Raw genomic sequence first — 115,343 nt, 5'->3', positions numbered from 1 at the left:
TATCTATCGCCTCTTTTCGTTTTTTTATTTTTCTTATTATACCTTGGGTTGCTTCCTCTTTAATAGTAACACTTTTTAATAAGAATCCAACTGTTTGGCCTAATGCTTCTTTAGCTTTATTTTTAGATAAGAAAGAACATCCATTACTATGAGCTGCCTCATTAATAATGGATGCTTTTGATTATTGTTCTTTAAAATAATCCAACATATCTTCTTTTATAACAGAAATCATCGGCAGTTTTTGGATGGGAACTAATTCAATGCCTAATTCATTCAACACACTTTCCAAATAACTAGCAATTTGAAAATAGTGATTGGCATCGACGACGATTTTTGGCGGTTTGCCATTCTCTGATAATATCAATTGAATCAAAAGCCGTTGGACTCCTTCAATATCTTCCGGCTTGATAAGTTCGCTGCAAATCACTTGACTGCTTTCGCTGTCGACAACGATTAAAACACTTGGAAAATAAGGCCGCTCATTGGTATCTGGGTGTATTGCCGCACCTACAAAATCGATATCCAGCTCCCAGACAGAAGGGACAAATTTTTGTGTATCAACACGCTTCATTTCAAAATTCGTTACTAAAATAGAGGATTCTTCTTTAGCTAGGTTCAGTCCTTCAGTGATCACCTCGGGCAAGACCAGCAAGCCATCTTCATAGCTTCCATCTTTTTTATACGTTCGAAGAAAAATTTCTACAGCGCTTCTTTCTTCTGCACAAACGACAAGCTTCTTACGAAAATCAAGAGCTGTCGGCAATAGTTTTTCCATTAAGTCGATCATTAAAGGCGTATCTTCTTCTCTCATAGGATAAGGACAGTAACCAGGGCAATAATCGATGAAGACCGGCCATGCCATTTTCCCTCTGAATGTAACGTTGCTTGATTTGATTCGTTGATAATCCGTTTTGCTTAAATTGGTGCGATCATCGTATTCAAGCGAAAGGCATTTTTTTGTTTGAAGGATTTCCATTAAAGAGCGAAATTCTCTGAATTGAGAACGTTTCACCGTTTCAAAAAAGTAAGATAACTCTTCTAAATTTCGATAAAATAAAAAACCGTAATTTTGATCGATTTTGCCCAGCACGGAAACAAATACTGGCTCACTTCGATTGGCCAATTGAATGGCAATTAAATCTTTATCCCAATAATCTTCCCAAAAATTGGCTTCATATAACTGTTTAGCTAATGAAAACAAACGCTCTTCTTGCTGCTCCATTCGTTCCCAACTTTCTTCAACGTTTTAGTTTATTCCTTTTGATGTTTGTTCCAGTTACTTTCACGTTTTCCCTTATCTCACTTTATAGTGCTAGTATACCAAAATAAACCTATCAGAATAGGTTTATTTTTCTTTTTCGATTCACCTTATTTTTATCGCTTTGATATAAATAATTTATGAACTTTTCCGCTCTTTTTTCTGGACATTTAACACCATCCCAATACAAATCGATAAGACGATCATGCTGGAGCCGCCATAACTCATAAACGGCAAGGTCACACCACTGATGGGAAGCCACCCTACTACTCCTCCAATATTGATAGCACTTTGTATCAGCAACAAGCTCGCAACTCCAATACAAATAAGCGAACTAAACGTATCTGTACTTTTAATTCCAACGTAATAAATCCTAGTGATCAAAAAGAACAATAGACTTAAAATAAAGACAACTCCTAGCAGCCCTAATTCTTCGCCAATCACAGATAGTATAAAATCAGTATGCGGTTCTGGTAAATAGCCTGTTTTTTGCACGCTCTTTCCTAATCCCACACCCGTTAAACCCCCACGGGATAAAGCGTAGTAAGAATTTATCAATTGCAGACCTGCTCCTTCTGCTAGTTCAAAAGGCGACCAAAAAGCGGCAAATCGTTCCAATCGGTAATCAGACATTCCGGGCACTTTATCTCCAAATAAATATATTGCACGGGTATATACAGCGATCAATGCAATAAATGCACCGCTGCTCATGATTCCTATACGAAAAGGCATACCGCTTGAAAACACTTGAATGGTGATGACCAAACCAATGATCGCAATACTGCCAGCATCGGGTTGTAATAATATCAGCAAAGAAGCCAGAAATAAAACCACAAAAGGCGGCCATATCCCTTGTATCCAGTTTTTTTCTATGAAATATTGTTTTCGGGAAAGTATGTAGGCTGTATACCATAATAAAATCAATTTCGTTAATTCAACAGGTTGGATATTAAAGGATCCTACTCTTATCCAGCGACTAGCTCCATTTACTTTTTCAGAAAAAAGTACGGTCACTAAAAGAAAAAACATCAATCCGAGTAAAAAGGCTAGCAGTTTCTTATTTTTCAAAAAGCTGATTTTTAAATTAAACGTTACGATCAAGCCAATCAAACCGATAAAGATATACACCAACTGGTTTCTAAAGTAAGCAGCATTCCATCCTGTATAAACAAGCGAAATATCGCTGCTGGAACTATAAACCATCAAAGCTCCTATAAAAAGCAATAAAAAATAAGGAACAACAATATAATAATCCAATCTTTTTATTTTTTATTCACCTGCTTTCTTAAACCATACAGAATAGCACTTTATCCCATATTCTCTATGACTGTATCATAGTTGTTCTTAAAATGTAAAACACAAAATAACGCTTTCAGTTTTTTGGTTTTTTATTCCATTAAAACAGCCAAAAATTTTTATCAGTTGCTTGATTACTTATATTTGTCGTTAACTATGAAAACGTTTATACTAAAAGTGTAGCAGCTTTTTGAAATAAATTATAGGAGGGTTTTATTAATGAAGAAAATTATTAACGATCCCGCAGATATTTTAGATGAAATGCTCGAGGGGCTCGCGTTTGCTTATGAAGATTTAGTTGAACGTCTGCCTGAAACGACGGTTATACACCGTAAAGTAGATCACAACGATAAGGTTGCATTGGTCAGCGGTGGAGGCAGCGGCCATGAACCTGCCCATGCAGGTTTTGTTGGAAAAGGAATGCTTTCTGCTGCCGTTTGTGGCGAGGTTTTCACTTCTCCTACACCCGATCAAATTTTTGAAGCCATCAAAGCCAGCGATGAAGGCCATGGCGTCTTTTTGATTATTAAAAACTATTCTGGAGACGTTATGAACTTTGATATGGCAAAAGATCTAGCTGAAATGGAAGATATTCCTGTTGAATTTGTCATCGTTGACGATGATGTCGCTGTAGAAGACAGCACATATACTGCTGGAAAACGAGGAATAGCTGGTACCGTATTGGTTCATAAAATTTTAGGCGGCGCTGCTGAGCAAGGATTGACGTTGGCTGAAGTCAAAGAACTGGCCGATAAACTGATTCCAAACATCAAATCGATCGGTGTGGCTTTAAAAGCTGCCACTGTTCCAGAAGTAGGCAAACCAGGGTTTGAATTAGCTGATGACGAAATTGAGTTTGGGGTAGGCATCCATGGCGAACCTGGTTACCGAAGAGAAAAAATAAAACCTTCAAAAGAATTAGCAAAAGAATTGATTGAGCGTCTGAAAGAAGAATTTCAATGGAAAAATGGCGATCAGTATGCCGTTTTGGTAAACGGTATGGGCGGCACACCTTTAATGGAACAATTTGTTTTTATGAACGATGTAAGGAACTTATTGGCTGAAGAAGGATTACACATTGATTTTAGAAAAGTCGGAGATTATATGACTTCAATCGATATGCAAGGATTGTCGCTGACTTTAGTTAAACTTGAAGACTCACGTTGGTTAGACTATTTAAACGCTCCAGTAACAACGATTAGTTGGTAGAGAAAGGATGGAAAAATAAATGGTAAATCTTGAAAATATGAAAAAATGGATGACTCTTTTTACTGAACAACTGCTCGAAAACAAAGCTTATTTAAGCGAATTGGACACTGCGATCGGAGATGGCGACCATGGCAATAATTTAGCTCGTGGAGCAACTGCTTTGAAAGAAGCTCTCACAGTCAAAGAACCGGACAACGTAACCGATCTCTTGAAGTTGACCGGTATGACCCTTGTCAGCAAAGTTGGCGGAGCTTCGGGTCCTTTATACGGTTCAGCATTCATCAGCATGGCTAAAGCGAGTCAAGAGAGTGAGGATCTGGCTGTGTTATTAGAAGCTGGATTGGAAGGCGTTCAAAAACGCGGCAAAGCTATGGCAGGCGAAAAAACGATGGTGGATGAATGGATTCCTGTGATTGAAGCAGTCAAAAATAAAAATCTAACCACTGAACTGATTGAAAAAAGTGTAGAAAAAACCATCGACATGAAAGCGACAAAAGGACGGGCATCTTATTTAGGAGATCGTTCTATTGGTCACATCGATCCAGGCGCTATGTCCAGCAGTTACCTTTTCAAAACCATGATGGAAGCAGGTGTCTATGATGAGTAAAGAGTATGGTGTTTTATTGGTCTCACACGTTGAAGGTTTGGCAGATGGCGTAGCCACTTTAGTGAATGAAGTTGCTAAAGAAGTTTCGATCAAAAGTGCCGGTGGAACTTCTGAAGGCGAAGTGGGAACCAGCTTTGAAAAAATTGAAGCTGCTTTACAGTCATTCGAAGAAGAAACCATTTTAGCTTTTTATGATCTCGGCAGTGCTAAAATGAATTTAGAATTAGCGATTGAAACATCTGACAAAACAGTCACGCTTTATGATGCGGCTTTTGTTGAAGGAGCGTATACGGCTTCTGCATTGTTACAAGCAGAAGCGCCTCTTGACGCTATCGAAGAGCAATTGAAAGCCTTAGTTGTAAAATAAGAAAAAACCAAGAGAATCATTGACCACAAAACAGCGCCTCTCCTTAACAATCAAGGAGAGGCGCTGTTTTGTGGTCTTTAATAAAAGCTTATAGCTGTGTGATCGGAATTAAAAGATATAAGAGCGCTGCGATAACTCCGCCAATAATTGGGCCGACTACAGGAACCCATGAATAGCCCCAATCTGAATCGCCTTTATTTTTGATTGGCAACAGTTGGTGAGCAATTCTCGGTCCTAAGTCCCGTGCTGGGTTAATGGCATAACCCGTTGATCCGCCTAGTGATAAACCAATGGAAACAATCAATAAACCAACAACGATTGGATTCAATCCATCGGTAAAGTCGCCACGAGTAAAAACAAGTAATGAGAATACCAATACAGCGGTTCCCAGTACTTCACTGAAAACATTCCAAACGGTGTTCCGAATAGCAGGAGCTGTAGAAAAAACTCCTAGAATTGTAGCAGGATCTTTTGTTTCTTCCCAATGAGGGTAGTAATTCAACCAAACTAAAGCAGCTCCAACGATCCCTCCTGCGATTTGGGCGACGCTATATGGAAGAACTAGTGACCAGCTAAATTCGCCTGCAACAGCCATTGCAATTGATACAGCCGGGTTTAGATGTGCCAGACTCAAGAAACTAGAGGCATAAACCCCTAATGTAACAGCAGCTCCCCATCCTAGTGCAATAGTTACCCAACCTGCTCCTTCACTTTTAGACTTTCGCAAAGAGTTGGCAGCTACAACGCCATCTCCCATCAACACCAAAACTAATGTCCCAATAAACTCACCGAGCATCTGTAACCAAACTGATGTATCCATATTGTTCTAACCCCTTTTCTTATTTTTGCTGAAAACGGCATAGTAGTCCTCCCTCTTTTTAAGCTGCTCCTTAAAAGTTATGAGGTTTGATTTATTTTTTTTCTAATGGTTTATGTTTAAACACTCTTGTTGCTGCCACGGCTTCTTGCCAGCCTTCATAAAGATTTTCACGAAGATCTTCTTCCATTTCAGGTTCAAAGATTCCGCCGCTTTCCCAATAGTTTTTAATTTCTTCTTGGTTTTTCCAAAATCCTGTTGCTAGTCCTGACAAGTAGGCTGCCCCTAAAGCTGTTGTTTCATTAACTTTTGAACGCTCGATAGTTGTGCCTAAAATGTCAGATTAGAATTGAAGCAAGAAGTCATTTTTAGCGGCTCCGCCATCCACGCGCATCGTATTGGTTTGGATGCCTGAATCTTTATTCATTGTTTCGATGACATCTCTTGTTTGGTAAGCTAACGATTCTACGGTCGCTCTAATGAAATGCTCTTTTGTCGTCCCGCGTGTGATCCCGAAAAAGGCACCACGAGCGTCTTGATCCCAATAAGGAGCTCCTAAACCAACAAAAGCCGGCACCATATAAACGTTTTCAGAAGAATCTACGCGCGTTGCATAATCTTCTGATTGCGGCGATTCTCTAAACAACCGCATGCCGTCGCGCAGCCATTGAATAGCTGAACTAGCTACAAAGATACTGCCTTCTAAAGCATACGTGATCTCGCCATTGATTCCATAACCAATCGTTGTCAATAAACCATTTTTTGATTTGATGGGTTCTTTACCAGTGTTCATGATGATAAAGGCACCTGTCCCATAAGTGTTCTTAACCATTCCTTTTTCAAAACAAGTTTGGCCAAATAAAGCAGCTTGCTGGTCTCCTGCGATCCCAGCGATAGGAACTTCAGCGCCATAAAAATGATAGGCCACAGTATGCCCATAAACTTCCGAAGAAGATTTAACTTCATGCAGCATTTCTTTTGGAATGTCTAGTAATTCTAAAATGTCATTATCCCACTCCAAATCATAAATATTGAATAACATCGTCCGACTGGCATTGGTATAGTCCGTTACATGTGCTGCGCCGCCCGTAAGTTTCCAAATCAACCAAGTATCGATCGTTCCAATAACAATTCGCCATCTTTTGCTCGCTCTCTTGAGCCTTCAACACGATCTAAAATCCATTTCACTTTTGTTACAGAAAAATAAGAATCAATAATCAGACCGGTTTTGTCTTGGACCATTTCTTTGTGTCCGTCAGCAATCAATTGATCGGCAATTCCAGATGTTTGTTTAGATTGCCAAACGACTGCATGATAAATCGGCTGCCCGGCTTTTTTATCCCAGATAACGGTCGTTTCACGTTGGTTAGTGATTCCTAAACTGTCTATTTCTTGTGGTTTTAACCCAGATTCAATCAGTACGCCAGCAATAACTGAAAGTGTTGAGATCCAAATATCGTTAGCATCGTGTTCTACCCGGCCAGGTTGAGGGAAATGTTGCGGAAGTTCTTTTTGAAATGTCCAAAGCGGTTGTCCCTTTTTATCAAAAATGATGGCCCGTGTACTCGTCGTTCCTTGATCAATTGACATAATATATTTTTTTCCATTCCTATACCTCCTGACTTTTAATAGCGCTTACATTTTTCACGCATCTTTACTTTAGGGGTAATTTCACAGAATGTAAAGCGATAAGCTCAGCCCGCACCACACTTTCTGATTCTTTATAACACGGGTTTTTCACATACGATGGTTTGAATTTCCGACTACTTTTCAATAAAAAAAATCGGTTTTGTTGCACTGACTAAAAAATCTCCTTTTCTTAATGAATGATTCATTAAGAAAAGAAGATTTTTTTAAGGTTTAGTTATCCGCTGAGATCCAAGCCCATTTGTAACTGTCTGGACCAAAAACCCGTTTGTACATATCTTGCACATAAGGCTGCAGCAGATAAGATTCAGCAGATTGGTATAAAGGCGCCAAGGCCGCATCTTCGCCAAGTGCGACTTTTTCAATCTCAACGAGCGTGTTCCAACGCGCTTCATCGTTATCGTAAGTTGCTTTAGATTTTTCTACCAATGCGTCAACTTCAGGATTAGAATAATTCATTCGGTTGATGTCGGTATGGAATCGTTCAACATAATTGATGGGATCCGCAAAATCCGCAACCCATGAATTAACAGCCATATCGTAACTTCCTTTACGGACCGTATCCAGTTTCATCGAGAACGGCATGCTTCTTAACTTAACTGTCATCCCTGGCAAGTTCGTCTGCAATTCATTTTGCAGATATTCGGCTAACCGTTTTGAGCTTTCTGTATCAGAAGTGATCAATTCTAATTCGATCCCGTCAACTCCTAATTCAGACAAGCCTTTTTTCCAAGCTGTTTCTGCTTTTTCAAGATCGTAAGGCAACAGATTGCCAGCATCTTCACGGTAATCAGCATCTGTTTTAGGATTGGCTGCTAGACCAGCAGGTACAAAACCATCGATGGATTCTGAACCATCTTGCAGCACGCTGTCCACATAGGCTTCTTTATCAATTGCTGAAGCAATGGCCATACGAATATTGGGATTGTTTAATTCCGTCGTTTCCCCACTGTTAACGTTATTCATTTCAATGTAAAACGAAACAGCTTGCAAGGTCGAAACAATAGCAGGATCGTCTTTGTATTGTTCGACAAAAGAACCGCTCAATACAGCAATGTCTACATCGCCATTTTCATACAAATTTAATTCCGTTGAAACTTCTTTGATGACACTTACGGTGATTTTATCGAGTAAAACTGCTTCTTTATCCCAGTAATCGGGATTCTTTTCATAAGACCATTCTACACTGCTCGCTTGTACCCAATCCGTCAAAACAAATGGACCATTGTAAACCAAATTTTCGCTGCTCATGCCATAATCCGAACCTTGTGATTCAGCATACGCTCTATTTTGAGGGAAAAAGAAAGGCAATGTCAGCAATTGATCAAAATAAGAAGTAGGTTGAGCTAAGGTGATTTTTAATTCTTTCTCACTAACGGCTTCAATACCTAATTCGGCTGGTTCCATTTCGCTGTTGATGATTTCCGTCGCGTTTTGAATCAACCCATCGTACATATAAGCGTAACCACTAGCGGTCTCAGGATTTACTATTTTTTGCCAAGCATAAACAAAATCATCCGCTGTCACAGCCTCATTGTTTGACCAGACAGCGTCTTCGCGAATGTTAAAAGTATATGTTTTGCCATCTTCACTAATGGACGGTTTACTATCTGCTACTCCTAAAATAGGTTTGCCATCTGGGCCCAATTCATACAGTCCTTCAAAAATATTGTTCATGACAGTAAAACTTGTCAAATCTGTCGCAATAGCCGTATCAAGTGAAGGTATTTCTGAAGCTGCAGTTAAATGCAGTTCTTGTTTTTCAGCAAGATTTTTCTTGTCACTGGTTGACGATGAAGCTGAATCATTCACAACAGCCTCTTTCGTATTCCCGCATGCACTTAAAACTAGTCCAACTCCTATTACACCAATAAGTCCTTTTAACCTTTTCTTCATCTTAATTCACCCTTTCCTTATCCTGTTTGCTGATTTTTAGTTCATTCAAAAGTGACGTCTGACGGTACACAATTCTTTTGCATAATTCGTTCCAGAAATAGTCGTAATGATTACTTTTGATCCAGGTGTTTGCGAATGGATCATTTGATCGTCGCCGATGTAAATTCCTACGTGGTGAACGGCGCCTTTTCCCTCCTCGTAAGCAAAAAATAACAAGTCGCCTAGCTGTGCAGTTGAATAGTGCACTTCCGTACCCTCCAAAGCTTGTTCGTGTGCATCGCGGCTCAGTTCTCTACCGAAAACACGATACAAGCTATAAACAAAACCAGAACAATCAAACCCCGCAGCACTCGTTCCTGCCCAGACATAACGTAGGTGCAAAAATTCTTTTGCCAAAGAAATGATTTGTTCAGCGCTATCCTGACTAGATTGGCCGAGGAATTGAACGGCTTCTTTAGCAATCCAGCCTGGACCATCAGGAGTGAGAACATAAATGTTTTTTTCGTCTGCCTCAGTGACTGAAAAAACCGTTCCTACTGAGATTTCTTGCTTTTCATATGCCATATCAAAAAAATTCAGCTGAGCTGTTGATTTTTTAATGGCGGCTTTATCTAGTTCCGCTGACCAGTCTTCAGGAATAGGACTTAGATCTTTTGTGAACACCCATCCTGGATAACCAGCCTGATCTTTGGAACTTTTTTGATCGGGCACCACGATTTTAGTGTAGGCTCCACTCGTTTCTTTTGTATCGACTATTTCACCATAAAGCAATTCTGAATCTACTAGCCGATCTGTATATAAAGATAGGACTTCTTCATCTGTTAGTTGATAGAATTTGGCTTTTCGTTCTTGATGCATCAGCTTTTCTTTTACGGCATGCGGTTTATGATCGGACCACAAAAAAGCCGAACTCTTATTTATCATTTTTTTCACTTTTATCCGCCTTTCCTTGTTTCCTTTTTCTCACGTCACGTTGAATGAATAGACTTTGACTGAGCGTCAGCCGCTTTTAAGGCTTCAAAAGCAAGCTTGCCAATTTCTTGCATCCATTCGTATGCTTTCGCTTCTTCTTGCCCTTCTTTCGTCAAAGCTGCGATAAACAACTCTTGATCATGGTAACGAAACAATGCAACATCATGGCGAATGCCATTGTCTTCACCGGTTTTATTCAGCATTTCTAAAACAGGAATTTCTCGTTCATCTAAAGCGCCTGGTAAACCGGTACGAAATTGCTGCTTCACTAAAGGCTTTTCGATTCTATCCTTCCATAGTGGGGCTGCCTGGCCCAAGGCGATGATGTCTTGCAAGACTTGAACTGCGCCTCTTGCTGATACTTCGTTGATTAAACCAGAAGCATAATCCATCAAGTACCGTCTGAGTTTAATTTCATCTCCCCATTCTTTGGTTTTTATCCAACTTTGAAGCGTTTTCAAATCAGCGTAACGAATTAATTGATTCGTGGCTTCATTGTCTGAAACAGCGATCATCAACTGCAATAATTCTTCTACTGTCCAACTCTCTTTCGTCGTCAGTAAATGAAGGACCCCCGAACCGGTTACGCGCCCTTCAGCTGGCAGCGTTAGCGTTTCAGACAAATCCAGTTTTCCTTCAATCGCTTTTTCGTAATAGTATAAATAAATCGGTAGTTTTATGATGCTCGCTGCCCAAATCAATTCTGCTTCCTGATCTGCTGCTAACACCTGCTTTCCATCCGTTATGTATAACGCAGAATGCATATAGGGTGCAAATGTTTCTTTCAAATTTTTTGTTTCTTTCATCCAATCCATGTCTGCTCTCCTTTGCTTAAACCTTTTTTAGTTCATCACCGCCGTTCATAAAATCTCCACATTAAACTAACAGCGTTTTATTACTTTTATCTAATTATAATGAATATTTTTTCATTTCACAACTCAAATAAAACGTTTCCATCTAAGACGTTGTCTAATCGGGTGTATTGAATGCCTCTAATCGCATTGTATATGAAGTATAATTAAGATACTGTTGCCAGGAAGCATCACCAAGTATATTGCAAGAAAGGTTCAGGAAACGGAAAATAAGAACAGTTATACAAGTAATTTGAATCTATTAAAGTAGGAGAGTTGAATAATTTTATGGAAGATAAAAAAGAACTAAGCTCTGCAAAACTGATGTGGAAAATGACGCGTCCACATACCCTAACAGCGACTTTTTCTCCAGTCATTTTAGGAACCGTAATAGCCATGTCCGAATCAAAAATCAATGGGCTTTTATTTATTGCTATGATGGCTGCCTGTTTAGCGCTACAAATCGCAACAAACTTATTTAACGAATACTATGATTTTAAACGAGGGCTGGATACCGCTGACTCTACTGGAATTGGCGGTGACATCGTACGGCATAGTTTACAACCGAAAAACGCATTAACAACAGCATTTTTATTGTACGTTCTAGCTGCTTTTATTGGTGTATACATTTGTATGAACAGCAGTTGGTGGTTGGCAGCAATTGGTTTACTGGGGATGGCCATCGGTTATTTATATACTGGCGGGCCATTCCCAATTGCGTATACTCCTTTTGGAGAATTATTCTCTGGATTATCAATGGGAATAGGTTTCGTATTGATTGCTTTTTTTATTCAGACACAGACCATCACTCTTCAAAGCCTCTTGATTTCTATTCCAATCGGGATTCTAGTTGGTGCCATCAACCTGTCCAATAACATCCGCGATATCGAAGAAGATAGTAAAGGTGGACGGAAAACATTAGCGATTCTTCTTGGAGATCAGAAAGGAATCATTGTGTTATCTATTGCATTCGCTGTTTCATATGTATGGATCGTATTTCTAGTTGCGTCGGGATATATCAGTCCTTGGGCATTTATTGTTTTCTTAACGGTGAAAAAACCGTTCGAAGCCATTCAAGGATTTCTTAGAGGGTATACTGAACCGCAATATATGCGCATAGCAATGAAATCAACTGCTCTGACCACTACCTTCTTTGGGTTCTTGTTAACTGCTGGGTTACTCATTAGTTATTTATTTTAAAGGACATAGCATTTCTGAACGGCTTTGTCAGATAAAATCAGTTCCTATTTCCTTGATGCTGCTGTTTTGTCTATTTTCTAAGAAAATATCAAGGTGCCGGCAACTACACCTTTCTATCTTATCTGCATTTGGCTATAATGAAATCTGTATTGCTGCTAAGTTGAATAAACTGAAAATTTTAAAGAAAAGGAATGAAATAATGTTAATTGCTATAAAAAAAGAAGAATGGTTGGGAAATGTCAAAAATGATCTCCTAGCCGGAATGGTTACTTCTATTGCTTTAATACCCGAAGTTATTGGTTTTGCCATTATTGCTGGGGTTAACCCTATGACTGCTTTATTTGCATCTGTTACAACGGCACTGGTGACTTCTTTCACTGGCGGGCGCCCAGCGATGGTTTCTGCTGCTGCTGGCTCTATGGCTCTGGTAATGGTGAGTCTGATCAAGAATCATGGGATACAGTATATGATTGCAGCCACTATTTTAACTGGGATCATTCAATTGATTCTAGGTTACTTAGGCATTCAAAAATTGATGCGCTTTGTTCCAAAACCCGTTATGCTCGGTTTTGTTAACTCGTTAGCTTTGCTGATTTTTACTGCTCAAATCCAACAATTGGTTGGCGGAAATCAATGGACTTACCTAATGGCCGGAGTCACTATTGCTTTAATGTATTTAATTCCCAAAATCACAAAAGCAATCCCTCCTGCACTGATTGTCATTGTTTTGATGACCGTGTGCTCAATCGTATTTCCTATGGGCATTCAAACAGTAGGGGATATGGGCGATATGAATGGCCTTTTGCCACGCCTATCGTTTCCCAACATTCCGTTAAATTTTGAAACTTTAAGAATTATTTTCCCGACAGCATTAGCTCTTTCGATCGTTGGTCTAGTAGAATCTTTATTGACCGCTCCATTGATCAACGAGATGACCGATACAACAAGCGATAACCAGCGCGAAGTCAAAGCACAAGGATTAGCGAATATCGTGACTGGTTTCTTAGGCGGTCCTGCTGGTTGTGCCATGATTGGACAAGCTGTTATCAACGTTAAATCAGGTGGACGAAAACGTTTGTCGACTTTTGCGGCCGGCTCTTTTCTTTTGTTTTTAATCGTCGTTTTAAAAGGACTGATGATTCAAATCCCTACAGCAGCCTTAATTGGAATTATGATCACTGTCGCTATTGCCACATTTGATTGGAAAAGTTTCCAGTATCTCAAAACGATGCACATCACCGAAGGAGCTATTATGCTGATTACTGTAGGAATCGTTGTCTACACACATAATCTAGCCATCGGAATTATCGCAGGAGTTGTCTTAAGTGCTATAGTCTTTATGACGAAAATCTCTTTAGTCTATGTTGTAAAAGAAAATAATCGTTTTAAGATTCATGGGCAATTATTTTTTGCTTCTACTCATGACTTTACACAAGCTTTCGCAGAACCTATTCAAGAAGATTTGATTATTTTGGACTTTACGCATTCGCATATCTGGGATGATTCCAGTGTAGAAGCGATCATCAAAGTAATCCAAAAACTTAAAGCACAAAATAAACAGGTTGAAATAGAAGGCTTGAATGCTCAAAGCCAAGAATTAGTCGAAAAATTAAAAGGATACTTTTTAGACTAATTCCATGATTGACACAAAATCCCCTACAAAAACAGTTGTTTTTGTAGGGGATTTTTGAATTGGCGATAAACCAATAAAATTAAATTTCTTGGTTTTCGATCATCTCAATAAATTTCGTGGCAGCTGAAGATAAAGGGACGCTTTTTAACGAACAGGCTCCTATGTTTCTCTGAGGTATTTCTTCAACCAAAGGAACTTCGTAGACTAATCCTTTGGTTAAATATTCTTGCGAAAATTCTTTTGTCACACAAGCGATCCCTAAATTTATTTTAGCGAATTCCAATAATAAATCATGTGAACCTAATTCAAATTCCGGTGAGATTTTTATCCCTTTGGTCAATAAATAATCTTCGACATACTTTCTAGAGATTGATTTCGGCTCAAGTAAGATAGACGGGAATGCTGCTACTTCAGTAAGAGTTAACGGTTTTGTTAAGCGGCTTTTGTATTTCTCTCCGCAAACAAAAATATCTTGGATTTCCAGGCAAGGTCGTAATTCTAATGCAGGGTCATTTAACGGAAAATTACAAATAATGATATCGACTTCGCCTGATTTTAATAGTGCGCTAAGTTCTAATGTTGTGCCATTAAAAATCTTAAATTTTATCTGAGGGTAGCTATTATGAAACGCCTCTAAATAAGGCAGCAGAAAATATCTTGAAATCGTATCGCCTACTCCTATTCTCAGTTCTCCGGCCATTAAATTTTTGGATTCCACCATTTTCTCTTCTCCGATACGAAGCAAATTCAACGCTGAGTTAGCATATTCAAATAAAAGCAGCCCGTCATGAGTCAAAGTGACTCCTTTAGGTGTACGATTAAAGAGGCGTATCTCTAGTTCTTTTTCTAACTGCCTGATGGCTTGGCTTACCGCCGGCTGTGTCATGTACATATCTTTTGCTGCTTGAGAAAAGCTCTCGCTTTTGCCGACCGTACAAAATACTTTATATAAATCTAATTTGCTTACCACATAATCACTCCTTATACCTACCATTCAATAGATTAATTTTACTTATACCACTAAAATGGGGTATATTACAAGTAGATAGAATCATTGTTTAAATAAACTTTAAGAGTTATAAGGAGCGGTTTATATTGGAACGTGTAGTTGGAACAGTTACTAGAGGGCTTCGTTGTCCTATTGTTAATGAAGGAGATCGGATTGAAGAGATCGTAATGGAAAGCGTATTGGCTGCTTCAGAATCTGAAGGCTTTCAAATTCTTGATAAAGATATTGTAGCGATCACAGAATCGATCGTTGCCCGGGCTCAAGGAAATTATGCAACCACAGATCAAATTGCTCAAGATATCCAAACAAAATTTGGCCAAGAGACGATCGGCGTCATCTTTCCTATCTTAAGCCGTAACCGTTTTGGAAACTGTTTGCGCGGTATTGCTAAAGGAGCTAAAAAAATAGTTTTGATGCTTAGCTATCCAGCAGACGAAGTTGGGAATCATTTAGTTGATCTTGATATGCTTGATGAAAAAGGCGTCAATCCTTGGACTGACGTTTTAACAGAAGAAGAATTCCGCAATCATTTCGGATATAAAAAACATGCATTTACAGGTATTGATTATATTGAATTCTATAAATCATTAATAGAAGAAGCCGGAGCCGAATGCGAAATAATCTTCTCTAATAACCCAAGAACGATTCTTGACTATACAAAAAATGTTTTGACTTGTGATATCCACACAAGAAACAGAACTAAAAAAATATTAAAAGCAAATGGCGGAGAAAAAATCTACAGCCTTGATAATGTCTTAGCTGAATCAATCGATGGCAGTGGATATAATGAAGAATTTGGCCTTTTAGGTTCAAATACAGCAACGGAAGACAGCATAAAACTGTTTCCGCGCAATTGCCAACCTGTCGTAGATCAAATCCAACATATGCTTAAAGAAAAAACTGGTAAAAATGTAGAAGTCATGGTTTATGGAGATGGAGCATTCAAAGATCCAGTCGGAATGATTTGGGAACTGGCTGATCCAGTTGTATCTCCCGCATACACATCAGGACTTGAAGGAACTCCTAGCGAAGTAAAATTAAAATACCTTGCTGACAACAATTTTGCTGATTTAAGAGGCGAAGAATTGAAACAAGCCATTTCTAGCTTCATTGACAATAAAGATGTCGATCTTGTTGGTTCTAATGAAACGCTAGGAACAACCCCACGTCAATTAACGGATTTAATTGGATCATTAGCTGATTTAACTTCAGGCAGCGGAGATAAAGGCACTCCTATTGTCTTTATCCAAGGCTATTTTGACAACTATACAAACTAAAAACAGCTTTCTTTAACGAAAGGCAGTCAATTGAGAAATCACTCAATTGACTGCCTTTTTTAGTCTATAGTTCTATTTAATTGGAAAACGCAACACTGTTTTCAATTTATCTGGCGCCACTTTTCGAGCATCGGAAAGATAGATTTCCTTGTGAACGTGTCCAATACGTTCCAGACCCTGTTCGTCACAATAGTCTGACATTCGTTGGAAACTTCGAGGTTCATCATCGTAACTTCCTACATGCAGAATTTGTAAGTTGCGACCTTCCTCGAGGGATCGTAAGAAGACACGGTCACGCATTTCTTTCGGCACTTTCTTCGCAACGGTTTCTTCGACTTTTTCTACTAACATTTCGGTTATAAATTCTGGTTGTCGAATCATAATACAATAAAGAAGCTGATCTTTGTCAAGAGGGGCGCCCTTAACAACCGGTACTTTGGAATCCCAAAAAGCTTCTAAAGGAAAAACAGTGTAATCATAATAACCAGCTGTTTCAATCCCTTTTCGTGGGGACATTTTTAAAGCATAAGAATAAGCGTAAAGCGCCTCAATGGTTTGAGAAAAACCACTGCCGTTAGGGTTTCCTTCCCCTTCAATCATCAAATACTGTATTTTAGGAAGTGTCACGATCGTCGGTTGTTCTTTGGGCAAGTAAATATTCTTGTCCTTTTTCCGCCATTCGTATTTCATGGAAAAAACCTCCTTTTTATCAAACTACTCTGTGTTCTCTGCTTTAAAACCACGAAAAAAAGCTGTCTAAAATTTCTTAGACAGCTTTTTTCGCATGTCTTTTTTGTACAGTGTTGGTATTACATTTCAGCTAACACGTTTTCAAGTTTTCCAACTAATGCTATCTGACCAGATTCAGCTCCTTCTAAGGCGCCTGGTCTTTCACTAATTCCGGTCTGATCAAGGTGCAAGTGAGTCGTTTCAACACCTGTTGCTGTCAGTGACCATGTAACCGTATGTACTTCAGAACCTGTGCCCCATGTATAAGATAATGTATTCGGAGCGTCCACCACAAGGACTTTGCCTGTTACAATTCCATCCCACCATTCATTTGGTTCCGCTTGAAATTGAAAGGTATGCCCTACACTTGGTTTAAAATCATTTTTCCATATCCATTTTTCTAACATAGTTGAATCGGTTAGTGCGCTCCAGACAGTATCGATTGAACTTTTCAACTGAAAATCTAATGAAAATTCTGCCATTATTTTCCCCTCCAATAATCTTTTTTACATTTTACTATTTATTCCAAAACTTCTCCTAATAAACAATATGCATTCAAGTGTTTTTTCTGTCTCTAGTATCTCATATTATTTAATTACTGTCTTTGATGGTGACCACACTTTAGCTGATTTAACTTCTGAGAATAACCGTGCAGATTTAAAAAAGGAGTTCAAAGACTCCTATCTCATATATAAAGTCTACATGATGTTCTTATGTCCCTTAACAACAGAGATTTAACATACTTAAGGTACTTAAATGGGGTTTGCGTACCTTATCGATAGCGTTTTAACATCCTTACGGTACTCAAAAAAGATAAAAGAAATTTTAAAACAAACGAACAATAAAAACCTCTAAAACACCTTTATAACAGGCATTTTAGAGGTTTTCACTGTCATATATGAGACTTTATTAGATGGTTGCCTTTGTTGCTGACTACACTATGCTATTTTAACTTCTGGAAGCAAAGATAATAGCGACCCTATCGTCTTATTCTTCAGCTGCTTCGTACAAAATAACATTTTCAATGTAATTGACAAACCGTCTTAAACCTTTCGATTGTTCATTGTTGATTTCTCCTGATTTGTACATGCGGCTTATTTCAAAGCGTTCTGTACCCATCACTTTAATGCATAAGCCTTCTCTTAGTTCTTCTCTTTTCTCATTGTATTGAGCTCGAGTATTTACCAGTCGATTCAGCATGCGTTTATAATCCAATACAACAATATGAATCATATCCGTTTCAGGGTGTTCTTTTGCATAGCGCTCTAACTTTTCATGAGCCGCTTCAAAAGCTTTTAACTGAACATCTCTTCCCAATTGCAACTGTGCTTTGTTCGTTTCATCATTTAGAGGATAATGTCCTTTATATCGTAACCAGCCTCTGAAGGCTTTTCCCAGAATATACTTTGCGTCTGTACGAACATTGTTAGATAGCACTTCTTCTCGGTGATCAAGTGAATTTTCAACTACTTCAAACGTTTCTTGGTCAATTTGGCCTTTTTCTCTGATGTTTTGAATGTATTTTCGTTCTTCTTTTAGGCCCATTAATCTGATTTCAGTAATTTTACGTTGATATTCTTTCGTTTCGGCTACATTTTTTTCAGTCTCGATTTTCCCAAGTAACCTTCTATACTCCGCTATCAATTCATAAGCTACTAGCTCATTTTCTTCATCTACTTCTTGTCTGATCTGTTTGATTGCTTCTACAATAATTTTACGTTTCGCTTCAGTCAAATCGCTTTTAGGAACAAATTCTCCTGCAGTACTCAAAAGCGGTAAGAATATTGTTGCCACAACTAATGTAAACAGGATCACGCCTGCTGCTAAAAACAACATCAATGAACGCTCGGGAAACAGGGCGCCGCTCTGTACAACATAAGGAATTGAAAGAACACCGGCCATTATGACCGTCCCGCGAACACCTGTTAAGCTGATCAATAAACAGGTTCTAAAATCTAATTTCTCACTACCTTTTATCTTCCCAAAGTAATATTGATAATGGAAGAAAATATAGGTCCAAACAAAACGAATAACTAAAATAGCTAAACCAATGGCTACTACGTATTCAATCGCTAAACCATTTCCGATCCTAGGATTGGAAACTGTTTCGATTACGGAAGAAGGGATATTTAATCCTAATAATAAGAAGACGATCCCATTTAGAACAAATAAAATCATCGACCAGATGTTTTCTGTTAGAAGCCGTTCCTCGGCCGCCAGAATTTCTGTTCGCTCTTCGACGATCGAATGTACTATCCCCGCTACCACTACTGCGATAACACCCGAGGCATGCAGACCTTCTTCTGTAATGATGTAAATAATAAACGGAGTCAGGATTTGCAATAACGAATGGAAAGAAGCATCACTGATCCCTTTTTTCCGCAGACTATGTTTGATCCATGTAATTATTAAACCAATCACCAGTCCAAAAAAAGCTCCTGCTATAAAGATATATGAAAAGTCGAAGATCGCTTCTTTTAATGAAAAATAACCGGTTATAACCGCAGCAATCGCGTAATTAAAGGCTACTAAGCCTGAAGCATCATTGATCAGCGATTCTCCTCTAACCAACGTCAGTACTTTTTCCGGCAAGTGGATTCGTTTTGTGATGCCGTTTACCGCTACTGGATCGGTCGGCGACAAAATAGCGGCCAAAGCAAAAGCAGCTGCAAGCGGAATACTGGGGATGATCCAATGAATAAATATTCTGCCGCCAATCGTCGTCAATAAGACCAATACTATGGCATTACCGAAAATAGGCGCGCGCATCTTCCATAATTCTTCACGAGGAAAATGCCTTCCATCATTATATAAAAGCGGTGCAACAAATAATAATAGAAACCATTCCGTCTCTAATTCAAACGAAATATCCTTAAATGAACTAGCAATAAGGATTCCTAAAGCTATTTGAATCAATGCTGTCGGTATAAAAGGGATATAGTGACTAATAACATTTGAAATCAACAAACAAACTAACAGTAATAAAACTGTCATTAATAAACTCTTATTTTCCCTCCCAAATTCTCAATTTGGTTTCGTACTTTAGCATTGGCTGCCAAGCTTTCAACCTTTAACTCATGAATAGATTTTCCAGAAACACTTTACATATTTGCTACATTTTCCAAATGAAATCAAACGGATTAAAAATAAGGTAAGACCTAGACAGATGACGGAATACTCTTTAATAGCTGTTACATTATTTTTGAAACGTTTGAAGACAACCGTTGATCTCCGTTCATTATCCTCTTTTACTGAGAAAAACAATCAGTATGGCTGGTTTAAAGAACAATGATAAAATAATTTTACTGGAAAAAGGCCAAATCACCTAACACTTTTTAATAGGTTTTTCTGATTTTAATAAATGTTCGCTTTTCTTTGTAACTGATTTCATACAAGTATGGTGTGGCCTTTTAATATATGCTATAGTAAATAAAAAGTATAGAACGCACGGACTGTATAGAAATACTTGCAGGAGCTTGTGCATTAGGAGAAGTTTTATGAAAAAAATTGTTTTTTCAACTGAAAGTGGAGCAGATCTTCCAATAGATTTGATCCAGCAACACGCTATTCAAGTTGTCCCTATGCACGTCGTTATGGATGGAAAAGACTATCTGGATGATGGATCGACACCTGTAACAGACATTTACGATTTTTATGAACGGACAAAAACGATTCCCACGACAACTTCTACAAATCCCAATGAATACCATGAATTCTTTACAAAGATAAAAAAAGCATACCCAGACTGCATTATTGTTCATATTGGCTACACATCAAAAGCTTCTTCATCCTTCCAAAATGCACGTATCGTATCCGAAGACTTTGAAGATCTTTACCTTATTGATGCTTTAAATGTTTCTGGCGGGTTAACGGCTATTGTGATGTATGCAGTAGATTTGTTAGAAAAACAACCTAATATAGAACTTGATCAATTGCTGACTCACATTAGAGCAAGTGTCTTTAAAGCGCGTCTAGCGTTTGTACCAGGCAGCTTAGAGTTTCTAAGAGCTGGCGGGCGAGTATCAAATATGGCTTACCTTGGAGCCTCTTTATTAAAATTAAAACCACTTATTGAGTTGATTGACGGTAAACTGATGTCCACAAAAAAATACCGGGGAAAAATGAGCCGTGTGGCAGAAGAATTGCTGCACGACTACTTGAACCGTTACGACATCGATAAAGAACAACTTTACTTCCTTTACTCGCTTGGACTTGAAAAAAGCATTCAGCATCGTATGAGTGAGCTCGCAGCTGAGAAAGGTTTTAAAAATATCAAATGGATCCAGACTGGATCGGTGATCTCTACTCATGGCGGTCCAGGGGCTTTCGGAGTTGCTGGTTTAGAAAAATAATAGGGCTCTTTATCAAATCGTGTTGGTGTCTCTTAGATTGAAATTTCCTTCGGAACTTACGTGTTTGCTTGTAGAAATCCATGGGACCGCCCTGGAGGGCCCTTTGGGTCTCCAGGGATTCAAGCAGCCACTATTCTTCCAAAAATTTCAAGATTGTAGCATATAGTCATTTCATTTACCAACACCCAAAATGATAGAACTTTTTTAATGGGCTCCAGATATTTTTCAAACGTTTGAAGAACAGTTCTCGCTTTTCTTGGTAAAGCATATTTTTTTGATTCTTCTAAATATCTTTTGAATCGTTTGAAACCACGGTGTTCCAGTGCCCACTTCAATTGATTGAAAAGCGCATAGACACGTTCAAGTCTGGAATCAAGTTGCACAAGGTAATCCGCCATCATTTTTTCAGTAACAGCCCCTTCATATAACCGGTGGGTAAAATAACGGGAAAAATCTAAATCGTCTTCATTTTTAAGCACCAACTTCCATTGTTTTTTTAGTTTTCGATAATCCCTTGGCCTCGTGTAACGCAGTTCATTCATAACCTTGATTCGTTCGCTGTTCAAAGCCCGATTCATATGTTGAACGATGTGGAATCGGTCAATGATGATTTTAGCGTAGGGGAAACAATCTCTCACAAGCTGTGTATAGGGTGAATACATATCCATCGTGACCGTTTTGACTTTGTTTCTTGCTTCTACTGGATACCGCATAAAATAATCCAGCAGGTAAGGCAGTTGTCTATTCTCGACAACATCCGTCAACCGGTGGGTTGACGCATTAATAAACAGGAAGCTCATCGCTCCGGATACATCCTTGACCGACTTGAATTCATCGATGGAAAGATGTTGGGGCAGTTCCTGATTGTTTGGTTCAAGCGTCTCCCCCACTTGGCGCATTACCCGAATCACAGTAGGAGGAGAAACGGACAGGTGCTGGGCGATAAGTGTCATGGATTGTGTCTCTTTCAATTCCATGGCAATAGTTGTCTTGATCGAATTAGAGATGAAGCAATGGCGATCGACCAGGGAGGTTTCCGCTATGAAAGTCGAATCACAGTGCTTACAAAGAAATCGCTGCTTTTTCAATCGGAGCAGTACAGGCTGGAAATTGACATGAGTCAGTGTGAGTGTAGAACACTTTGTGCCGTGTTTGATGAGATCCTGGTGAGAGTTGTTTTTGACACCACACACTTTACAGCAGGTAGGCCGATAGGTCAATTTCCCATGCACTACCAGACATTCTTGATCCTTTTTCTTTTCCTTCATAACAGGAACTTCAGATAAATAAATATTTGGGTCTTTAATATTGAGCAGTTTTTTTATAGAATGAGTGTAGGCCATGTGAATTCTCCTATTCTTTTGTGTGGTAACTTAATTATAGGAGTTCACTGGTCTTTTTTCATTTAAAAATAAAAAATAGTGCCAGTGAACCGATTGGTTCACCAACACTAAATATTATAGAGCCTTTTTTGCATGTTCTATTTAAATATAATACAAATTTTCTGATGGATAGACTGGATCGCAAGTGATATCTAGTCCTAATTTTCGAAGTGTTTGTTCATCATCTTTGTTTAACATAACCGTTGAGTGAGCTTGCACGTCTTGCAGTTCAGACAACTTATTATAGGCCAATTGGGCAGCAGGGTTAGTCACTGCACTAATGGCAAGGGCAATAAGGACTTCACTTGCATTCAAAGCCGCTATTTTACTGTGAAGATCATTTACTTTAAGATTTTGAATTGTTTCTAAAATATTAGGAGACAATAAATGGATTTCATCTGAAATATGAGCTAAAACCTTAATGGAATTTAAAATGGCTGCAGAACAAGAATCCATTAAAGCCGTGGTTCTTCCTGTAACGATTTGGCCATCTGGTAATTCGAATGCAAGAACTGCTGGCATATCGCGTGTTTCTGAGCGTTCTCTCAACTGTTCAGCATACTTACGAGCTGGTGCCACAGGAACTCTATCTTCTTTCTTCAGTTCAACTTCTTGCATAATCATTTTCATATGATTAAGGGTTTCCTCGTCAATTAGTCCTTTTTTAAAATCACACTCTGTTGAAAAACATCTGCGAATAATTTCTTGTTTAGAGGCTTCTTTTACAACTTCATCATCAATAATACCAAATCCAACACGATTAACTCCCATATCTGTCGGAGATTGGTAGACCGATTCTCTTCCGGTAATTTTTTCAATGATCCTTTTAATAACTGGGAAGGTTTCAAGATCACGATTGTAATTGACCGCTACTTGATTGTATTTTTCAAAGTGAAAACTATCAATCGCATTTACATCATTTAAATCTACAGTTGCTGCTTCATAAGCAATATTAAGCGGGTGTTTTAATGGAATATTCCAAACTGGGAAGGTTTCAAATTTTGAATACCCAGCTGTTTTCCCTTGATGGCTTTCGTGATAAAGCTGAGTTAAGCACGTTGCCAATTTTCCGCTCGCAGGACCTGGCGCCGTAACCACAACAATTGGTTTAGTTGTTGGAATGTACTCATTTTTCCCAAAGCCCTCTTCACTTACAATGTTCTCGATATCTGATGGATACCCTTCAATTGCCGCATGAGTAAAGACTTTGATATCTCTTCTTTCTAATTTATTAATGAAGAGTTTCGTAGAGGGCTGTCCGTTATACCGAGTGATGACCACACTATTGATCGCTAAGCCATACCCTCTTAATTCGTCAATTAATCTAAAGACATCCATATCATACGTGATTCCGTAATCACCGCGAATTTTATTCCGCTCTATGTCTCCCGCATAAACACAAATAATGATTTCAGCTTGATCTTTTAATTTTTGCAATAACTTTATTTTTGCATCTTCATCAAATCCGGGCAATACCCGTTTAGCATGTTTATCGCCAATAAGTTTTCCGCCAAATTCAAGGTACAATTTATCGTAATCATTTACTCGTTCTAGGATATATTTTGACTGTTCTTCAATATATTTTTGTAAATCAAATCCTACTTTTTTCATGTGCTTTTCCTCCTATATGATTGTTGAGTTTTAGCAGCATACGTCCGAAACAAAAAAAAGTTAGACTATTTTTGTCGTCCTAACGGTTTTATTTCTAACTACTATTAAAAATGCATACGTTTGTCTATAATTTAAATTTTGCCTAAATCTACTGCACTATTTTTACATCCTTTTCAATTATAGGGGTTTATTTTTTATAATCAATGTATTTTGTCTATGAAATTGTGTAGAATCAATTAAAATGTTTTTTTATCGTACTAATAAAATACTGGACTAAACTTCAGCAACTAAGAGCGAAAGTTCAGTCCAGTATTCTACTGCATAAAACGGTATTAAAGAATCGTTATTCACGCCATGCGATAGCTAACCCTTTTAAAAAGTTTCTAGCGTATCGATCGCCGCATTCTTTGTAATTCCGGTGTCCTTCTTTTCTAAGCACCGCACTCAATTCGCTTTTTGATAAATGAACGCCAGCATTGCCTAATACGCCCAACATGTCTTCACTAGTAAGCGAAAGAGCTATTTTAATTTTCTTAAGCAACACGTTGTTCACATTACGATCGTTTATCATCATTAGAACTGGTTTTTCCGTTTCTTTAGCTTCTGAATCTCGTCTGCCTCTTTTGAATACGATCAAACCATTTAAAAAGGATTCTAGCGTTTGGTTAGAACAGTCTTTTACATAATCATTTTTTTGGAATTCCTCTTCTTTTACTTTATCAGAACTTTCGTTTATTGATTTAGTCAGCATTTTCTTTACGTCTTCTTTTGTTAATTCCAAACCACCTAGTTTAAAAATTTCTACCATATCTGTATCTTTAATATCTAAAGCATATCTCAATCTCACTAATCGGTCATTATTGTTCATCTTATTAACCCTCCAAAAGCTTTCCAATAGTTATCTAGTATCAGTATAAAGCTTTATTCCTATTATTGCATCCTTTGCCAACAGATAACCATCATTTAATGATCCGTCTAGAAGAGTTAAATTATTTCTCTTGTTTAATTAATAATCGGTTGTTGTAATTCGAGATATTTACTGCTAGAATAAATCAAAGCAAAGTCCTTTTAAATTAATCCAGAGAGATTAAAAAGGGTAACAAGTCAATATTTGATACCTTAGGTCCTTTTGCGAATATACCATTCAAAGGGGCATTTTTTGTGCCCAAAAATAGGAGGAATCATAGATGTCAACGAAGAAAATCATACAAGTCGATGAGAAGGTACCAGGAAAATTGCTTGTCCCTCTCAGTTTACAACACACATTCGCTATGTTCGGAGCTTCCGTTTTAGTTCCCATTATTTTTGGTATCGATCCCAGCATTGTTTTACTGATGAACGGGATTTCCACTCTGTTATTCATTTTGATCACAAAAGGAAAAGCTCCAGCTTATCTAGGTTCAAGTTTTGCGTTTATCGGACCGACGAGTATTATCATTGCTAATCAAGGCTTTCAATATGCCCAAGGCGCTTTTGTAGTGCTGGGTATTATCGGGTGCCTGTTGGCTCTTTTCGTTCGTCGTGTAGGTACCAAATGGATCGATGTCGTACTTCCGCCAGCAGCAATGGGAGCAGTCGTGGCTTTGATTGGATTGGAGCTAGCAGGCAACACCGTTCAAGGCGGCTCAATTGGCGCAAACTTGATGACGGATACTGCTGCATCTCAAGACTTTATCGTTTTTTTCATTACGTTGGGAGTCGCTATCCTAGGCTCGGTCCTATTCAAAGGATTTTTATCCACGATTCCGATTTTGATTTCTATCGTAGTCGGTTACCTATCAGCGATCGCTTTCGGGATGGTCGATTTTACACCTGTATTAGAAACTTCTCTTTTCACCATGCCGCATTTTCAATGGGCAAAATTTGATTTGAACGCTATTTTGACCATGCTGCCTGTTCTGCTAGTACTGACTTCTGAACATATCGGCCATCAAGTAGTTACATCAAATGTAATTGGACGTGACTTGATGAAAGAGCCTGGTCTGCATCGCTCATTATTCGCTGATTATTTTGCCTCTGCCTTGTCAGGTTTGATTGGCGGAGTGCCGACCACCACCTATGGCGAAAACATTGGTGTGATGGCTATTACCCGTGTTTATAGTGTTCGTGTGATTGCCGGAGCGGCTATTTTTTCAATCTGTATGGCTTTTGTAGGACCTTTAGCCGCGTTGATCTCTACCATCCCCGGCAACGTTATTGGAGGAGTGACCTTCTTACTTTATGGAATGATCGGGACAAGCGGACTGCGTTTATTGGTCGAATCCAAAGTCGACTACAGCAAATCAAAGAACTTGATTTTGACTTCTATCGTTTTTGTTGCTGGGTTAAGCGGATTAACCGTCAACTTTGCTGGTATCGAATTAAAAGGTATGATTCTGGCAAGTGTGGTCGGAATTATTTTAAGTGTCGCCTTCTATTTATTCGATAAAGCTGGCTGGATGAACGAATCAGCTGAAGAATAAAAACTAACTTTCAATAAAAAGCAAAAAACAGACAGAAAACTTCTTCATTAAAGAAGCTTTCTGTCTGTTTTTGCTTTAGTCCTTCTGCTTAAAAGTCTCTAGCTTCTCATTCAATTTTTGATAAACGACTCGCATCTCAGGCTCTGTGCAAGCTTTAACAGCTTCCGTTAAACTCATCCATTCAACTGCGCTATTTTCATCCGGTTTGATGGTTGTGTCCTCGTTTTCATCGGCTTCAATCAAATAAGTTACATTTAAATGCAGATGTGTCGCAATCGGTTCGCCTTTTTTTAAGTGAGCCGGGACACCTAATATTTCAAGAGAATAAACGTCCCTCGATACTGGAGCAATAGCTGTTACCCCTGTTTCTTCTGCTGTTTCCTTTAGAGCCACTTGCAGCAGATCTGCATCACCGTCTGCATGCCCGCCGACCCATGACCAAGACTGATAGATATTATGATAAGCCATCAATACCTTCGTTCGTGCACGGTTAACGACCCAAGCCGATGCCGTAAAGTGCGCAAATTCATTTTCCCGTGTCAGCAGGTTATCGAATGTATCCATATAACGCAGCATGACTTCTTGCTCTTTAGCTTCTTGAATAGTATAAGGTATGTAATGGCTGATTTGTTCTTTTAAATTCATGTCTACTTCTCCTTCAACAAGTTCTTTACAGAAATTTGAACTATGCACTTAATCGTTTATCTTAATTTACTAAAGTTAGATAAATTCTTTCCATTTAGTTGTTATTCTACCAAAACCTGTCCATAAATTCACCTTACCATCGAACACATAATTTCTGCTCTATTCTTAATGAACAAAAAGGGCTATCTGAAAAGACATAGCCCTTTTTTAAAATCTGAATTTCCGTCATTTTTCTTCCCTTAACCACTTAAAGAAATTGATGGTCATTAAGATCACAACGAATAAAAACGGAAATGAACCAAGCACCGCAATAGCTTGCAGAGATTCCAGCCCTCCTGCATAAAGCAAGATCGCAGCTATACTCGACATGATAATTCCCCATAAGAGCTTGACACGTGCATGCGGAGTCAGATTACCATTTGTACTAAACATGGCCAATACGTAAGTAGCAGAATCGGCTGAAGTAATAAAGAAAGTCGAAATCAGTAAAATAGCCAGTCCAGTGATTACTTTCCCAATACTTCCATAACTTTCCAGCATTGCAAACAGTCCTGTCTCTGTTCCTTTTTCCGTAATAACTTGAATAAGATTGTTATCATTGAACAATTCTTGCCAAATTCCAGTCCCGCCAAACACAGAAAACCAAAGAAAGGTAAAGACTGTTGGAACAATAAGCACTCCTCCGACAAATTCCCGAATCGTTCTGCCTTTTGAAATTCGAGCAATAAAAGAAGAGACGTAAGGTGCCCATGAAATCCACCACGACCAGTAAAAGATGGTCCATTTGTCGATCCATTGTCTATTTTCGGAACTAAACGCTGCTAAACGAAAGCTCATTTCCGGTAGTTTTTGGAAATAATTCCCAACACTTTGCACGAATAAATCTAGCAGATACGCCGTCGGACCAATAAGAAGAACTGCAAGCATCAAAAGAACAGCCAACACAATATTCAGATTGCTTAAAATTTTTACCCCTTTATCTAATCCAGTTGTAGCACTGATAAGATAAAGAACTGTTACAGTTATGATAACGACCAACTGAATAGCAAATGTATTCGGTATCCAGCTGATTGAAAAACTAAGGCCCCCTGCGATTTGCTGAGCCCCTAAACCTAAAGAAGTTGCTACTCCGAATACCGTGGCAATAATAGCGATCGTATCTACGATTGTACCGATAGTTCCTCTATACCTCTTTGCAAACAACGGTGTGACACTCTCACTAATAATAGCAGGCTTGTCTTTTCGGAAAGTCGTATAAGCAATGATAAGCCCAATTAGAGCGTATAAAGCCCAGGGTTGCAAGCCCCAATGAAAAAAAGTATAGGTCATGGATTCTCTAGCATTTGCTAACCTATCAGAAGATGGAATGGCTGGATCATGCAAATGCATGACGGGTTCGGCTACTCCCCAGAAAACCAATCCAATCCCCATCCCTGCACTAAACAACATGGCTACCCAAGAAAAATAACTAAATTCCGGTTTGTCATCCTGACGGCCCAGTTTGATGTTGCCATATTTAGAAAACAGCAAGTATATCACCGCTATCAGAACCGCTGCCATTAACAGCACATAAAGCCATCCAAAACCTTTCGAAATCCAATTTTGCAAAGTCTCTGCAACACGGCTCATAGAGTACTTTCCCAGCAAACTGCCAGGTATGGCACCCCAAATCGTAAAAAGCACACAAATAACGACGGATGATAGATAGGCTGTATAACTTTTTTTCCCACGTTTCATGTTCTCGTCTCCTTTCGTATAGTTTCTTCTTATTATACGGAGAGAAAGGCATTAGACCAAGTTAATTGTCTTTGGATTCTATCTAATCGACTTCCTTCTTCATTTATCATAAAATTGTAGCGAGGCAATACTATCATCATGCATTTTAAAAATTCTTTAAATGGAGGGTTTCAAATGAAAAATACGATAAATATTGGACTATACGTTGAAAATGTAGAAGAAAATGCTTCTTTTTGGAAACAGTACCTTAAAGCTAAAGAAATTGAGCGAATAGAACTGGGTAATTTCGTTGCTATTACGCTTGAAGTGTCGCCTTACTGTCACTTTCAATTATTAGATATCGACTTTATCAGAGAACAATCCCCTGAAGTTGCAGATAACAAACCGTCTATTTTGATTCATACTCCTATTTTCGCAGAAATCCATGATCAGCTGGAAAAAGATCATTATTACACCGGCGAATATGTCTACCAAGGCGATTTTAGAACGTTCAACTTCAAAGACAATGCTGGCGATTATTATGCTGTACGAGAAATGAATTAAACAGCATCCTTTCAAAAGAATAAGAATACCGCTTATGTTAACCAAAACATAAACGGTATTTTTTCTGTTCTTATCAAAAATCGTATCCTTAATCAGCAGAAGATTCCATATCTTCTTGCTGCTTGGGGTAAATTAATTTTGAGCCTTCTCTTACGGCTTTTGCCCCGTACATTCCGATTTCATGCAGAATCGTTTTTTTCTCTGTCATGATATGATGAACCGACAGCCCTTTTAAAACTAACGTATTTGAAATAACCAATCGGTGACACCTCCATGGCACGCTTTCAGAACACATGTAGCATAAGCGTTCTTTATCTTCAATTGCCATCAATCCGCTTATCCCTTTTTCATACTCTTCAGTTAAACTATAGGCAGCATAATTTCGAAAAGAAGGATTGCGCCAGCCGTTGATCAATGATTCATCTATTTCCCGGTTCTTCTTTCTTCTGCCGCCTAATTCCGGCATATGAAGATAGCGAATACCCTGTTCCGGTATCCACTTTTCCATATTTTCTTTATTAAATTGAGGCATATGTTTGCTGCCTGGATACGAACGAACATCAACCAGTGTCTCTATCTTGTAAGCCTTGAGCCAATCAGTAAACTCCTCACTGCTATGTGTTGAATGCCCAATGGTATAAATATCCACTTTTATCTCCCCTTTCTTATCAGTTTCGAAATGCTTTACAGTCTGCTTTCTATTTTTACTTTTATTTTAATTTGTGTCAATATAAGAGACTGGCACATCTTATTCATGCCATCGAATAATCAAAAAAAAATAGAAGTGTGTGTGTGTTTCATTTAAATTCAACCCTTAAGGAGGTTTTAAAATGAAAAAGAATGATAGATCATTATATGCAGCGCTAACTGGAATAAGTGTCTTTCTTGTACAGCTTATTATGGAACTATTTGTAAAAGATCTTATTTCTAATTCTTTTGTTTACGTTATAATCGATTCAATAGTACTTTTTGCAGTCATATATGGAGTTCATATTGTCCTAAAAAACAAAGACGGTAAAAAAAATAAATCCTGAACCGGGATTTAATAAAGTAGTTTCTAACATTTTTGGTGTTGGTAAGCTAAATAAATGTATGCCTGTTCTATACCTTTGAAATTTTCGGAGGAATAGTGGCTGCTTGTAGCCATGAAGAGGATTCAATGCGAATTACGAAGCGTTTACGCTTCGTTTGAGGCTTGAAAACCTGGAGAGCCAAGAGGGCGGTCCCATGGCTTTCTACAAGCAAACACGTAAATTCAGGAGGAAATTTCACTCCCTAAAAGTATCAAACATTCTAGCCATTTAAATCTGGCTTTTCTGCAAAAGCATTTAATCCATTGTACCTATCTGTATGAACGATATCGCTTGCTAAATAGTCATAAATGCTTTTCTCAATTGGTATTCCTTCTTTAAGAAATCCTTTTTCACGCAATTGACCTCTCTCGCCTGGCACGTATACTTGATCGAACCCTTTTGCTGGACGGATTTGGTGCAACTCATCAATCGTTTCTTCAATATCATCTTTAAAACTATCTAAGTTGGTAAAACGCTTAGGATCAATCAAAATATAGAGTTGCCCTAAGTTTCTTCCTTCTGTCATATTTGCGTACATGGAAGAAACGTGCTTGCCAAATGGTAAACCTAGCAGCATTCCTGAAAGGATATCCACCATCATCATCAACCCGTATCCTTTAGGGCCAGCTATCGGCAACAAGCCCGCCACGTCGTGAGGGTTTGTGGTCGGCACACCTTCATCATTTACTGCCCAAGTGTCGGGAATATCTTTATTTTTTGAGCGGGCATCCAATACCTTACCCCATGCTTGAACGGTTGTAGCCATGTCAAATAAAATCGGCTCGCCTGTTTTTCTAGGTACTCCATAAGCAATTGGATTCGTGCCATAGTAAGTTTCGGCTCCTCCAAAAGGAACAACCATAGGATCTGACTGGCACATTGCAATACAAATCAAGTCATTTTCTGCTGCTTTCTTTACATAATAAGAAAGAACCCCGCTGTGGCTCATTTTTGAGACACCTACAATGGCCACACCGCTTTCTTTCGCAAAAGGTATTGCTTCATCTATCGCTAAGTTGCAAATGTACTGGCCTATTCCATTATCTCCATGAAAAATGGCTGAACTTGGACCAGTCTTTTCAAATTTAACTTGAGGATCTAAAGTGACTCCTCCTTTAGCTATTCTTTCTGCATAGTATTCAACACGCACAGCTCCATGAGAGTGAATCCCTCTAGAATCTGCGTAGACTAAGTGGTTAGCAACTTCTTCAGCCTGATCCGAATGCAAACCGGCTTTTTCTAGTTTTTTCTGGATTAAATCGTGTAATTTATCTGGCATTACTTTCACTACGTCTGTCAATATACTCACCTATTTCTTATTATTTTAAGTTACTGTCTATACTTGCACCAGAGGTACGTTTAGTTCTGTTGAAAAACTTATTTAGCTGTCTCTTCCGAAAAAAGAAGTAGACTATCTTTCTCTACCACACCAGTGTAAGCGCATACTGTTTTTATTGCATTAGATTAAACTAACAAATCTATTTATAAAATTGTGCAAATTAGATAACCACGTTTGTATGCTACGTTTTTTGAATGGCATCAATCCATAAGAATTGCCCAACTTCATTCGTTTATCAAAACCGTAAAAGTCAATTAGTGGAACGATTTGCAAAGATGTGAGAATATACGTTTAATGAAAACATACTAGAATAAAGGGGCTTAAAAGTTATGAAAGATATATATAACCTCAGTGTCTACTCTCCAGCCAGCGGGCGGATAATAAAACTGTCAGACGTGGACGACCCAGTATTTTCAAAAAAAATGATGGGAGACGGCTTTGCAATAGAGCCAATGGATGAAAAAATCGTTAGCCCAGCAGCTGGAAAGATTGCTTTTATCGCTCCAACTAAACATGCTATCGGTATTGAAACAAACGAAGGTTTAGCTATTGTCTTGCATCTGGGAATTGATACAGTAGATCTTAACGGTACTCCTTTTGAGCTTTTTGTTAAAGAAGGCGATTCAGTTGCTGAGAACTCAAAGATTTGCTCCATGGATCTTAAAGCAATTGAATCGGCAGGAAAAAAGACGACCGTTATAACAGCCATTACAAATTTCTCGGAAAAAATAAAAGAAATGACGGTTGAATATGGCAATACATCTGCTGGTAATTTGGCTGCTTCTATTGAGCTTCTACCTGGTAACAAAAAAAGCAAACAACACCAAACAGAAAATTACCAAAGTTTAGCTGAAAACATTATTCGTTATGTCGGCGGCGAAGAAAATATCGATAGTTTGATTCACTGCATCACACGTCTTCGTTTTTACTTAAAAGATGAATCAAAAACGAATGGCGATGCAATGCAAGATTTAAAAGGTGTCCTCGGAGTAGCAACAGCCGGCGGCCAGTATCAAGTTATTATCGGCCCGGCTGTTAACGATGTCTACGAGGCCGTTATGTCGCAACTGTCTTTTTCTGAAAACAAACAAGATGCTGCCAGTCCTATTCCTGACAACTCAGAAGATAAAACCGTCTTAGAAAAAATAAAAAATGGTTCTAATCAATTATTAGGGACCATTACTGGTTCAATGACTCCAATCATCAGCATTCTTGCTGCTTCAGGTGTTATGAAAGGGTTATTGGCTTTATTAACAGGATTAAATGTTGTCTCTGAAGCGGGTAATTTTTATTTGCTGGTAAGCGCAATGGCTGATGCAGTCTTTTACTTCTTGCCTATTTTGATCGGCTTCAACGCTGCAATCAGATTAGGCGGCAATGCCATTTTAACAGCGGTCGTTGGCGGTGCCATTGCCTATCCTACCCTCCTCGAAGCTGCTGACAAGGGGCTGAATGTTTTATCGATTGGACCCGTTGATTTTCCATTTGTTTCTTATTCCTATTCTATTTTTCCAATGATATTAGCTGCCTGGTTGGTAAAGAAAATAGAAGCTTGGCTAAAAACATGGGTTCCTGCTTTTCTGCAAGCAATTATTAATCCAATCATTGTTATTGGATTAGTCACTTCAATCACATTTTTGATCACTGGACCGGTCATTACCTGGTTATCTTTTGCTTTGGCAAGCGGCCTTGAAACCTTTCTAAACTGGAACGCGCCTATTTTTGGAGCCATTATTGATGGTTTTTATCAAATACTCGTTATCTTTGGATTGCACTGGGGCATTATGCCGATATATATTAATGACTTTGCAACTTTAGGTTATAGCCACCTCTCAGCCATGGTAAGTGTTACAATCGTCGGCCAAGGCGGCGCAGCATTGGCTGTCGCTATGAAGACTAAAAAAGCAGAGCTGAAAGAAATAGGATACGCAGCAGCCATTTCCGCATTCTGTGGAATTACTGAACCAGCTATTTATGGTATAACACTGCGTTACCGACGTCCTTTCATCTGTGCCAGTATAGGCAGCGCGGTTGGCGGTTTTCTGGTCGGTTTATTAGATGTTAATATGTGGAGCATTATCGGGTCGATCATTGGTCTGCCATCCTATATCGATCCTAAATTAGGGATTACCTCTAACTTTTGGTTTGCAGTTCTTGCAACGGCGATTACATTGATTGTTTCCTTTACACTCACTTATTTCTGGGGGTACAACGATTCCATGCAAATGAGAGAAAAACGTGAAAAACCAAAAAATCCAGCAAAAATGCAGCAATTTTAGTTTTTTAGTGAAAAGAAACCAGATCACTTCCTAATGGATGCCAATTATTAACTAGTAAACGCATTAATGTATTTCTTTCCTACATTAAAAATAAATATTAGTGGACAGCACTCCAAAAAATCAGAATAGTTCTGTTTTCTTGGGGTGCTGTCCATATGAAAAGGTAACGTTATGTTTAGCTTAATCATTGTTATGCGGAATGAAACCAAGTGGTGTCGGTCCCGCAATTCCTAACATAATGAAATCTTCATCAGAATTATTCGCCATACCATGCTTTTCACCTGCACGGGCAACTATAACGTCCCCTGCTTTGATTTGAACTATTTCGCCGCATTCAGGATAATAATCGGCCGTTCCTTCAATGACGATCCAAATATCGTCAGCCTGCTCATGTGAGTGGGTCGGCAATGTCTGGCCTGGATACATGCACCATACAGCTCCTACGCTATTAGGTGTTTCATAGAAAATATGTTTTGTCGCTTCTTCTCTAAATTCTTGAATATCGGGCTAATGGAAAATACGGTTTTTTAAATCCTCTCTTGCTAATTTTGTTAAGTTCATTGTATTTCCTCCTCATTTTCTATCTTTGATTTTATTGTGCATGTGTTGCTCATTAATTCACATGTTAATATTGATAAATTCATGATTGTTAGTTGTGTAACACAAAACCGTACTATTTAGACTGTTTTCTAAATAGCACAAGTTTTTATGTTGATCAATCAGCTTTACAAATGTACGCTGATGGTTGAAACAAATCACGATTTTGGACGAAAGCCTGGGTACGATTATCGCTCAATAACGTTTTGAGGCTCGCCTTCTAAGAACGAAAGTGTGTTATCGAACGCAATGCCAGCCCGCAGTTCCATTGCTTCATTAGTAAGGAAACCTACATGTGGTGTTAAGATCGTATTTTTTGCGTGTAATAATTTATAGTCCCCAGGAATAGGAGGCTCCATATCAAACACATCAATACCGGCTCCAGCAATCTGTCCGTCATTTAATGCATCCGCCAAGGCATCATTATCAACAATTGGCCCCCGCGCGCAGTTGATTAAAATAGCTGACTCTTTCATTAAGGCTAATTTTTCTTTAGAAATCATTCCTTTTGTGCTAGGAACTAATGGGACATGTAAGGATACAATATCAGATTTTCTCAATAATTCATCTAATTTCATATATTCAATATCTAACCCTTCAGCTTCAGGACTTGGAGAATGATCCATAGCAACTAACTTTGCTCCAAATGCTTTAAATAAACGAGCAGTCATGGAACCAATTTTCCCCGTACCAATAATTCCAACCGTTTTCCCTTTTATTTCGCTACCTTGGAACGCTCCTGAGAACTGTTCAGCACGGATGTCTTGATTGCCTTGTGCGATTTGGCGATATAAATCTAAAACTAAACCAATCGTTAGTTCTGCAACAGCCTGGTTTGCATATCCAGCTGCGTTACAGACCAAAATGTCTTGGTTTTTAGCATCAGCGATGCCAACATGGTCTACACCAGTAAAGGCGACATTGATTAATTTTAATTTTTCATTTTGATCAATCACTTCTGTAGGATAGGGGTTATTAGCAATCATAATAACATCTGCGTCTTCGCTTCGTTTCGCTAACTCTGTCGGATCAGTTGTTTTTTCATTGTAGTAAACAAATTCATGCCCGATCTCTTTGATAGGCTCCGCCAATTTTTCAATAAGCGAATCTGGAACATTTAATGGTTCTAATAACTTAACTAACATTTAATCCATTCCTTTCACTATAGGTTAATGACTTACTAAACGGTTTTTCCGAACAACTAGTGAATGAAATCACAAATAGTTTTTCTTTATTTATACATTAACACTAATGCTTAGGATTGTTATTGTCAACTCATTCACATTAAAAAGGAGCAAGAAAAAATTCTTTTTCCTCTTTTAAATGTAGGATCCATCTCTCAAAATAGCGCCAGAAACCTCTAGTTCCGGGTATATTCTTTGAGTTGTTTGCTGATACAGTTAAATCTATCCGTCACTATTCTAAAGTAATCAATCTTCTCTACATAAAAGCAATAGCGGAATAAAAGAAGTAACAAAGCAATTCTGACTAGTGAATCTCCTTAAAGCTTAAAGTTTGACAGGGTTTCTTTTGCTATGCTAGATTTAAAATAAACAAATTCCAATAAAAAGGGAGCGATTTCATGGGCAGAGGTGGTGGAAGCCGAGGTGGCGGTTCATCCGGTGGAAGCCGAGGCGGAGGCGGTTCGTTCGGTGGAAACAGAGGCGGTGCCGGCCGCAGCAGCGGTGGCAGTGGTAGAGGCGGCGGTTCATTTGGTGGCGGTGGTTCATCCGGTCGCGGATCTTATGGCGGCAACCGTGGTTCAGGTGGGCCAGTTTTTAGACCAGGACCTATTTTTATGCCAGGCAGATCAAGAAGCTATCGAAGAAGGCCAAGTTATTATGGCGGCGGAGGCGGAAATTCAGGATGCGGATGCGGAACCATTCTAGCTATCTTGTTCATCCTGTTTGTTTTATTTTCTCTATTTGGCAGTTTTATGTTCAGTAGTTCTGGTAGTCCAAGCAGTTCGAATGATATCTCGAAGTCAACGATAGAACGTGAGCCGTTAGATAAAGGTGCCGTAAATGAAACGGCCTACTTTACCGACGAAGCCGGTTGGATCAGCAACCAAACCGAGCTGACTAAGGGCTTGAAGTACTTCTATGATAAAACAGGAGTACAGCCTCACGTTTACATAACAGATAACATCAACGGCTCAGCCAGTCTAACGAATGAAGAAATGTCCAACTTTTCCAGAGAACTATATGATCAGCTATTTACAGACGAGGCGCATCTCCTGCTTGTGTTCTATGAGCCTGTCCCCGATCAGTATATGGATTATTATGTGACCGGCACTCAGGCGAAAAGTGTGATTGATACAGAAGCTGGCGATATCTTATTAGATTATATCGATCGTTACTATTACGAAGATTTATCAGATGAAGCGTTTTTTAGCAAATCTTTTCACGATGCAGCTGACCGTATTATGGAAGTGACACGTTCACCATGGATCACCGTCTTTATCGTTATTGGCAGCGTTGTGCTGATTGGTCTACTGTTCTTATGGTGGCAACGTTCTAAAAAGCAAAAGAATCTTGAAGCCAAACAAACAGAAGATATCCTCAACACACCATTGGAAAAATACGGCAGCACCGAAGCTGAAGAACTGGCAAAAAAATATAAAGACGATAACGAAAAAAAATAAAATTATCCTTGAAGGAGGAACAAAAACATGGCTATTTTAGACCGTTTTACCGACATCATCAGTGCAAACATCAATTCACTCATTGACCGAATGGAAGATCCTGAAAAAATGATCGATCAATACTTACGCAACATGACAGAAGACTTGGCAGAAGTTAAACGCAATACAGCTGGTGTCATCGCTGAAGAAACCCGTACGAAACGCGCTGTTGATCAAAATGAAGCTGAAGTTATGAAATACAATGACTACGCCAAAAAAGCTTTAACAGCCGGAAATGAAGACGATGCACGTATTTTCCTGAAGAAAAAACAAGAACTGGAAGATGTCGGAACCGGCTTAGCGCAATCTTACGCTGCTGCACATGAAAATGCTGCAAAAATGCGTCAAATGCATGATAAACTAGCTTCTGATATCGAAACTTTAAAAGGCCGCCGTGCTATGATCAAAGGCAAGATGTCTGTAGCGAAAACTCAAGAAAAGCTGAATAATGTCAGCGAATCTATCGGCAAAACACAAGGTGCAATGGGTTCATTCTCGCGTATGGAAGACAAAGCTGACCGCATGCTAGATGAAGCCAATGCCATGTCAGAATTAAATCAAGAACCGGTTGACGAAGCAAAATCACTGGAAGAAAAATATTCCAGCGAAGGCTCAGCCGCTGTTGAAGATGAGCTGAACCGCCTGAAGTCAGATATGGGCTTATAATAACGACTTTTTTCTATTAAAATAAGCAAAGAGGTTGGGACAAAAGTCCCAACCTCTTTTGCATATCCGAATATTTATTCTAGAACGTGTTCCAAAAAGCAGACCCGACGTCCACTTCACGAATAATGCTCGATGGTCTGTGACCATACTGCGCTTATTCGTTCCAGTGATTCGGGTCTAAACGCTTTTTGTCTCACTCCCTTTTTTGGGCTACATTTCATTGATAAAATCAGCAATCAGCTTATTGACATGTTTTGGTTCTTCGTGATGCACCCAGTGAGTAGCTTCCCCTAGCAATACTCCCCGGCCTTCATCACAAAACTCAAGGCTTTTACTGGCCAATTCATGCCCCAAAAATTGATCTTTGGCTCCCCATATCACTAAGGTGGGCACCGTGACTCGAGATGGAATAGTTGGGCCGGAAAGGCTGCGCACATTAGCGCGGTACCAATTGATCATCGAACGCATGGCTCCCGGACGAGACCAGGCAGCACGGTACTTTTGCAAATCATTCTCACTGAATGTGCCTTCCTTGCTGCTATTCCTCAATGCCTTTACCGCAACTTTCCAATCGGACAGTTCAAATAATCTCTCCGGTATCCCTCTAAGTTGAAAGAAAAGGATATACGAACTTCTCAGAATTTGTACTGGGTGTTGTAAGATTTGTCTGCTCATAGCTGCTCCGTGTGGGGCGTTGAGGATGACTAATTTGTGGAGTAAATCAGGATGCTCTCTCGCCACTCTCCACGCCACGATTCCTCCCCAATCATGACCCACAAGAAACACTTTTTCTTTTCCAGAAGCTTTGATCAAGCCCGCAATATCCTCGACTAGATGATCCATTCGGTAGTCGCTTACTTTTTCAGGTTTGTCGCTGAGATTATACCCTCTTTGGTCAGGTGCCCATACTCGGAACCCTTTATTTGCTAAATTAGAAATCTGGTCGCGCCACCCATACCAGTATTCGGGAAACCCATGCAGCAAAATAATCAACTGTCCTTCTTCAGGGCCTTGTTGAACAACATGCAGTTTAATTCCATTCGTTTTTACGTACTTATGCTCTTCTGTTATTTCCATCTATTTTAAACCCTCCTAGTCTACCGGAAAAATCTACTGATTCTCTGTTTGCTTATGGTATGGTTCTCCTTAGATGAACACTTCCATGCTAAGTTAATTTTAACATCTTACATATTTGCGTTTGAAACCTAGCCTTCCTTTATTCATTTCTTTTTGAATACTTTCGTAAGCGTTTAGGTAATTGCTTTTTTCTTTTCTCGCTTGACTTCTACTGTACCTACTTCCGTTGCGATCTGTTTATCGGCAACTTCTTGTGCAATATTAGACTCAGATAATGTTAGGGCTACCACCTCTAGCTAACACTGCTGCCTGTTTTTCAGCACCCATCCTGAGATTGACACCTGTTACCCGCTGCAGCATAAAAGGAAAAATTGTGAACCGCTTGGTCTTTCAACATTTCTTTTCTACAATCCCTTTATAAAACCCTATTCTATAAAAAATCCTTTAGAAATCATCACGTGCTTTACGCAACTCTACAAAATCTTCCAACCTCTCTGCCTGAAGAAACAGATTGATTTTTTTCTCTCGGCCGATGGTTGATGGTAAAGTTGGCTCTTCTTTTGCACGCAGATCATTGGCTTGGTCTAATGCTTCAGAAACTGATTTGTTAGACGGCTGCATAGAATGGGCAAAACGCAGATTCGTTTGCGTGTACTCATGAGCTGCATAGACTTGTGTCTCATCGTCTAAGCGTTTCAATTTCTGCAAGGCATCATATTGGGCTTGGTAATCTCCTGTGAACACCCGACCACAGCCTGCTGAGAACAAGGCATCCCCACAAAATAGGGCTTCCTCTCCCATCAAGAAACTGATATGTCCGTGGGTATGCCCACCTGTTTTGATGACTTGAAAAGTCTGGCCCAATAACCTGAAACTTTCTCCTTCTTGAACAATACGATCAGCTAAGGGCTCCGTTTCTTTTGGTCCATAAATAGGAGTATCCGGATATTTCGCTAACATTTCTTTCACTCCGCCGATATGATCCTCGTGATTATGAGTCAAAAGAATGGCAGTTAAATGCAGCTGTTGTTCTTCCAGGTAATCCATCACACCTTCAGCTTCTCCTGGATCGACTACCACTGCTTCTGTTCCTTCTTCAATAACCCAAATATAATTGTCAGAAAAAGCCTTGATTGGGTGAATGTTCATTCCTATTCCTCCTTATTTGTAATTTTTACTATAACTAACTCATTTTGAAATAAATCGATGATTTTTTCAAATATTCAGTCAAGATGACTATGGATTGATTGGTTCTGGCAGGAGTAAAAACAAGCTTTTCTTGTTCACACAACTCCTCATCTATAATTTGCTTTAATCGTTTAAAATTGAAATTTTGGTAGTTAATTATTCTTTAGGTCCTTTTTCTGATATTATATTCCTATGAGGATGAAATGGAGGAATATGAATTATGTTGAAATTTGAACAAAATATACGTGGAAATGTAGCCCTAGGTATAAATCCACTTGGATGCAAACAGGAAGTATTGAATCAAATCGACTATGTGAAAAATAAAGGGACTTATCAAGGCCCAAAAAAGGTACTAATCATTGGTGCATCATCAAGCTACGGTTTAGCCACTCGAATCAACTTGGCTTTCGGTGCGGGAGCAGATACGATCGGCGTTTCTTTTGAAAAAGGACCAAAGAACGAAAGAAACTTAGGGACAGCTGGCTGGTACAACAATATTGCTTTCCGAGAAGCTGCTGAAAAAGACGGTCTGATTGCTAAAAACTTTGTTCAAGATGCCTTCAGTCATGAGAGCAAGCAAGAAGTCATAGATTATATAAAGAGCGAATTTGGGGGCAAAGTAGACTTAGTCGTTTACAGTCTGGCAAGCGGCAGAAGAACAGATCCTGATACTGGGGAGACATATAGTTCTTCTATTAAAGCTATTGGAGAGCCGGTAGTGGGACCGAATATCAATATGCAAAAGCAAGAGTTCTACACGGAAACCTTAGATCCCGCAACTGATCAGGAAATCCATGATACAGTCAAAGTAATGGGTGGAGAAGACTGGCAACTATGGATGGAAGCACTAAAAGAAGCAGACGTATTGGCGGATGAAGTTCTAACAACTAATTATTCTTATCTAGGAACTGAACTGAATCACGATTACTATGGCGGCGGTACCCTTGGCCGTGCTAAAGCAGATTGTGATGAAAAAGCAGATAATATCAACGAATTACTTACGGACATCAACGGCAAAGCCTTGATCGTGGTTGCTACTGCAGTTACCACTAAAGCAAGTTCAGTTATTCCTTTCTTCCCAGTTTATTGTATCGGTCTTTACAAAGTAATGGCAGAAAAAGGAACTCATGAAACAACCATTATGCATCAAGACCGAATTTATCGAGAAATGATTTATGGCGACAAGCCCGAGTATGATGAAGTTGGCCGATTGAGACCTGATAGTTGGGAACTTGACAGCGACACTCAAGCCAAAACGAAGGAACTCATTCTAAAGTTAAATGAAGAAAACTTTAATTCCGAATTAACTGCTTATGACATCTTTTACAAAGAGTTCTCAAATTTAAGTGGCTTCATGGTTGATAACTATGTTGACCAAGAGGTTACTCTTGAAGAATTAAAAGCATTAAAATATTAATCTTTTTGGCGCCGCATCAAACTATGCCAGTAAGGATTAGGAAGGTTATGGCTCTATAGTCATAGCCTTTTTTCTGTGTATTAATAATGTTAAACGATTTTCTTATCTCATTTCAAAATAGAAAACCTCATTTATTTATAATACGGCTCTCCGTAGTATATCTAAATGAGGTTTTAGTTCTATCTATGAGGAGAAAAACCTCAATGTATTATTTTCTTGAATTACTCCCCAAGCGGTTGAGACTCTGCTGCAAGACCTCTTTGAACGCCTGGTCGTTCTGCAATGCGGTGAGACCATTCTAAGAGATGAGGGTATTCATCCAGATTTAAAAATTCATATGATCCTTCATATAGTTTTCCTGAAGCTAAACGACCGTACCAAGACCAGATGGCAATATCTGCAATGGTATAAATATCGCCAGCTATATAAGGACGCTGTGCTAAAGTTTTATCGAGTAAATCCAATTGTCGTTTCGTTTCCATCGTGAAGCGATCAATCGGATATTTCATAGGCTCTGGAGCATAAGCGAAAAAGTGGCCAAATCCTCCACCAACATAAGGACCTGCTCCTGTTTGCCAGAATAACCAATTAAGGGTTTCAGTCCGACCATGAATATCAGTTGGAATCAGTTGGTCAAATTTCTCGGCCAAGTAAAGAAGAATGGAACCTGATTCAAATATTTCCACACGAGGACTTTGACTTTGGTCAATAAGGGCTGGAATTTTAGAGTTAGGATTAATCTCGACGAAATCCGAACCAAATTGGTCGCCTTCCCCGATATTAATAGTGTACAAGTCATAGTCTACGTCTTCTATACCTAATTCTTTTAGCTCTTCGAACATAATCGTGACTTTAATGCCATTCGGTGTTCCTAGTGAATAGAGTTGGAACGGAGCGTCACCGACTGGTAATTTTTGTTCGAAACGACTGCCAGCTGTTGGACGATTGCCGCCTTTGTTTGAATTCTCTTCTTCCCACTGCCATACTTTTGGTAATTCATATGCTGTCATCATACCACTCCTCATAATGTTTATAGTACCTCCATCATACTACTCCTGTACCAATATGCCCAAGTTTTAGCTTATTTATTTATTATACAGGTCTCTCAACTCCTTTAAGCTGTGCTTTTTGCCTATTGATCTATTAGAAAGCAATATAGAAGATAACATGGGCGTGCCTATATGACCTATTCATGCTAGAATAAAAATAAGAAACTATTGGAGGATGATATTATTATGAAGCAAGAACTCGTTGAGATTTGCCTGCGTGTCAGAAATATTGAGGCTACTTTAGACTTTTATACGAATCTATTCGATTTTGAAGTTGCCAGCCGCAGAGAATTCCCTGAAAATAAGTTTGATTTAGTTTACCTGAATTCTCCCGGTTCGTCTGTTCAAATTGAACTCACTTACAATTACGATGCCGAGCCATATAATGTAGGAAATGGCTTCAGTCATTTAGGTGTGACTGTCAGTGACTTAGAAAAAATGCATGAAGTTTGTAAGGCTTCTGCTTATGAAACAGGTGAGTTAAGAGGACTTTCAGGCGGCACACCCACATATTTCTTTGTGACAGACCCTGATGGCTATCGAATTGAAGTAAAGCGTGCAAAATAATTTTTTCTACTATTTTAAATGTAAGCATGTTGGTTGTTGCCAATATGCTTACATTTTTTAATTCCCTCTTATTATTTCTCAAAATTATTTGTACGTTCATTACTTTCTAAAAACCTCATTTACTTATGGTACGGTTCTCCGTAGTGTATCTAAATGAGGTTTTGCTACTACTCTCGTATTTTCATTTTGTTGATGACATCTAAAATTCGTTTTATACAATATACTAATATGTTTCGTTTTAATAATAACTCCTCTTCTAATTTTTCTCGGTTAGTCATGTTATCTATATTAGGTTTGAAATGAACTTAATTAAGGAAGTTGAGTATTCTATAGATCACACAGAAATCATGATTCTATGTGCACCACTTTATCACTTCTTTTTTATCACATCTTTTAGTATTTTGAAGTCATCCTTTTGAATTTGGTTAAACGTGCTCCCAATTTTATCTTTGAGTATATTCATAAATTCACTTGTCGATGTAATAATGGATACCAATTTTCTTTTATCGAGTGTATATTCAGTAATATACTCATAAGGAAGATCAGCACTCTTAAGTTTTTCATCCATTTTTCTATTTTTCTCGTTCCAGTAAATAATATAATCTAAACGCTTATCAGCATCATAAATTCCAGCTTCCATATCATAAATATTATTTCCCTTGTAGTACTGTGCATCTTCTTTATCTACTACTATGAACAGTAACTTCTCACTAAAATTAGAATCTTTCATTGACTCAGTAATCTCGTACATACAGTTCAAAGACATCAAATATTTCCTCGTTACGATTGAGATAATGAAATCATGTTGTTTAATTGTTTTCATAAACCTATCTAAATCATCCCTATAATTATTTACATTAATATCTCTACTCACACTAATATCATTTTGTTTGTCTAAACTTTTTTCTACTAACTCTGCAAGATCTTTGTCTGCATGAGAATAAGAAAGAAATACTTTACTTACTTTCATTTCTACTACCGCTCCATTCTCATTAACTAAGTAAGGAATTCCACGAAATTTAACTAATTCTTTCGATTTTTCAACCGAGATATAAGGAATTAATTCTCCACGATAATCAACCTTATCAACTATACAGTTGATGTTTATATCTAATAGTTTTTTTGCTTCTTCTAATCTGATGGGGAATTTAGATTTTTTTATATGTAAATTAATGCCATCATCATATATTCCTAAAATTATATCTCCCCCATTACTATTTGAAAAAGCAGAAATATATTTAGCTGCTTTTTCGGGTGATAAGACTGGATGTATATATACTTTATCTCTTCTATCTTTTTCTTTTATGGCCTGTATAATTTCATCTTTTTTTCTCAAATTTATTACACCTCAGTAACTATATACTATAATTTTTTTAAAGGAATTCTTGTTATCCCAGTTGTCTTAAGAAGTTCTCCCAAAGTAATCTCTTTGCAGCCATCGTCTTCTCCATTATCCGTCCACAACTCATAATTTCCACTATCCAGTACTTCTAATTCTTCTTCCCCATAAAAAATAATCTGATTATTATCTGTAGGTCTTATAACGATTATTAGCTCTTTTTCTTCTTTCATAGCCAGAAATATTGTTTCTGAATAACTACTATCTTTCCATTCTTGTAATGTGTTTGGAACAAAATATTTTTTAGATTTTTTCAAATTCTTATATACATTTTCTACGCTTCTTTGTAATAAACTCTCGACATATTCTCTCATTTCCGGTGTAGAAGTGACAACATGTTTTAATAAAGCACGTATATCTTCCGTCTCCAAATCAGAATTTTCTAAAATATCTTTTATTTTTTGATGGTTACTTAAATACTCGTCTAAATCAATTCCATTACGCTCAACTTTCTCTGCAATTGCCATTCTTCGCAAGGTTTCTTTTGTAGAAGAAACTAGCATCCTTTTAGGATACACTTTAGGAAAATATTTTTCAGATAAAGTTTTTTCTTGTAAGAAAAAGTCGTTCAACTTATTAAATATGAATTGTACTTCTTTTGTTCGTTCTAAATTATCAGAAGTCTCATCTACTAGGATTTTGCTCACTTTGTTATCAATTAATTTAGCGGCTTGCTCAGTGTTTTGTCGTTCTGAAGCATCTTCTGAAAAATGAGCGTCAAAGGATTCGATACATTGATTTAATAATTTCTTTTCCCATGAAGGCTTTAATTCAAATAATATTTTTTTTATATCCTCTCTAATATCATCATCGTAATAGACATTCTTAAAGTGATTGAAACACTTGTGTTGTGTTGGTACAAATACATATTTAATTACTTCTTCAATACCTTCATCATCAATCCATAACGAATAGAATCTATCCAGCCATTCACACGCTTCTCTTTCATTAACAAAAGTATTATTAAAATCTATAATAGTCTTATCCTCAAATAATTTATTTACGCTTTTTAGGTAATGGTTCCCACCAAAAACTTTTTTCCAACCTAAAAATGTCTCTGCTGTAGAAGTATTGGGACATCCGCCGTCGGAAAAAAGTTTCCAGAAAATCATACTATTGTCTTCTTTTCTTGTTGTTGGTATATAGACTTGAACATCTCCGGTCTCATTTAAGTACGATTTCCGCTCGTAATTAACCTTCGGCTTATTAATCGGTATAAGAGAACTTCTAGATATATATTCATAAATTTGATCGTAGTAATGTTTTTGCAGGCCCTTATATTGACGTTTTTCAAACAAACAAATATTATATTCATCCCTAGTAAATGTATTATCAGAGCAAATATCTATTAAATTTTTATATAAAGAGATTGCTTCTTCCAATAATTCCCTATTTTGTTGATTCCCCTCTCTTATCGCATCTCGATCTTCTGTTACCCCGAAAAGAGCTGAATTAACTATAATAGGAAAAGCAAAATCTTCAGTTCCAACTAAGGGAAAATCACAAAACAACTTTGGTATATTGTTAGATAAAGGCTTAAAAATACATAATTTCGAGTCTTTATCGTATTCCACAGGACACACAATTTGCACATTATTTTTACTGAAGTAAAATAAACTCTCAATATTAACATTGTTTTTATCTATTGTTTTTAATTGCATAAGTGTCAAATTACTATAAGCTGGATATGTTCTGCTTTTTGCTTTTTCATACCTCTTACCATTACAGTCTACTGACTGAATATTTTCATTAAACGCTAAAAGATAAGGTATAGTTGCTAATAAATCCTTTACTCCTTGTTTTACTGCTTCCTTTGAATCTTGACTACTTCCTGCAATGTTGTAAATGAATTTAGTTTTGTTACTTGTCAGTACTTCATTGCTACTTCTATCCAATTCCTCTAATTTCTCTAGCATTTGTATTGTTTGTTCTTTTATTCCGTTGTAGTCTCTTTTAGTTCGATTAATAATAAAATTCATGTTAGTAGATGTTTCATTGTTACGAATAAAAGTACCTTCAATTTCAACAATTCTAGATAATAAAAATGTTGACATAAAACCCGTACCAAATTTCCCTGTTAATTCTTCACCTGATTCTTCTTTTGTAGACACCTGAGTAATCAGATCTTGAAGATTGTTATATGTAAACGGCTTACCATCATGACTAAATGTTATTCTCTCATTGCTAATCTCTAAATTTATATTGATCTTTTCTCCGTCAAGGGTGCAATCAGATGCATTCTGAATCAATTCCCATATCCACCTACGTCGGGTTTTATTATTATCATCTTCTGAGCCCTCAAAAATGCTATCGAATTCTTTTTTTATTTTTGACGTGCTAGAAGCAAGAGCAATATCTACTAGCCTTCTATTATATTCTTTCACCATAAATTAACTATCAATCCTTTCTCAATTCATAATCTCACGAGACTAAAATCTAACAATTCCTTTTGAGTTTATTCTTGTATTAAAGTTCAGGTTCTCTAATTCCAGTCTTCAATTATAACTTTAATTTTTTCTACAGCTAACTACAAAACTTCATAGGTATAGTGTTTTAGAATTAATAGCTTACAAATTCAGTAATATATAATCATTTTTGTTTATTCTCACATTTCTTTGAATCTGTTCGACAGCGTTTTTGTCTAGCTCTATGTTTTGAATAGAAAAAATATACTTATCATTTTCTTTAACTACAGAGGAGTGCCATAAGGTACCAATAAAATATTTTCCATGCTCGTTAAATCTTGTTCGTTGCTCATACTCTACTTCAGATATTCTTTTAATTGATCCATTTATTTTTACTTTACCTGAATCCACTTGTTCGGGTGAAACTATGTACTTCTTATCTACAATAGCCGCAGAAAATCTTTCTCTACCATTAATATCAAATGGTTTTATGTTTCCTTCCTTAATAGTTTCAACTTCTAAGATTATCAAATCATCATACATTCGATTAGATGTAGACAACCAAATTTTCTTTATCGTTAATTCATTAGAATTTATCAGTACTCTTTTATTTCCCAGGTACTTCAAATTCGAAATAAAATTATTTCCTATTCCATAGTTAAACCATAAGCTTTGTTGGTAAAAAGAAGTTTTACTTAGATAAGAAACAAATCTTTCAATTTCTTCCTCACTTTCAATACAGACTGAAGAATTATAGCAGTCAGGATCTACAGATGTCATTACATCTTGTAATTTTTCCATTTCTTTATACGGATCTGGTTTTTTTGCACTTTCTTTATATTGTTTAATAAATCCTTTTATCTCATTGCCGTTTTGAAATCTTCTTTCAGAGTTTTGGCGAAGAGCAACATTCATTAATTCATCTAAGAGTCTTGCGTCTTCTTCTTCGGGAAATTCACTAGCAAATTTTTTAATTTCAGTTCCGCGATGAGTATAGCCAAAAAAGTACCAGTAACAGATTTGCCCAATAGCATAAAAATCCATGGAAGGAGATGGTTCTCTCCCCCCCTCTAATTGCTCTGGAGCAGAAAAATTATAATTTGCCAGTCTTTCTTTTTTCTTCGTCTCGATGAAAACCGCAAAATTTTCATGAGTAAAATGAGCTATTCCAAAATCTGCAATATAGAAACGACCTTTTTCATCGACAAGAATATTTTCTGGTTTCAAATCTCGATGAATTACTCCTTGTTTATGTAAGTCATCCAAAACATCTACTAAGAAATAGAATAAAGATATTGTATCTTTAAACGATATTTCTCTACCTAAATTTTTTCTATACCTTTTTAAAGACATTTGGTATTTTTTCATTATTATTACTGGGACTACAGAATTCTCTATTTTTATTTCATCATAATCAAGGTAAGAAATGATTGTATTATTATGTTCTATTAGCATAGAATTAAAGTATTCTGATTTAAAGCGTTGCAATTTAGTGTCTGAATCAATGATAGTAAGAAACTTAAGTGCCACTTCTTTACCTGACAAAACACCTGAATAGACTAATCCGTTTCCTCCTTCTCCAATACTTTTTAAATCTGTTACTTCTCCCAATTGTAAAGAGATTTTATTTTCACATTTTTTTATACACTCTCTAATTAAATTTTTATTCAATATATTCCTCTCTTTTCTTTTGAAATATTCAAATATCTTTTACAATTACTTTATCTTCTTTTCTATAGTAAATATTTCTTTTGTTGCTTGCTATATTAGCAAATTTCTTTGATTTATTGTAATAAATTATTAAATCAAAAATGATTGTATTATTTAAAGGATAATATTATTACAATTGAAAACTTCATGTACTTTAAGTAAAAATGACATTAGCGAAAGTAAATATCACTATACCTTTCTTGAACAACCTCATTTACTTATGATACGGTTCATTCTTCATAATTCTAAAGCTGCGGTAAATTTGTTCGATCAGCACTAAACGCATCAATTGATGCGGCAGCGTCATTTTTCCAAAAGAGATTTGGGCATTGCTGCGTTTCATCACTGCTTCGCTTAATCCCAATGAGCCGCCGATGACAAAAACCAAATTGCTTTTTCCTTGAATACCGAGCTGTTCAATTTCTTTAGAAAATGCTTCAGATGTCCGCTGACTTCCTTCAATCGCTAAAGCAAATACATAAGCCTGATCTGAGATTTTGGACAGTATCCGTTCGCCTTCTTTTTCTTTGACTTGAAGCATTTCTGCTTCGCTTAATTTTTCGGGAGCTTTTTCATCTGGAACTTCAATTAATTCAATTTTGCAGTAGCTTACTAGCCGTTTCGTATATTCTTCGATTCCCATTTTTAAATACTTTTCTTTTAATTTTCCAACAGTAATAATTTTGATATTCACAGTTATCCCCCTTTAAAACGTAGTTATCCACAAAAGTTATCCACATGTCCACAACTTCATCACTTCATATGGTAGACGAATACCCGTTCTCTACCACATATATGGCTGGGCTTTGGCAATAAGCACATTTCACTTCAACGTTATCCACAGGGTTAACAGGCTTCAATATCGGCATTTCAAAACCGCCGTAAACAGCATCATCTAGCGCTTCTCCTACATCTTCTTGACAAGCATAAATACAATCCATCCACAGTCTCCTCCAATTTTTGTGGATAACTTTCGTTTCCACGATGTGTGTCTTTTTCCATTTTACAGCACTTATGCACAATGTTCAAAACTATTTTGATTTGTTTATCCCCAGTTTTGAATTTTTTACGAAAAAAGCCTAAAAAAAACCGAGTATCCACATTGTTAAAATGTGAATACTCGGTTTTTTATCTTTAAGTTATCGACTCTGTATCGGTCATGGTGATGGTTGTTTTTTCTAATTTTCCATTGCGGTAATACTCAACTTCAATTTCTTTGCCAAGCTCAGTTTTGTAAATTTCTTTACGCAACGAAATGGTATCAACAACGTCTTCGCCATTAAATTTCACTATAACATCGTATTGCTCTAAGCCGCCTTTTTCTGCTGCTGAATCAGGTTGTACCTGTCCAACGACTACACCTGCTGTCACATCTTTTGGCAATTTCAAGACACTTGCTTGTTGCTGCTCAGATATTTGTGAAATATCCAAGAGGCTGATGCCAAGAACAGGACGAACAACTTTACCTTCTGTTTCTAACTGATTGATAATGCTGACAACATCGTTACTAGGAATAGCAAATCCCATTCCTTCAACCGTATCTGTCGAGATTTTCATGGAGTTGATTCCAATTACTTGTCCAGCAATATTGATCAAAGCCCCTCCTGAGTTCCCTGGGTTGATCGCTGCATCAGTTTGCAAAGCTGTCATTTCCCAGTCGATGACGCCATCTCCGTTAATGTCTGTATCCACGCTCCGATTTTTAGCAGAGATGATACCCTGAGTAACAGAAGATGCGAAATTAGTACCTAGCGGTGAACCAATAGCAATAGCAGGCTCGCCAACCGTTAAACTATCAGAATCTCCAAAAGTTGCTGCTTTTGTCACGTTTTCAGATGGAATAGATAAAACTGCTAAATCGGTCCAAATATCTGTTCCGATAATTTCAGCTTCTACTTTTGTACCGTCTTTCATCAGCACTTCAACGGCATCCGACTCGTTGATAACATGATTATTGGTCACGACATAAGCGGTATCGCCATCGATTTTATAAATGACGCCGCTTCCTTCACCAGCAGTCTGCAAACTAGAATCCTCTGACATATTTGTACCATCAGAATCAGAACCAAAAATGCCGCCGAACCCTTCTGTATTTTGCTCTTGCATATTTACGACTGAAACAACCGAATCTTCAACTTTCGCTACTGCATCAGTTACTTCAGAAGTAACATTGACGCTGACATCGGTAGTTGTTACTTTACCATTCTCATCGACTATCCCTGTTGAATTAGTGGGCGTATCGGATTCCATCGTATAAAGGTACCCTCCACCCAACAAAGCGACAACCAATCCACCGATCACTCCGCCAAGAATACCCGACTTTAATGACCCTCGTTTTTTAAATTTCGTTTCATTCGTTGATTTTTTATTATTTTGGCTCACTTTAATCACCTCTCACCTTTTTTTATAGCTTTAGTTTAACCTTAATCTTTGAATTTTTTATGAAAACAATTAGACCAATTAACACTTTTTTCTTTTAATTTACCATAAGTATCCTTCTTACTGACTTTATCTGCTCTCACTTTTCTTTATTCTAACCTTAATTTTTAGGGATAGCCATCATCTTCCCTTATTCGCATTTTTTGCAAAAAAAATCCAAACCATAATCGTTCTTTTCTATGGTCTGGAGCATCGTTCATTTAATTTTCGTTTACATTAAATAACAAATAAAGAAGTTGGTTCACTAGGATCTGTGTCGTAAACAGTGAAGGTTTCACCTACCCCGGTCCCTTTTTCTTTTAAAATACTTTCAGCAGTCATACGGGCTAATTCTTTGATATTGTTGTCTTTGCTTAAATGGCCTAGGTATACACGTTTGGTTTTTTCTCCTATGATTTCAGCTAAAGCTAAAGCACCATCTTCATTTGATAAATGACCTTTATCGCCTAAAATCCGTTGTTTTAAATGCCAAGGATAAGCACCCATCCGCAACATTTCTAAATCATGGTTGCTCTCGAATAAATAAGCATCTGCATCCGCTAAAATACCACGCATCCTATCGCTCACATATCCTGTATCGGTCAACATCACAAATCGTTTATCGTTCTTATGAAACGTATAAAATTGGGGAGCCACAGCATCATGAGACACACCGAAACTTTCTACATCTACGTCTCCAATTGCCATTGTTTTACCCATTTCAAAAACAAATTTTTGCTCTGTTTTGATATCGCCAATAATCGGAGACATGGCTTCCCACGTTTTTTCGTTAGCATAAACATCTAATTTGTATTTACGAGCTAACACACCAACCCCATGTACATGATCCCGGTGCTCATGGGTAACTAAGATACCGTCCAAATCGGCAACATCACGATCGATTTTTTTTAATAATTCAGTAATTTTTTTTCCGCTTAATCCACCGTCAACTAATAGTTTCTTTTTTTCTGACTCAATATACGTCACGTTTCCAGAACTGCCACTCGCTAGAATACTGACTTTTAATCCTTGATTTTGGCCTTTTAACATTTCACTAATCCCCCTCGATCATCCCACTCATTTTATACCAAATACCGCAAAATATCTACCTGTCTGTTTGATCCTAATAATGACCAACACGGTTTGATAAAGAACCAAAAAAACCAGCGAACCAAGAAAAATCTCTTAGGTCGCTGGTTTAAGGGTTTGGTTGTTTATTGTTTCTCTGAAGACAGCTCACTGGAACTCGATTCAGAAGAATCGGCAGATGAGTCGTCTTTTTCTTCTGATGCCGGTGTCTCTATAGAAGAACTCTTGATAATAGTGCCATTAATAGCATCGACACGCTTCGCTTGCGTATCGGTACTGGAATCTATTTCTACAAACCAGACAGGCGCGTACATGCTTAATTCTTCCAAATTCAGTGTGCGGTAATAACCTAAAACAGGCTTTTTCACAGTGGTATCTGCCGGTATTTCATTATTTTGATACAAAATATCGACGGCATTTTTATCTGTGATCAATTCACGACTTTCACCTTGCACCGTGACTGGTCCTACATAACGTTGTTCGTAAGAAATGACTTGCTTACTGCTGTCTAAATGAAAAATGATTTCTGAAGTTCCATCGGTAATCGGAATATTATTTGCAATTTGTGCATAAATAATTTGTTGCCCCGAGGGAATATAGCGGAAAAATTGATAGTCTTTTCCAAACAAGATTTGATCGCTTTTTACGAAATCGTTTAATTTTTCGATATCTTTAGACGTTAATTTTTTTTCTTGAGACAAGGCAATTGGATTAGATAAGATACTGCTGTAAATCGCTCCATTTTCTTCAACGATTCTGGTTTGATTGCTAAGTTTGTCGCGGTTTTCTGTTAACAAATCGTTTGCTTCAGTTTGAACATATGGAACTTTGTTTGTTTCATTTTGGAACTTAGGCAACTTGATGTTGGCTTTATCCATTTCATCTATAAAATTCACTTGAACATTAGAATCATTTTCTGAGAAATCATTGTAATTTTTATCAAAATAAGTCACTAGGAGAAAAACATTCAGTGCCAGGAAGGTCAGGACAAAAATGATTTCAATTCGCTTAAAGTCCATTGCTCTCATCTCCTCCATCCTGATGCAAATCTCGAGAGTTCAGCCAAGAACCATTGACATAAATGTACCAATCAGGCTCTAAACTAATCACTCGGCTGGATTCAGAACTATTAGACCATGTGTACCCTAATTGGATATCTTCGATCTCTTCGATGGCATAACCTTGTTCTGCTAAATACAGCAGCAATTCTTCCCCATTTAGTAGTTCTTTTTGATTGTCTTCATCTGAAATCGGCGTTTGTGCAACCATTAATGGTACTTGTAATTCTGACATGCCATTTTCAACAACTGTAATGTGTGTTGCCCCATAATCGGTCGTTCCGAAAACAGGATAACCCTCAATATACCGACGATAGGTGACGACATTGCTTTGGCTGTTGTAGTCAAAGAAATGGATTTCATCGGACCAGTTTTCATACAACATCAATTCAGTGAACGAATCTCTTAGCGTCTCAGTTAACGGCATTTTTTTGTCCGATGCGCGATTACGGTAATAACTTAGAATATTCGTGTCTTCGTTGACAAACATTTTACTAATGTAGTCAATATACTGAACGGAATTTTCACTCCGCGTTTCTTTCACTTCAGAAGTATCGTCAAATAATCGTTCAATAAACAGACTATTCGGCTGTCTTTCCACCATATAGGTTAGATAAGGCAGTTCAAACGGGGCAATCGGTAAATATATGTTGTTGTTCTTGGCCTTCACGGTCATCACAGACTGATAAGCTGCTTCTTCTTTTCGAAGAGCCGCCATCAATTTTTCCTGATCCACACCTTCTAGGCTGCTGCTGTACAATAAATCAGAATCCGTATTATAGAAATAAATTCTGTCTGGGTCAGAAATAGAAAGATACACCCGATCAAACGTCCGATTCTGGTACTCTCCAGGCAAATTGGTAAATTTATCGCTCATCATTCCAAAAGGAATATTTTCCAAATAAATCAACTCTATTTTATCTGATTGAGACAGACTGTTCTGATAGTTCTCATTCGAAATTTCTAAAGGATCTTCTAAATTTTCCATTTGCCAATCCACCATAAAAAATTTGGAGAACGTCGACAAAGTCGCACGATTAGTCGTTATTTTGTCCATTCCTGCTTCATGTAAAACAATCTGCGAGGGACCGAACACATGCGAAAGCTGTCGTGAAATTGTCACAGAAGAGGTCTTTTTTTGATCGTTGTTGGTTTGTTCATCGTACTGACTCGGCATAGTCCAAATCGCCCAAGTCAGAAAAAGACTGAGGATAATGAGAAATATCAAAGCTATTCTGATAAATCCTGTTCCTTTCATTCCCAATCATCCTCCTCATAAGGGAGATACGGCAACGAAACATAAAAGGTTGTCCCTTTTCCTTCGATGCTGTCTACCCAAATTTTTCCGCCATGTCGTTGAATCACTTCTTTAGAAATGGCTAGACCCAGACCTGTTCCGCCCATCGAACGTGCTCTGGCCTTATCTACTCGATAAAAGCGGTCAAAGACATGCGGCAAGTCTTTCCTTGGTATTCCCATTCCTTGATCAGAAACGCTGATAACGACGCTATTATGCGTTTCCTGCAGCCGACAAGTGATCGTTCCGCCGTCCGGCGAATATTTAATAGCATTATTCATAATGTTATCAAATACTTGCATCATTTTATCCGTATCTATTTCGGCCCAAATCTGACGATTGGTAAATTCGCGTTTGATTGAAAAGGCCTTTTTAGGTTTATCCGAAGATTGGATCATCATATCAAAGCGATCCAGTACGTGGCTCATCAATTCATTGATATTGATGTACTCCAATTCCAATTCGCTATTGCCTGCATCCATTCTTGATAAGTTCAATAAATCAGAAATCATACGAATCATGCGATCGGTCTCTTCTTGCGTAACTTGCAGAAAATTCGGTGCGATCTCAGGATCTTTCCAAGCCCCATCGATCAGAGCTTCCAGATAGCTCCGCATGCTGGTTAATGGTGTTCTTAACTCGTGTGAAACATTCGAGACAAAGTCTCTGCGTTCCCGTTCTATTTTCTCTTGTTCCGTTACATCATGCAAGACGCAGACGATTCCGCTGATAAAACCCGTTTCTCTTTGGATCAAAGAAAATCCTCCTTGCAAAATCAAGGGGTTTTCAGGCGTTGAAAAATTAAAAGATAACTCTTCTTCATTTTCTAATAATTTACGCAATGAAAATTCTTTTTCTTTTTTCAGAACTTCCAGAATGGATCGGCCAATCGCTGTTTCTTGCGTAACATTTAGCATCTCCATGGCCATCTCGTTGATGATCACAATTTTCCCTCTGCGGTCAGTGGCGATAACGCCATCTGTCATGTGGGTCAAGACACTGTTTAATCTTCTTCTCTCTGCTTCTGTTGATTCCTGTGCTTCTTCTACTTTGATGGAAAGGTCATTGATCGCTAAAGACAATTGTCCCAACTCATCCTCACTGTAAATTTTTACTTGTCCAGAATAATTGCCTTCTGCCATTTGAATAGTTTGGTGAGTCATTTCAGTGATTGGTTTAGTGATTGCTCGCGAAATAAATAAAGCCAGCAATACTGTCAGACCCATAGAAATAAGCGAAGCATTTAAAAAGATGATCGTAATTTCTTCAATTTGTTGATAAACACTTTCAATATTGGTTTTTAATGAAATGACGCCTAATACTTCATTAGAGCCGTCATTCGCTATAATTGGAGAAACCAACTTCCAGATTCGGTCGTTGGTTGTTTGATCCGTATATTGACTTGTGGTTTTACTGCTTAACAATAAAGCTTGATGAACATCACGATCTTTCGATTTCATGCCGACAACCGATTGATTCGTTGTGTCGCTTGTTCCTAAAATGTAGTGTTGTGGATTGATGACTTGGGCTTCTAGTACACCATTTCCTGAAAAATCTCCTAACAACCTTCCAATTTCTTCATTCAAATTCCGATTTTCTTTGTCTACTAACAGAGGTTGCAACGTATTGTCCAAAAATCCTACTTGAAGTCTGCGTTCCTCTTGAAAGTTATCAATCAATTGTGTTTCTAATTGTCTAACAAAATAGGCTCCTATCAATTCTAAGGCAACCAATAATAAAACAATGAACACGAAGACAATTTTAAAATCGATCGATTGAAAAAACCCAATTTTTTTCTTCATGAACTTCTACTCCTGTTCAGGGTTTCTTAAATAATAACCAACGCCACGTCTTGTAACTAACCAAGCCGGATGGCTAGGACTATCTTCAATTTTTTCTCTTAATCTTCTGACTGTTACGTCGACCGTTCGAACATCTCCGAAATAGTCATAACCCCAGACGGTCTGCAACAAATGTTCTCTGGTCATTACTTGTCCTAAATGTCTCGCTAAATAATGCAGCAGTTCAAATTCCCGGTGAGTCAATTCAATTGTTTCGCCTCTTTTTGAGACAATATAAGCATCCGGGTGAACGGTTAATGCCCCAACTTCAATGTCGTTTGTTTCTTCTTCTTCTACAACTGCTGCTTTTGCATTTCCATGTCGTCTCAAGTTAGCTTTTACACGTGCAACCAATTCTCGATTCGAAAACGGTTTGGTTACATAATCGTCTGCACCCAATTCTAACCCTAGTACTTTATCAATTTCTGAATCTTTAGCCGTTACCATGATAATTGGCATATCGTGCGTTTTACGTATCTCGCGACACACTTCCAACCCATCGATTTTAGGCAGCATCAAATCCAATATAATTAAATCCGGTTCAACTTCTTCAACTTTTTCGAGGGCTTCTTCACCATCATAAGCCGTATATACATCGTAACCTTCTTTTGTTAAATTAAATTTCACTATATCTGAGATTGGTTTTTCATCGTCTACTACTAATACTTTTTTCAATTTAAACCCTCCTTAGAGTTTTAAGCTCTCACATAAAGGCACATTACTTCCATTGTATCCTTTCATTATACCCAACCTAAGAACGAAGTGCAAAAAAATTAGAGAAATGGCTTTCACTCTCTAATTTAGGACAGCTGGATTATTTTGCTCCAGTAGTGTGTTCAATTGTTCTTTTGGGACAAATAGGCCTGAAAAAATCTGATCTTTCAGGCTGCTGAGCTCTTCTATCATTTATCTGGACTTTTCAAAACCACTAACGCAAGCGTTTCTCCTGCAACAGCATGTTCCTCTTGATTTAATTCATAATGATAAAGAGAGCTGCATCCATTGATAACGACCACTGAAGTAGTCGTCTTGCAGCCTTGACTGATGAGGTAATCAAAGTCTACGGTAACTAAGGGCTCTCCTTGTTTAACCATCATACCTTCTTTTAATGAACTTACAAAGCCTTCTCCATTTAAAGTAACGGTCTCTAATCCAACATGAACCAAAACTTCTATCCCTTTATCCGTCACGATACCATAAGCGTGTAAGGCACCAGCAACTTGAAATAATCTGCCGCTAACTGGAGCAAGCACGATGTTCGATGTCGGTTCCATGGCGAAACCGTCTCCCATCATTTTCTCAGAAAAGACCGGATCAGCTACGCTCTCGATTGAGATGATTTTTCCATCTGTTACCGCAAATAATTCTGTTCTTAGCACTTGGTTTGGGTTTGCTTGTTCATTTTGATTTGAAAATGCGTCCAATTTTAGCTCTCCTCCTAACTTCCCTACCTTGTTTCATTGTATTCTCCATTGTTGTACCGTATGTTTTATTTACCTTTTATTGTAACTGATAATGGCGCGTTTGACTACACGTTCAAAAAAACGTTCTTTCCTTTGACAAATAAAGCTAAAAGCAAGGAGAATACGATTTCATATTATTTGGAAATTCCTTGCTTTAATGGTATTCTATAGACACTAAACGGTGTTTTTACTTTAGAAGGGAGCGTGAAAATGACATGTCAGGTGGAATCATTGCAGTTGTCATTGTTGGTTTAGCTTTGATCGCGTTAATTGTATTTGGAATAATTTTCGGAAAAAAAGTTTCCAGTCTAATGAAAGCTGCAGAAAAAACCGCAACGAATGCCCAAGATAAGATTGATTTTTTCACGAGAGAAGCAGATGCAATAAAGAACAAAATAGATCAGTTAACACAGGAGGTTAATGGAATGACTACAGAAGTTAATGATAAAATGAAAAATATTGATTATTTTTCTCAATCGATCACCGATTTTCAAAATGCTCTTGACGAATTGAAACAATCAGGTACAGATGCAGTTTCTCAATTTTTTGGCTCTTCTAGCAAAAAAAACAGCAGTCTTCCAACTTTCTCATTGCTTAAAAAAACAGCAGTAAGGCTGTTTAAAAAGAAAAGTTCGAAAGAAACAAACGTTGATTTTAATTAAAAAATACATTTTTGAAGGAGAATTTAAACATGTCTAAAAACAATTTCATGGGAACTTTATTTGTAGGTACAGCTGCTGCTATTACGGCTTTGCTCTTTGCTCCAAAATCAGGACGAGAGCTACGTGCAGATCTAAAAAAAGAAGCACTTTCGCTACAAGAACAGGCGATGGATAAAGTTAACCAATTCACTGATGAAATAAAAGAAACGTATCACGAAGTTGAAGAAGAAATCAATTATACAAATCCTGATTTAGCAGAAACGATGGAAAATATTGAAGATGATTTGTACACAACGAATGTCAAGACACATGGTTCTGACGTTGTTCTTCATTCAAGCAACCTTAAAGAAGAAGACACAACTACTGCGCCAGACCAAGAATATCCGCCGATTGAAGATTTAGAAACACCAATGCCGACAGATTTCAAAATCGATGACAAACGTGGACAAATCTAAACAAACATTCTCATTAAACAATTAAAAAAATAGGATTCCAACAGTTAGTTACGCTGTTGGAATCCTATTTTTACTTTTCTTCCGCTGCTTCTTCTGGCTTTACGCCTTCTTTTGCCCAAACGGAAATCGATCCGGCTTGGACTAAAAAATACCCATTCCCGTTTTCATCAATAACTACTTTTTCTTCATGATTTCCAGTATAATCCGCGAAGGTTTCCCCGGCATGTTGTTTGCCCATCTGCATCTCTTTATAACCTGCTTCTCCATTTGACAGCACCACTGCGCAGCCATAAGGGTGTTGTTCATTCCCTAAACGCGTCCAGCCAATACAATTAGGGTGATCAAAGTAATCGACTTGCTCGCCATAAGCATGATGAGTCCGAATATATAACAGCTTATCAATCATCTCTTGTTGTGGAGCTATAGGGTTCTCTCCTTGTATCCCATAATAATCCCCATAAAATAAACAAGGATACCCTTCTGCACGCAATAAAATGACACCATAGGCCAGAGGTTTAAACCAAGATTCAACAAAAGACTCCAACGATTGACCAGGCTGTGAATCATGGTTATCGACAAATGTCACCGAATACGAAGAATTTTTTTTCATCAATGTAGCATCAAATAGCTGGCATAAATCGTATTCATTTCCTGATTTTGATGCTTGTTCTAGGTTAGTATGCAACCCCACATCAACTAATGCCAAATTGAAGTCTTGGTCTTCCAAATAACCTTCTACACTTTCATAAGCTGAATCCCAGTATTCACCGACCACAAAAAATTGTTCGCCAAATTCATTTCGAATCGTTTTAACTAGATCGTATATAAAGTTCTCGTTAATGTGCTTCACAGCATCCAACCGGAACCCATCGACACCTGTTTCTTCTATGAACCACTTGGCCCATTTTTTAGTTTCCTCAATGACTCCTGGATGTGCATAATCGATATCTGCATACATTAAATAATCATAATTACCATATTCGTTGTTTACTTTGTCGTCATTGGCCCAACCTTTATTTTCGCCTTCAATACGATAGATTGCTTTTTTCCCATTCTCTTGATTGTAATCAATTCCTGAAAAATGGACCCATGACCACTGAAAATCAGAATAAGTGCCTTTTCTGCCTGGGAAAGTAAATTTTGTCCATCCTTCAATTTCATAAGGTTCGCTTATCGTTTGATTACGATCATCCGGATTCACTTCGCTGGCCATAAAACGTTCTGTTTCATCTGCCCCGGCTTTATGGTTCAATACGATATCCGCATAAACTTGAATGTCATATTTATGTAGCTCATCAACCGCAGCTTTTAATTCTTTTTTCGTTCCATATTTGGTTCGAATAGCGTCTTTTTGATCAAATTCGCCTAAATCATACAAGTCATAAATACCATAGCCTACATCATTGATGCCCGTTGCTTTAAAACAAGGCGGGATCCAAACACCTGTCACACCCATTTTACTTAGGTGTTCTGCATCTGCTTTTAACCGTTCCCAATGTTTTCCGTCTGCTTCCAAATGCCATTCAAAATATTGCATCATAATCCCATTCTCTTTCATGTTGCACTCCCTTTCCAAATTGTTTTATTTTCGAAATGTTCTTTAAGTAAATAGTACTGGCTATTGCTCTTTTTAGCAATTTTTAAGCCATTCTTGCTTGGTGAAACCAAACTTATTCTCAAAATCGGTAAAAGTTTAAAAAGCACGTTTTTCTCTTTATTCCTACCACTTCTAATATGGGTTGCTTTTCGTTTGGTTTTTCTTATAGTGAAATTTTCGAAATCGAAATTTTTCTGATCAACTAGTAATCTCCTTCATCATGCAAACTCATTTTTGAGAAAAATGATAAGGGAAATACCTTCTAATGACGCACCGATAGCCGTTTCTTATATTATTATGAGCTGGGCAGGTTCACCCTAACAAGTCGCTAATATTTTATTACCCGTTTGTTAGGCAGAGAGCTGATTGCTCACAATGGGTTACGGTTTTCCTATTAAATTGTGACCTACCCACTAATCTAGGACCCAAGAGGGTATCCCCAAAAAATAGTTTTGATATAAAAAGCGGTTATTTAATTTAAGTCATATCATTCGACTCTTTAATAAGCGAATAGTATAGTAAGGTTAATAAACGAAGGAGGGAAATAACAATGAAAACATTAGACAGTGTTGCTTTAGGCCTATTGATCGTTGGTGGATTAAACTGGCTGTTAGTTGGACTTTTCGAATTTGATCTTGTAGCTATGATTTTTGGTGGACAAACTGCAATTCTTTCAAAAATCATTTACGTAATTGTTGGCTTGTGTGCATTATATGCTTTAAAGTTCTTCCCCTTAATTTCGAATTCGGATCGCAGAAATAGATAAGTCTAGTTAAAAACAGGAGTTGGGATATAATCCCAACTCCTGTTTTTAACTGTTTCATTCTTTTTCCTAGATTTCAAAAAGCAATAATAAACTTCGTTTTTAAAAAAACTTATCCTAAGGCTACATCAAGAATCATCATGATCGTAAACCCAATCATCAACCACATAGATGCTAAGTCCTTATTGCCATTTTCTTGCGAGCCTGGAATAACTTCTTCAGCTACGACAAAAATCATCGCGCCTGCAGCGAAACTTAAAGCAAATGGAAGAAGAGGCTGCATTAAGGTTACAGCTGCTACACCTATCAGAGCTGCAATAGGTTCAACAACTCCCGAGAGTTGTCCATAATAAAAACTTTTCCAGCGGGATAAGCCGTCTCGTCTAAGCGGCATCGAAACTGCTGTGCCTTCCGGGAAATTTTGAATGCCCATCCCGATAGCTAAAGCAGTTGCTCCAGCTATCGAAGCTTCAGGGTTTCCAGTTGCGACAGATCCAAACGCCACCCCTACTGCAAGCCCTTCTGGGATATTGTGCATCGTGATCGCTAAAACTAATAATGTGCTTCTGTGCCTCTTATATGGCTGAATTCCTTCAGCTTCGGCACGCGGCGTGTTGGGATGTAAATGCGGAATGACTTTATCTACTCCCCATAAAAAGAGGCCTCCTGACATAAAACCAACTGCCGCTGGAAACCAAGATGGAAAGGGTCCGCTTTCTGCCATAGATAAGGCTGGTGCTAAAAGAGACCAAAAACTTGCGGCGATCATAACTCCGCCAGCAAAACCAAGCATCCCGTCCATTAATTTTTGATTCACTTTTTTTGTCGTAAACACAAGGGCTGCTCCAAGAGCTGTCATTCCCCAAGTAAAGAAAGTCGCAAGTAACGTTTGCATTACGGGACTCAGTGAGCTTATGTATTGAATCAACTATTTCCCTCCTATTCTTTTTTTTCATATAAAATAGTTTTCTAACTGACTGATCACTTTCTTCAAATAAAAGTGTTTTTTTGCTGTTATAACCAGATAAAGGAGGAAAGCAAGAACAACGCTCTTTGCTTATCCCCTTATTATTCTATCTTTTTTAGGCAACACTGCCAAATATTATTTAAATCAATGGTTTTTTCTCTGGAGAATTTTTTTGCATTTCTTTAGCATCATCCACGACAATCAAAATTCTGCCTTTTTCCAGCTCGTTTTTATAATCTAAATCGCTAGCGACGTCATCGGACACACCATATTCAGCTAACGGGTTTCCTACAGAATTTCCCTTTTCATAGTCTTTCACTGTGAACACATCTTTGATTTTTTCCCAAACAGATTCTTCATCTTCGTGATCTTCTTTTGTGGCATCAGCAGTCGACACTTTTGCTTCATTTAAATCTTTCAAATTAGGATTTTTATTTTGACCGGTAACAACAGTAATTTCATTTGCTGTATAACCTTCTGATTTTAACTGGTTAACGGCCTCAAGTGTTTCTTGGGCATTATCGTAGATACCTTTTACCATCATGCTCATTATGAACCCCTCCTATTTTCTCCACTTCATTGTGGTTGTTCTTCCACTACAAATAAAAGGGTACCGTTTTAACTAAAGCAAAACAATAAATATGCTTATTTCTAATTCGAGCTAACACAATGACCGCAGTACTTTTTCATGTTGTTTCTCTCTGTAAAAGAAAACAAAAAAAAGACGCAACAAAACGTTTTCAAAATGCTTTCGCACCAACGTTTGTCCGTCTCGTGGGTTTGGCACCCAATGGGCTGTGGGGGGATCGAACCCTCGACCCGCTGATTAAGAGTCAGCTGCTCTACCTACTGAGCTAACAACCCTTATATCGATCATGTCCATCTATAAGAATAATTTTAACACAACAATTGCTACTTGCGCAAGGTATCCTTTAATTATTTTTCGTTGTTCCGCTTAAAAAATTATGGTCCAGGCCATTTATAGAGTGATCTTTGAATTAAAAAACGTAGAATAGAGCAAAGAACATCTACTAATGAATTGTATTATATAAAAAATAGGAGCTGAGACATATGCCTCAACCCCTTAGTTTATAGTAAAGCTTATTTATTTTGCACGAACATCTTCAATTGCATCAAGTTTTTTGACGTCTTCAGGAGTAATCTTGAAATCAAGTTTGCTGTTTTCAATAATGCGCTCTTCATGCGTTGACTTTGGAAGAGGCAGCGTTTCGTGTTCTAAGCAGTAACGGATACATAATTGAGCTGGCGTTACACCATACTTTTCTGACATCTCTTTAATTTCAGGACTGTTCAAAATTTGCCCAGTTGCCAGAGGAGAATAGGCTTCAACGACGATATCGTGTTCTTTACAGTAAGCTAACAAACTTTTTTGATCGTGGCCAATGTAAAATGGTATTTGATTGACCATTGGTACGATCTCACAAGCATCGATGATAGCTTGGATATCGGATTTAGAAAAATTAGATACACCGATCGCGCGGATCTTGCCGTCATTATAAAGCTTTTCCATCGCTTTCCAAGTTTGAATATTTTCTTCGGTGCAATCTTTGCCTTTTTCGTCCCATGGCCATGGTGCATGAATAAGATAAAGATCCAAATAATCCACACCTAGATTGGTAATGGTTTCATTAAATGCTTCTAGTGTTTCTTGGTAACCTTTGATTTGTGCTGGAAGTTTACTCGTGATAAAAACTTTTTCACGGGCAATATCGAAATCTTTAATTGCTTTTCCAACGTTTTCTTCATTGCGATAAGCTAATGCCGTATCAATATGAGTATACCCGTTTTTAAGAGCCATCGTTACAGCATCATAAGCCTCTTCGTTTGGAATTTGCCATGTACCAAAACCGATATTAGGAATTTCCACACCATTGTGAAATACGAATGTGTTTTCTTTCATCATTTAGAGCTTCCTCCTTATAGTTAACCTGAATACTTTTTAATTGTATGCTAAATTCCAAAGAGAGTAAAATTTTTAGATTGCTTAGCTTTTTTAGCTGGTCCTGTAGAGAACACAAAAAAACTAACCGAATCCTCACCGCTATTTTACGAGAAAGGTTCGATTAGTTCTGATTCAGCATCGTTAACGTTAGCGGCTAGAGTTGTGACCAAATGTCTTCCAGTACATTGGTTTGGTCACGATCTGGTCCTACTGAGAACGTTGATATACGCACACCAACTAATTCTGCAATGCGGTAAACATAGTTACGGGCATTTTCAGGAAGGTCTTCCAATGTGCGGCAAGCAGTGATGTCTTCGCCCCAGCCTGGTATTTCTTCATAAATAGGAGTGCATTCAGCCAGTTCTTTCAAACTTGCTGGATAATGAAGGATTTGTTCGCCATTGCGTTCATACGCTGTACAGATTTTGACTGTTTCCAATCCGCTTAATACATCAATTGAATTTAAAGCTAGATTTGTGATACCGGAAACGCGTTTTGAATGACGCATGACCACTGTATCGAACCAGCCAATACGACGTGGACGTCCCGTTGTCGTTCCATATTCTTTCCCGATTTCACGAATTTGCTGCCCAACTTCATCATGCAATTCAGTTGGAAAAGGACCATCTCCTACACGAGAAGTGTAAGCTTTACAAACACCAACAACTTTGTCGATTTTTGACGGGCCAACACCACTACCGATCGTTACTCCTCCTGCAACTGGATTAGAAGACGTTACAAAAGGATACGTGCCTTGATCGATATCCAGCATCACACCCTGTGCACCTTCAAATAAAACTCGTTTATTTGCATCTAAAGCGTCATTTAAAACAACTGAAGTATCGCAAACGTATTGTTTGATTTCTTGACCATATTGATAATATTCTTCAAAAACATCCTCAAACTCAATCGGAGCAGTACCGAATAGTTTAGTGAACGTACGGTTCTTTTCTTCTAAATTGCTACGCAAACGCTCTGCAAAAATTTCTTTGTCTAGTAGATCTGCTACTCGTATACCGACGCGAGCAGCTTTATCCATATACGCTGGGCCAATTCCTTTGATCGTTGTTCCAATCTTTTGGTCGCCTTTTGCATCTTCTTGTAATTGATCTAATAAAATATGATACGGCAGCACGACATGTGCACGATCTGAAATACGTAAATTATTCGTTGCTACTCCGTGTTCATGTAAATAACCGATTTCTTCTACGAGCGATTTAGGATTGATCACAACACCGTTTCCAATCACACTGATTTTATTTTCAGCGAATATTCCTGAAGGGATCAAGTGCAATTTATATGTTACGCCATTAAATTTAATGGTATGTCCCGCATTATCTCCGCCTTGGTAACGCGCGATAACTTCGGCCTTCTCACTTAAAAAATCAGTGATTTTTCCTTTTCCTTCATCGCCCCACTGTGTGCCGACTACTACTACTGAAGACATATAAACACCTCGCTACTTATTTTTTTGCTCATCATTTACCAGCTCAGTTTATCAGTATTTAAACCAGTATTCAATAAAAAGCGAATATTTTATTCTATCAAAGCCTATTAAAAGCTGATAAACGAATATTTTATTTTTAAAACAAAAATAAAAGGCTGATAAACGAACGATATCGTTTTCAGCCTTTTTCTATCTTTGTGGCATATCTTCTGGAAAATAAGCCAATGACGAAAATTTATTGTATTCTTTTATAAACAATAATTTAACGGTTCCTCGTGCCCCGCTCCGGTTTTTTTCAATGATGACTTCGATAACATTGTCTTCTCCTGCCATGTCTTCGTCCTCATCCTCACCATCTTCACGATCGTAATAATCATCTCGGTAAAGGAATGCTACGATATCAGCATCTTGTTCAATCGAACCAGACTCACGAATATCGCTTAGCACCGGCCGTTTATCTTGCCTTTGTTCCACGCCACGAGAAAGTTGAGACAAGGCCATTACGGGTACACTCAATTCTTTAGCTAATTTTTTTAATTGCCGTGAAATTTCAGAAACTTCTTGTTGACGGCTTTCACGACCCGTTCCTTCGATCAATTGCAAATAATCAATAAGAATCAAGCCTAAATCGCCTTTTTCCTGTTTCAAACGACGGCATTTGGCGCGTATTTCAGCCACCCGAATCCCTGGAGTATCGTCAATGTAGATGCTTGCTTTAGACAAACTTCCCATTGCCACGATCAAGTTTTGCCATTCTTCTTCAGAAAGATTCCCTGTTCTCAGATTGCTTGCATCAATGCTGCCTTCTGCACACAGCATCCGGTTTACCAACGATTCTGCTCCCATCTCCAAACTGAAGATTGCAACTGTTTCATCTGTTTTAGTTCCAACATTTTGAGCAATGTTCAACGCAAAAGCTGTCTTACCAACTGCCGGTCTAGCTGCCAAAATAATGAGTTCATCTTTTTGTAAACCAGCCGTCATTTTGTCTAGTGCTTTATAGCCCGTCGGCAATCCTGTAATTTCTTCATCATTTTGATACAATTCATCGATGCGGGCGATGGAAGTGTTCAGTACTTCAGAGATGGATAAAAAACCGCTTCTATTGCGTTTTTCCGATACCTCTAAGATTCCACGTTCAGCTTCATCTAGAATCGTTGCCAGCTCGTCTCCTTCGTCATATCCTTTAGTAACGATTTCAGTTGCTGTTCGAATCAAATTACGCAAGATCGATTTTTGTTCAACGATTTTAGCATAATGTTCCATATTGGCAGCTGTTGGGACCGTTACAGCCAATTCAGCCAAATAAGCCATGCCGCCGACGTCTTCAAGTTGATTTTTAGATTCCAGCGCATTAGTGATCGTTACGATATCAATTGCTTCGTTATGGTTATTTAAATCTAACATCGCTTGAAAGATAAGTTGATGGCCTCTTCGATAAAAATCTTTTGCTTCAATAAATTCTAATGCTCCAACAACCGTATCTGGATCTAAGAAAACTGACCCGAGTACAGCTTGTTCCGCTTCAATACTTTGTGGCGGTAAGCGATCTTGAAAAGCTTCATTTGCCAAATTTCCTCTTCCTTTCAGCAGCCTTTTGTCCCTTTTGTATAGACTGGCTACTTTAGTTCAATGCTCTTATTTTACCGCAAAATTTCTTGAAATACAATCTAGCAATAAGAACGAGTGTTCCGGTATAGTTTGCATTTTTACGATTCATTAGATAAAAAATGTTCGATCAGAATTTCTTATCCTGACCGAACATTGTTTGTTCATGCGTTTAGTTTTAGGTATTTTATTCAGGCGATACATTTACAGTCATCGTTGCTGTTACTTCTGGGTGAATTTTAATATCGATTTTCATCGACGTTACGGTCCGAATCGGAACGTTTAATTCGATTTTTCGTTTATCCAATTTAATGCCTAATTGTTTTTGGACAGCTGACGCAATTTGTTTGGTTGTGATTGAACCAAATAAACGACCGTCTTCCGCTGCTTTAGCTTTGATTTCAATAGCATTTTCTTCTTTTTCTAAAAGGGTTTTTAATTCTTCAGCTTCTTGTTTGATTTCTTCTTGTTGTTTTTCTTCAGCTTTGATTTTCCCTTTTAATTCGCTTAAACTTCCTGCAGTTGCTTCTTTAGCTAAACCATTTTTGATCAAGAAGTTATGTGCATATCCATCAGCTACATTTTTGACCTCGCCTTTTTTACCTTTGCCTTTAACATCTTCTAAGAAAATAACTTTCATTTTTATTCCCCCTCATCTTGATTAACTACTACTGCTTTTAATTTTTCTTTTGCTTCTGCCACAGTGCAATTATCTATTTGCGTTGCAGCATTGGATAAGTGCCCACCGCCGCCAAGTTCTTCCATGATAACTTGAACATTGATTTCGCCTAAACTACGAGCACTGATTCCGACACGCCCATCTGAGCGTTTGGTAATCACAAAAGCCGCGTCGACATTTGTCATAGACAACATCGTATCTGCTGTTTGTGCTGCTACTACTGTATCATAAACCCTGTCTTCTTCGCCAATTGCAACCGCCATTTTATCGCTGATAAAATCGATTGATTCAATCAAATGACTGCGCAGTAAGTAAGTGTCCGTATCTTCTTTCAATAGACGTTGAATCAACACCGCATCTGCCCCACAGGACCTTAAATAACTTGCAGCATCAAATGTACGTGAACCTGTTCGTAATGAGAAACTTTTCGTATCTACTATGATTCCGCCCAGCATAGCTGTAGCTTCAATCTTATTGATTGGATCGGCTTCATTAGATTGATATTCAAACAACTCCGTTACCAACTCTGCTGTCGAAGATGCATAAGGTTCAATATAAACCAAAACTGGTTTTTCTGGAAACTCTTCGCTGCGGCGGTGGTGATCGATTACCACAATGTTATTCGTCTTCTTGACTAAATCAGGTGCAATCGATAGTGAAGGCCGATGATGATCGACCATGATCAATAACGTATTGGAAGTGATCATTTCTTCAGCCGTTTCTGGAGTAATAATATAACGACTAATAGAATTATCTTTTTCAATTTCTTCAACCAACTGTGCAATGTCTTTACTGAAACCTTCAGGATCGATAATGATCCATGCTTCTTTGTTATTCATTTCAGCAATTCTTCGAACTCCCAACGAAGACCCAATAACATCCATATCTGGATAACTATGACCCATAATAAAAATTTGATCCGATTGTTTCATTAACTCTTGAAGCGCTTGGCTGATCATACGAGAGCGAACACGCGTTCTCTTTTCCATTGGATTCGTTTTCCCGCCATAATATCTTGGTTCGCCATTCTTTGACTTCACAACGACTTGATCTCCGCCTCTTCCTAATGCCAAATCTAAGTTGCTTTGTGCTAATTTAGCTAATTCACTTAAATCTTCATCGCCATAAGCTAATCCCATACTAAGCGTTACTGGAAAATTTTGCTTAGAAGTTCTTTCGCGAATACGGTCGATGATAGAAAATTTATCTTCTTCAATCGACAGGAGCGACATTTGATGCATCATAACAATGAAGCGATCCTCTGAAATTCTTTTTAAGTACACATGGTGTTTTTTTGCCCATTGAGATAAATGCGTCGTAACAAAATTATTTAAATTTGAAATGCTGCGGTCGTTCATCCCTTGGATGATCTCATCGTGATTATCTACAAAGATATTTCCAATCACAATTTTTTCATCTTCGTATTTTTCTTTGATTTGTGCATACTCTGTAATATCCATTAAATAGACCACTCGGATATCTTGTTGAACAATTATCTGAAAAACTTTATCGTCCCAATGGGCTGTCTTCAATCCAGAAGAATGACTTTCTTGAATTAAATCCGCTAATTCCTGGTCTACTTCATTAATTTTTTTGCCTAGAACTTCTTGATAACCCAAATGCGTTTGAAGATAAGGATTCATCCATTGCAATTCGTAATCTTCATTAAACAATAAAATGCCAATCGGCATTTTAATCAAGGCTTCCTGCTCTCCTCGTTTAATACGATAGGATAAATCAGCAATGTACTTATTGGTTTCCACCGTGATTTCTTTAGCTGTATTATACAATAAAACAACAACCACAATAAAAATTACAATCAGAGCAATTCCAATAGCAATATGCGTCATAAAGCCTAAGACAATTGTCAGCAGTTGTAAGAGACAAATGCCAACTGCAATGAACTTAAATTTGTCATCATTTAAAAACTTTGGGAGTTTTTCTTGAGACAGTTTTTTCATAATAAGCTCCTTTTCCCATATGTTTCTTTTAAGATTCATGTTCTATTTTACCATGTTTTTCTTTTAGATACTAGACAGTTAAAGATGTTTCACATGAAACAATATTAGCTCTCCAGTTTGTTACACGTGAAACATTCCTTGTATTTTTTATGCTTTTTTTAAAGGAATTTATCATTTTGACGTGGGTAAGTTAAATGAACGTATTTCATATTCCACAGTCTTAAAATTTCTAGAAGAATCGTGTTTGCTTGATCCTCTTCATAGCTTTCTATAAGCAAACACGATTTAACAAAGGTGCTTTTAAAGCTGGATTCCATAGTATGAGAGATACATGAGCGAAATAAAAAAAGAACCATGATATGTATCACGATTCTTTTCTAAGTTTCTATTATTCAGCTGTAACGAATGGTAATAATCCCATGATACGTGCACGTTTAATTGCAATTGTTAATTTACGTTGGTTTTTAGCTGAAGTGCCAGTGACACGACGAGGTAAAATTTTACCTCTTTCAGAAATAAAACGTTTCAAAAGATCTAAGTCTTTAAAGTCGATGTATTCGATATGGTTTGCTGCGATATAATCAACTTTACGGCGCTTACGTCCGCCTCTACGTTGGATAGCCATTTTTATTCCTCCTTACTCCTAAGTTTCTAATGGTGCATTAGAACGGTAAATCATCGTCCGAAATATCTATCGGTTGGCTGCTCTTTTCAAAAGGATCAGAGTTTCCAAAATCTGGATATTTCGAATCTGTCGGAGCTGATTTTTGTGAATAATTATTTTGTGTTTGGTTAGATGAATTTTGTTGAGGAGCAGCTCCTGAATGATTCGTATCAGATCCACGACGTTGTTCTGTTGTCGTTTTTGATTCTAACATTGAGAAAGTGTCTACAACAACTTCAGTAACGTACACTCGTTGTCCTTGTTGGTTATCATAAGAACGCGTTTGAATACGTCCTTCCACACCAACTAATGACCCTTTACGAGTAAAGTTAGCCAATGTTTCAGCTGTCTTTCTCCAAGCAACACAGTTAATAAAATCCGCATCCCGTTCACCTTTTTGGTTTGTAAACTGTCTGTTTACAGCCACGGTGAATGAAGCCACAGCTGTACCGTTCGAAGTGTATCTTAAATCCGCGTCTTTAGTTAATCTTCCAACTAAAACAACATTATTAATCACATTATTAGCTCCTTCCAAAAAAGTGTTTCACATGAAACAATCTTAACTTTAAGCTTCTAATCTAATAATCATATGACGTAAAATATTGTCATTGATCTTAGAAAGACGATCGAATTCATTGATTGCCGCTGCATCTGTAGCAGTTAGTTTTACGATATGATAAATTCCTTCTTGGAACTTCTTAATTTCGTAAGCTAAACGGCGTTTCGACCAGTCTTTAGATTCAGTAATTTCAGCGCCATTATCTGTTAAAATTGTATCAAAGCGTTCGATTAAAGCAGCTTTTTCAGTTTCTTCAATGTTTGGACGGATAATGTATAAAATTTCATATTTTGCTGTTTGACTCATCTTGACTGTCACCTCCTTATGGACTTTGGCTCATTCTTTTGAACGAGCAAGGAGAGTATTCTGTAGTAGATTACTCACGTCTAATAAATATATCATAATGCATAAGATAATTCAATGTTTTTTTAGTTATAAAATTAAATAACAACTAGTTTTTATTTTGATGTTTAAGTAGTGCACATAAAAAACACTCCCTTATTCCTAAAATCAGAAATAAGGGAGCTGCTTTTTTTATTCTTGGTCTTCTTCCTCTTCAGTACTATCTTCACTATCAGTATCTTCAGCACTGTCCTCTGATTCATTTAAAATCTTCGCTGGTACTTCTGTAGTGACTTCTGAAGAAGCGGCTGGAGTAGTTTCTTCAGCTTCTTCTGGTTCGACAATAGCCATTGTTGAAACGATGACATCGTCCGCTACACGAATCAAACGAACGCCAAGAGTAGCACGTCCTGTTTGAGAGACGCTAGCTACATTGAATCGTATGATGACACCTGAATTGGTGATCAACATAACGTCTTCATCGCCTTTTACAGTCGTTAAACCAGCTAATTTACCGTTCTTTTCAGTAATGTTGGCTGTCTTAACTCCTTTTCCGCCACGGCCTTTAATGGCGTATTCACTCGCACTCGTTCGTTTGCCGTAGCCTTTTTCCGTAATGATCAGAACTTCTGAATCTGGAGTCAAGAGATCCATGCCGACGACATAGTCATCTTCACGTAAACGAATCCCGCGTACTCCGCTCGCACTCCGTCCCATATTTCGAACAACGTTCTCATCAAAGCTGACAGCATAACCTAAGTGAGTTCCGATGATGACATTTTGTTTGCCATCCGTAACCGAAACCTTCATCAGTTCATCATCTTCACGTAAGACAATCGCTCTGATTCCGTTGCTGCGTATGTTAGCAAAAGCAGACACTGCAGTCCGTTTGACCGTACCTTGACGTGTTGTAAAGAATAAATAATGATCGTCATCTGCTTTGCCTCGGACATTAATAACGGCTTGGATAGTTTCACCAGAATCGATACCCAATAGATTGATTACCGGTATTCCCTTAGCCGTTCGGCCATATTCAGGAATTTCATATCCTTTAGAACGATATACTTTTCCGCTATTGGTAAAGAAGAGCAGTGTATCATGAGTCGAACAAGAAACTAATGTCTCAATGAAATCGTCATTATGGATTCCCATTCCTTGCACGCCACGACCGCCGCGTCTTTGAGATTTGAAATCTGAACTTGGAAGACGTTTGATATACCCATTATGTGTCAATGTGATCACAACTTCTTCTTCTTCGATCAAATCTTCGTCTTCAAGACTCAATACTTCGCCTACTAGTAATTCTGTACGACGAGCATCGCCAAAGCGTTCTTGGATTTCAAGCAATTCAGTTTCAATAATTGTATGGACACGTTCTGGTCTAGCTAAAATATCGGCCATATCATTAATGAAAGCTGACAATTCATTATACTCTGCTTCAATCTTATCGCGTTCTAGACCTGTTAAACGAACCATACGCATATCTAAAATAGCTTGCGCTTGTTTTTCTGATAAACCGTATGTTTCAATTAAAGTTGTTTTAGCAATATCTCCAGTTTTTGAACCGCGGATGATTCGAATGATTTCATCAATGTGATCTAAAGCTATTCTTAAACCTTCTAAAATATGTGCACGCGCTTCAGCTTTCCGTTTATCGTAAGCCGTTCTTCTACGAATGACCACTTCCTGATGTTTCAAATATTCTTCAAGAATGGCTTTTAAACTTAATACTTTTGGTATACCGTTCACGATTGCCAACATATTAAAACCAAATGATGTTTGCAATGATGTTAATTTATATAAATTATTCAAGACGACACTTGCGCTGACATCACGTCTAACATCAATAACTACCCGCATACCGTCACGGTCAGATTCATCTGCTAAGTCAGTGATTCCTTCGATGCGTTTGTCGCGTGCCAAATCAGCAATTCGTTCAACCAACCGGGCTTTATTGACCATATAAGGCAATTCGTGCACGATTATGCGTTCTTTTCCGTTTTTTAATACCTCGATCTCAACTTTAGCCCGAACCATAATAGAACCTTTACCAGTTTCATAAGCTTTTCTGATTCCAGATTTCCCCATAACCAGTCCACCAGTCGGAAAGTCAGGACCAGGCAATGCTTCCATCAAATCTGCTGTGGTAGCATCAGGGTCGTTCATCAAAATATGCAAAGCTGAAATAACTTCTGTTAGATTATGCGGTGGAATATTGGTTGCCATACCTACAGCAATACCAGTAACGCCGTTTACAAGCAGGTTTGGAAAACGAGCTGGCAATACATCGGGTTCACGTTCTGATCCATCATAGTTATCATGGTAATCGACCGTATCTTTATTGATATCCCGCAGCATTTCTACTGCTATTTTTGTCATCCGAGCTTCTGTATACCGCATTGCCGCGGCCCCGTCGCCATCCACTGATCCAAAGTTTCCATGGCCATCTACTAATGGGTAACGGTAACTCCAATTTTGTGCCATCCGAACCATTGATTCATAAATCGCACTATCTCCATGCGGGTGGTATTTCCCCATCACATCCCCGACAATACGTGCTGATTTTTTATACGCTTTATCCGGCGTTACCCCTAATTCGCTCATTCCATATAAAATACGGCGGTGAACCGGTTTTAAACCATCCCGTACATCTGGCAATGCGCGTGCTACAATAACACTCATAGCATAATCAAGGAATGACGTACGCATTTCATGGCTTAATTCAATTGTTTTTATATTTTCTTTAAACTCTTCAGCCATTCTTTATTGTCCTCCTATTTGGATTAAATATCTAAATTTTGTACATAACGTGCATTTTCTTCAATAAATTCACGTCTTGGTTCAACACGGTCACCCATTAACATATCCAAGCTTTTATCTGCCTCAATAGCGTCTTCCACAGTCACTTGCAGCATCCGTCTATTTTCAGGGTTCATCGTTGTTTCCCATAATTGTTCAGCGTCCATTTCCCCTAGTCCTTTATACCGTTGTATAACCGGTTTTGGCGAAACTGGCAGTTCTTTCAATAACTCATCTAATTCTTCCACTGAATCCAAATAAACCATTTTTTTCCCTTGTCGCACTTGATACAATGGCGGTTGTGCGATATACACATAACCTGCTTCAACGACTGGACGCATATAACGATAAAATAACGTCAATAGTAGAGTACGAATATGTGCTCCATCGACATCCGCATCGGTCATGATAACCAATTTATGGTAACGAGCTTTAGACAGATCAAAATCGCCGCCAAATCCTGTACCCATTGCGGTAAACAACGCTCGGATTTCTTCATTTGCTAAAATACGATCCAAAGTTGCTTTTTCGACATTTAAGATTTTTCCTCGAATCGGCAAAATCGCTTGGAATAAACGCGATCGGCCTTGTTTAGCAGAACCTCCAGCGGAATCTCCCTCAACAATAAACAATTCACTGATTGATGGATCTTTGCTTGAACAGTCGGCTAATTTACCCGGCAAGTTGCTGATTTCCAACCCGCTCTTCTTACGAGTGACTTCACGTGCTCGCTTTGCAGCTAGACGTGCTCTTGAAGCTAGCGAACCTTTTTCAAATATTTTTCTAGCCACTTGCGGATTTTCCATTAAGAATTTATCAAAATGTGCTGAAAAAAGACGATCGGTAATTGTTCTTGCTTCAGAGTTGCCCAATTTTGTTTTGGTTTGCCCTTCGAACTGCGGATCAGGGTGTTTGATCGAAACAACTACTGTCAATCCTTCACGCACATCTTCACCAGTTAAGTTTTCTTCGTTTTCTTTCATCAGTTTATTGCGTCTCGCGTAATCATTAACCACACGTGTCAAAGCTGTTTTAAAGCCTGATTCATGCGTTCCACCTTCGTAGGTATGGATATTGTTAGCAAACGTCAATAAATTCGTGTGGTAGCCATCTGTATACTGCATAGCCACTTCAACGGTAATTCCTTGTTGTTCGCCTTCTAAAAAGATCGGCTCTTCAAATAAAACATTTTTATTTGTATTTAAAAAGGCAACGTAGCTCTTAATTCCGCCCTCATAATAGTATTCCAGTTTTTGAGGTTTTTCTTCACGTTTGTCTTCGATCGTTATCTTTAATCCACGATTTAAAAATGCTAATTCGCGGACACGAACAGCCAAACGGTCAAAATCAAAAACGACTGTTTCTTTGAAAATTTCTGGATCCGGCAAAAAGTTCACAGTTGTCCCGTGACGTTCGGTCTCTCCAATGATTTCCAAATCATTTAAAACGGCTCCTCTAGAGTAGCCTTGGAAATAAATTTTCCCATTTTTGTGCACACGAACTTCTAATCTAGTAGAAAGGGCATTAACAACGGAACCACCAACGCCATGTAAACCACCTGAAACTTTATATCCGCCACCGCCAAATTTACCACCAGCATGAAGAATGGTAAAAACTGTCTCGACAGCCGGGCGACCTGTTTTGGCTTGGATATCAACCGGGATTCCACGACCGTTATCTATGACAGTAATACTGTTGTCTACTTCAACGACAACGTTTATCTCATCAGCAAATCCAGCTAAAGCTTCATCGATCGAGTTGTCAACGATTTCCCACACCAAGTGATGTAACCCTTCGCCGCTGGTTGAACCAATATACATACCAGGACGTTTACGGACAGCTTCCAGACCTTCTAAAACTTGAATTTGACTTGCATCATAATCTTGCGCAATATCAGCTTTATCTCTAATTTCTTCAGACAAACTTATTCACTCTCCATTTCTACATGACCATCTACAATTCGAAAGACTCGCGGAGTCTCCAACATACTTTGTTTTACACCGTCTAAACTAGTCGTCGTCAAAAAGGTTTGCACTTTGCTTTGAATCGCTTTTAACAAATGCGTTTGACGCTCGTCATCTAATTCAGATAACACATCATCTAACAATAAAAGCGGGTATTCCCCTGTCATTTCTTTCATCAAATCAATTTCTGCCAATTTCACACTCAAGGCTGTCGTTCTTTGTTGCCCTTGCGAACCAAATGTCTGTACATTCCGGCCATTAACGCTAAATTTCAAATCGTCACGATGCGGTCCAAAAAGAGTGACGCCTTGTTCTATTTCACGTTTTTGTCCTTTTTCAAAAGCTTGCAGAAAATCTAAATAAATTTTCTCTTTGTCTTGATGATCTGTTATGGACAAGCCGCAATGGTACTCAATTTCTAACACTTCTTTTTGTTTTGAAATCTCGTCATGAATAGGAGCAGCCCAGTTGCCTAGCTTTTCCACAAACAAAAAGCGTTCGGCTAAGATAGCTGCTCCATGTTCAGCAAGTTGCTCGGTCAATACTTCCAAAAAAGTCAGATCTTGTTTTTTTTGAAAAGCCAATTGTTTTAAATAATGATTGCGTTGTTTTAATATGCGTTGGTATTGAACCAAATGGTGCAAATAAATAGGGCTCATTTGGCCCATTTCCATATCTATAAATTTTCTTCTGACCAGCGGTGAACCTTTGACCAAAGACAAGTCTTCTGGTGCAAAGAGAATCACGTTTAAATTGCCTATATAAGCACTTAATTTTTTTTGCTCTAAATGATTAAATTTAGCTTTTTTCCCTTTATTAGAAATGGAAATTTCCAGCGGGAAGCTAGATCCTTTTTTTTGAATGCGGCCGCTTACGCGAGCAACATCCTGATCCCATCGAATCAACTCTTTATCATTGGCAGTACGATGACTTCTAGCCATCGCCAATACATAAACAGCCTCCATCAAACTTGTTTTTCCTTGGGCATTTTCACCAATAAAAACATTGATGCCCTCAGAAAAAGTTGCTTGGGCGCTTTCATAATTACGGTAATTTGAAAGCTGAATTTCTTTCAAAAACATTAGAGCTCATCCTCAGGAATCTGATTGTTTGATTCGACAGATTGAATGAAAAATGTTCCTTCTCCAGGAATTTCGATAACGGAACCGGGGTAAAGTTTTTTTCCTCTGCGATTTTCTGGTTCGTTGTCAAGTAAGATCGTATGTTCAGCTAAATACCATTTTGCCATACCGCCACTGCTGATAATGTCCGCATGCTTTAAAAATTGTCCTAAAGTAATAAATTCGCTATTGATTAAAATAGTCTTTTTCATAAAATCACCTGCTTTCAATAAAATAAGCGTGGAGAGTTGAAAAATCCACGCATTACGCACTTAGTTGTTAGTTCTATTATACTCCTTTTTGAGTTAGATTACAAATCGAATTAGAAATAAACTAGCTTCTATCCACTTTAATAGAATGATACAAAAAGACCCTAAAAACGTAAAAGTTGCTTAAAAGAGAAAAAAAGGCGGTTTTTGGGCAAGACAGCAAAAAAACTGCTTTTCCCATTTGGTGAGAAAAGCAGTTTTTTGTTGATTCTTTAAAAAGTTCGTACTGGAGTAATCAATTGAATGAAATCTTGGTTATTTTCACTTGGGACCAAGATAAATGGTCGTACAGGTGAAGTAAACTTGATTTTTATATCGGTTTGCCCGAATGTCCGCAAAGCATCTTTCATATAGTCGGGGTTAAAAGAGAGTTCGATCGGTTCCCCTTCAACAGATAGGTAATCTAAATCCTCTTGGACATTCCCTACATCTGGTGAATTTCCTGAGATTTTTACTATATCTGGATTAATGGTGATTTTGACCACGTTGTTCTTTCCTTCGTGTGACAACAAGGAAGCTCGTTCAATTGCGCCTAATAAAGAAACAGCATTAAATTCGATTTCTGTTGCTGAATTATCCGGAATCAATCGTTTTGTATCTGGATAATAGCCTTCCAGCAAACGAGAATAGAAAAACATGTTTTCAGTTTTAAATAAAACTTGATTTTCGGTCACCATCATTTCGATCGTGCTGGAGTTGTCATCCAAAGTACGAGCCAATTCTATTAAGCTTTTACCAGGAATAATAACATTGTATTTTTTACTGGTCTGTTCTTCAGATGTTTCTAATGGAATCACACGCTGACTTAAACGATGACTGTCTGTAGCGACTGCTAACAGCTTGCCATTTTCGATAACCATGTTGACACCCGTTAAAATTGGACGACTTTCATGAGTCGAGATGGCAATAACCGTTTGTCCAATGACCTGTTTAAATAAGCCAACCGGTAAAGTAAAGGACTCATTTGTGTCAATGACTGGCAAATGCGGATAGTTGTTGGCATCCAAACCATTAATGGTAAATGAAGCTGTTGCTGAAGTGATCAAGGTTTGGAAATGATCCAAAACTTCGATCTCCATATTTTCTTCTGGTAACTTTTTAACGATTTCACTAAAAAAACGAGCTTGCAATACAATGCTACCTGTTTTTTCAATCGTTAAGGCATTTGCTTCGTCTGTTGTAGGAATGAACGTTTCAATGGAAATATCTGAGTCGCTCCCTGTCAGTGTCAACCCTTCTTCATTCGCAACGATTTTTATTCCCGTTAAAATTGGGATAGTTGTTCTCGAAGAGATCGCCCGTTGTACGTCAGCTAAACTCTTTAAGAATGCACTTCTTTTGATGGTAAATTTCATTAAGTAAACCTCCAGAATAGTAGTTAATTAATTTAATAAGATCTTTAGTAATAGTAGTAGGGCCTGTGGATACTGTGGGAAAGCAAAGTGAGACTATGCATACCAAGGTTTTCCACATGTGGATAAGTTGTTGATAAATCTGGAATAACTTTGAGAGTTATACACAAGCTCTTTAAGTTATTTTTTTTATTTCCTTACGAGTAGTCTAACGGATAAGTCCATAAAATGTAAATTTATAAGTCAGTATAAGGCAAAATAATGAGCAGATTATTTCAATTTATTTTTAATTTCTTCTATATCTTGTTTTAACTGATGATCATTCGTTAAAGCATGATTGATCTTTTCATAAGCATGGATCACTGTCGTATGATCTTTACCGCCGAATTCAGCACCAATTTTCGGCAAAGAATTTGCTGTTAGTTCACGGGATAAAAACATCGCAATTTGTCGTGGCAAAACAATCGATTTGACGCGTTTTTTTCCTTTTAGATCGACTAATGATATTTGGTAATACTTACTGACAACGTTTTGAATATCCAGAATGGATAAAGTCGTCGGTTTATTAGAAGGCAACATACTTTTTAAAGCATCAGCAGCTAAACTTGTTGTGATATCACGGCTTTCAATCGCAGCATAAGCTTGAACTCGAACAAGAGCCCCTTCTAATTCGCGAATATTAGAATCAATTTGACCAGCAATGTAACTGAGTGTATCTCCTGGAATTTCCAATCTTTCTGCGTTAGCTTTTTTGCGTAAGATAGCGATCCGAGTTTCTAAGTCAGGCGGAGTAATATCGACCGATAATCCCCAAGCAAATCTTGAGATCAGCCGTTCTTGTAACTTAGGAATTTCATTTGGCAAACGATCGCTTGTTAGTACGATTTGTTTCCGATCGTCGTAAAGTGCGTTAAATGTGTGAAAGAACTCTTCTTGTGTTCCTTCTTTATCAGCAAAAAATTGAATATCATCTACTAATAGTAAATCTACGCTCCGGTATTCATTTCGGAATTTTTCCTGCATTTTATTTTGTATGGAATTGATAAAATCATTTGCAAAAGTTTCACTGCTGACATATTTTACTTTGGCATCTGGATTTAATAAAAGCATTTGATGACCGATAGCATGCATCAAATGTGTCTTTCCAAGTCCAACGCCTCCATAAAAAAATAGCGGATTATAAATTGTACCGGGTTCTTCAGCAACTACTAAAGCTGCTGCATGGGCCATTTGGTTGCCCTTGCCGATAACGAAGGTGTCAAATGTATATTTATCATTTAATAAAACATCTTTTCTAAAGGCATTTTTTTGAGTGAGCGATTGGCTTTTTTGTTTACCATTAGCGTTGGCATTCTCATTTTCATTTTTTATAACAAATAATGGAGAAATTTCGCGGCTGGAATATTCATAAATATTTTCGACGATACGAGTGGCTAAATTATTTTCCCAATATTCTTTGTGTAAAGAAGAAGGAACTTCAATAATAATATTATTTTCAGTAATGCGAATTGGAACGGCGCTTTCGATCCAAGTATCGTAACTAACTTTGGAAAGGGAGTCTTTAAATTTTTCTTTTAAAAAGTTCCACAAAGTTTGTAAATCATCCAAATAGAGAACCTCCTTTATAAATGTGTCTTTCTTATTTTAGCACTTTCTTTTAAAGTTTTCCACAAGTAGTTGCAACCTGTTGAAAATTCATACAAGACTTGTCAATATAGTTATCCACAGGCTAAAATAAATAGTGTATAACTAATTTTAAAAACCTTTCTGTTAATAGAAAAGGGGAAAACTTACAGTCTTTTAATGGCTATATATCAATGTTTTTAAAAGTTATCCACAGACTCGATCTGGTATGTGTAAGAAACCGTGCACAGCTTGTTCGTTTGTGGATAACAGCTTTGTAACTCAATTTTAATAAAGTACTGAAAAAAAGCTATACCGAAGGCTGTGGATAATAAAAACCGGATTGTGGATATCTTTTAGAGCACGCAAAAACAGCCATAAGCTTTTTGTTATAGTTGTTTTTCTACGGTCTTTTTTTGGATAGATAAAAAGAAAAAAGGCAGTAAAAACAGGGAAAAAATGAACTGGAAATAAAATGTAAACTGTTAAGATTTAAGCGGGAAGGAATAAAATAAAGAGAGAAAAATGAGGGGAAATCGAATTTTTTATTCATTTTACGAACATGAATAAAGCTGTTAATAGAAAAGGAAGAGATAGAATCCATTAGAAATAGTTGCTCAATGGTTGGTATTTTTTCAGCTCGGAAACTATTTTTTTAAAGACAAGGAATAAAAAAGTGAAAAGAAGGTTCCCTATTCTTGTAATTTATGCTATCATACTGAAGTGAATGAATAAAAAAAGGTTTGAAATTAATTTTGATAAGCCCGTTTTTATTTCATTAGAATAAATGAGACTGTCTTGTGCTGCTAAACAACAATATAATGAGAGATAGTTATTATTACAGGAGGTGTATTACGAATGAAAAGAACTTACCAACCTAAAAAACGTAAACGTCAAAAGTTACATGGCTTCCGTAAACGTATGAGTACCAAAAATGGACGTAATGTATTACAAAGTAGACGCCGTAAAGGCAGAAAATCATTGTCTGCATAGATCACTGAACGTCTCAGTGGTCTTTTTTTTCTTTTTTTATTAAAAATACACATACTTATAGAAGCAATTTGTTCAGGTAAAGAAAAAGAGATGAGAGGTTATTTGAATGAGAAAAGCCTATCGTGTCAAAAAAGAATCAGAATTTCAAAAAGTATTTCATCGTGGAAAATCTACAGCCAACCGTCAATTTGTTCTTTATGTATTAGACAAAAAAGAACAACCGCATTTTCGAGTAGGGCTGTCTGTCGGTAAAAAAATTGGCAATGCAGTGGTAAGAAATGCCGTTAAGCGAAGAATACGTCAAAGTTTAACAGAATTAAAGCCTCATTTAAAATCGGAGAAAGATTTTATCGTCATTGCCCGTAAACCAGCGGCAACAATGTCGGTAAAAGAAACTAAAAAGAGCTTGATCCACGTTTTGAGATTGGCTAAAATGTTAGATTAAGCTTATTTTTTTATTGAAAGAATGGGGGAAAAACCGTGAAAAACCGTAAGCGATTACTTCTTTTATTAGGAACCGTTTTGTTAGCAGTTGTTTTAGTGGGGTGTGGTACATCACCTATCACTGCTGAAAGTACAGGATTTTGGGATCGATACATCGTTTTAAACTTCTCACGTGTGATTATTTGGTTATCTGATTTATTTGGTGGAAGTTATGGATTGGGAATTATTGTTTTCACCTTGATCATCAGGATTGTTCTATTGCCTTTAATGCATGGGCAAACCAAAAGCACACGTAAGATGAGCGAATTGCAACCAAGAATCAAAGCTTTGCAAGCACAATATTCATCTAAAGATGCTGAAACACAAAGTAAATTAAAAGAAGAAACATCTAAATTGTATTCAGAAGCAGGAGTTAATCCGGTCGCGGGTTGTTTGCCTTTACTGATCCAAATGCCTGTATTGATGGGTCTTTATCAAGCAATCAGCCGAACAGAAGCGCTAAGCACCGGGAATTTCTTATGGATGAACTTAGGTAAACCAGACCCAATGTTTATTTTACCTGTTTTGGCTGCTATTTTAACTTATGCAACAACAAAATTATCAAGCATGAGCCAAGCTGAATCAAACCCGACAACCACATCTATGATGTACATGATGCCGGCATTGATTTTATTTATGGGTATCACACTGCCAAGTGCATTATCATTGTACTGGGTAGTAGGAAATGCTTTTTCTGTTGGACAAACGTTATTACTGAATAATCCATTTAAAATCAGAAAAGAACGAGAAGAAAAACTCCAAGCTGAACGTGAACGCGAACGCGCTCTAGAAAAAGCGTTAAATCCGAAAAAGAAAAAGAAAAAGAAATAAGTCTTTACTATCAATCAAGAGTAGATAGAACGGAGGATCAACAGATGGATAAGTACACGGCTCAAGCAGCAACAGTAGCAGAAGCAACTCAAAAAGGTTTGAAGCTTTTAGGTATCCGCGAGGAAGAAGCTTCTATTGAAATCGTTACTGAGGGAAAAAAAGGTATTTTAGGTTTCGGTAAGAAAGATGCGATCGTGATCGTAGAAAAGAAAAAGATAACGAAAGAACCATTGACACGAGCAGATGCAAATATTGATTCAAAAGTTTTAAGTGAGAAAAGCGAGCACACAGAAATTCAAAAAGAAGAGTTTCCAGAAGATGTGAAAGAAGCTGCTCAGTTGGATCAACAAGTTACAGATGCGAATAAAAACTCGCAGAATAACGAAGAAGCAGTGCAATTGGTTTCTGATTATTTGGCTGACGTTGCTCAACAAATGGGAGCTGCTGCAACCGTAGATGTTGAAAAGTCGCGCAATCAGGTTACTTTCCATATTCATACCGAAAAAGCCGGTTTGGTCATTGGCAAACATGGTAAGACACTGAATGCTTTACAATCGCTAGCACAAGTGTTGCTGTACCATCATGCACCAACTAAACTTACAGCTATTGTAAATGTTGGAGATTATCGTGAACGCCGTGAAGCTGTTTTAAAACAATTAGCTAATCGAACGGCTGAAAGAGTTGTTCGTACAAACCTTCCTGTTTTTCTAGAACCAATGCCTGCTTTTGAAAGAAAACAGATTCATTTTTATTTGAGTAAAAATAAACAAGTTGCGACTCACTCAGAAGGCAATGAACCTCACCGTTACTTAGTAGTCGAACCGGTGAAATAAAGCGAAAAAGCTTAACAACAAGGGAAACCTTTTTGTTAAGCTTTTTTGTATGGCTCTTTGTCCAATTGTGTTGGTGACTCTTAGGGGGTGGAATTGAATTACCTCCGTAGTTTACTACTCAAGCTTTAAACGAAGCGGAAACACCATTCTTCTTAGCGTCGATTCGGCTCGTTTTCTTGTTTTTGGGACGAACGCCCTTCTTTTTGGCAGTAGTTTGTCCCGTTCTAAAGCAGACACTGCAAATGGTCAAGAAAATAGCAGTGATCCGAAAATTTCACTACCTGCAGTTGAATAGAAAAGCGACAGAGATCGCGTATTGTAAGGAGTACATGAGAAAGAAAATAACCCGATGCAAGTAGGTAGCGTTCAATAAAAATAAGTTCTAATTTCTTTACCCCTTTACCAGAATATCTTGACACTAACATCAATATTCTTATGATAGAACTTTTATTCTAACGGAGATTTTCGTCTGTCATTACTTTTAGATGCCAACACTAAAGGATAGAACCTAAAAGCAAAGATGATGGAAAGGAAAAAGGAATTTGGCTGCAGTTGTCTAACCAATTTTTTAGGCTGTATTCCTGTATGATGACAGAAGAGAGTAGAAACGCTGGTAAGATTCCTTGAAAAGGTATGCAAAGTAGAGTTTAATGAATGTAAGAGTTTCACTGAAGGAGAGAAAACAGAATGGATGTAGTTAGTATTGGAGCATCATTTGCTGAAGTAACGGCAGCTTTAAAAGTTAGAGAACTTTAATTGCTCTTTGATAAGCAAAGCCATCGAATTCTCGGCGGTCAATTCTTGTTGGAGACGACTATCCTGGCGCTAGCTGAGCAATTAGCTGTGAAAGCATTGACCAGTTGTTTTGGCAAAGAAGTTAGTCAAAAGGAGTGAGGAACTCGTTATGGAAATAGAAGATCTACTGGACAAAAGTGAACGGTATCAGGTTCGTATTTTAAGAAAGCTCCTTTTAAACGGCGGACAAATCAGCTATCGTGAATTGTTCTCTTCTTTACAGATAGCGAAACCATCTTTTGATAAGTATTTGCAGAATATACAAGATCTTGCTGCTGTATCGCCTCACCTGTTTGTATTTGAGCGAATAGATGATGAATTGGTTTTGCGGTTGGAAAAACACCACACATTGCAGGAAATTTGTTGTTTATACATCAAGGATAGCTTGAAATTTCAAGTTTTAGATTATATCTATCAATATCAGGAATTTACAGTGCCTCAATTGACCAATCAGCTTTTGGTCAGTGAAGCGTCTTTCTATCGACGCTTAAAAGAAATAAACGGTTTTCTGAAAGAATTCGATATTCAAATCCGTAATGGAAAAATGCGGGGCGAAGAATTGCAGATCCGCTATTTTTTCTTTCAGCTTTACTGGTTTTTGGAACCCTATACAAATCATCAAATAAATCATACAGATAGCTGGCAAAGCAAAACGGTCAGGGTTTTAGAGCGGAATCTGGATGTTGTGCTCCATGACCATGACCGCCAACGATTGAACCTCTGGATGATCATTACCCGTAAACGAATTCAATTGAAATACAAAACTTATTGGCAATTACGGCGATCGATAATACCTTTTCAAGAAAATGAATTGTATAAAAAACTAAAGGAAACGGTTTTTCGTTTTTTGAGCCGCTATTCATTCGAAGCAGAAGAAGAGGAGGCGATGATATTTTTTGTATTTCTAGTTTCCATGTCGATTTTGCCTGAAGAATTTTATGAAAATCAGCCTGCTGAGTTGAAGTTGATTGCTTTTCCTCATGCTGAATATTATCAGCAGCTGCTTTCAAGAATCACTCAGAATTTTGGGTTGAAGTCTTTGTCTCCGTCTTTGCTTTCTAAGACCTTCTATTATCTAACCCAGACACATCTGCTTTTATTCTTTTTTCAAGGAGATCTTCAATTTCATGATTTAGAAAATTTGTGGGAAAAGGAAAAAGCTATTGTGCGTCCGAATGTTAAACAATTTTCCTGCATACTTCTAAAGGATACGTTAAAAACCATGAATCAAAAATCAGATGAAAAAAACACACTTCAAATGAACGCTCTGGGCCGGTACCTTAGTATTCTGAAACTTGTTGAGAATGAGAGTTCTTCTAAGATCCATATCGGAATCGACTTGCAGATGGAAAAACTATATGCTGAAACAGTAACAACGATGCTCATTCAAAGTCTGGATGAGCGCAATGGAGTGAGAATGGAGCCTTACCGCAGCGAGGCTTCTTATGATTTGGTGATCACCAATACCAATGCGGCTCTTTTTGGCAAATACCCTATCAAACAAGAAGTTTATGTGCTTTCTGAATTAGGATCGACTTATGATCTCCTTCAAATCAAGAAGGAAGTGCACCTGATTTTGGAGAACAAGAAAAAAGATTTTATGCAAGATCAACTTAAAAATACACCAAAGTGAAAGGGACTCTTTCCTCATATAGAGAGGTTTCCTTTCTTTTTTGTCACTTTTTTTGGAAACGGTAAAAAAAGTTGGTAGTTTCTCCTCTGAAAAACGCGTTATGATTAGACTATAAATGAAAGAGGTTACAATTTTTTGGAGGTAAGAAAAAAATGACAGAAGAGAAATATATTATGGCGATCGACCAAGGTACAACCAGTACAAGAGCCATTATATTTGATAAAAAAGGCAAAAAATTAGCTAGTTCTCAAAAAGAAATTCCGCAATATTTTCCTCAATCAGGTTGGGTAGAACATGATGCCGTTGAAATCTGGAATTCTGTTCAAATCGTGATTGCCGGAGCTTTGATCGAACTTGGGATCAAACCAAATCAAATAGCGGGCATCGGGATCACCAATCAGCGTGAAACGACCGTTATTTGGGATAAAAAAACTGGACGTCCGATTTACAAAGCAATCGTTTGGCAGTCTCGCCAAACATCTGACATTGCAGATCAGCTTATGAAAGACGATCACTCAGAAATGATCCATGAAAAAACTGGTTTGCTGATTGATGCTTATTTTTCTGCAACAAAAATTCGATGGATCTTGGATCATGTACCAGGAGCACAGGAACGTGCGGAAAAGGGCGAACTTCTTTTTGGAACGATCGATACTTGGCTTACTTGGAAATTATCAAATGGCAAAGTTCATGTAACCGATTACTCAAATGCCAGCCGTACGATGCTATTCAATATTCATAACTTAGAATGGGACGAAGATATTTTACAATTGTTGTCCATTCCGAAATGCATGCTTCCGGAAGTGAAATCCAATTCTGAAGTTTACGGCTACACACAGAGTTTGAATTTTTATGGCGGTGAAGTTCCAATCTCGGGTATGGCCGGTGACCAGCAGGCTGCTTTATTTGGTCAAATGGCGTTTGAACCGGGCATGGTTAAAAATACCTATGGAACAGGTTCGTTTATTGTCATGAATACTGGAGAAAAACCGCAATTGTCCGGCAATAACTTATTGACGACCATTGGTTACGGAATCAATGGGAAAATCTACTATGCTTTAGAAGGCAGTATTTTTGTAGCAGGATCAGCTGTACAATGGCTGCGGGACGGCATGAGACTGATCGAAACAGCAGCTGAATCGGAAGAAGTTGCAGCTGCTGCGTCCAGCGAAGACGAGATTTATGTTGTACCGGCTTTTACAGGATTAGGTGCTCCGTACTGGGACTCAAACGCTCGCGGTGCCGTATTTGGTATGACACGCGGAACAACACGGGAAGATTTTGTCAAAGCAACCTTGCAAGCAGTGGCGTATCAAGTTAGAGACGTCATTGATACGATGTGTCTGGACTCAGGTATTGATATTCCACTGCTTAAAGTAGACGGCGGAGCGGCTATGAACAACCTGTTAATGCAGTTTCAAGCCGACATTCTAAATGTTCCCGTCCAACGGGCAGCGGACTTAGAAACAACCGCGTTAGGTGCTGCGTTCTTAGCTGGATTAGGAGTGGGCTTCTGGAAAGACTTGGATGAAATTAAATCCTTCAGTGAAGAAGGAGAACGATTCACGCCGCAAATGCCTGAAGAACGCCGCGAAGATTTATATGCAGGCTGGCAAGAAGCTGTGGCGGCTACGCAAGTGTATAAACATAAGAGCAAAAAATAAAGGAGTGGGAAAAGATGACATTCTCATCAAAAACTAGAAAACAAGCGATAGAAAAAATGAAAACCGAGACCCTTGATCTATTGATCATTGGTGGTGGAATTACGGGTGCCGGCGTTGCTTTGCAAGCCAGCGCATCTGGTATGAAAACCGGATTGATCGAGATGCAGGATTTTGCTGAAGGAACTTCTTCACGTTCGACAAAATTAGTTCACGGCGGACTGCGCTACTTAAAAACATTTGATGTGGAGGTTGTAGCAGATACTGTTCAGGAACGTGCAGTGGTACAAAGCATTGCACCGCATATCCCAAAACCAGATCCGATGCTGCTTCCGATTTATGACGAACCTGGTGCAACCTTCAATATGTTTTCAATCAAAGTAGCGATGGATCTATACGACCGCTTAGCGAACGTGACAGACCCTCGTTATACGAATTATATGCTGACGAAAGAAGAAGTGCTGGAAAGAGAACCTCAACTGCAAGGAGAAAGACTTTTAGGCGGCGGCGTTTATTTGGACTTTAGAAACAATGATGCACGTCTGGTGATTGAAAATATTAAACAAGCTGCTCAAGATGGGGCGCAGATTGCCAGCCATGTGCAAGCTCAATCGATTCTGCACGACGAAAATGGTCAAGTGAATGGCGTACGAGTATCGGACTTGCTAACAGGAGAAGAATTTGATATTCATGCCCGTTTAGTGATTAATACAAGCGGACCTTGGTCTGATTTTGTACGAGAACTAGATGAAAATGACACGACCCCGTCACAAATGCGCCCGACAAAAGGAGTGCACTTGGTCGTTGATGCTAAAAAACTATCTGTACCGCAGCCAACTTATTTTGACACTGGAGATCAAGATGGCAGAATGATTTTTGTGATTCCTCGTGAAGATAAGACTTATTTTGGTACGACCGACACAGATTACCATGGAGATTTCAATCATCCGACAGTGACACAAGAAGATGTCGACTACCTTCTTGAAATCGTCAACCGCCGTTACCCAGAAGTCGATTTGACGATTAACGATATTGAAGCCAGCTGGGCTGGTTTACGTCCGCTTATTGCTTCAAATGGCGGATCTGATTACAATGGAGGAAACAATGGCAGCCTTTCAGATAAGAGTTTCGATGAAGTCGTTGCTGTTGTATCCAAATTCCAACGCAACGAAGCAACCCGTTGGGATGTAGAAGAAGTGTTGGAGAACGTAGAAAGTACTTTATCAGAAAGCGAAGCGAGTCCTTCTTCAGTTTCACGCGGAAGCGCACTTGAAACAGCAACTAACGGTCTCATCACGCTTGCTGGGGGTAAATTAACGGATTACCGTAAAATGGCAGAAGGTGCTGTTAACCTCGTTCAAGAGACGTTGGAAAATAAATTTGATTTGTCTTACAAATTAGCGGATTCTAAAAACTATCCAGTATCTGGCGGTAAAATCGATCCTGCTAATGTCGATGAAGAGTTAGAAAAAATCGCTCAAATCGGAATTGAAAAAGGGTTGAGTAAAGAAGAATCTGTCTACTTGGCTGATTTGTATGGTTCTAATGCTCCGAAAGTTTATGCACAAATCGACGAACTGGAAGCTGTTCCTGGGTTAAGCTTAGCGGATACGCTTAGTCTTCATTATGCAATGGAAGAAGAGATGGCATTGCGGCCAATAGATTTCTTCTGGCGCCGTACCAACCATATGCTCTTTATGCGCGATACGCTAGATGCGATCAAACAACCAGTAGTAGATGAAATGGCACGTTTTTATGATTGGTCAAATGAAGAAAAAGAAAAACAAATGGAAGAATTAAACCGCACTATTGCCGAATCTGATTTATCAGAATTGAAACAACGTAACGCTTAATAAGAACCAACAAAAATAGATTTAACAGCTGAACCGCAAAGAAACTAAGGTTGTACAATATTTGACGTTGGTGAGTGAAAACTTACTAACGTCTTTTTTCGTGAAAATAGAAAACAAGTGAGTTCTCCTGTAGAATTAAAGTCACCACAACTCATTCAAAGGAGAGAACTCACTTGCCTACATCAAATGATATGCGAAAAGTACTAGATATACAAGACAAAAACATTGTTTTTGAAGAGGATTGCGTAGAATACGGTCAATTCAAAGGGAAAAAATGTAAATTTATTAAAGGACGATTGACCTACATTCCGCAGGAATGTATGAAGTGCCATACACCAAACGAGCAGTATACCATCTACTGTAACGGAACACAGACCTCGCGCATTACTTTACCCATGAGTGGTATTCATCCCACCTATTTACTGCTTAAAAAGCAGCGATTCATGTGCAAAGAATGCGAGGCTACATTTACTGCGAAAACGCCTCTATTGAAAGAAAATTGTTTTATTTCAAATCATGTAAAAGCACAAATTTTAGATAAATCGTCTATGGCTCAATCTATAAAAGATATCTCTAGTCAAACGGGAGTTTCTTCAGCAACGACGCAGCGCGTTATTAACGAGCAAGCTAAGAATTACAAACCGCATTACTTCTGGCTTCCTAAACATCTTTCGTTTGACGAGTTTAAGTATGCCAATAGCACAATGGCTTTTGAATACATTGATGCCGAAAAAGGAACGATCATTGATATCTTGCCTTCTCGAGACAGTCGAACGATAAAAGACCATTTCCTTTCACGGTATAGCCTAAAGGCTAGAAAAAAAGTAGAAACCATTACAGTCGATATGAACGCTGGTTACGTCAATTTTATTCCCATTCTTTTTCCAAACGCCAAGATCATTATTGATCGTTTTCATATTGTCCAGCTGATTAATCGTTCACTGAATCGTACAAGGATAACGGTTATGAATCAATTTCATACCTCAAATGGAGAAGATATGAAAAAGTACCGTCGATTAAAACGGTTTTGGAAAAAAATCTTAAAGAAAGAATCTGAACTGTCTTATACAACCTATACTTATTATGCTTTATTTGGTCTACGCTTAGAATCAGCGATCGTCGACGAACTGTTGGGCTACAACACCGTTCTGAAAGAGACTTATGAGGTGTATCAAACGATTCTAAAGGCTCTTGAAGAGAATGACTATGATGAGCTAGTAAAGATTTTAGAAAAAGATTATCCACTTATTTCAAAACCAATGAAGACGAGCCTCAAAACATTGAAAAAACATATGAAGCACATAAAAAATACCGTTACCTATAAGTATTCAAACGGAAAAATTGAAGGAATCAACAATAAGATCAAAGTTCTTAACCGTGTGGCCTACGGCTACCGAAACTTCGTGAACTATAAAAACCGTATTCTTCTGCATTTTAATATGAAACCAGCGGCTATTAAACAGAACGAAAAAACACTTTTCATAGCAGCATAACGCCTACCATGAAAAGTGTTCAAGTTTTTTTAATTAAATAAGGGACTAAAATTCTTTACCAACGTCAGTTGACGTAGAACCGAAACTAAACGTTTCCTTTGTGGTTCGGCTGTTATTTTTTTTGCTGTATAAAGCGATTTCTTTTCTTAGCGTACGCATTTCTTGGCTCATTGAAATGATGGGAACTGTTATAATTTAACACTTGGTTTTTTTAAAAGAGGGTTTATTGATAAAAAAATATAAAACGCTTGCATTTTTGTTTAAAAAAAGGTACATTTTACTTGTATATACAAGTTGGAGAAAAGCAGTTTATAGAGGAGGAAAAAGAAATGGCGGATTACAAGCAAGATGCGAAACAGTTATTGGAAGACATTGGCGGTCCCGAGAATATTTCTGCGGTCAGTCACTGTGCTACACGGATGCGGTTCGTATTGAACGATGCTTCCAAAGCAGATGTCAAAAAAATTGAAGATATCCCCGCGGTAAAAGGCACTTTCACACAAGCCGGTCAATTTCAGGTCATTATCGGAAACGATGTCGCTACATTTTATAACGAGTTTTCAAAAATTTCCGGTAAAGAAGGAGTATCAAAAGACGAAGTAAAAGCAGCCAGTAAACAAAATCAAAACCCAATTCAGCGGGCGATGTCTGTATTAGCTGAAATATTTTCACCCATTATTCCCGCAATTGTAGTAGGGGGTCTGATTTTAGGATTCCGTAACATTTTAGAAGGCGTTCCCATGGGATATCTCGACGGACAAACTATTGTAGAAGTTTCTCAATTTTGGAACGGTGTCAACAGCTTTTTATGGTTGATTGGCGAAGCGATTTTCCACTTCTTACCAGTTGGAATCACATGGAGCATTGCTAAGAAAATGGGAACGACTCAAATTTTAGGAATTGTTTTAGGAATCACATTAGTTTCACCGCAATTATTAAATGCCTATGCCGTTGCCGAAACAGCAGCAGCAGATATTCCGTTCTGGGATTTCGGTTTTTTCCAAATTGATATGATCGGTTATCAAGCACAAGTTATTCCTGCAATGTTGGCCGGTTTCCTACTAGCTTACTTGGAATTAGGATTGCGTAAAGTTATCCCGCAAGCCGTATCAATGATTTTTGTCCCTTTCTTCGCCTTAGTGCCAACTGTATTGATTGCGCATACAGTTTTAGGTCCTATCGGCTGGATCATTGGAGGTTGGATTTCAAGTTTAGTCTATGCTGGTTTAGGCAGTTCAGTGAACTGGTTATTCGGCGCTTTGTTCGGTTTCTTGTATTCACCTTTAGTCATTACTGGGCTGCATCACATGTCAAATGCTATCGATTTGCAACTGATCGCTGACTATGGCGGAACCAATTTATGGCCAATGATCGCTTTATCTAATATTGCCCAAGGTTCAGCTGTATTAGCGATTATTTTCCTTCACCGCGGCGATAAAAAAGAAGAACAAGTTTCTATTCCGGCAGCGATTTCTTGTTACTTAGGTGTAACAGAACCTGCAATGTTCGGGATCAACATCAAATACGTTTACCCATTTGTAGCTGCAATGATCGGTTCCGGTCTTGCTGGAATGGTTTCGACGATCTTTAATGTCACAGCCAACTCAATTGGAGTCGGCGGTCTGCCAGGGATTCTTTCAATCCAAAACCAATACTGGTTCGTATTCATTATTTGTATGGTGATTGCTATTGTAGTGCCGTTTGCCTTAACAGTCGTGTTCCGCAAATACAATATCTTTAATAAATCAGATCAAGCAATTGAAGCGAGTCAACCAGAATTAGGACAATAATTTTTTAGAAAGTAGGAATAACATTGAGTACGTTTCACGAAAAAGTCGTTTATCAAATTTATCCGAAGTCTTTTAAGGATTCAGATGGAGATGGAGTTGGAGATTTAAAGGGAATTATTGAAAAAATCCCTTATTTGGCTAGTTTGGATGTGGATATGCTCTGGCTGAACCCTTTCTTTTCATCACCGCAAAAAGATAATGGGTATGATATTTCCAATTATACTGAAATTGATCCTTTATTTGGAACGATGGAAGACTTTGAAGTGCTCGTTTCAGAAGCTAAAAAGCACCAAATGGAAATTATGCTGGATATGGTTCTGAACCACACATCCATTGAGCATGAGTGGTTTCAAAAAGCATTAGCCGGCGATAAGAAGTACCAAGATTATTATATTTTAAGAGAGCCCAAAGCTGATGGTTCTTATCCGACCAACTGGGTTTCCAAGTTCGGCGGCCCGGCTTGGGCACCATTTGGAGATACCGGAAAGTGCTACTTGCATCTTTATGACGTTACTCAAGCTGATTTAAACTGGCGCAACCCGGAAGTTCGTAAAGAATTATATGAAGTGGTTAATTTTTGGCTGGAAAAAGGCGTGACCGGATTCCGATTTGATGTTATCAATGTGATTGGAAAAGAGGAAGTGTTGGTTGATGCGGAAGACAACGTAGGCAAATCATTGTATACCGACCGGCCGATTGCTCACGAGTTTATCCATGAGTTGAACCAAAAAACATTTGGACATGTAAAAGACTCAATGACTGTTGGAGAAATGTCTTCAACGACTGTAGAAAATGGTGTAGCTTATTCAAATCCTGAAAACGAAGAATTATCGATGGTTTTTAGTTTTCATCATTTAAAAGTTGATTACTTGAATGGAGAAAAATGGAGTTTGATGCCGTTTGACTTTATGAAATTGAAACAGTTGTTAGATGAATGGCAAGTCGGCATGTCGGAAGGCAATGGATGGAACGCATTGTTTTGGAACAACCATGACCAACCGCGGGGCATCAGCCGTTTTGGAGACCCTGTTAACCACTTTGAAGCTTCAGCTACCTTACAAGCGCAAACGATGCATTTGCTGCGTGGAACGCCTTATATTTACCAAGGCGAAGAGATCGGGATGACCGATCCTGGTTTCGAAGAGTTAGAGGATTATGTTGATATAGAAACATATAATGCTTATGCTGAATTGGTGGGAAAAGGGTTGTCGCATGAAGAAGCAATGGAGATCATTAAAGTGAAATCTCGTGACAACAGCCGAACGCCTATGCAGTGGAACAATGACTTGCATGCAGGGTTTACAACTGGTAAACCATGGTTGAAAGTAGCTGAGAATTTCCATAGTATCAATGTGGAGCAAGAACAAGCAACCGGCTCGATTTTAAACTATTATAAACAGTTGATTCGTTTGCGGAAAGAGATGAAAATTATCTCTGAAGGCAGTTATCGAGGAATCTTGATGGATCATCCAAGTGTTTATGGTTATGTCAGAGAATACCAAGGAGAACAATTGTTGGTATTAAATCATTTTTATGCTGAACCAGTAAGTGTTGAGATCCCGGAAGAATTCTTAAATCGCAAATGCCGCTATTTGATCGGCAACGGTGAGAAACGAGAATTGACCGAGATGTTGACACTGGAACCTTACGAAACGATCGCTTTTTATTTTGAAGCGTAAATAAAAGATCACAAAAAGAGAAAGAGCTTTAAATCGAAGTTTAAAAACTTTGATTTAAAGCTTTTTTATTTAACTATAAAATAGTGTTGGTGGGCTCGTAAGGCATGTAATTTCCTCTGGAATTCACGTATTTTCTTGTGGAAAGTCATAGAACCTCCTGGAGCCTTGGTAGTCTCCAGAAGCTTCAAATGGATATGTGTGTGCCTTAACTGTACGCTAAGATTCGACTTAAGGCACGCAAAACCCGGATACGTACCTTAACTGGACAATAAGCCCCGACTTGAGGCACGCAAAATCCAGATGCGTACCTTAACTGTATAATAAAACGCGACATAAGGTATGCAAACCCATTTTGAAGGCGATATGATAAGGATGAAAAAATTCTATCCATACGGTACATAAGAACACAGTACAAATTATATGAATAAGAGAAATCAAATAGAAAAATTCTTTCAAAATAGCTGTACTATGCACGACGAATCGTCTAACAGGTTTGTAGTAAGATCACAGAATAAGTAAGTAGAGTAGTTGGTCTACTCATCAAATCGCAATCATAAAAAAACTGTAGGGCGCAATTCATCATGCACTCTACAGTTTTTTTTATTTGTATAGGATAAGGCTATTATTTTGATTCCTTTATTTAAAGAGTTTCGCTTGGGTTTCTGCGTCGGGCAAATTCAACGAAGCGGAATCGATCTAAGCGGTGACGGGATTCGGTATACTGGAAGAGTGTTGTGTCTTCCAAATAAACATCGCTTCGGACCACTACGACATGCGTATCCTCATCATGCAGATCCATTAAAAGGTGATCCTCGGCGGTAGCTGGTTCAACAGTGATTTCTTTTTGAGCATAGCCGATCACTAATCCTAAAGTTTGCTCAATATAGGTGTAGAGAGAATCATGAGCAGCAGCATCAGGCATGTCTGAAATGACCGAAGCTAAAAGGTAATCTTTGTCTAAAATCACCACTTCTCCATTCACTTGCCGTTGTCTTTCAACATAAATAGCTGGCGTTCCTTCTGGCAGTTTCAAATGTTTGGCCAAAGCATCTGGCAATGGAGTATGGATATTTTTTGTAACGATCGTTTGGCTGTTGATGTGTTGAGCCGTTTGCAATTCTTTGTAGCTCGTCAAGCCAGAAACGGGAAAGTCAAAGCGTTTCACATCCAAAACAATCGATCCTTTGCCTTGTTTTTTTTGAATGTACCCATTTTCCAATAATAAAGATAAGGCTTTCCGAATGGTTTCGCGGGACACTGCGTATTTTTTTGCTAGTTCGTTTTCACTCGGCAAGAGGTCTCCCGCTGAATAAACCTGATTCAAAATAGCCGCTTCAATCGTTAAATAAATCTCAGTGAATTTGTTCATGTAAGTTGCCTCGCATTTCTTTATTTCCCTTATAGTTTAGCACATTCGGCAAAGGAAAAAACGAATCTTAATCATTTCTTTAGGAACAACTGCAGTATGGTTTGCTTAATGAAAACTGTGAAAGAAAGACCGTTTAGATTTGAGGTAATTGCTTGCAGTGAACCGATTTTATTTTATTCTAATTCTAAAAAAAGGCAAAAAAATACCCCCAAGATGTATACTGGACATCATTGGGGGTTGTTTATATCTGTTTTTGCAGTTTCAAGCCGTTTTGTTACAAATTAGTTTGAAACTTGTACATTCAATGTTTGTCTGCCAAAGTTCATTGCTTGGTTTAAGTCAGTCATGTGAATGTCGATGCGGTTTCCTTGAATAGCACTACCTGTATCGCCAGCAATAAATGTACCGTATCCTGGGACAGTAATCGTTGATCCTAAAGGAATAACACTTGGGTCTACAGCAATAACATTAGGATTTTCATTTAAATTGATTCCTGTAGCTGTTGTGTCGCTTAATTCAGGTTGGTTAGTTGAATAAGCAGTAGCTTCAACGGAGACTGTTTGGCCAGATTGTGCTGCTGGTTCAGCTGTTTGTGTTTCTGCTGGTTGTTCTTCAACAGGGGCTGCAGCTGGTTCTTCCGTTTTTTCTTCAACGGGTGCTAGAGTTGTTTCCTCTGCTGGAGCTTGCGCTTCTTCTACTGGCGCTTGTGTTTCTTCTTGTGGAGCTTCTACTTCAACCGCTTCTTCAGGTTGGCTCACATCGTAGCTCACAACTTCATCTTCATTTTCAATGGTCACGGTTGAATGATCAGCTGATAAATGAATCGTGTTGCCGCTATAGATTGTATTAGCGTTATTGATATCATTGATATCGACTAATGCATTAAGGGAATTGTCTGTAGCAGCTGCTACAGAAGATAATGTATCTCCCCATTGGATAGTGTATTCTGTGCTGCCATCTTCGTTATTTTGGATATCTTGTTTAATATCATCTACTGAACGAGCTTCCCAAGTAGTAGCTTCAAATTCTGCTGCTGAGGCTTGGGTTGGGTTTGAAACAGCTACGACTCCTGTTAAAGCTAAAGTAGCACCTGCGATAAATAATTTTGATTTAAAGTTAGACATTAATTTTTACTCTCCTTTTTATTTCCTAATAGTTTTATTGACTATATTTCGTTAAGAGCATATGACTGTAGTTTCGGACGACATATTCAATTGTATGTTATACGACTAAAGGTCTCTGAAGGACTCGTTCCTTCAACATTTGCTATCCTACCACGAATATTGAAAAAATAAAGGCATTACGCTAATCGTTATGCTTTCTTATCCTGTTTGTATTATTTGGGCCTTTTTTTGTCGAAAAAACGACAAATCGGCATTTTTTGTAAGATAGGGCTTTCTTTGTAATCTGTTCGATATGTTAATGCATTATTCGTAAACTAAGGTTCTGATTTTCACTGAAAAATCAAAAATCACTCGATTTTTTATAAAAAAAAGGAGGACAATCGAAAAAAGAGAGGCTGTTTAGGTTTAAATAACAATGTTTTTAGGTTTTTAACTAAAGCATTGTAATGTAATAAGGAGTTGTTTTTTGTTTTAAAATGGGAAAAAGCAAAAGAGCAAGATCGTTTGCGCATCTTCTATAGGAAGACTTTAGTTTTCTGCTAGCCTTGAAACGAACTTTTTCTATATAAAAAAGCCACCAAGCAGTTTATCTCATTTTTTAAACGATTAAACTAATGAAGAGTTTTTTCAATAGATAGAACTTATTCTTAACTTGCTAAAAAAAGTGAACCGAAATTATTGACAAATAGTTAGAGAACTTGTATAGTCTTAACGGAGCAACAAGAAATAGAAACTAAACCATAAAATTAAACTTATCTGAATGATAAAAGTAGTCAAAGTGCTTTATCCATTCCATTTGTCAAAAGCAAAGGGGTGGAGTGGGCACTTTTTTCGTGCAAAAAATTAATAAGGAGTGAAGGAGTTTGTCATTAGAATTTGAAACAATCGCAGCCATTTCAACGCCTCCTGGTGAGGGTGCTATCGGTATTGTCCGTTTAAGTGGAGAAAATGCAGTAGAAGTTGCTGATCGTGTTTATCGTTCAGGAGCAAAAGTTTTAGCCGAACAAAAAAGCCATACGATTCATTATGGTCATATCCAAAATCCAAAGACGAATGAAGTGGTGGATGAAGTGATGATTTCAGTCATGCTGGCTCCTAAAACTTTTACACGTGAAGACATTATTGAAATCAACTGTCATGGCGGCATTACTTCTGTTAACCAAGTACTGCAAGTTGTTTTGCAGCAGGGTGCTCGTCTAGCTGAACCTGGAGAATTTACCAAACGTGCTTTTTTAAATGGACGAATTGATTTATCACAAGCTGAAGCTGTGATGGATTTGATCCGGGCAAAAACAGATAAAGCGATGCACGTTGCTTTACAGCAACTGGATGGCAACTTATCTAGCCTGATCCGGAGTCTGCGTTCAGATATCCTAGATACATTGGCACAAGTAGAAGTGAACATTGACTATCCTGAATACGATGATGTCGAAACGCTGACGTCTCAATTACTAGTTGAAAAAGCAACTCAAGTAAAAGCGCATATCCAGCAGTTATTGCAAACAGCTAGCCAAGGGAAAATCCTACGAGAAGGACTGGCGACAGCCATTATCGGACGCCCTAATGTCGGAAAATCTAGTTTATTGAACTTTCTTTTACAAGAAGAAAAAGCCATCGTCACGGAAATTGCCGGAACGACACGTGATGTGATTGAAGAATACGTCAATGTCAGAGGAGTTCCGTTAAAACTGGTTGATACAGCCGGCATTCGTGAAACAGAAGACATTGTCGAACGCATTGGAGTCGAACGCAGCCGACAAGCGTTGAAAGAAGCCGATTTAGTGTTGCTGGTTTTCAATCAAAATGAGCCATTATCTGAAGAAGACCTTTTATTGATTGAAGCGACGAACCAAAACCACCGTATCGTTATTTTAAATAAAGTTGATTTACCGAATCAATTAGATTTGAACAAATTAGAAACGTTGGTCGATTCCGATTCTATTGTTAAAACATCGATTTTGACGAAATCGGGAATCGATCTCTTAGAAGAAAAAATAGCAGCTTTATTCTTTGCCGGCAACACAGGAGAACGGGATGCCACTTATGTATCAAACGTCCGCCATATTGCTTTGCTGAATGACGCTGAATCGGCACTGGATGATGTGATCACAGGCATTGAGGCAGGACTGCCGGTAGATCTTGTGCAAATGGACATGACCCGTTGCTGGGATCTGTTGGGCGAAATTACAGGAGACAGCGTTCAAGATGAACTGCTCAACCAACTTTTCAGCCAATTCTGTTTAGGAAAATAAAGATAATATGCGGAGCGTTCTGTTCAGCTCTGACAGAAAAATAGAAAAGTTCCCGCAAAAGGCTGTAAGCCTTGAGGATCATTTCTTCTTTTTTCCGGAGAGCTAGAGAGCGCAGCTCAATTAACAAGATACGAACATTATTTAACTTTACTATAGAAGAAAGTAATTAATTTGACTGACTAAACGAGAGGAATGATTTGATGCAACAATATGAAGCAGGTAGTTTCGACGTCATCGTAGTTGGAGCGGGACACGCAGGTTCGGAAGCAGCTTTAGCAGCAGCCAGAATGGGAAGCAGTACCTTATTGATTACCATTGATTTAGATATGGTTGCGTTTATGCCGTGTAACCCATCGATTGGTGGGCCAGCTAAAGGTGTCGTTGTCCGCGAAATCGATGCTTTAGGCGGAGAAATGGGACGTAATATAGATAAAACTTATATCCAAATGCGGATGCTGAATACAGGCAAAGGGCCAGCTGTTAGAGCTTTACGCGCCCAAGCGGATAAATTTATGTACGCAAATGAGATGAAAAGTACACTTGAAAAAACTGAAAACTTGCTATTGAGACAAGGGATTGTTGAAGAATTGATTGTTGAAGAGGGAGTTTGTAAAGGGATCATCACGAATACAGGCGCTATTTACCGCGGAGAAGCGGTTATTTTAACAGCGGGCACATCTTCACGTGGTCAAATCATCATAGGAGAATTGAAGTATTCTTCAGGTCCAAACAACTCACAACCGTCCATTAAACTATCAGAAAGTTTGCTGGAACATGGATTTGAACTAGAGCGGTTTAAAACCGGTACACCACCGCGTATTAAAGCTTCAACGATCGATTATAGTGTGACGGCCGAACAACCTGGAGATGAAAAACCCAACCATTTCAGCTATGAAACACCAGACAGTGCTTATTTGAAAGATCAATTGTCTTGCTGGTTGACTTATACCAATGAAACAGCTCACAGCATTATTCAAGCTAATTTGCATCGTGCGCCAATGTTTACTGGAATCGTTGAAGGAGTAGGCGCTCGGTATTGTCCTTCTATTGAAGACAAAGTAGTTCGCTTCAGTGATAAACCGAGACACCAACTATTCTTAGAACCTGAAGGCCGCAACACAGAAGAAGTTTACGTCCAAGGTTTATCTAGTTCGCTTCCAGAAGATGTCCAAGAGGATGTGCTGCATTCTATTGCTGGTTTAGAGAATGCCGAAATGATGCGGACCGGCTATGCCATCGAATACGATGTTGTTGTTCCTCATCAATTGCGTCCATCATTGGAAACGAAGACCGTTGAAAATCTTTTTACTGCTGGACAAATGAATGGAACTTCTGGATATGAAGAAGCGGCTGGTCAAGGTTTAATGGCTGGTATCAATGCAGCTCTTAAAGTCCAAGGCAAAGAGCCTTTTGTGATGAAGCGGAGTGAGGGATATATTGGTGTAATGATTGACGATTTGGTAACGAAAGGAACAAGTGAACCTTATCGCTTATTGACTTCTCGCGCTGAATACCGGTTATTGCTGCGTCATGACAATGCTGATTTTCGTTTAACAGAAATTGGGTACCAACTGGGTCTGGCGACAAAAGAACGCTATGAAACTTGTTTAACGAAAAAAATACAAGTTGAAAAGGAATTGGAACGTTTAAGCACGACTCGTTTAAAACCAACGGATGAGATCCAAGCCTTTTTAGCTGAAAAAAATATCGCTCCATTAAAAGACGGTATTTTAGCCATTGATTTTTTACGTCGTCCGGAATTATCTTATTGGGATATTCTTACTTTTGCGCCTTTAGCCGAAAGTCTTCCTAAAGATGTAGAAGAGCAAATAGAAATCCAAGTGAAATATGAAGGATATATCAAAAAAGCTAATCAAAAAGTAGATAAATTAAAACGCATGGAAAACAAACGTATCCCTGAAAATATTGATTATCTTGCTATTAATGGGTTAGCTACTGAAGCTAAACAGAAATTAACTCAAATCCGTCCTGAAACGATTGCTCAAGCAAGTCGTGTCAGCGGTGTGAATCCAGCAGATATTTCAATCTTAATGGTTTACGTAGAACAAGGGAAAATCGCAAAAGTTCAAGTATAATAAACGGCTGTTTGACAAATTGTATTGGTAACTCGTGAGGGACGAAATTTCTTCCGGAATTTATGTGTTTGCTTGTAGAAAGCCATGGGACCGCTTGGAGGCTTGAATTCTCTTCATGGCTACAAGCAGACACTATTCCTCCAGAAATTTCAAATCTGTAGCATGCAAGCATTTCACTTACCAATACTAAAATGATAGAATTTAATAAAAATGCCCTGACTTTGCAAAGTCAGGGTTTTATTGTGCAGTATAACGCGAAAAGGCTTTACTTAACGTTTCTATTCGCCTATAATAAGAATATCGGTGTTTTTGCCAGCAATCCATGTTGACAAACCACTTTTGGTTCCTTAGCTCAGTTGGGAGAGCACTACCTCGACAAGGTAGGGGTCGCTGGTTCGAGCCCAGTAGGGACCATATCTTATAACCGAAAAGAAAGAGAACAGACATCAACGTCTGTTCTCTTTCTTTTATTTGTATTGAGTCAAAGGGCAAGTTTTTATTCTACAACAAGTGCCAAGTCGCCTTTGTTGACCCATTTAACTTTTTCCATAGCTGTATTGACCACGACGGCAATAGCAATGGGTACTAAAACACCGGCTAACATATAAACACCAAAACCAACAAATCCTTGAGCTGCCAAAATATTCAAAGGCGCGATCAATGAACAAAATCCAAGTCCGCCAAGGGCGCTAGGAGCTGTAAAACCTAGAATCACTGTAGCAAGTGGTGCAGCCACAGCTGCTGCTACGATTGGCCCGATCAATACCCTTGGGTTTTTAACGATATTTGGCAATTGCACTTTAGGTGTACAAACAAATTGAGCTAAAAATCCGCCAAGATCATTTTGTCGCATAGAAACGAATGAAAAAGCCATGTACATACTCGTTGTACCAACTAGCATAGCCGCACTTGAAACGGGGTCTAAATTCAAAGCAATCGCAATTGCTGCAGAAGAAGCCGGCGACATCAAAACCAGCCCGCCTACAACCGAGATAATGGCTGCTCCGATAATAGGAGATCCAGAAACAGACGCTGAAATAAAAGCACTGACAGTATTTAATAATGGCGCAATAACAAAGTTTAAGTAATAGCCAGCGACTCCTCCAGCTAATATAGCTGTAATGGGAATAGCCATCATATCTAAAGGCGTTTTTCCAGAGATGCGTTTGCCGACAAAAGTAGCAATCGTCGCTGCAATCAAACAACCGATCGGTTCCCCAGTTGCAATAGCTAAGACGCCTTCAGCGGTCATGTGAACAGCACCTGCTCCGATCGTACCAGCAGCCATCGCACTAAAGACGGTTAATGTGTTGGCTCCCAGCATAATGGCGATACCCGCACCAATCGCCGGCGCCATCAACATTTTTGTAGCCGTTCCGATCGTCACTAAAATAGCGAGGCCAGTCATGTTGCCGATGGTTTCGAGTAATAAACCAATTCCAATCGTTACAAAAATAGCATTTGCAACCCCGGATGATGCTTTGTACATACGATCGACTAAATAATTTTTCATTCTTCTTCGCCTCCAAATAAAATAGTGTTTGTAATTTCCTGACAACGCAGCTTATGATGGTCCCAAATTTTATTCACCCTATAAAAAAAAGACAAGCCTTTGAGTTACAAAGGCTTGTCTCATCTATTAACAGATGATTGAGCCCAGTGTACGTAAACAAGGACTCAACTAAATGAATAGTTCGAATCCTGGGTCAAATCAATAAGTTAATAATGACTAGAGTTGTCTTCATAGTAGAACAGTTAGTGGTTTGATTCATTTTCGTCGTTTTCATATAAAGCAACTCCTTTTCATTTGTCGTTGTCAGACTATTAAAAACATTCTAACTGCTATTCACACCAAAGTCAAACTTTATATTCATTAAATTCTCATTTATTGTGTTTGTGGTTATTTTAATGGCTTAAACAGCTCTCTTTTTTGGCAAAAAAGAAATAAAAGTTTTGATTAAGCATTGCACTTAGACTAGTTTTGTTATACAGTTATACAGATGAACCTGTGAAACAAAATAGTGTTTCACACTATCAAAAGGAGTTGTCTTTATGAATCCAGAAGAGTTTAAAAAAGCCCTTCACGATAAAGGGATTGACGTTACGGAGAAGCAAATGCAACAGTTTGATCACTATTTGGTCTTATTACAGGAATGGAATGAAAAAATTAATTTAACAGCTATTACGGAACAAGAAGAAGTCTACTTAAAGCATTTTTACGACTCAATAACTGCTGGGTTGTATGTGGATTTTAACAAAGGGGTCCAAAGCTTATGTGATGTAGGTGCTGGTGCTGGGTTTCCGAGCATCCCCCTAAAAATTATTTTTCCTCAATTAGAAGTAACCATTGTCGATTCTTTAAATAAAAGAATCCAATTTTTAACGACTTTAGCTGAGAAATTAGAATTAGAAGGTGTACACTTCTACCATGACCGTGCTGAAACATTTGGACAAAACAAACAGTTTCGTGAATCGTTTGATTTTGTGACGGCTAGAGCTGTGGCTCGTATGAGCGTATTAGCTGAACTTTGCTTACCGTTAGTCAAAAAAGGCGGTGTATTTATCGCTTTGAAGGCTAGCAATAGCGATGAAGAGATGAAAGAAGGACAAAAAGCGCTTGCTACATTGGGCGGCAAGTTCCGGGAAGAGTTTGTTTTTGAACTTCCGAAAGAAGCTGGCGAACGTCATGTTCTACTAATTGATAAAAAGAAAGAAACGCCAAAAAAATACCCAAGAAAACCAGGAACACCTAATAAGAATCCTTTATAGAAGAAAGCTGCTAGAAAAAGTTCTTGTCTAGCGCTTCAATAAGCATCCAAAACGGAAGCGGTACCCGAAAAACGTCTGCAGCATCTGAGACGATCAAAAGTGAATAAAGAGCGATAAATGATAGATCATTTTGAACAAATGCGTAAGGGAAAGATGCGCATGCGTATTCTTTCCCTTTTTTTATATCAAGAACATGAGAGCAAACGACGAGGATCACAAACGGAGGGAAAAGAATGGCACGAATTATAGCAGTCGCAAATCAAAAAGGCGGAGTTGGGAAAACAACTACAACAGTTAACTTGGGCGCTTGTTTAGCTTATTCTGGTAAAAAGATCTTACTGGTTGATATCGATGCTCAAGGAAATGCAACAAGTGGGCTAGGTGTGCGTAAAGTGGACGTTGAAAAAGATATTTACGACATTCTGGTCAATGAAACGCCGATTGAAGAAGTGGTTTTGCCTTCTTCAAGAGAAAATTTATGGGTAGTACCGGCTACTATACAGTTGGCTGGAGCAGAGATTGAATTGACCAACCAAATGGCTCGGGAAACAAGACTGAAGCAGGCGCTGGCGAAAGTTTCAGACGATTATGATTACATTCTAATTGACTGTCCGCCTTCATTAGGGCATTTGACGATCAATGCGTTCACAGCGAGCGATACGATTTTAATTCCAGTGCAGTGTGAATATTATGCTTTAGAAGGTTTAAGCCAATTATTAAATACGGTTCGTCTGGTCCAAAAACATTTTAATCCAGATTTAAAAATCGAGGGTGTTTTATTGACTATGCTCGATGCACGGACAAACCTTGGCTATGAAGTAGTCGATGAAGTTAAAAAATATTTCCGCGAAAAAGTTTACAAAACTATTATTCCGCGGAATATCCGATTATCTGAAGCGCCCAGCCATGGGCTGTCGATTATCGATTATGATCCACGTTCAAGAGGAGCAGAAGTTTATCTTGAGTTAGCAAAGGAAGTGTTAGCGAATGGTCAATAAAAACAGTAAGGGTTTAGGCAGAGGAATTGACGCGCTTTTTAGCGATTATTCTGATTTAGATAAAATTGATGTTTCCAGTGAACGCGTTCAGGAAATTGAGTTGGGAGATATTCGGCCGAATCCTTATCAACCTCGAAAAACCTTTGACGAGGAAGCGTTGGACGAGTTAGCACGTTCGATCAAGCAGTCAGGCGTTTTTCAACCCATTATTTTGCGCGAGTCGACTGTCAAAGGTTTTGAAATCATTGCGGGAGAACGCCGTTTTAGAGCTTCTAAACTTGCCGGGAAAACTACCATTCCAGCCATCATTCGCGAATTTGATGAAGAGAAAATGATGGAAGTTGCGGTGTTAGAAAACTTGCAGCGGGAAGATTTGACTTCGCTTGAAGAAGCAGAAGCCTATGATATGCTAATGAAGAAATTAAAATTGACCCAAGAAGAAGTTGCTACTCGTTTAGGCAAAAGCCGTCCTTACATCGCTAATTACCTGCGTTTGCTAGGGTTACCTGAAGCCGTCAAACAAATGCTGCAAGACAACGAAATTTCGATGGGTCAAGCGCGGACGCTGCTGAGTTTAAAAGAAAAGAAGCAAATCGTTAAGTTAGCAAAACGGGTAGTGAAAGATAATCTAACCGTTCGTCAGTTGGAACAACTGGTCAGTCAAATGAACCAGCCAAAAGAAAAAGTTGCTAAAGCAGCCAAAGCGATCCAAAAACCTTATTACATTCGTGAAAGCGAAGAACGGTTGATGGACAAATTTGGGACGACAGTAACCATCAATGAAAAAAATAAAAAAGGCAAAATTGAAATTGAGTACCTTTCAACAGAAGATTTGACCCGTATCTTAGATGTACTAGAAATTCAATTTGATGACGAATAAAAAAGGCAGGGTGTGAAGATATGTATGACTTGAACGATGTGGTTGAAATGAAAAAACCTCATCCATGCGGAGAAAATCGTTGGCAGATTATCCGGATGGGCATGGATATTCGAATCAAATGTACTAAATGCGGACACATGGTGATGATGCCCAGAAGAGAATTTGAAAAGAAAATGAAAAAAGTCCTCGAGCATGCTGAACCAAAAGAGTAAAATAAGCTAGAGAAATATGAAAAGAAAGAGTGAGTAAAACATGTCATTAACAGCAGGAATCGTGGGTTTACCAAACGTAGGAAAATCAACCCTTTTTAACGCCATTACCAAAGCAGGAGTAGAAGCAGCAAACTATCCATTTGCAACGATCGACCCGAATGTCGGAGTAGTAGAAGTACCGGACTATCGTTTGAATCGTTTAACAGAACTTGTTGTGCCTAAGAAAACTGTTCCAACGACGTTTGAATTTACAGATATCGCCGGAATCGTTAAAGGCGCAAGCAAAGGCGAAGGTTTAGGAAACAAATTTTTGGCGAATATCCGTCAAGTAGATGCCATTTGTCATGTGGTACGTTGTTTTGATGATGAAAACATCACACACGTAGAAGGCCGCATCGATCCATTATCAGATATCGAAACCATTAATTTGGAATTGATCTTAGCTGACTTAGAAGCCGTTGAGAAACGTTACACACGGGTTGCTAAAGTCGCACGAACAAAAGACAAAGAGGCTATGATCGAATTAGCTGTATTGGATAAAATCAAACCAGTCTTAGAAGCAGGCGAGTCTGCTCGTACAATAGAATTAGATGAAGACGAACAAAAAATCGTTAAAAACCTCTTCTTATTAACAACTAAACCAGTGTTGTATGTAGCCAATGTGGCCGAAGAAGAAGTAGCCAATGCGGATGAAAATGAGTACGTTAAACAAGTTCGTGAATTTGCTGAAAAAGAAAACGCAGAAGTTATTGTGATTTGTGCGCGTATTGAAGAAGAGATCGCTGAATTGGAAGACGATGAAAAAGAAATGTTCTTGGAAGATTTAGGCATTGAAGAATCTGGATTGGATAAATTGATTCGTTCAGCTTATTCATTATTGGGCTTTGCCACTTACTTTACGGCAGGTGTTCAAGAAGTGCGTGCTTGGACATTCAAAAAAGGCATGAAAGCACCGCAAGCTGCAGGTGTCATTCATACTGACTTTGAACGAGGATTTATTCGGGCAGAGACAGTGTCATTTGAAGACTTAGACAAATACGAAACTATGCAGGCAGCCAAAGAAGCTGGACGAGTTCGTTCAGAAGGAAAAGAATATGTGGTTCAAGACGGCGATGTCATGTTGTTCCGTTTCAACGTATAACATATAGAACAGTTGCCAGCTACACTTTTAATCAAGAGGATTCAATAAGGAGGCTTTTCCGGTGGGACAAGAGAATACAAATGAACAGGTGATTAAAAAAGAGGAGAACGAAACACTCTTTCAGCAATTAACCAAGCGTAATGACCAATACATGATGAGCTTAGACAAAGCGTTGATTGCAGCTAATATTTCTGAAGAAAGACGAGTAGAAATCTATAACGAGATGCTGAAAAATTTAATTGAAGGCCAAAAATCTGGCCAAACAGCTCGTCAATTGTATGGAACCGTCACAGAACGCACAAATATTTTGCTGTCAGCACCAAAAGAAAGCGAAACTGGACGCTCTGAAGATTGGAAAATCGTTTTAGACGGCGGCTTGATGATGGGGGCAATGTTTGCTTTCATTACAGGTATTTCTGGCTTCATCGGCAGCGGGCAAGGGTCTGAGATGGGAATCATCACGATGATTCTGAACTTTATCATCGGCGGATTTGCGATTTTATTGATTTCAAAAAATGTACCGGATAAAACAAAACCTAAAAAAGGCAGTATGTTACGTTACATTTTAGTGTCGTCAGCTGGAATGATTGGGTGGATGGTCTTAATGACAGCTTCGATGACCTTCATTCCAAGTTCCATTAATATTTTAATGCCAGCAGGCGTAAATATAGCTATTGGAGTAGCAGCTTTTGCAGCTAAAATGTATTTCAAACGCACATTAAATATTCGCGGTGGTTTATTCTAATTGTATAAAAGTGAAAGCTTCAGACCAGGTTAGTGAAAATGGTTTGGAGCTTTTTCTCATCATTTTTTTAGAAAATAGACTTTTTCTATGAGCTTTTATGGGAAAACGTTTATGAAAGCCTTATTCTGATAAACTATTCTTGACGGACCGGGGTATCTCTGTTATTTTTGTAAGTAAAATCTCAACCAAATTCAAAGGGAAATAGAAGGAGTGTTTGTTTAAATGTCGAATTGGGAAACGAAATTTGCAAAAAAAGGCTTCACATTTGATGATGTTCTCTTAGTTCCAGCAGAAAGCCATGTTTTGCCAAATGATGTTGATTTAAGTATACAATTAGCTAAAAACATTAAATTAAGCGTGCCGATCATCAGTGCCAGTATGGATACTGTAACAGATTCAAAAATGGCTATTGCCATGGCTCGACAAGGCGGTTTAGGCGTTATTCATAAAAACATGAGTGCTGAACAACAAGCAGGAGAAGTCAGAAAAGTAAAACGTTCTGAAAGTGGTGTAATCATTGATCCTTTCTTCTTAACTCCGACTCATTTGATTTCCGATGCAGAACATTTAATGGGGCGTTACCGGATCAGCGGTGTGCCAATCGTTAACAATATGGAAGATCGTCTTTTAGTAGGGATCTTAACCAACCGTGATTTGCGTTTCGTAACCGACTACAGCATTCCAATTGAAGATGTGATGACAAAAGAAAATTTAGTCACTGCTCCTGAAGGAACTTCTTTGAAAGAAGCTGAAGCCATTTTACAACAGCATAAAATCGAAAAATTACCGATCGTTGATGATGCTGGACGTTTAAGCGGCTTGATCACGATCAAAGACATTGAAAAAATTCTGGAATTCCCAAATGCTGCTAAAGACGAACACGGACGTTTATTGGTTGCTGCTGCAGTAGGAGTGACTACTGACACATTTGAACGTGCACAAGCATTGATCGATGCAGGTGTCGACGCTATTATTGTTGACACAGCACATGGACATAGTGCAGGTGTTATTCGTAAAATCAAAGAAATTCGAGAAGAGTTTCCAGAAATTACGCTCATTGCCGGAAATGTGGCGACTGGTGAAGCAACCCGTGCGTTATATGATGTTGGCGTAGACGTTGTAAAAGTCGGGATTGGTCCAGGATCGATTTGTACGACTCGTGTCGTCGCTGGTGTCGGTGTTCCGCAAATCACAGCAATTTATGATGCAGCTGCGGTTGCTCGCGAATATGGCCGTACGATCATTGCAGATGGCGGAATCAAGTATTCAGGAGATATCGTTAAAGCTTTAGCTGCTGGCGGACATGCGGTTATGTTAGGCAGCATGCTTGCTGGTACAGATGAATCACCAGGCGAATTCGAACTTTTCCAAGGTCGTCGTTTTAAAACATACCGTGGCATGGGAAGTTTAGCCGCAATGGAAAAAGGGTCAAGCGATCGTTACTTCCAAGGTGGCGTAAATGAAGCCAACAAATTAGTTCCAGAAGGAATCGAAGGTCGTGTGGCTTATAAAGGCGCAGTATCTGATATTATCTTCCAATTATTAGGCGGTTTAAAATCCGGTATGGGATATGTTGGCGCAGCGAATTTAGAAGAATTGCGTGAAGACGCTCAATTTGTCCAAATGAGTGGGGCAGGTCTCCGCGAATCTCATCCGCATGATGTTCAAATCACTAAAGAAGCACCAAACTATTCAATCCAGTAATTGAGAATGCAGCCGAATGATTCCTTCTTTTTATAATAGAGGAACATTGCTGCCATAGAAGTTGGCCGAAAGACGTTAGTGTCTTTTGGCCAACTTCTATTTTTTAACGAATTCTTTAGTAATTTCTGTTATGATAAATAAAAATACACCTGAAAATGAGGGAAATGTATGAAAATTTTAGTAGTCGATGACGATAAAGAAATTGTCGAGCTCTTAAGCATTTACATTAAAAATGAAGGCTATGAGGTAGTCAAAGCTTATAGCGGCAAAGTTGCTTTAACAAAATTAACGGAACATAAAGATATTGATTTAATGGTTTTAGATGTAATGATGCCAGTACTAGATGGAATGGAAGTCGTCAAAACGGTTCGTCAAAATTCACAATTGCCTATTTTGATGTTGAGTGCCAAAACAACCGATGTCGATAAAATCAAAGGTTTAGTAACGGGTGCGGATGATTATGTGGCGAAGCCGTTTAATCCATTAGAAGTAATGGCTCGAATCAAATCTTTACTGAGACGCAGCACTTATGCAACGACTCAAGATGAACCGGATAAATTAGAAATTGGTCCGTTGATCATCCAAAAAGAATCTCACGAGGTCTGGACGCTGACCAATCAATCGATTCAACTAACTGCTTTGGAATTTGGCATTTTGTATTTATTAGCCAGTCATCCAAATCGAGTTTTTAGTGCAGACGAAATTTTTGAACGGGTATGGCAACAAGAAAGTTTGGTTTCTGCTAAAACAGTGATGGTCCATGTGAGTCATTTGCGCGATAAAATTGAAGAAGCCACTGGCGGAGAAAAAGTGATCCAGACCGTTTGGGGCGTAGGGTATAAAATCGAAGATCGTTAAGTTAGAGAGGAATCCAAAATATAGGAGTTGAACAAGCGCTTGAAAATAACCAGAAAAGAAAAGAGCAAATTGATTCTGGAAGGATTTATCACTGTCGGATTGATTGGTTTAGTCTATTATGCAGCCTTTGTCATTCTCAGTCGGGCCATATCCGCTTTCCCTGGAATTATCCGTTCTTTATGGATTTTTGGGGACGCGATCATCAGTATTCAAAGCAATCGAGTGATTTCGATTACGCCTTTTTTTGCATTTGTGCTGATCATCATAGCAGCGATAGCGATTCACTGGCGGCTGAAGAGACGTTATAAGCAAATGCAATTGAACCATGTCATTAGTGAACTGCACTACATTGCAGAAGGACATTATGAACACCGTATCGCAACGGATCTTAGCGGAGATATGAAAAAAGTCGTAGACAGTATTCACGTCTTAGTTGATAGTACCGTTAAGGCAATGGAAGAAGAGCGGAAAATCGAACAATCCAAAGATGAATTGATCACTAATGTCAGTCACGATATTCGGACACCGCTGACGTCTATTATCGGCTACTTAGGTTTAATAGAAGAAAGACGGTATCAAAATGAAGATGAACTGCTGAAATATACCCATACAGCGTATGTTAAAGCTAAACAAATGAAAGTGTTAGTAGAAGATTTATTTGAATACACACGTGTGCGTCAAACAACAACGCCTTTAAATTTAACGGAATTTGATATGGTCCAGTTATTGGAACAATTAGCTGCTGATTTTGAATTAGAAGCTGAAAAAAAAGGCATGCAAATTGAAGTAGTCAGCAAACAAGAAGTGATCCTGATGGAAGCTGACACAGAAAAAATCGTCCGCGTATTCAATAATTTGATCTCTAATGCCTTGAATTATGGAAACGATGGACAACACGTTTTTATTGAAGTGGAAAAAGTAGGGCAAGAAGTCGTGATTTCAGTTAATAACGATGGCAGCCCAATTCCTGCTCAATCGTTGAAACAACTGTTTAATCGTTTTTACCGTGTAGAAGAATCGCGTTCGCAAGAAACCGGCGGAACAGGGCTAGGCTTAGCGATCGCTCAGAGTATTATCGACCTTCATGGAGGCAGCATTTACGCAAAATCAGATAAACACCTCACGCAGTTTATCTTGCATTTTCCTTTAACTCAGCCTTCCCAAAAAGATTAAAATGTTTCACGTGAAGCAATTGCAAGAAAACAATATTTAAAAACAACTGTCTGCTAAGGGATTATCCAAAAGAGGGTTGTTTTTTTTATGAGATTTCGCTACCATAGAACAATGAGTGGATTTTGTCCATTTAAAATCGAGAGAAAACTATTGAGGAGATTTAAGGAATGAAAAAATTAACGAAATTCGGACTGGCATTTGTGATTACCTTAATGGTAGGAACTGTTCTTCCAGTTTTTAATGCAAGTATGACCGTTTCAGCTGCAGAAGCTGCTCCAGAAATTGAAGCTGCCGCTGCATTTATTATTGAACCTACTACTGGGAAAGTGTTATTGAATCAAAACGGTGATGAAAAACTGGGAATTGCTTCGATGACAAAAATGATTTCAGAATACATTATTTTTGAAGCCGTTGAAAAGGGCGACATCACATGGGATCAATCTATTCCCATCAGTGATTATGCACATAAAGTTAGTCAGAACAATTCGTTATCCAATGTTCCTTTAAGACAAGACGAAACTTATACAATTGAAGAGTTGTATCAAGCTATGGCTATTTATTCCGCAAACGGTGCAACCATAGCGATTGCTGAAGCAATCGCTGGAAGTGAACCTGAATTTGTCGACATGATGCGTGAACAAGTAGAATCATGGGGAATTAAAGACTACGAACTTTACAACAGCACAGGATTATCAAATTCCGATTTATACGGCAACCTTTATCCTGGCAGCAGCGAAGACAGCGAAAATGCTATGTCTGCTCGCGATATCGCTATTGTAGCGCAGCAATTACTGAAATCTTATCCAGAAGTATTAGAAACAACAAGTATTCCAGTAATGAATTTTAAAGAAGGCACATCGGATGAAATAAAAATGGAAAACTGGAACTGGATGTTGTCAGGTTTAATTTCTGAACGTGAAAACGTCGACGGTTTAAAAACAGGAACCACTGATTTTGCCGGTGCTACTTTTACCGGAACCGCACTAGAAAATGATATCCGGATCATTACTGTCGTGATGAACGTGAAAGATGGACAAAAAGATTTGAGCAAACGGTTTGTTGAAACCGATAAGATGATGGACTGGGCTTTTGCGAACTGGGAAGTAACAGAAGCTTATCAAAAAAATGATGTTATAAAAGAAGTCAAACCTCTAGCTGTAAACAAAGGAAAAGCTGACACTGTAAAAGTAGCCGCTGGTTCTGATATCAGCTTACTCGTACCTACTGGAACCGACTTGGAAAACTTAAAGGTTACATACCAACCTAAAAAAGAGTTGTTAAATGAAGAAAACCAAGTATCAGCACCTATAAAAAAAGCTGACAAAGTAGGAACGGTTCAAGTAACAACAGCAGACGATGAATTAGGCTATGTTAATGGCGATATGGGCGAAGAAGCAGAAGTTGTTGCAGCTCAAACTGTTGAAAAAGCTAATGTCTTCGTTCTAGCTGGACGCTGGATCAAAGGCTTCGTTTCTAACTTAATAGGCTAGATAAAAAAGGAGACCGTTGATGGTCTCCTTTTTTATTGACATGCGAGTGGCCATCGGGTAGAATAAACTCAAATCAATTAAATAAGTCGAACGTTAGTAGTGTGAGCTAGTAAAAGAGATAAAACGCATAGAGAGTCAGTGGTTGGTGGAAACTGATGGTTTGTTTTTTTGAATCCGTCACATGAAGTAAACAATGAACCAAAGCCAACTGAAGAAACGGCTTTGCCTAAATTGCTTCGGATCCAGACCGTTATCTGTTGTAAAGCGTAGAATCTGTCTGTCTGATGGTTTCTAAATTTGGGTGGTACCGCGAACTTCGAGGCCATTTCGTCCCATGAACCAAGGGAGGAAATGGCTTTTTTTGTTGCTCTGAAAAAGATTGAATCTCGTTCAATGAGGGGTTAAGTTCGAAATCCTAAAGAAAAGAATAGAAAGGAAGAGAAATATGTTAGATATAAAATTGCTTAGAACGGACTTTGAGAATGTAGCGGAGAAACTTGCTACACGAGGAGTGAAACCAGAGGTATTAGAAAACTTTGTTCAATTAGACAGCCAAAGACGCGAGTTATTGGTGGAGACCGAAAAGTTAAAAAAATACCGTAATGAAGTTTCAAGTGCGATCGCTGCTATGAAACGCAATAAAGAAGATGCTGATGCTAAAATCCGTGAGATGCGCGAAGTTGGCGATCAGATCAAAGGCTTAGACGAACAAGTGACAGAAGTCGATAATCAAATCGATGCGATTGCCACCGGCTTGCCTAATTTGCCTCATCATTCTGTACCCGTTGGGGCAGATGAAGAAGATAATGTTGAGATCCGCAAATGGGGAACGCCGAAAACCTTTGACTTCGAAACTAAAGCTCATTGGGAAATTGGCGAAGACTTAGACATTCTGGATTTTGAGCGGGGTTCAAAAGTATCCGGGAGCCGTTTCCTTTATTACAAAGGTTTAGGCGCCCGGTTGGAACGGGCTGTTTACAATTTCATGTTGAATCTGCATACGGAAGAACACGGCTATACTGAAATGATCACACCTTATTTAGTGAATAGTGAATCTATGTTCGGTACCGGTCAGTTCCCTAGATTTAAAGAAGATGTGTTTCAAATTGAAGGAACAGATTTAACGCTTATTCCGACAGCGGAAGTTCCTTTAACGAATTACTACCGTGGTGAAATCATGAAAGAAGAACAACTGCCTGTTTACTTTACAGCAATGAGCCCTTCATTTAGATCAGAAGCAGGCAGTGCTGGACGCGACACTCGTGGGTTGATCCGTCTGCATCAATTCCATAAAGTTGAAATGGTGAAATTCAGCAAGCCAGAAAACTCTTATGATGAGTTGGAAAAAATGACTCAAGATGCAGAGTCTGTTTTACAAAAATTAGATTTGCCGTATCGTGTATTGGCACTATGTACAGGAGATATGGGTTTTTCAGCTGCTAAAACATATGATTTAGAAGTTTGGATCCCTACTCAAGATGTTTACCGAGAAATCAGTTCATGTTCAAATACTGAAGCTTTCCAAGCGCGCCGTGCTAAAATCCGCTACCGGAATACAGCAACAGAAAAATTAGACTA

Annotated in this window: 95 protein-coding genes, 2 tRNA genes, 2 pseudogenes and 1 other annotated feature (1 of these 100 only partly in view); of the genes and pseudogenes, 43 read left to right on the top strand and 56 right to left on the bottom strand. The window is 38.3% G+C overall.

The genetic code is table 11. The features are described from left to right. Positions 1-181 precede the first annotated feature (181 nt). Both NY10_RS08885 and NY10_RS08880 read right to left on the bottom strand, forming a co-directional pair. Positions 182-1,222 (bottom strand): DUF7309 domain-containing protein, encoded by a 1,041-nt coding sequence (locus tag NY10_RS08885; protein ID WP_058919634.1) that lies wholly within the window; start codon positions 1,220-1,222, stop codon positions 182-184. Positions 1,223-1,396: 174 nt separating this feature from the next. Further along, positions 1,397-2,515 carry an FtsW/RodA/SpoVE family cell cycle protein gene (locus NY10_RS08880; protein ID WP_231726723.1) on the bottom strand — a complete coding sequence of 373 codons (1,119 nt, stop codon included), beginning with the start codon at positions 2,513-2,515 and terminating at the stop codon, positions 1,397-1,399. 258 nt (positions 2,516-2,773) lie between these two features. On the opposite strand from NY10_RS08880, the gene dhaK reads away from it, so the two are divergent. From dhaK to dhaM, 3 genes are read left to right on the top strand one after another with little or no spacing between them, the layout of a single operon-like run. Further along, positions 2,774-3,763 (top strand): dihydroxyacetone kinase subunit DhaK, encoded by a 990-nt coding sequence (gene dhaK / locus NY10_RS08875; RefSeq protein ID WP_058919632.1) that lies wholly within the window; start codon positions 2,774-2,776, stop codon positions 3,761-3,763. A gap of 19 nt (positions 3,764-3,782) precedes the next feature. Continuing rightward, complete coding sequence (gene dhaL / locus NY10_RS08870; protein WP_058919631.1) at positions 3,783-4,370, top strand: dihydroxyacetone kinase subunit DhaL; 588 nt, start codon at positions 3,783-3,785, stop codon at positions 4,368-4,370. Next, positions 4,363-4,737, top strand: coding sequence for a dihydroxyacetone kinase phosphoryl donor subunit DhaM (gene dhaM, locus NY10_RS08865; RefSeq protein ID WP_058919630.1), 375 nt, complete (start codon positions 4,363-4,365; stop codon positions 4,735-4,737). Before dhaL ends, dhaM begins: the two co-directional genes overlap by 8 nt. An 88-nt stretch (positions 4,738-4,825) precedes the next feature. On the opposite strand, the gene NY10_RS08860 is transcribed toward dhaM, so the two are convergent. From NY10_RS08860 to NY10_RS08835, 5 genes and pseudogenes are all read right to left on the bottom strand, one after another. Further along, positions 4,826-5,557 (bottom strand): MIP/aquaporin family protein, encoded by a 732-nt coding sequence (locus NY10_RS08860; protein ID WP_058919629.1) that lies wholly within the window; start codon positions 5,555-5,557, stop codon positions 4,826-4,828. 91 nt (positions 5,558-5,648) lie between these two features. Continuing rightward, positions 5,649-7,144, bottom strand: a pseudogene (gene glpK, locus NY10_RS12455) (glycerol kinase GlpK). A 270-nt stretch (positions 7,145-7,414) separates the two neighbouring features. Further along, entirely contained in the window at positions 7,415-9,097 is a 1,683-nt protein-coding gene (locus tag NY10_RS08845; protein WP_058919627.1) for a peptide ABC transporter substrate-binding protein, read from the bottom strand. A 45-nt stretch (positions 9,098-9,142) separates the two neighbouring features. Beyond that, positions 9,143-10,021, bottom strand: a complete 879-nt coding sequence (locus NY10_RS08840) for a C40 family peptidase (protein WP_082664278.1) — start codon at positions 10,019-10,021, stop codon at positions 9,143-9,145. A 44-nt stretch (positions 10,022-10,065) separates the two neighbouring features. Continuing rightward, complete coding sequence (locus NY10_RS08835) at positions 10,066-10,884, bottom strand: serine hydrolase (RefSeq protein ID WP_058919625.1); 819 nt, start codon at positions 10,882-10,884, stop codon at positions 10,066-10,068. Between the two features lie 324 nt (positions 10,885-11,208). Between NY10_RS08835 and NY10_RS08830 the strand changes: the two genes are divergently transcribed. From NY10_RS08830 to NY10_RS12980, 3 genes and pseudogenes are all read left to right on the top strand, one after another. After that, complete coding sequence (locus NY10_RS08830; protein ID WP_058919624.1) at positions 11,209-12,120, top strand: 1,4-dihydroxy-2-naphthoate polyprenyltransferase; 912 nt, start codon at positions 11,209-11,211, stop codon at positions 12,118-12,120. Positions 12,121-12,319: 199 nt separating this feature from the next. Then, positions 12,320-13,459: pseudogene (locus tag NY10_RS08825) on the top strand (SulP family inorganic anion transporter); the annotation flags it as partial. After that, on the top strand, positions 13,460-13,753 hold the full coding sequence (locus NY10_RS12980) for an STAS domain-containing protein (RefSeq protein WP_442857136.1): 294 nt from the start codon (positions 13,460-13,462) through the stop codon (positions 13,751-13,753). It begins immediately after the preceding pseudogene. A gap of 79 nt (positions 13,754-13,832) precedes the next feature. Here the strand turns inward: NY10_RS12980 and NY10_RS08820 are convergent, their stop codons facing one another. Further along, on the bottom strand, positions 13,833-14,723 hold the full coding sequence (locus tag NY10_RS08820; protein WP_058919622.1) for a LysR family transcriptional regulator: 891 nt from the start codon (positions 14,721-14,723) through the stop codon (positions 13,833-13,835). Between the two features lie 125 nt (positions 14,724-14,848). On the opposite strand from NY10_RS08820, the gene NY10_RS08815 reads away from it, so the two are divergent. Further along, positions 14,849-16,039 carry a coenzyme F420-0:L-glutamate ligase gene (locus NY10_RS08815; RefSeq protein ID WP_058919621.1) on the top strand — a complete coding sequence of 397 codons (1,191 nt, stop codon included), beginning with the start codon at positions 14,849-14,851 and terminating at the stop codon, positions 16,037-16,039. A gap of 72 nt (positions 16,040-16,111) precedes the next feature. On the opposite strand, the gene NY10_RS08810 is transcribed toward NY10_RS08815, so the two are convergent. The 3 genes from NY10_RS08810 to NY10_RS08800 all read right to left on the bottom strand — a co-directional run bounded on the left by NY10_RS08810 (position 16,112) and on the right by NY10_RS08800 (position 19,762). Further along, the gene (locus tag NY10_RS08810; protein WP_058919620.1) at positions 16,112-16,729 is read right to left on the bottom strand and encodes a GyrI-like domain-containing protein; all 618 of its coding nucleotides are present in this window, start codon (positions 16,727-16,729) and stop codon (positions 16,112-16,114) included. Positions 16,730-16,848: 119 nt separating this feature from the next. Beyond that, the gene (locus NY10_RS08805; RefSeq protein ID WP_058919619.1) at positions 16,849-17,250 is read right to left on the bottom strand and encodes an SRPBCC family protein; all 402 of its coding nucleotides are present in this window, start codon (positions 17,248-17,250) and stop codon (positions 16,849-16,851) included. A 505-nt stretch (positions 17,251-17,755) separates the two neighbouring features. Further along, a complete protein-coding gene (locus NY10_RS08800) occupies positions 17,756-19,762 on the bottom strand; it encodes a Na+/H+ antiporter (RefSeq protein WP_058919618.1) in 2,007 nt (668 codons plus the stop codon). Between the two features lie 503 nt (positions 19,763-20,265). Between NY10_RS08800 and NY10_RS08795 the strand changes: the two genes are divergently transcribed. Continuing rightward, on the top strand, positions 20,266-21,120 hold the full coding sequence (locus tag NY10_RS08795; RefSeq protein WP_058919617.1) for a DegV family protein: 855 nt from the start codon (positions 20,266-20,268) through the stop codon (positions 21,118-21,120). 119 nt (positions 21,121-21,239) lie between these two features. Here NY10_RS08795 and NY10_RS08790 read toward each other — a convergent pair whose 3' ends face one another. From NY10_RS08790 to NY10_RS08780, 3 genes are all read right to left on the bottom strand, one after another. Further along, positions 21,240-22,463 (bottom strand): ISL3 family transposase, encoded by a 1,224-nt coding sequence (locus NY10_RS08790; RefSeq protein WP_058919616.1) that lies wholly within the window; start codon positions 22,461-22,463, stop codon positions 21,240-21,242. Positions 22,464-22,604: 141 nt separating this feature from the next. Continuing rightward, the gene (locus NY10_RS08785; protein ID WP_058919615.1) at positions 22,605-24,113 is read right to left on the bottom strand and encodes a DUF1846 domain-containing protein; all 1,509 of its coding nucleotides are present in this window, start codon (positions 24,111-24,113) and stop codon (positions 22,605-22,607) included. Positions 24,114-24,456: 343 nt separating this feature from the next. Next, entirely contained in the window at positions 24,457-24,981 is a 525-nt protein-coding gene (locus tag NY10_RS08780) for a YehS family protein (RefSeq protein ID WP_058919614.1), read from the bottom strand. A 319-nt stretch (positions 24,982-25,300) separates the two neighbouring features. On the opposite strand from NY10_RS08780, the gene uraA reads away from it, so the two are divergent. Further along, on the top strand, positions 25,301-26,575 hold the full coding sequence (gene uraA / locus NY10_RS08775; protein WP_058919613.1) for a uracil permease: 1,275 nt from the start codon (positions 25,301-25,303) through the stop codon (positions 26,573-26,575). 75 nt (positions 26,576-26,650) lie between these two features. Here the strand turns inward: uraA and NY10_RS08770 are convergent, their stop codons facing one another. After that, positions 26,651-27,220 carry an NUDIX hydrolase gene (locus NY10_RS08770; protein WP_058919612.1) on the bottom strand — a complete coding sequence of 190 codons (570 nt, stop codon included), beginning with the start codon at positions 27,218-27,220 and terminating at the stop codon, positions 26,651-26,653. A 225-nt stretch (positions 27,221-27,445) separates the two neighbouring features. Next, positions 27,446-28,957: a BCCT family transporter gene (locus tag NY10_RS08765; RefSeq protein WP_058919611.1), complete on the bottom strand. Its 1,512-nt coding sequence runs from the start codon at positions 28,955-28,957 to the stop codon at positions 27,446-27,448. Positions 28,958-29,131: 174 nt separating this feature from the next. Here NY10_RS08765 and NY10_RS08760 point away from each other — a divergent pair, with 174 nt between their 5' ends. Next, positions 29,132-29,500, top strand: a complete 369-nt coding sequence (locus tag NY10_RS08760; RefSeq protein WP_058919610.1) for a VOC family protein — start codon at positions 29,132-29,134, stop codon at positions 29,498-29,500. A gap of 88 nt (positions 29,501-29,588) precedes the next feature. Here the strand turns inward: NY10_RS08760 and NY10_RS08755 are convergent, their stop codons facing one another. Continuing rightward, a complete protein-coding gene (locus tag NY10_RS08755; RefSeq protein ID WP_058919609.1) occupies positions 29,589-30,149 on the bottom strand; it encodes a DUF488 domain-containing protein in 561 nt (186 codons plus the stop codon). 181 nt (positions 30,150-30,330) lie between these two features. Between NY10_RS08755 and NY10_RS08750 the strand changes: the two genes are divergently transcribed. Beyond that, positions 30,331-30,534, top strand: a complete 204-nt coding sequence (locus NY10_RS08750; protein WP_058919608.1) for a hypothetical protein — start codon at positions 30,331-30,333, stop codon at positions 30,532-30,534. Positions 30,535-30,793: 259 nt separating this feature from the next. Here NY10_RS08750 and allD read toward each other — a convergent pair whose 3' ends face one another. After that, positions 30,794-31,852, bottom strand: coding sequence for an ureidoglycolate dehydrogenase (allD, locus tag NY10_RS08745; RefSeq protein ID WP_156413285.1), 1,059 nt, complete (start codon positions 31,850-31,852; stop codon positions 30,794-30,796). A gap of 389 nt (positions 31,853-32,241) precedes the next feature. Here allD and NY10_RS08740 point away from each other — a divergent pair, with 389 nt between their 5' ends. Further along, positions 32,242-34,191, top strand: coding sequence for a PTS sugar transporter subunit IIABC (locus NY10_RS08740; RefSeq protein ID WP_058919606.1), 1,950 nt, complete (start codon positions 32,242-32,244; stop codon positions 34,189-34,191). A gap of 180 nt (positions 34,192-34,371) precedes the next feature. Here NY10_RS08740 and NY10_RS12710 read toward each other — a convergent pair whose 3' ends face one another. Together NY10_RS12710 and NY10_RS08730 are read right to left on the bottom strand one after the other, a co-directional pair. Continuing rightward, positions 34,372-34,617, bottom strand: coding sequence for a cupin domain-containing protein (locus tag NY10_RS12710; protein ID WP_197408960.1), 246 nt, complete (start codon positions 34,615-34,617; stop codon positions 34,372-34,374). A gap of 359 nt (positions 34,618-34,976) precedes the next feature. Beyond that, on the bottom strand, positions 34,977-35,933 hold the full coding sequence (locus NY10_RS08730; RefSeq protein ID WP_058919605.1) for a 2-hydroxyacid dehydrogenase: 957 nt from the start codon (positions 35,931-35,933) through the stop codon (positions 34,977-34,979). A gap of 437 nt (positions 35,934-36,370) precedes the next feature. Between NY10_RS08730 and NY10_RS08725 the strand changes: the two genes are divergently transcribed. Together NY10_RS08725 and NY10_RS08720 are read left to right on the top strand one after the other, a co-directional pair. After that, complete coding sequence (locus NY10_RS08725; protein ID WP_058919604.1) at positions 36,371-37,432, top strand: TPM domain-containing protein; 1,062 nt, start codon at positions 36,371-36,373, stop codon at positions 37,430-37,432. 27 nt (positions 37,433-37,459) lie between these two features. Continuing rightward, complete coding sequence (locus NY10_RS08720) at positions 37,460-38,137, top strand: PspA/IM30 family protein (RefSeq protein WP_058919603.1); 678 nt, start codon at positions 37,460-37,462, stop codon at positions 38,135-38,137. 210 nt (positions 38,138-38,347) lie between these two features. Here NY10_RS08720 and NY10_RS08715 read toward each other — a convergent pair whose 3' ends face one another. Together NY10_RS08715 and gloB are read right to left on the bottom strand one after the other, a co-directional pair. Next, the gene (locus tag NY10_RS08715) at positions 38,348-39,214 is read right to left on the bottom strand and encodes an alpha/beta fold hydrolase (RefSeq protein WP_058919602.1); all 867 of its coding nucleotides are present in this window, start codon (positions 39,212-39,214) and stop codon (positions 38,348-38,350) included. A gap of 444 nt (positions 39,215-39,658) precedes the next feature. Beyond that, on the bottom strand, positions 39,659-40,363 hold the full coding sequence (gloB, locus tag NY10_RS08710) for a hydroxyacylglutathione hydrolase (protein ID WP_058919601.1): 705 nt from the start codon (positions 40,361-40,363) through the stop codon (positions 39,659-39,661). A 259-nt stretch (positions 40,364-40,622) separates the two neighbouring features. On the opposite strand from gloB, the gene fabV reads away from it, so the two are divergent. After that, positions 40,623-41,819, top strand: coding sequence for an enoyl-ACP reductase FabV (gene fabV, locus NY10_RS08705; protein WP_197408959.1), 1,197 nt, complete (start codon positions 40,623-40,625; stop codon positions 41,817-41,819). A 221-nt stretch (positions 41,820-42,040) separates the two neighbouring features. Here the strand turns inward: fabV and yghU are convergent, their stop codons facing one another. Next, complete coding sequence (gene yghU, locus NY10_RS08700) at positions 42,041-42,829, bottom strand: glutathione-dependent disulfide-bond oxidoreductase (RefSeq protein WP_058919600.1); 789 nt, start codon at positions 42,827-42,829, stop codon at positions 42,041-42,043. 225 nt (positions 42,830-43,054) lie between these two features. Between yghU and gloA the strand changes: the two genes are divergently transcribed. Next, positions 43,055-43,435, top strand: a complete 381-nt coding sequence (gene gloA / locus NY10_RS08695) for a lactoylglutathione lyase (RefSeq protein WP_058919599.1) — start codon at positions 43,055-43,057, stop codon at positions 43,433-43,435. Positions 43,436-43,805: 370 nt separating this feature from the next. Here gloA and NY10_RS08690 read toward each other — a convergent pair whose 3' ends face one another. The 12 genes from NY10_RS08690 to NY10_RS08635 form a co-directional block, all read right to left on the bottom strand. Beyond that, entirely contained in the window at positions 43,806-44,771 is a 966-nt protein-coding gene (locus NY10_RS08690) for a TIR domain-containing protein (RefSeq protein ID WP_058919598.1), read from the bottom strand. Between the two features lie 26 nt (positions 44,772-44,797). Continuing rightward, complete coding sequence (locus NY10_RS08685) at positions 44,798-47,221, bottom strand: sacsin N-terminal ATP-binding-like domain-containing protein (RefSeq protein WP_058919597.1); 2,424 nt, start codon at positions 47,219-47,221, stop codon at positions 44,798-44,800. A 180-nt stretch (positions 47,222-47,401) separates the two neighbouring features. Continuing rightward, positions 47,402-48,910 (bottom strand): protein kinase domain-containing protein, encoded by a 1,509-nt coding sequence (locus NY10_RS08680; RefSeq protein ID WP_058919596.1) that lies wholly within the window; start codon positions 48,908-48,910, stop codon positions 47,402-47,404. Positions 48,911-49,163: 253 nt separating this feature from the next. Beyond that, a complete protein-coding gene (gene rlmH / locus NY10_RS08675) occupies positions 49,164-49,643 on the bottom strand; it encodes a 23S rRNA (pseudouridine(1915)-N(3))-methyltransferase RlmH (protein ID WP_058919595.1) in 480 nt (159 codons plus the stop codon). 64 nt (positions 49,644-49,707) lie between these two features. Further along, complete coding sequence (locus tag NY10_RS08670; protein WP_058919594.1) at positions 49,708-49,890, bottom strand: CxxH/CxxC protein; 183 nt, start codon at positions 49,888-49,890, stop codon at positions 49,708-49,710. Positions 49,891-50,083: 193 nt separating this feature from the next. Beyond that, complete coding sequence (locus NY10_RS08665) at positions 50,084-51,331, bottom strand: S1C family serine protease (protein ID WP_231726722.1); 1,248 nt, start codon at positions 51,329-51,331, stop codon at positions 50,084-50,086. 273 nt (positions 51,332-51,604) lie between these two features. After that, positions 51,605-52,417 carry an MBL fold metallo-hydrolase gene (locus NY10_RS08660; protein WP_058919592.1) on the bottom strand — a complete coding sequence of 271 codons (813 nt, stop codon included), beginning with the start codon at positions 52,415-52,417 and terminating at the stop codon, positions 51,605-51,607. Positions 52,418-52,581: 164 nt separating this feature from the next. Then, positions 52,582-53,475 (bottom strand): two-component system regulatory protein YycI, encoded by an 894-nt coding sequence (locus tag NY10_RS08655; protein ID WP_058919591.1) that lies wholly within the window; start codon positions 53,473-53,475, stop codon positions 52,582-52,584. Next, positions 53,465-54,772 carry a YycH family regulatory protein gene (locus tag NY10_RS08650; RefSeq protein ID WP_058919590.1) on the bottom strand — a complete coding sequence of 436 codons (1,308 nt, stop codon included), beginning with the start codon at positions 54,770-54,772 and terminating at the stop codon, positions 53,465-53,467. The genes NY10_RS08655 and NY10_RS08650 overlap by 11 nt, the downstream gene beginning before the upstream one ends. Continuing rightward, on the bottom strand, positions 54,769-56,613 hold the full coding sequence (gene walK / locus NY10_RS08645) for a cell wall metabolism sensor histidine kinase WalK (RefSeq protein WP_058919589.1): 1,845 nt from the start codon (positions 56,611-56,613) through the stop codon (positions 54,769-54,771). The genes NY10_RS08650 and walK overlap by 4 nt, the downstream gene beginning before the upstream one ends. A 6-nt stretch (positions 56,614-56,619) precedes the next feature. After that, the gene (gene yycF / locus NY10_RS08640; protein WP_058919588.1) at positions 56,620-57,327 is read right to left on the bottom strand and encodes a response regulator YycF; all 708 of its coding nucleotides are present in this window, start codon (positions 57,325-57,327) and stop codon (positions 56,620-56,622) included. Between the two features lie 227 nt (positions 57,328-57,554). Continuing rightward, positions 57,555-58,076, bottom strand: a complete 522-nt coding sequence (locus NY10_RS08635) for a PTS sugar transporter subunit IIA (protein ID WP_058919587.1) — start codon at positions 58,074-58,076, stop codon at positions 57,555-57,557. 254 nt (positions 58,077-58,330) lie between these two features. On the opposite strand from NY10_RS08635, the gene NY10_RS08630 reads away from it, so the two are divergent. After that, positions 58,331-58,777: a DUF948 domain-containing protein gene (locus NY10_RS08630; RefSeq protein ID WP_058919586.1), complete on the top strand. Its 447-nt coding sequence runs from the start codon at positions 58,331-58,333 to the stop codon at positions 58,775-58,777. Positions 58,778-58,806: 29 nt separating this feature from the next. Continuing rightward, positions 58,807-59,232, top strand: a complete 426-nt coding sequence (locus NY10_RS08625) for a YtxH domain-containing protein (protein ID WP_058919585.1) — start codon at positions 58,807-58,809, stop codon at positions 59,230-59,232. 70 nt (positions 59,233-59,302) lie between these two features. Here the strand turns inward: NY10_RS08625 and NY10_RS08620 are convergent, their stop codons facing one another. Then, positions 59,303-60,772, bottom strand: a complete 1,470-nt coding sequence (locus tag NY10_RS08620; RefSeq protein ID WP_231726721.1) for an alpha-amylase — start codon at positions 60,770-60,772, stop codon at positions 59,303-59,305. A 607-nt stretch (positions 60,773-61,379) separates the two neighbouring features. On the opposite strand from NY10_RS08620, the gene NY10_RS08615 reads away from it, so the two are divergent. Then, entirely contained in the window at positions 61,380-61,595 is a 216-nt protein-coding gene (locus NY10_RS08615) for a DUF378 domain-containing protein (RefSeq protein WP_058919583.1), read from the top strand. Positions 61,596-61,704: 109 nt separating this feature from the next. Here NY10_RS08615 and NY10_RS08610 read toward each other — a convergent pair whose 3' ends face one another. From NY10_RS08610 to dnaA, 17 genes are all read right to left on the bottom strand, one after another. Next, the gene (locus NY10_RS08610; protein ID WP_231726799.1) at positions 61,705-62,517 is read right to left on the bottom strand and encodes a ZIP family metal transporter; all 813 of its coding nucleotides are present in this window, start codon (positions 62,515-62,517) and stop codon (positions 61,705-61,707) included. Positions 62,518-62,698: 181 nt separating this feature from the next. Continuing rightward, a complete protein-coding gene (locus tag NY10_RS08605) occupies positions 62,699-63,109 on the bottom strand; it encodes a general stress protein (protein ID WP_058919581.1) in 411 nt (136 codons plus the stop codon). Positions 63,110-63,350: 241 nt separating this feature from the next. Beyond that, positions 63,351-63,423: transfer RNA gene (locus NY10_RS08600), tRNA-Lys, on the bottom strand. Positions 63,424-63,664: 241 nt separating this feature from the next. Next, on the bottom strand, positions 63,665-64,483 hold the full coding sequence (locus tag NY10_RS08595) for an aldo/keto reductase (RefSeq protein WP_058919580.1): 819 nt from the start codon (positions 64,481-64,483) through the stop codon (positions 63,665-63,667). A gap of 193 nt (positions 64,484-64,676) precedes the next feature. Next, positions 64,677-65,969 (bottom strand): adenylosuccinate synthase, encoded by a 1,293-nt coding sequence (locus NY10_RS08590; protein WP_058919579.1) that lies wholly within the window; start codon positions 65,967-65,969, stop codon positions 64,677-64,679. 189 nt (positions 65,970-66,158) lie between these two features. After that, entirely contained in the window at positions 66,159-67,541 is a 1,383-nt protein-coding gene (gene dnaB, locus NY10_RS08585) for a replicative DNA helicase (RefSeq protein ID WP_058919578.1), read from the bottom strand. Positions 67,542-67,764: 223 nt separating this feature from the next. Then, entirely contained in the window at positions 67,765-68,217 is a 453-nt protein-coding gene (gene rplI, locus NY10_RS08580; protein WP_058919577.1) for a 50S ribosomal protein L9, read from the bottom strand. Positions 68,218-68,219: 2 nt separating this feature from the next. Beyond that, entirely contained in the window at positions 68,220-70,217 is a 1,998-nt protein-coding gene (locus tag NY10_RS08575; protein ID WP_058919576.1) for a DHH family phosphoesterase, read from the bottom strand. Between the two features lie 388 nt (positions 70,218-70,605). Continuing rightward, positions 70,606-70,842: a 30S ribosomal protein S18 gene (gene rpsR, locus NY10_RS08570; RefSeq protein ID WP_058919575.1), complete on the bottom strand. Its 237-nt coding sequence runs from the start codon at positions 70,840-70,842 to the stop codon at positions 70,606-70,608. A 37-nt stretch (positions 70,843-70,879) separates the two neighbouring features. Further along, entirely contained in the window at positions 70,880-71,398 is a 519-nt protein-coding gene (gene ssb / locus NY10_RS08565; RefSeq protein WP_058919574.1) for a single-stranded DNA-binding protein, read from the bottom strand. A gap of 48 nt (positions 71,399-71,446) precedes the next feature. Beyond that, positions 71,447-71,746 (bottom strand): 30S ribosomal protein S6, encoded by a 300-nt coding sequence (gene rpsF, locus NY10_RS08560; RefSeq protein ID WP_058919573.1) that lies wholly within the window; start codon positions 71,744-71,746, stop codon positions 71,447-71,449. 228 nt (positions 71,747-71,974) lie between these two features. Continuing rightward, entirely contained in the window at positions 71,975-74,542 is a 2,568-nt protein-coding gene (gene gyrA / locus NY10_RS08555; protein WP_058919572.1) for a DNA gyrase subunit A, read from the bottom strand. 23 nt (positions 74,543-74,565) lie between these two features. After that, positions 74,566-76,503 (bottom strand): DNA topoisomerase (ATP-hydrolyzing) subunit B, encoded by a 1,938-nt coding sequence (gene gyrB / locus NY10_RS08550; protein WP_058919571.1) that lies wholly within the window; start codon positions 76,501-76,503, stop codon positions 74,566-74,568. A 2-nt stretch (positions 76,504-76,505) separates the two neighbouring features. Further along, on the bottom strand, positions 76,506-77,627 hold the full coding sequence (recF, locus tag NY10_RS08545; protein ID WP_058919570.1) for a DNA replication/repair protein RecF: 1,122 nt from the start codon (positions 77,625-77,627) through the stop codon (positions 76,506-76,508). Further along, entirely contained in the window at positions 77,627-77,878 is a 252-nt protein-coding gene (yaaA, locus tag NY10_RS08540) for a S4 domain-containing protein YaaA (protein WP_058920298.1), read from the bottom strand. The genes recF and yaaA overlap by 1 nt, the downstream gene beginning before the upstream one ends. 269 nt (positions 77,879-78,147) lie before the next feature. After that, positions 78,148-79,290, bottom strand: coding sequence for a DNA polymerase III subunit beta (gene dnaN, locus NY10_RS08535; RefSeq protein ID WP_058919569.1), 1,143 nt, complete (start codon positions 79,288-79,290; stop codon positions 78,148-78,150). A 267-nt stretch (positions 79,291-79,557) separates the two neighbouring features. Beyond that, positions 79,558-80,895 carry a chromosomal replication initiator protein DnaA gene (gene dnaA, locus NY10_RS08530; protein WP_058919568.1) on the bottom strand — a complete coding sequence of 446 codons (1,338 nt, stop codon included), beginning with the start codon at positions 80,893-80,895 and terminating at the stop codon, positions 79,558-79,560. A gap of 873 nt (positions 80,896-81,768) precedes the next feature. Here dnaA and rpmH point away from each other — a divergent pair. From rpmH to treC, 10 genes are all read left to right on the top strand, one after another. Next, positions 81,769-81,903 (top strand): 50S ribosomal protein L34, encoded by a 135-nt coding sequence (rpmH, locus tag NY10_RS08525; RefSeq protein ID WP_034551597.1) that lies wholly within the window; start codon positions 81,769-81,771, stop codon positions 81,901-81,903. 106 nt (positions 81,904-82,009) lie between these two features. Further along, complete coding sequence (gene rnpA, locus NY10_RS08520; protein ID WP_058919567.1) at positions 82,010-82,348, top strand: ribonuclease P protein component; 339 nt, start codon at positions 82,010-82,012, stop codon at positions 82,346-82,348. 35 nt (positions 82,349-82,383) lie between these two features. After that, complete coding sequence (gene yidC, locus NY10_RS08515) at positions 82,384-83,217, top strand: membrane protein insertase YidC (RefSeq protein ID WP_058919566.1); 834 nt, start codon at positions 82,384-82,386, stop codon at positions 83,215-83,217. Between the two features lie 44 nt (positions 83,218-83,261). Further along, entirely contained in the window at positions 83,262-84,050 is a 789-nt protein-coding gene (gene jag / locus NY10_RS08510; protein WP_058919565.1) for an RNA-binding cell elongation regulator Jag/EloR, read from the top strand. Positions 84,051-84,954: 904 nt separating this feature from the next. Then, positions 84,955-86,478, top strand: coding sequence for a helix-turn-helix domain-containing protein (locus NY10_RS08505; protein ID WP_058919564.1), 1,524 nt, complete (start codon positions 84,955-84,957; stop codon positions 86,476-86,478). Positions 86,479-86,630: 152 nt separating this feature from the next. Continuing rightward, complete coding sequence (gene glpK / locus NY10_RS08500; RefSeq protein WP_058919563.1) at positions 86,631-88,142, top strand: glycerol kinase GlpK; 1,512 nt, start codon at positions 86,631-86,633, stop codon at positions 88,140-88,142. Positions 88,143-88,156: 14 nt separating this feature from the next. Further along, on the top strand, positions 88,157-89,992 hold the full coding sequence (glpO, locus tag NY10_RS08495; RefSeq protein WP_058919562.1) for a type 1 glycerol-3-phosphate oxidase: 1,836 nt from the start codon (positions 88,157-88,159) through the stop codon (positions 89,990-89,992). 173 nt (positions 89,993-90,165) lie between these two features. After that, entirely contained in the window at positions 90,166-91,485 is a 1,320-nt protein-coding gene (locus tag NY10_RS08490; RefSeq protein ID WP_156413258.1) for an ISL3 family transposase, read from the top strand. 329 nt (positions 91,486-91,814) lie between these two features. Further along, the gene (gene treP, locus NY10_RS08485; protein WP_058919561.1) at positions 91,815-93,275 is read left to right on the top strand and encodes a PTS system trehalose-specific EIIBC component; all 1,461 of its coding nucleotides are present in this window, start codon (positions 91,815-91,817) and stop codon (positions 93,273-93,275) included. 23 nt (positions 93,276-93,298) lie between these two features. Next, the gene (gene treC / locus NY10_RS08480) at positions 93,299-94,954 is read left to right on the top strand and encodes an alpha,alpha-phosphotrehalase (RefSeq protein WP_058919560.1); all 1,656 of its coding nucleotides are present in this window, start codon (positions 93,299-93,301) and stop codon (positions 94,952-94,954) included. A gap of 640 nt (positions 94,955-95,594) precedes the next feature. Here treC and treR read toward each other — a convergent pair. Further along, positions 95,595-96,323, bottom strand: a complete 729-nt coding sequence (gene treR, locus NY10_RS08475) for a trehalose operon repressor (RefSeq protein ID WP_058919559.1) — start codon at positions 96,321-96,323, stop codon at positions 95,595-95,597. A 281-nt stretch (positions 96,324-96,604) separates the two neighbouring features. After that, positions 96,605-97,447, bottom strand: a complete 843-nt coding sequence (locus tag NY10_RS08465; protein ID WP_058919557.1) for a 3D domain-containing protein — start codon at positions 97,445-97,447, stop codon at positions 96,605-96,607. An 863-nt stretch (positions 97,448-98,310) separates the two neighbouring features. Here NY10_RS08465 and mnmE point away from each other — a divergent pair. The 3 genes from mnmE to NY10_RS08450 all read left to right on the top strand — a co-directional run bounded on the left by mnmE (position 98,311) and on the right by NY10_RS08450 (position 102,209). Next, the gene (mnmE, locus tag NY10_RS08460; RefSeq protein WP_058919556.1) at positions 98,311-99,699 is read left to right on the top strand and encodes a tRNA uridine-5-carboxymethylaminomethyl(34) synthesis GTPase MnmE; all 1,389 of its coding nucleotides are present in this window, start codon (positions 98,311-98,313) and stop codon (positions 99,697-99,699) included. A gap of 200 nt (positions 99,700-99,899) precedes the next feature. Further along, positions 99,900-101,795 carry a tRNA uridine-5-carboxymethylaminomethyl(34) synthesis enzyme MnmG gene (gene mnmG / locus NY10_RS08455; protein ID WP_058919555.1) on the top strand — a complete coding sequence of 632 codons (1,896 nt, stop codon included), beginning with the start codon at positions 99,900-99,902 and terminating at the stop codon, positions 101,793-101,795. Positions 101,796-102,136: 341 nt separating this feature from the next. Continuing rightward, positions 102,137-102,209, top strand: a tRNA-Val gene (locus NY10_RS08450). 82 nt (positions 102,210-102,291) lie between these two features. Here NY10_RS08450 and NY10_RS08445 read toward each other — a convergent pair. Further along, complete coding sequence (locus tag NY10_RS08445; protein WP_058919554.1) at positions 102,292-103,308, bottom strand: PTS sugar transporter subunit IIC; 1,017 nt, start codon at positions 103,306-103,308, stop codon at positions 102,292-102,294. A 539-nt stretch (positions 103,309-103,847) separates the two neighbouring features. Between NY10_RS08445 and rsmG the strand changes: the two genes are divergently transcribed. The 11 genes from rsmG to serS all read left to right on the top strand — a co-directional run. After that, on the top strand, positions 103,848-104,564 hold the full coding sequence (gene rsmG, locus NY10_RS08440; RefSeq protein WP_058919553.1) for a 16S rRNA (guanine(527)-N(7))-methyltransferase RsmG: 717 nt from the start codon (positions 103,848-103,850) through the stop codon (positions 104,562-104,564). 233 nt (positions 104,565-104,797) lie between these two features. Further along, entirely contained in the window at positions 104,798-105,562 is a 765-nt protein-coding gene (locus tag NY10_RS08435) for a ParA family protein (protein WP_058919552.1), read from the top strand. Beyond that, a complete protein-coding gene (locus tag NY10_RS08430; RefSeq protein WP_058919551.1) occupies positions 105,552-106,442 on the top strand; it encodes a ParB/RepB/Spo0J family partition protein in 891 nt (296 codons plus the stop codon). The genes NY10_RS08435 and NY10_RS08430 overlap by 11 nt, the downstream gene beginning before the upstream one ends. Positions 106,443-106,462: 20 nt before the next feature. Beyond that, positions 106,463-106,654, top strand: coding sequence for a DUF951 domain-containing protein (locus NY10_RS08425; protein ID WP_058919550.1), 192 nt, complete (start codon positions 106,463-106,465; stop codon positions 106,652-106,654). A gap of 40 nt (positions 106,655-106,694) precedes the next feature. Beyond that, positions 106,695-107,795, top strand: a complete 1,101-nt coding sequence (gene ychF, locus NY10_RS08420; RefSeq protein WP_058919549.1) for a redox-regulated ATPase YchF — start codon at positions 106,695-106,697, stop codon at positions 107,793-107,795. A gap of 61 nt (positions 107,796-107,856) precedes the next feature. After that, positions 107,857-108,540 (top strand): DUF1129 domain-containing protein, encoded by a 684-nt coding sequence (locus tag NY10_RS08415; protein ID WP_058919548.1) that lies wholly within the window; start codon positions 107,857-107,859, stop codon positions 108,538-108,540. A gap of 222 nt (positions 108,541-108,762) precedes the next feature. Continuing rightward, a complete protein-coding gene (gene guaB / locus NY10_RS08410; RefSeq protein ID WP_058919547.1) occupies positions 108,763-110,244 on the top strand; it encodes an IMP dehydrogenase in 1,482 nt (493 codons plus the stop codon). A 168-nt stretch (positions 110,245-110,412) separates the two neighbouring features. Beyond that, positions 110,413-111,102: a response regulator transcription factor CroR gene (croR, locus tag NY10_RS08405; protein ID WP_058919546.1), complete on the top strand. Its 690-nt coding sequence runs from the start codon at positions 110,413-110,415 to the stop codon at positions 111,100-111,102. 39 nt (positions 111,103-111,141) lie between these two features. Further along, positions 111,142-112,275, top strand: coding sequence for a sensor histidine kinase (locus tag NY10_RS08400; RefSeq protein WP_082664223.1), 1,134 nt, complete (start codon positions 111,142-111,144; stop codon positions 112,273-112,275). 167 nt (positions 112,276-112,442) lie between these two features. Then, entirely contained in the window at positions 112,443-113,765 is a 1,323-nt protein-coding gene (locus NY10_RS08395) for a serine hydrolase (RefSeq protein WP_058919544.1), read from the top strand. An 87-nt stretch (positions 113,766-113,852) separates the two neighbouring features. Beyond that, positions 113,853-114,103 (top strand) — a binding site (T-box leader). 107 nt (positions 114,104-114,210) lie between these two features. After that, positions 114,211-115,343 carry the 5' portion of a serine--tRNA ligase gene (gene serS, locus NY10_RS08390; protein WP_058919543.1) on the top strand. Its footprint extends 151 nt past the window's final position, so only the first 1,133 of its 1,284 coding nucleotides appear in the window; its start codon is at positions 114,211-114,213; its stop codon lies beyond the right edge, outside the window.

This window comes from Carnobacterium sp. CP1 (genome assembly GCF_001483965.1).
GTDB lineage: Bacteria > Bacillota > Bacilli > Lactobacillales > Carnobacteriaceae > Carnobacterium_A > Carnobacterium_A antarcticum.
The sequence above is the reverse complement of the archived record's forward strand: the minus strand, read 5'-3'. Positions and strand labels throughout refer to the sequence as shown.

What these genes read in the sequence shown, in the direction of transcription:
- NY10_RS08840 (WP_082664278.1), bottom strand. Translation starts at nt 10,021, where the DNA reads ATGATAAATAAGAGTTCGGCTTTTTTGTGGTCCGATCATAAACCGCAT.
- NY10_RS08590 (WP_058919579.1), bottom strand. Translation starts at nt 65,969, where the DNA reads ATGTCTTCAGTAGTAGTAGTCGGCACACAGTGGGGCGATGAAGGAAAA.
- uraA (WP_058919613.1), top strand. Translation starts at nt 25,301, where the DNA reads ATGTCAACGAAGAAAATCATACAAGTCGATGAGAAGGTACCAGGAAAA.
- yghU (WP_058919600.1), bottom strand. Translation starts at nt 42,829, where the DNA reads ATGACAGCATATGAATTACCAAAAGTATGGCAGTGGGAAGAAGAGAAT.
- NY10_RS08730 (WP_058919605.1), bottom strand. Translation starts at nt 35,933, where the DNA reads ATGTTAGTTAAGTTATTAGAACCATTAAATGTTCCAGATTCGCTTATT.
- NY10_RS08810 (WP_058919620.1), bottom strand. Translation starts at nt 16,729, where the DNA reads ATGAAATACGAATGGCGGAAAAAGGACAAGAATATTTACTTGCCCAAA.
- NY10_RS08715 (WP_058919602.1), bottom strand. Translation starts at nt 39,214, where the DNA reads ATGGAAATAACAGAAGAGCATAAGTACGTAAAAACGAATGGAATTAAA.
- NY10_RS08885 (WP_058919634.1), bottom strand. Translation starts at nt 1,222, where the DNA reads ATGGAGCAGCAAGAAGAGCGTTTGTTTTCATTAGCTAAACAGTTATAT.
- rsmG (WP_058919553.1), top strand. Translation starts at nt 103,848, where the DNA reads ATGAATCCAGAAGAGTTTAAAAAAGCCCTTCACGATAAAGGGATTGAC.
- dhaK (WP_058919632.1), top strand. Translation starts at nt 2,774, where the DNA reads ATGAAGAAAATTATTAACGATCCCGCAGATATTTTAGATGAAATGCTC.
- NY10_RS08845 (WP_058919627.1), bottom strand. Translation starts at nt 9,097, where the DNA reads ATGAAGAAAAGGTTAAAAGGACTTATTGGTGTAATAGGAGTTGGACTA.
- fabV (WP_197408959.1), top strand. Translation starts at nt 40,623, where the DNA reads ATGTTGAAATTTGAACAAAATATACGTGGAAATGTAGCCCTAGGTATA.
- gyrA (WP_058919572.1), bottom strand. Translation starts at nt 74,542, where the DNA reads ATGGCTGAAGAGTTTAAAGAAAATATAAAAACAATTGAATTAAGCCAT.
- rplI (WP_058919577.1), bottom strand. Translation starts at nt 68,217, where the DNA reads ATGAAAGTTATTTTCTTAGAAGATGTTAAAGGCAAAGGTAAAAAAGGC.
- treR (WP_058919559.1), bottom strand. Translation starts at nt 96,323, where the DNA reads ATGAACAAATTCACTGAGATTTATTTAACGATTGAAGCGGCTATTTTG.
- NY10_RS08595 (WP_058919580.1), bottom strand. Translation starts at nt 64,483, where the DNA reads ATGATGAAAGAAAACACATTCGTATTTCACAATGGTGTGGAAATTCCT.
- NY10_RS08605 (WP_058919581.1), bottom strand. Translation starts at nt 63,109, where the DNA reads ATGAGCATGATGGTAAAAGGTATCTACGATAATGCCCAAGAAACACTT.
- gloB (WP_058919601.1), bottom strand. Translation starts at nt 40,363, where the DNA reads ATGAACATTCACCCAATCAAGGCTTTTTCTGACAATTATATTTGGGTT.
- ychF (WP_058919549.1), top strand. Translation starts at nt 106,695, where the DNA reads ATGTCATTAACAGCAGGAATCGTGGGTTTACCAAACGTAGGAAAATCA.
- NY10_RS08760 (WP_058919610.1), top strand. Translation starts at nt 29,132, where the DNA reads ATGAAAAATACGATAAATATTGGACTATACGTTGAAAATGTAGAAGAA.
- jag (WP_058919565.1), top strand. Translation starts at nt 83,262, where the DNA reads ATGGATAAGTACACGGCTCAAGCAGCAACAGTAGCAGAAGCAACTCAA.
- NY10_RS08505 (WP_058919564.1), top strand. Translation starts at nt 84,955, where the DNA reads ATGGAAATAGAAGATCTACTGGACAAAAGTGAACGGTATCAGGTTCGT.
- walK (WP_058919589.1), bottom strand. Translation starts at nt 56,613, where the DNA reads ATGAAGAAAAAAATTGGGTTTTTTCAATCGATCGATTTTAAAATTGTC.
- NY10_RS08425 (WP_058919550.1), top strand. Translation starts at nt 106,463, where the DNA reads ATGTATGACTTGAACGATGTGGTTGAAATGAAAAAACCTCATCCATGC.
- NY10_RS08630 (WP_058919586.1), top strand. Translation starts at nt 58,331, where the DNA reads ATGTCAGGTGGAATCATTGCAGTTGTCATTGTTGGTTTAGCTTTGATC.
- NY10_RS08805 (WP_058919619.1), bottom strand. Translation starts at nt 17,250, where the DNA reads ATGGCAGAATTTTCATTAGATTTTCAGTTGAAAAGTTCAATCGATACT.
- NY10_RS08750 (WP_058919608.1), top strand. Translation starts at nt 30,331, where the DNA reads ATGAAAAAGAATGATAGATCATTATATGCAGCGCTAACTGGAATAAGT.
- dhaM (WP_058919630.1), top strand. Translation starts at nt 4,363, where the DNA reads ATGAGTAAAGAGTATGGTGTTTTATTGGTCTCACACGTTGAAGGTTTG.
- dhaL (WP_058919631.1), top strand. Translation starts at nt 3,783, where the DNA reads ATGGTAAATCTTGAAAATATGAAAAAATGGATGACTCTTTTTACTGAA.
- NY10_RS08785 (WP_058919615.1), bottom strand. Translation starts at nt 24,113, where the DNA reads ATGAAAAAAGTAGGATTTGATTTACAAAAATATATTGAAGAACAGTCA.
- NY10_RS08465 (WP_058919557.1), bottom strand. Translation starts at nt 97,447, where the DNA reads ATGTCTAACTTTAAATCAAAATTATTTATCGCAGGTGCTACTTTAGCT.
- NY10_RS08800 (WP_058919618.1), bottom strand. Translation starts at nt 19,762, where the DNA reads ATGACAGTTTTATTACTGTTAGTTTGTTTGTTGATTTCAAATGTTATT.
- NY10_RS08620 (WP_231726721.1), bottom strand. Translation starts at nt 60,772, where the DNA reads ATGATGCAATATTTTGAATGGCATTTGGAAGCAGACGGAAAACATTGG.
- NY10_RS08655 (WP_058919591.1), bottom strand. Translation starts at nt 53,475, where the DNA reads ATGGACTTTAAGCGAATTGAAATCATTTTTGTCCTGACCTTCCTGGCA.
- NY10_RS08395 (WP_058919544.1), top strand. Translation starts at nt 112,443, where the DNA reads ATGAAAAAATTAACGAAATTCGGACTGGCATTTGTGATTACCTTAATG.
- NY10_RS08740 (WP_058919606.1), top strand. Translation starts at nt 32,242, where the DNA reads ATGAAAGATATATATAACCTCAGTGTCTACTCTCCAGCCAGCGGGCGG.
- rpsR (WP_058919575.1), bottom strand. Translation starts at nt 70,842, where the DNA reads ATGGCTATCCAACGTAGAGGCGGACGTAAGCGCCGTAAAGTTGATTAT.
- glpK (WP_058919563.1), top strand. Translation starts at nt 86,631, where the DNA reads ATGACAGAAGAGAAATATATTATGGCGATCGACCAAGGTACAACCAGT.
- NY10_RS08780 (WP_058919614.1), bottom strand. Translation starts at nt 24,981, where the DNA reads ATGAACAATAATGACCGATTAGTGAGATTGAGATATGCTTTAGATATT.
- rpmH (WP_034551597.1), top strand. Translation starts at nt 81,769, where the DNA reads ATGAAAAGAACTTACCAACCTAAAAAACGTAAACGTCAAAAGTTACAT.
- NY10_RS08770 (WP_058919612.1), bottom strand. Translation starts at nt 27,220, where the DNA reads ATGAATTTAAAAGAACAAATCAGCCATTACATACCTTATACTATTCAA.
- glpO (WP_058919562.1), top strand. Translation starts at nt 88,157, where the DNA reads ATGACATTCTCATCAAAAACTAGAAAACAAGCGATAGAAAAAATGAAA.
- mnmG (WP_058919555.1), top strand. Translation starts at nt 99,900, where the DNA reads ATGCAACAATATGAAGCAGGTAGTTTCGACGTCATCGTAGTTGGAGCG.
- NY10_RS08670 (WP_058919594.1), bottom strand. Translation starts at nt 49,890, where the DNA reads ATGGATTGTATTTATGCTTGTCAAGAAGATGTAGGAGAAGCGCTAGAT.
- NY10_RS08625 (WP_058919585.1), top strand. Translation starts at nt 58,807, where the DNA reads ATGTCTAAAAACAATTTCATGGGAACTTTATTTGTAGGTACAGCTGCT.
- rnpA (WP_058919567.1), top strand. Translation starts at nt 82,010, where the DNA reads ATGAGAAAAGCCTATCGTGTCAAAAAAGAATCAGAATTTCAAAAAGTA.
- NY10_RS08435 (WP_058919552.1), top strand. Translation starts at nt 104,798, where the DNA reads ATGGCACGAATTATAGCAGTCGCAAATCAAAAAGGCGGAGTTGGGAAA.
- NY10_RS08835 (WP_058919625.1), bottom strand. Translation starts at nt 10,884, where the DNA reads ATGGATTGGATGAAAGAAACAAAAAATTTGAAAGAAACATTTGCACCC.
- NY10_RS08765 (WP_058919611.1), bottom strand. Translation starts at nt 28,957, where the DNA reads ATGAAACGTGGGAAAAAAAGTTATACAGCCTATCTATCATCCGTCGTT.
- NY10_RS08860 (WP_058919629.1), bottom strand. Translation starts at nt 5,557, where the DNA reads ATGGATACATCAGTTTGGTTACAGATGCTCGGTGAGTTTATTGGGACA.
- NY10_RS08430 (WP_058919551.1), top strand. Translation starts at nt 105,552, where the DNA reads ATGGTCAATAAAAACAGTAAGGGTTTAGGCAGAGGAATTGACGCGCTT.
- gloA (WP_058919599.1), top strand. Translation starts at nt 43,055, where the DNA reads ATGAAGCAAGAACTCGTTGAGATTTGCCTGCGTGTCAGAAATATTGAG.
- NY10_RS08830 (WP_058919624.1), top strand. Translation starts at nt 11,209, where the DNA reads ATGGAAGATAAAAAAGAACTAAGCTCTGCAAAACTGATGTGGAAAATG.
- NY10_RS12710 (WP_197408960.1), bottom strand. Translation starts at nt 34,617, where the DNA reads ATGTATCCAGGCCAGACATTGCCGACCCACTCACATGAGCAGGCTGAC.
- allD (WP_156413285.1), bottom strand. Translation starts at nt 31,852, where the DNA reads ATGCCAGATAAATTACACGATTTAATCCAGAAAAAACTAGAAAAAGCC.
- croR (WP_058919546.1), top strand. Translation starts at nt 110,413, where the DNA reads ATGAAAATTTTAGTAGTCGATGACGATAAAGAAATTGTCGAGCTCTTA.
- NY10_RS08725 (WP_058919604.1), top strand. Translation starts at nt 36,371, where the DNA reads ATGGGCAGAGGTGGTGGAAGCCGAGGTGGCGGTTCATCCGGTGGAAGC.
- NY10_RS08790 (WP_058919616.1), bottom strand. Translation starts at nt 22,463, where the DNA reads ATGGCCTACACTCATTCTATAAAAAAACTGCTCAATATTAAAGACCCA.
- treP (WP_058919561.1), top strand. Translation starts at nt 91,815, where the DNA reads ATGGCGGATTACAAGCAAGATGCGAAACAGTTATTGGAAGACATTGGC.
- NY10_RS08685 (WP_058919597.1), bottom strand. Translation starts at nt 47,221, where the DNA reads ATGGTGAAAGAATATAATAGAAGGCTAGTAGATATTGCTCTTGCTTCT.
- NY10_RS12980 (WP_442857136.1), top strand. Translation starts at nt 13,460, where the DNA reads ATGACGAAAATCTCTTTAGTCTATGTTGTAAAAGAAAATAATCGTTTT.
- NY10_RS08720 (WP_058919603.1), top strand. Translation starts at nt 37,460, where the DNA reads ATGGCTATTTTAGACCGTTTTACCGACATCATCAGTGCAAACATCAAT.
- NY10_RS08660 (WP_058919592.1), bottom strand. Translation starts at nt 52,417, where the DNA reads ATGTTAAAAGGCCAAAATCAAGGATTAAAAGTCAGTATTCTAGCGAGT.
- recF (WP_058919570.1), bottom strand. Translation starts at nt 77,627, where the DNA reads ATGTTTTTGAAAGAAATTCAGCTTTCAAATTACCGTAATTATGAAAGC.
- NY10_RS08445 (WP_058919554.1), bottom strand. Translation starts at nt 103,308, where the DNA reads ATGAAAAATTATTTAGTCGATCGTATGTACAAAGCATCATCCGGGGTT.
- NY10_RS08795 (WP_058919617.1), top strand. Translation starts at nt 20,266, where the DNA reads ATGAAAAAAATTGTTTTTTCAACTGAAAGTGGAGCAGATCTTCCAATA.
- NY10_RS08575 (WP_058919576.1), bottom strand. Translation starts at nt 70,217, where the DNA reads ATGAAAAAACTGTCTCAAGAAAAACTCCCAAAGTTTTTAAATGATGAC.
- rpsF (WP_058919573.1), bottom strand. Translation starts at nt 71,746, where the DNA reads ATGAGTCAAACAGCAAAATATGAAATTTTATACATTATCCGTCCAAAC.
- dnaN (WP_058919569.1), bottom strand. Translation starts at nt 79,290, where the DNA reads ATGAAATTTACCATCAAAAGAAGTGCATTCTTAAAGAGTTTAGCTGAC.
- yaaA (WP_058920298.1), bottom strand. Translation starts at nt 77,878, where the DNA reads ATGAAAAAGACTATTTTAATCAATAGCGAATTTATTACTTTAGGACAA.
- NY10_RS08615 (WP_058919583.1), top strand. Translation starts at nt 61,380, where the DNA reads ATGAAAACATTAGACAGTGTTGCTTTAGGCCTATTGATCGTTGGTGGA.
- guaB (WP_058919547.1), top strand. Translation starts at nt 108,763, where the DNA reads ATGTCGAATTGGGAAACGAAATTTGCAAAAAAAGGCTTCACATTTGAT.
- NY10_RS08650 (WP_058919590.1), bottom strand. Translation starts at nt 54,772, where the DNA reads ATGAAAGGAACAGGATTTATCAGAATAGCTTTGATATTTCTCATTATC.